Source organism: Mycobacterium sp. ML4 (genome assembly GCF_054515735.1).
Window position 1 is genome coordinate 1 of record NZ_JBTNSY010000013.1, and the last position, 115,343, is coordinate 115,343.

At 66.8% G+C, this 115,343-nt stretch carries 89 protein-coding genes, 1 tRNA gene and 7 pseudogenes (1 of these 97 running past the window's edge); 34 read left to right on the forward strand and 63 right to left on the reverse strand.

Annotated elements, in window-relative coordinates:
- Nucleotides 1-313: PE family protein (locus ACX9NE_RS16000; protein ID WP_459362487.1), on the reverse strand; the 313-nt coding region annotated here is incomplete at its 3' end.
- Nucleotides 314-896: 583 nt separating this feature from the next.
- Between ACX9NE_RS16000 and ACX9NE_RS16005 the strand changes: the two genes are divergently transcribed.
- Nucleotides 897-1,067 (forward strand): hypothetical protein, encoded by a 171-nt coding sequence (locus ACX9NE_RS16005; RefSeq protein WP_459362486.1) that lies wholly within the window; start codon nt 897-899, stop codon nt 1,065-1,067.
- A 130-nt stretch (nt 1,068-1,197) separates the two neighbouring features.
- Here the strand turns inward: ACX9NE_RS16005 and ACX9NE_RS16010 are convergent, their stop codons facing one another.
- Both ACX9NE_RS16010 and ACX9NE_RS16015 read right to left on the reverse strand, forming a co-directional pair.
- Nucleotides 1,198-2,652, reverse strand: coding sequence for a flavin-containing monooxygenase (locus tag ACX9NE_RS16010; protein WP_459362485.1), 1,455 nt, complete (start codon nt 2,650-2,652; stop codon nt 1,198-1,200).
- Between the two features lie 178 nt (nt 2,653-2,830).
- Nucleotides 2,831-3,508, reverse strand: a complete 678-nt coding sequence (locus ACX9NE_RS16015; protein WP_459362505.1) for an alpha/beta hydrolase — start codon at nt 3,506-3,508, stop codon at nt 2,831-2,833.
- A gap of 57 nt (nt 3,509-3,565) precedes the next feature.
- Between ACX9NE_RS16015 and cobG the strand changes: the two genes are divergently transcribed.
- From cobG to ACX9NE_RS16030, 3 genes are read left to right on the forward strand one after another with little or no spacing between them, the layout of a single operon-like run.
- Nucleotides 3,566-4,657, forward strand: coding sequence for a precorrin-3B synthase (gene cobG / locus ACX9NE_RS16020; protein ID WP_459362484.1), 1,092 nt, complete (start codon nt 3,566-3,568; stop codon nt 4,655-4,657).
- 9 nt (nt 4,658-4,666) lie between these two features.
- Complete coding sequence (locus ACX9NE_RS16025; protein ID WP_459362483.1) at nt 4,667-5,293, forward strand: precorrin-8X methylmutase; 627 nt, start codon at nt 4,667-4,669, stop codon at nt 5,291-5,293.
- The gene (locus tag ACX9NE_RS16030; protein WP_459362482.1) at nt 5,290-6,756 is read left to right on the forward strand and encodes a precorrin-2 C(20)-methyltransferase; all 1,467 of its coding nucleotides are present in this window, start codon (nt 5,290-5,292) and stop codon (nt 6,754-6,756) included. Before ACX9NE_RS16025 ends, ACX9NE_RS16030 begins: the two co-directional genes overlap by 4 nt.
- Here the strand turns inward: ACX9NE_RS16030 and bla are convergent.
- Nucleotides 6,753-7,655, reverse strand: a complete 903-nt coding sequence (bla, locus tag ACX9NE_RS16035) for a class A beta-lactamase (protein ID WP_459377734.1) — start codon at nt 7,653-7,655, stop codon at nt 6,753-6,755. The genes ACX9NE_RS16030 and bla overlap by 4 nt on opposite strands.
- A 212-nt stretch (nt 7,656-7,867) precedes the next feature.
- Here bla and cynS point away from each other — a divergent pair, with 212 nt between their 5' ends.
- From cynS to ACX9NE_RS16050, 3 genes are all read left to right on the forward strand, one after another.
- Complete coding sequence (gene cynS / locus ACX9NE_RS16040; RefSeq protein WP_459362504.1) at nt 7,868-8,341, forward strand: cyanase; 474 nt, start codon at nt 7,868-7,870, stop codon at nt 8,339-8,341.
- A gap of 224 nt (nt 8,342-8,565) precedes the next feature.
- Nucleotides 8,566-9,027: a flavin reductase family protein gene (locus ACX9NE_RS16045; RefSeq protein WP_459377735.1), complete on the forward strand. Its 462-nt coding sequence runs from the start codon at nt 8,566-8,568 to the stop codon at nt 9,025-9,027.
- A gap of 6 nt (nt 9,028-9,033) precedes the next feature.
- Entirely contained in the window at nt 9,034-9,939 is a 906-nt protein-coding gene (locus ACX9NE_RS16050; protein ID WP_459362503.1) for a formate/nitrite transporter family protein, read from the forward strand.
- Nucleotides 9,940-9,979: 40 nt separating this feature from the next.
- Here ACX9NE_RS16050 and ACX9NE_RS16055 read toward each other — a convergent pair.
- The 4 genes and pseudogenes from ACX9NE_RS16055 to ACX9NE_RS16070 form a co-directional block, all read right to left on the reverse strand.
- Nucleotides 9,980-10,693 (reverse strand): annotated as a pseudogene (locus ACX9NE_RS16055) (cobalt-precorrin-6A reductase); the annotation flags it as partial.
- The gene (cobM, locus tag ACX9NE_RS16060; RefSeq protein ID WP_459362479.1) at nt 10,693-11,448 is read right to left on the reverse strand and encodes a precorrin-4 C(11)-methyltransferase; all 756 of its coding nucleotides are present in this window, start codon (nt 11,446-11,448) and stop codon (nt 10,693-10,695) included. The pseudogene ACX9NE_RS16055 and the gene cobM, both read right to left, overlap by 1 nt.
- Nucleotides 11,445-12,617, reverse strand: a complete 1,173-nt coding sequence (gene cbiE, locus ACX9NE_RS16065; protein WP_459362478.1) for a precorrin-6y C5,15-methyltransferase (decarboxylating) subunit CbiE — start codon at nt 12,615-12,617, stop codon at nt 11,445-11,447. Before cbiE ends, cobM begins: the two co-directional genes overlap by 4 nt.
- Nucleotides 12,614-13,363 (reverse strand): SDR family NAD(P)-dependent oxidoreductase, encoded by a 750-nt coding sequence (locus ACX9NE_RS16070; RefSeq protein WP_459362477.1) that lies wholly within the window; start codon nt 13,361-13,363, stop codon nt 12,614-12,616. Before ACX9NE_RS16070 ends, cbiE begins: the two co-directional genes overlap by 4 nt.
- A 35-nt stretch (nt 13,364-13,398) precedes the next feature.
- Here ACX9NE_RS16070 and ACX9NE_RS16075 point away from each other — a divergent pair, with 35 nt between their 5' ends.
- Nucleotides 13,399-13,809, forward strand: a complete 411-nt coding sequence (locus ACX9NE_RS16075) for a F420-dependent biliverdin reductase (RefSeq protein ID WP_459362476.1) — start codon at nt 13,399-13,401, stop codon at nt 13,807-13,809.
- A 7-nt stretch (nt 13,810-13,816) separates the two neighbouring features.
- Here the strand turns inward: ACX9NE_RS16075 and ACX9NE_RS16080 are convergent, their stop codons facing one another.
- Nucleotides 13,817-15,286, reverse strand: a complete 1,470-nt coding sequence (locus ACX9NE_RS16080; RefSeq protein WP_459362475.1) for a PI-PLC domain-containing protein — start codon at nt 15,284-15,286, stop codon at nt 13,817-13,819.
- Nucleotides 15,287-15,543: 257 nt separating this feature from the next.
- Here ACX9NE_RS16080 and ACX9NE_RS16085 point away from each other — a divergent pair, with 257 nt between their 5' ends.
- From ACX9NE_RS16085 to ACX9NE_RS16100, 4 genes are all read left to right on the forward strand, one after another.
- The gene (locus tag ACX9NE_RS16085) at nt 15,544-15,861 is read left to right on the forward strand and encodes a DUF2563 family protein (protein WP_459377733.1); all 318 of its coding nucleotides are present in this window, start codon (nt 15,544-15,546) and stop codon (nt 15,859-15,861) included.
- Nucleotides 15,862-15,863: 2 nt separating this feature from the next.
- Nucleotides 15,864-18,218 carry a putative alpha/beta hydrolase gene (locus tag ACX9NE_RS16090; protein WP_459362473.1) on the forward strand — a complete coding sequence of 785 codons (2,355 nt, stop codon included), beginning with the start codon at nt 15,864-15,866 and terminating at the stop codon, nt 18,216-18,218.
- A 122-nt stretch (nt 18,219-18,340) separates the two neighbouring features.
- Nucleotides 18,341-19,285, forward strand: a complete 945-nt coding sequence (locus ACX9NE_RS16095) for a hypothetical protein (RefSeq protein ID WP_459362472.1) — start codon at nt 18,341-18,343, stop codon at nt 19,283-19,285.
- Between the two features lie 125 nt (nt 19,286-19,410).
- Nucleotides 19,411-19,944 (forward strand): hypothetical protein, encoded by a 534-nt coding sequence (locus ACX9NE_RS16100; RefSeq protein WP_459362471.1) that lies wholly within the window; start codon nt 19,411-19,413, stop codon nt 19,942-19,944.
- A gap of 973 nt (nt 19,945-20,917) precedes the next feature.
- Here the strand turns inward: ACX9NE_RS16100 and ACX9NE_RS16105 are convergent.
- Nucleotides 20,918-21,202 carry a hypothetical protein gene (locus ACX9NE_RS16105; protein ID WP_459362508.1) on the reverse strand — a complete coding sequence of 95 codons (285 nt, stop codon included), beginning with the start codon at nt 21,200-21,202 and terminating at the stop codon, nt 20,918-20,920.
- Nucleotides 21,203-21,229: 27 nt separating this feature from the next.
- Nucleotides 21,230-21,445 carry a hypothetical protein gene (locus tag ACX9NE_RS16110; protein WP_459362507.1) on the reverse strand — a complete coding sequence of 72 codons (216 nt, stop codon included), beginning with the start codon at nt 21,443-21,445 and terminating at the stop codon, nt 21,230-21,232.
- Here ACX9NE_RS16110 and ACX9NE_RS16115 point away from each other — a divergent pair.
- A complete protein-coding gene (locus ACX9NE_RS16115; protein ID WP_459362502.1) occupies nt 21,375-22,106 on the forward strand; it encodes a DUF5632 domain-containing protein in 732 nt (243 codons plus the stop codon). The genes ACX9NE_RS16110 and ACX9NE_RS16115 overlap by 71 nt on opposite strands.
- Before the next feature lie 281 nt (nt 22,107-22,387).
- Here the strand turns inward: ACX9NE_RS16115 and ACX9NE_RS16120 are convergent, their stop codons facing one another.
- Both ACX9NE_RS16120 and ACX9NE_RS16125 read right to left on the reverse strand, forming a co-directional pair.
- On the reverse strand, nt 22,388-22,648 hold the full coding sequence (locus ACX9NE_RS16120; protein WP_459362470.1) for a hypothetical protein: 261 nt from the start codon (nt 22,646-22,648) through the stop codon (nt 22,388-22,390).
- A gap of 553 nt (nt 22,649-23,201) precedes the next feature.
- Nucleotides 23,202-23,360: pseudogene (locus tag ACX9NE_RS16125) on the reverse strand (hypothetical protein); the annotation flags it as partial.
- A gap of 128 nt (nt 23,361-23,488) precedes the next feature.
- On the opposite strand from ACX9NE_RS16125, the pseudogene ACX9NE_RS16130 reads away from it, so the two are divergent.
- Nucleotides 23,489-23,838 (forward strand): annotated as a pseudogene (locus ACX9NE_RS16130) (transposase); the annotation flags it as partial.
- A gap of 100 nt (nt 23,839-23,938) precedes the next feature.
- Here ACX9NE_RS16130 and ACX9NE_RS16135 read toward each other — a convergent pair.
- Nucleotides 23,939-24,916, reverse strand: coding sequence for a sensor domain-containing protein (locus ACX9NE_RS16135; protein WP_459362469.1), 978 nt, complete (start codon nt 24,914-24,916; stop codon nt 23,939-23,941).
- A gap of 114 nt (nt 24,917-25,030) precedes the next feature.
- On the reverse strand, nt 25,031-26,149 hold the full coding sequence (locus ACX9NE_RS16140) for a M24 family metallopeptidase (protein ID WP_459362468.1): 1,119 nt from the start codon (nt 26,147-26,149) through the stop codon (nt 25,031-25,033).
- Between the two features lie 40 nt (nt 26,150-26,189).
- On the opposite strand from ACX9NE_RS16140, the gene ACX9NE_RS16145 reads away from it, so the two are divergent.
- The gene (locus ACX9NE_RS16145) at nt 26,190-27,152 is read left to right on the forward strand and encodes a 5'-3' exonuclease (protein WP_459362467.1); all 963 of its coding nucleotides are present in this window, start codon (nt 26,190-26,192) and stop codon (nt 27,150-27,152) included.
- Here the strand turns inward: ACX9NE_RS16145 and ACX9NE_RS16150 are convergent, their stop codons facing one another.
- The 8 genes and pseudogenes from ACX9NE_RS16150 to pafA all read right to left on the reverse strand — a co-directional run bounded on the left by ACX9NE_RS16150 (nt 27,153) and on the right by pafA (nt 35,490).
- Complete coding sequence (locus ACX9NE_RS16150; RefSeq protein ID WP_459362466.1) at nt 27,153-27,875, reverse strand: DUF4333 domain-containing protein; 723 nt, start codon at nt 27,873-27,875, stop codon at nt 27,153-27,155.
- A gap of 89 nt (nt 27,876-27,964) precedes the next feature.
- Nucleotides 27,965-30,712: a DEAD/DEAH box helicase gene (locus ACX9NE_RS16155; RefSeq protein ID WP_459362465.1), complete on the reverse strand. Its 2,748-nt coding sequence runs from the start codon at nt 30,710-30,712 to the stop codon at nt 27,965-27,967.
- On the reverse strand, nt 30,696-31,652 hold the full coding sequence (gene tatC / locus ACX9NE_RS16160; RefSeq protein WP_459362464.1) for a twin-arginine translocase subunit TatC: 957 nt from the start codon (nt 31,650-31,652) through the stop codon (nt 30,696-30,698). Before tatC ends, ACX9NE_RS16155 begins: the two co-directional genes overlap by 17 nt.
- Before the next feature lie 25 nt (nt 31,653-31,677).
- On the reverse strand, nt 31,678-31,941 hold the full coding sequence (gene tatA, locus ACX9NE_RS16165; protein WP_459362463.1) for a Sec-independent protein translocase subunit TatA: 264 nt from the start codon (nt 31,939-31,941) through the stop codon (nt 31,678-31,680).
- 99 nt (nt 31,942-32,040) lie between these two features.
- Nucleotides 32,041-33,018, reverse strand: a complete 978-nt coding sequence (locus ACX9NE_RS16170; RefSeq protein ID WP_459362462.1) for a helix-turn-helix transcriptional regulator — start codon at nt 33,016-33,018, stop codon at nt 32,041-32,043.
- A gap of 1 nt (nt 33,019) precedes the next feature.
- A pseudogene (locus tag ACX9NE_RS16175) lies at nt 33,020-33,119 on the reverse strand (hypothetical protein); the annotation flags it as partial.
- Nucleotides 33,116-34,114, reverse strand: coding sequence for a helix-turn-helix transcriptional regulator (locus ACX9NE_RS16180; protein ID WP_459362461.1), 999 nt, complete (start codon nt 34,112-34,114; stop codon nt 33,116-33,118). The gene ACX9NE_RS16180 and the pseudogene ACX9NE_RS16175, both read right to left, overlap by 4 nt.
- Nucleotides 34,115-34,131: 17 nt before the next feature.
- On the reverse strand, nt 34,132-35,490 hold the full coding sequence (pafA, locus tag ACX9NE_RS16185; RefSeq protein WP_459362460.1) for a Pup--protein ligase: 1,359 nt from the start codon (nt 35,488-35,490) through the stop codon (nt 34,132-34,134).
- A gap of 267 nt (nt 35,491-35,757) precedes the next feature.
- On the opposite strand from pafA, the gene ACX9NE_RS16190 reads away from it, so the two are divergent.
- Nucleotides 35,758-37,107, forward strand: coding sequence for a PP2C family protein-serine/threonine phosphatase (locus ACX9NE_RS16190; protein ID WP_459362459.1), 1,350 nt, complete (start codon nt 35,758-35,760; stop codon nt 37,105-37,107).
- Nucleotides 37,108-37,112: 5 nt separating this feature from the next.
- Here the strand turns inward: ACX9NE_RS16190 and prcA are convergent, their stop codons facing one another.
- From prcA to dop, 4 genes are all read right to left on the reverse strand, one after another.
- Entirely contained in the window at nt 37,113-37,922 is an 810-nt protein-coding gene (prcA, locus tag ACX9NE_RS16195; protein WP_459362458.1) for a proteasome subunit alpha, read from the reverse strand.
- Entirely contained in the window at nt 37,919-38,785 is an 867-nt protein-coding gene (prcB, locus tag ACX9NE_RS16200; RefSeq protein ID WP_459362457.1) for a proteasome subunit beta, read from the reverse strand. The genes prcA and prcB overlap by 4 nt, the downstream gene beginning before the upstream one ends.
- On the reverse strand, nt 38,782-38,976 hold the full coding sequence (locus tag ACX9NE_RS16205) for a ubiquitin-like protein Pup (protein WP_065049939.1): 195 nt from the start codon (nt 38,974-38,976) through the stop codon (nt 38,782-38,784). The genes prcB and ACX9NE_RS16205 overlap by 4 nt, the downstream gene beginning before the upstream one ends.
- 101 nt (nt 38,977-39,077) lie before the next feature.
- On the reverse strand, nt 39,078-40,574 hold the full coding sequence (gene dop / locus ACX9NE_RS16210) for a pup deamidase/depupylase (protein WP_459362456.1): 1,497 nt from the start codon (nt 40,572-40,574) through the stop codon (nt 39,078-39,080).
- A 116-nt stretch (nt 40,575-40,690) separates the two neighbouring features.
- On the opposite strand from dop, the gene ACX9NE_RS16215 reads away from it, so the two are divergent.
- A complete protein-coding gene (locus tag ACX9NE_RS16215; protein WP_459362455.1) occupies nt 40,691-41,881 on the forward strand; it encodes a hypothetical protein in 1,191 nt (396 codons plus the stop codon).
- A gap of 9 nt (nt 41,882-41,890) precedes the next feature.
- Complete coding sequence (locus tag ACX9NE_RS16220; protein WP_459362454.1) at nt 41,891-42,532, forward strand: hypothetical protein; 642 nt, start codon at nt 41,891-41,893, stop codon at nt 42,530-42,532.
- Nucleotides 42,533-42,545: 13 nt separating this feature from the next.
- Here the strand turns inward: ACX9NE_RS16220 and arc are convergent, their stop codons facing one another.
- On the reverse strand, nt 42,546-44,375 hold the full coding sequence (gene arc, locus ACX9NE_RS16225; protein ID WP_459362453.1) for a proteasome ATPase: 1,830 nt from the start codon (nt 44,373-44,375) through the stop codon (nt 42,546-42,548).
- Between the two features lie 274 nt (nt 44,376-44,649).
- On the opposite strand from arc, the gene ACX9NE_RS16230 reads away from it, so the two are divergent.
- Both ACX9NE_RS16230 and ACX9NE_RS16235 read left to right on the forward strand, forming a co-directional pair.
- Entirely contained in the window at nt 44,650-45,261 is a 612-nt protein-coding gene (locus tag ACX9NE_RS16230) for a hypothetical protein (RefSeq protein WP_459362500.1), read from the forward strand.
- A gap of 3 nt (nt 45,262-45,264) precedes the next feature.
- A complete protein-coding gene (locus tag ACX9NE_RS16235; RefSeq protein ID WP_306240087.1) occupies nt 45,265-45,558 on the forward strand; it encodes a DUF503 domain-containing protein in 294 nt (97 codons plus the stop codon).
- Nucleotides 45,559-45,641: 83 nt separating this feature from the next.
- Here ACX9NE_RS16235 and trmI read toward each other — a convergent pair whose 3' ends face one another.
- Complete coding sequence (trmI, locus tag ACX9NE_RS16240; protein ID WP_459362452.1) at nt 45,642-46,484, reverse strand: tRNA (adenine(58)-N(1))-methyltransferase TrmI; 843 nt, start codon at nt 46,482-46,484, stop codon at nt 45,642-45,644.
- Between the two features lie 74 nt (nt 46,485-46,558).
- Here trmI and ACX9NE_RS16245 point away from each other — a divergent pair, with 74 nt between their 5' ends.
- Nucleotides 46,559-47,413 (forward strand): RecB family exonuclease, encoded by an 855-nt coding sequence (locus ACX9NE_RS16245; RefSeq protein WP_459362451.1) that lies wholly within the window; start codon nt 46,559-46,561, stop codon nt 47,411-47,413.
- Between the two features lie 492 nt (nt 47,414-47,905).
- Here the strand turns inward: ACX9NE_RS16245 and ACX9NE_RS16250 are convergent, their stop codons facing one another.
- From ACX9NE_RS16250 to ACX9NE_RS16265, 4 genes are all read right to left on the reverse strand, one after another.
- Entirely contained in the window at nt 47,906-49,282 is a 1,377-nt protein-coding gene (locus tag ACX9NE_RS16250; RefSeq protein WP_459362450.1) for an FAD-containing oxidoreductase, read from the reverse strand.
- Nucleotides 49,279-49,761, reverse strand: a complete 483-nt coding sequence (locus tag ACX9NE_RS16255) for a DUF4126 domain-containing protein (protein WP_459362449.1) — start codon at nt 49,759-49,761, stop codon at nt 49,279-49,281. The genes ACX9NE_RS16250 and ACX9NE_RS16255 overlap by 4 nt, the downstream gene beginning before the upstream one ends.
- Nucleotides 49,762-49,868: 107 nt before the next feature.
- A complete protein-coding gene (hisG, locus tag ACX9NE_RS16260; protein ID WP_459362448.1) occupies nt 49,869-50,714 on the reverse strand; it encodes an ATP phosphoribosyltransferase in 846 nt (281 codons plus the stop codon).
- A 2-nt stretch (nt 50,715-50,716) separates the two neighbouring features.
- Nucleotides 50,717-50,998, reverse strand: a complete 282-nt coding sequence (locus ACX9NE_RS16265; RefSeq protein ID WP_459362447.1) for a phosphoribosyl-ATP diphosphatase — start codon at nt 50,996-50,998, stop codon at nt 50,717-50,719.
- Nucleotides 50,999-51,250: 252 nt separating this feature from the next.
- Here ACX9NE_RS16265 and ACX9NE_RS16270 point away from each other — a divergent pair, with 252 nt between their 5' ends.
- Nucleotides 51,251-51,976 carry a MaoC/PaaZ C-terminal domain-containing protein gene (locus tag ACX9NE_RS16270; protein WP_459377736.1) on the forward strand — a complete coding sequence of 242 codons (726 nt, stop codon included), beginning with the start codon at nt 51,251-51,253 and terminating at the stop codon, nt 51,974-51,976.
- Nucleotides 51,977-51,982: 6 nt separating this feature from the next.
- Here ACX9NE_RS16270 and ACX9NE_RS16275 read toward each other — a convergent pair whose 3' ends face one another.
- Nucleotides 51,983-59,356: an SDR family NAD(P)-dependent oxidoreductase gene (locus ACX9NE_RS16275; protein ID WP_459362445.1), complete on the reverse strand. Its 7,374-nt coding sequence runs from the start codon at nt 59,354-59,356 to the stop codon at nt 51,983-51,985.
- Complete coding sequence (locus ACX9NE_RS16280; protein WP_459362444.1) at nt 59,353-60,408, reverse strand: prenyltransferase/squalene oxidase repeat-containing protein; 1,056 nt, start codon at nt 60,406-60,408, stop codon at nt 59,353-59,355. The genes ACX9NE_RS16275 and ACX9NE_RS16280 overlap by 4 nt, the downstream gene beginning before the upstream one ends.
- A gap of 28 nt (nt 60,409-60,436) precedes the next feature.
- Here ACX9NE_RS16280 and ACX9NE_RS16285 point away from each other — a divergent pair, with 28 nt between their 5' ends.
- Nucleotides 60,437-62,128 carry a class I adenylate-forming enzyme family protein gene (locus tag ACX9NE_RS16285; protein ID WP_459362443.1) on the forward strand — a complete coding sequence of 564 codons (1,692 nt, stop codon included), beginning with the start codon at nt 60,437-60,439 and terminating at the stop codon, nt 62,126-62,128.
- A complete protein-coding gene (locus tag ACX9NE_RS16290; protein WP_459362442.1) occupies nt 62,125-63,384 on the forward strand; it encodes a cytochrome P450 in 1,260 nt (419 codons plus the stop codon). Before ACX9NE_RS16285 ends, ACX9NE_RS16290 begins: the two co-directional genes overlap by 4 nt.
- Before the next feature lie 25 nt (nt 63,385-63,409).
- On the opposite strand, the gene metH is transcribed toward ACX9NE_RS16290, so the two are convergent.
- Nucleotides 63,410-67,159, reverse strand: coding sequence for a methionine synthase (metH, locus tag ACX9NE_RS16295; RefSeq protein WP_459362441.1), 3,750 nt, complete (start codon nt 67,157-67,159; stop codon nt 63,410-63,412).
- A 339-nt stretch (nt 67,160-67,498) separates the two neighbouring features.
- Between metH and ACX9NE_RS16300 the strand changes: the two genes are divergently transcribed.
- Complete coding sequence (locus tag ACX9NE_RS16300; protein ID WP_459362440.1) at nt 67,499-68,398, forward strand: PAC2 family protein; 900 nt, start codon at nt 67,499-67,501, stop codon at nt 68,396-68,398.
- A gap of 8 nt (nt 68,399-68,406) precedes the next feature.
- On the opposite strand, the gene ACX9NE_RS16305 is transcribed toward ACX9NE_RS16300, so the two are convergent.
- The 9 genes from ACX9NE_RS16305 to ACX9NE_RS16345 all read right to left on the reverse strand — a co-directional run bounded on the left by ACX9NE_RS16305 (nt 68,407) and on the right by ACX9NE_RS16345 (nt 76,141).
- On the reverse strand, nt 68,407-69,606 hold the full coding sequence (locus tag ACX9NE_RS16305; RefSeq protein ID WP_459362439.1) for an FAD-dependent monooxygenase: 1,200 nt from the start codon (nt 69,604-69,606) through the stop codon (nt 68,407-68,409).
- 13 nt (nt 69,607-69,619) lie between these two features.
- Entirely contained in the window at nt 69,620-70,501 is an 882-nt protein-coding gene (locus ACX9NE_RS16310; RefSeq protein WP_459362438.1) for an SDR family oxidoreductase, read from the reverse strand.
- 23 nt (nt 70,502-70,524) lie between these two features.
- Nucleotides 70,525-71,760: a cysteine--1-D-myo-inosityl 2-amino-2-deoxy-alpha-D-glucopyranoside ligase gene (gene mshC / locus ACX9NE_RS16315; protein WP_459362437.1), complete on the reverse strand. Its 1,236-nt coding sequence runs from the start codon at nt 71,758-71,760 to the stop codon at nt 70,525-70,527.
- A 165-nt stretch (nt 71,761-71,925) separates the two neighbouring features.
- Nucleotides 71,926-72,723 carry a 3'(2'),5'-bisphosphate nucleotidase CysQ gene (locus ACX9NE_RS16320; protein WP_459362436.1) on the reverse strand — a complete coding sequence of 266 codons (798 nt, stop codon included), beginning with the start codon at nt 72,721-72,723 and terminating at the stop codon, nt 71,926-71,928.
- Nucleotides 72,724-72,754: 31 nt separating this feature from the next.
- Nucleotides 72,755-73,570, reverse strand: a complete 816-nt coding sequence (locus ACX9NE_RS16325; RefSeq protein WP_459362435.1) for an SCO1664 family protein — start codon at nt 73,568-73,570, stop codon at nt 72,755-72,757.
- On the reverse strand, nt 73,554-74,141 hold the full coding sequence (locus ACX9NE_RS16330; RefSeq protein ID WP_459362434.1) for a DUF3090 domain-containing protein: 588 nt from the start codon (nt 74,139-74,141) through the stop codon (nt 73,554-73,556). Before ACX9NE_RS16330 ends, ACX9NE_RS16325 begins: the two co-directional genes overlap by 17 nt.
- Nucleotides 74,142-74,247: 106 nt before the next feature.
- A complete protein-coding gene (locus ACX9NE_RS16335; RefSeq protein WP_459362433.1) occupies nt 74,248-74,943 on the reverse strand; it encodes a histidine phosphatase family protein in 696 nt (231 codons plus the stop codon).
- On the reverse strand, nt 74,940-75,770 hold the full coding sequence (locus tag ACX9NE_RS16340) for an undecaprenyl-diphosphate phosphatase (protein ID WP_459362499.1): 831 nt from the start codon (nt 75,768-75,770) through the stop codon (nt 74,940-74,942). Before ACX9NE_RS16340 ends, ACX9NE_RS16335 begins: the two co-directional genes overlap by 4 nt.
- Nucleotides 75,771-75,838: 68 nt before the next feature.
- Nucleotides 75,839-76,141 (reverse strand): hypothetical protein, encoded by a 303-nt coding sequence (locus tag ACX9NE_RS16345; RefSeq protein WP_459362432.1) that lies wholly within the window; start codon nt 76,139-76,141, stop codon nt 75,839-75,841.
- A gap of 110 nt (nt 76,142-76,251) precedes the next feature.
- On the opposite strand from ACX9NE_RS16345, the gene ACX9NE_RS16350 reads away from it, so the two are divergent.
- The 3 genes from ACX9NE_RS16350 to ACX9NE_RS16360 are packed head-to-tail and all read left to right on the forward strand — an operon-like array spanning nt 76,252 to nt 78,625.
- Nucleotides 76,252-77,286, forward strand: coding sequence for a YncE family protein (locus tag ACX9NE_RS16350; protein WP_459362431.1), 1,035 nt, complete (start codon nt 76,252-76,254; stop codon nt 77,284-77,286).
- A gap of 53 nt (nt 77,287-77,339) precedes the next feature.
- Nucleotides 77,340-77,534: a DUF5703 family protein gene (locus ACX9NE_RS16355; protein WP_459362430.1), complete on the forward strand. Its 195-nt coding sequence runs from the start codon at nt 77,340-77,342 to the stop codon at nt 77,532-77,534.
- 5 nt (nt 77,535-77,539) lie between these two features.
- Nucleotides 77,540-78,625, forward strand: coding sequence for a quinone-dependent dihydroorotate dehydrogenase (locus tag ACX9NE_RS16360; protein ID WP_459362498.1), 1,086 nt, complete (start codon nt 77,540-77,542; stop codon nt 78,623-78,625).
- 23 nt (nt 78,626-78,648) lie between these two features.
- Here the strand turns inward: ACX9NE_RS16360 and ACX9NE_RS16365 are convergent, their stop codons facing one another.
- Nucleotides 78,649-81,666 (reverse strand): PE family protein, encoded by a 3,018-nt coding sequence (locus ACX9NE_RS16365; protein WP_459362429.1) that lies wholly within the window; start codon nt 81,664-81,666, stop codon nt 78,649-78,651.
- Between the two features lie 272 nt (nt 81,667-81,938).
- Complete coding sequence (locus tag ACX9NE_RS16370; protein WP_459362428.1) at nt 81,939-87,716, reverse strand: PE family protein; 5,778 nt, start codon at nt 87,714-87,716, stop codon at nt 81,939-81,941.
- Between the two features lie 440 nt (nt 87,717-88,156).
- Here ACX9NE_RS16370 and ACX9NE_RS16375 point away from each other — a divergent pair, with 440 nt between their 5' ends.
- Complete coding sequence (locus ACX9NE_RS16375) at nt 88,157-96,916, forward strand: PPE domain-containing protein (RefSeq protein ID WP_459362427.1); 8,760 nt, start codon at nt 88,157-88,159, stop codon at nt 96,914-96,916.
- A 55-nt stretch (nt 96,917-96,971) separates the two neighbouring features.
- Nucleotides 96,972-98,186 carry a sensor histidine kinase gene (locus ACX9NE_RS16380; protein WP_459362426.1) on the forward strand — a complete coding sequence of 405 codons (1,215 nt, stop codon included), beginning with the start codon at nt 96,972-96,974 and terminating at the stop codon, nt 98,184-98,186.
- Nucleotides 98,187-98,197: 11 nt separating this feature from the next.
- On the opposite strand, the gene ACX9NE_RS16385 is transcribed toward ACX9NE_RS16380, so the two are convergent.
- From ACX9NE_RS16385 to ACX9NE_RS16395, 3 genes are all read right to left on the reverse strand, one after another.
- Nucleotides 98,198-98,845, reverse strand: coding sequence for a response regulator transcription factor (locus tag ACX9NE_RS16385; protein ID WP_459362425.1), 648 nt, complete (start codon nt 98,843-98,845; stop codon nt 98,198-98,200).
- A gap of 120 nt (nt 98,846-98,965) precedes the next feature.
- A complete protein-coding gene (locus tag ACX9NE_RS16390) occupies nt 98,966-99,493 on the reverse strand; it encodes a YbhB/YbcL family Raf kinase inhibitor-like protein (RefSeq protein ID WP_459362424.1) in 528 nt (175 codons plus the stop codon).
- A 19-nt stretch (nt 99,494-99,512) separates the two neighbouring features.
- On the reverse strand, nt 99,513-100,889 hold the full coding sequence (locus tag ACX9NE_RS16395) for a M20/M25/M40 family metallo-hydrolase (RefSeq protein WP_459362423.1): 1,377 nt from the start codon (nt 100,887-100,889) through the stop codon (nt 99,513-99,515).
- A gap of 102 nt (nt 100,890-100,991) precedes the next feature.
- On the opposite strand from ACX9NE_RS16395, the gene ACX9NE_RS16400 reads away from it, so the two are divergent.
- From ACX9NE_RS16400 to ACX9NE_RS16415, 4 genes and pseudogenes are all read left to right on the forward strand, one after another.
- Nucleotides 100,992-101,077 (forward strand) — tRNA-Leu (locus ACX9NE_RS16400).
- A 64-nt stretch (nt 101,078-101,141) separates the two neighbouring features.
- A pseudogene (locus tag ACX9NE_RS16405) lies at nt 101,142-101,420 on the forward strand (type II toxin-antitoxin system Phd/YefM family antitoxin); the annotation flags it as partial.
- A pseudogene (locus ACX9NE_RS16410) lies at nt 101,411-101,698 on the forward strand (type II toxin-antitoxin system VapC family toxin); the annotation flags it as partial. The pseudogenes ACX9NE_RS16405 and ACX9NE_RS16410, both read left to right, overlap by 10 nt.
- 232 nt (nt 101,699-101,930) lie before the next feature.
- Nucleotides 101,931-102,623 (forward strand): annotated as a pseudogene (locus ACX9NE_RS16415) (phosphoribosyltransferase); the annotation flags it as partial.
- A 7-nt stretch (nt 102,624-102,630) separates the two neighbouring features.
- On the opposite strand, the gene ACX9NE_RS16420 reads toward ACX9NE_RS16415, so the two are convergent.
- From ACX9NE_RS16420 to mraY, 13 genes are all read right to left on the reverse strand, one after another.
- Nucleotides 102,631-102,933 (reverse strand): hypothetical protein, encoded by a 303-nt coding sequence (locus ACX9NE_RS16420; RefSeq protein ID WP_459362422.1) that lies wholly within the window; start codon nt 102,931-102,933, stop codon nt 102,631-102,633.
- Between the two features lie 93 nt (nt 102,934-103,026).
- A complete protein-coding gene (gene wag31 / locus ACX9NE_RS16425) occupies nt 103,027-103,824 on the reverse strand; it encodes a DivIVA-like cell division protein Wag31 (RefSeq protein WP_459362421.1) in 798 nt (265 codons plus the stop codon).
- Nucleotides 103,825-104,081: 257 nt separating this feature from the next.
- On the reverse strand, nt 104,082-104,372 hold the full coding sequence (locus ACX9NE_RS16430) for a YggT family protein (protein WP_459362420.1): 291 nt from the start codon (nt 104,370-104,372) through the stop codon (nt 104,082-104,084).
- A gap of 169 nt (nt 104,373-104,541) precedes the next feature.
- Nucleotides 104,542-105,210 carry a cell division protein SepF gene (locus ACX9NE_RS16435; RefSeq protein WP_459362419.1) on the reverse strand — a complete coding sequence of 223 codons (669 nt, stop codon included), beginning with the start codon at nt 105,208-105,210 and terminating at the stop codon, nt 104,542-104,544.
- A 64-nt stretch (nt 105,211-105,274) separates the two neighbouring features.
- A complete protein-coding gene (locus ACX9NE_RS16440) occupies nt 105,275-106,051 on the reverse strand; it encodes a YggS family pyridoxal phosphate-dependent enzyme (RefSeq protein WP_459362497.1) in 777 nt (258 codons plus the stop codon).
- Nucleotides 106,052-106,056: 5 nt separating this feature from the next.
- Nucleotides 106,057-106,764: a peptidoglycan editing factor PgeF gene (gene pgeF / locus ACX9NE_RS16445; RefSeq protein WP_459362418.1), complete on the reverse strand. Its 708-nt coding sequence runs from the start codon at nt 106,762-106,764 to the stop codon at nt 106,057-106,059.
- A gap of 100 nt (nt 106,765-106,864) precedes the next feature.
- Nucleotides 106,865-108,004 (reverse strand): cell division protein FtsZ, encoded by a 1,140-nt coding sequence (gene ftsZ, locus ACX9NE_RS16450; RefSeq protein ID WP_459362417.1) that lies wholly within the window; start codon nt 108,002-108,004, stop codon nt 106,865-106,867.
- Between the two features lie 245 nt (nt 108,005-108,249).
- Entirely contained in the window at nt 108,250-109,182 is a 933-nt protein-coding gene (locus ACX9NE_RS16455; protein ID WP_459362496.1) for a cell division protein FtsQ/DivIB, read from the reverse strand.
- Between the two features lie 29 nt (nt 109,183-109,211).
- Nucleotides 109,212-110,666, reverse strand: a complete 1,455-nt coding sequence (murC, locus tag ACX9NE_RS16460) for a UDP-N-acetylmuramate--L-alanine ligase (protein ID WP_459362416.1) — start codon at nt 110,664-110,666, stop codon at nt 109,212-109,214.
- Nucleotides 110,663-111,841 carry an undecaprenyldiphospho-muramoylpentapeptide beta-N-acetylglucosaminyltransferase gene (gene murG, locus ACX9NE_RS16465; RefSeq protein ID WP_459362415.1) on the reverse strand — a complete coding sequence of 393 codons (1,179 nt, stop codon included), beginning with the start codon at nt 111,839-111,841 and terminating at the stop codon, nt 110,663-110,665. Before murG ends, murC begins: the two co-directional genes overlap by 4 nt.
- Nucleotides 111,838-113,397: a putative lipid II flippase FtsW gene (gene ftsW / locus ACX9NE_RS16470; RefSeq protein WP_459362414.1), complete on the reverse strand. Its 1,560-nt coding sequence runs from the start codon at nt 113,395-113,397 to the stop codon at nt 111,838-111,840. Before ftsW ends, murG begins: the two co-directional genes overlap by 4 nt.
- A 4-nt stretch (nt 113,398-113,401) precedes the next feature.
- Nucleotides 113,402-114,853: a UDP-N-acetylmuramoyl-L-alanine--D-glutamate ligase gene (murD, locus tag ACX9NE_RS16475; RefSeq protein ID WP_459362413.1), complete on the reverse strand. Its 1,452-nt coding sequence runs from the start codon at nt 114,851-114,853 to the stop codon at nt 113,402-113,404.
- A 1-nt stretch (nt 114,854) separates the two neighbouring features.
- Nucleotides 114,855-115,343, reverse strand: partial view of a phospho-N-acetylmuramoyl-pentapeptide-transferase gene (gene mraY, locus ACX9NE_RS16480; RefSeq protein WP_459362412.1) — the 3' end only. It continues 591 nt past the right edge of the window; 489 of the gene's 1,080 nt are visible here — the last part of the coding sequence; the start codon falls outside the window, past its right edge; it ends in the stop codon at nt 114,855-114,857.

Below are 115,343 nucleotides of genomic sequence, written 5' to 3' on the forward strand. Positions count from 1 at the left end.
TCCCCTCGAGCAGGCTCTGCAATGGGGACGAGCTGGCCGCCTCGGCGGCGGCATACATCGCCCCGCCCGCGCTCATCGCCTGGGTGAACTGCTGATGGAACAGCGCCGCCTGGGCGCTGACGACCTGATACGCCTCGGCCTGCCCGGAGAAGAGTGCCGCGATCGCCTCCGACACCTCATCGGCGGCGGCGGCCAGCACCCCGGTCGTCCGGGCGGCCGCCGCTGCGTTGGCCTCGCTGAGCGCCGATCCGATGCTTTCCACATCGGTTGCGGCCGCCGCCAGCATTTCGGGGTCCACTAACACAAACGCCATCGCTGTACTCCCGGTCCTGATCGATCACTCGGCGGGCATACGAAGTAGTCGCCACGCCGGCCCTAAGGGCCATCGAGTGGAGCATGCGGGTTGGTGTGGGTGAATTACGTCGGTCAAAAGACGTAGATTGCCGTGCGGCGGGGACGTAGATTGGCCGCTGAGGGCGTGCAGCCCCTACTTGGCGGCTCGAGAGCACCTGCGGTGGTGGCGATCCGGGCGTGCAGGTCGGCGATGGCGACCTGGGCTGCGCCGGTCGCACCCGCGGCGGCGAGCGTCGTGGGCCAGGGTGCGGGCCGGCTCCGGCGACGGCAGTGCGGCATGAAGTTTGGGCGTCTCCGTATGCCAGTCGGTGCTAGCTGCGCGCGATTCGTCGGGATAGACGTGCAGTACATCACCCATGCATGGCATCGTTAGCCACGCCCCCGCACCGTGGCGCGACATCTTGCCTGCAGCGTTCCCGGCAAGTCCGACGGCCTCGGGCGCGCGAGCACCCCAAGGCTAGCCAGCTTCGGGCCAGCCCAAGAACTTGTCACTTCACCTCACGTGTCTGTGCCGAAAACACCATCTGCTCAAGACTTTCTGGATGGCCTGGCTTGACGAGCAGCACCCAGACGGCACCTTCTTCTGGACCTCCCCCGCCGGCCACACGTACACCACTCGGCCCGGCAGTCGGCTGCTGTTCTTGACTCTGTGCCTGAAGACAACCGAGTTACCCGCTGCCCGATCGTTCCGCCGTTCGGCGATCGCCAGCTGATGACGCCCACCCAGAGCCCGCACGCGGGAACAGGATCGGATTTATCGGATCGACGCCGAACGCGCGCTCAACGCCGCCCGCGTCGCCGAACGAAATGAACCGCCGCCCTTCTGATTACCGCACATTTCCGTTAGGCGGTCCGCACGTCGAAGTCGGCAAGCTCCGGTTGGCGCAACAGCTTGTGGTGCGTCTCCGGCGTCCAGGGGAACAATTCCGGCAAGCCGTCTTTGCCCAGGTACCAGCTGTTGCAGCCGCTGACCCAAATCGTCTGCGGCATAGCGGCTTTCATGTCCTCGTTGTAATGCTTGGTGGCCGCTTCGGTAGGCGCGGCGGCAAGCACCCGGCCGGCACGCAGCTGCTCGATCCACCACATCACATAATTGGCCTGATCCTCGGCGATCGGAATCAGCGACTGGTTGCCGATCGGCGAGTGCGGCCCCATCATCATGAACAGATTGGGGAATCCCGGTACCGCGACCGACCGGTAGGCCATCGGGCCGTCGGCCCAGGCCTCGTCCAAGGTGAGCCCGCCCTCCCCGATGATCTCCATCGGCCTTACATAGGCCCGGGCGTCGAAGCCGGTGGCGAACACCAGCAGATCCAGTTCATGCAGGGTGCCGTCCGCGGTGACGATGCCGCGCGCCTCGATGTGATCGATGGGGTCGGTGACGATCTCTACGCCGGGATTCTGCACCGAGCGGTAGAAGCGCCCGGCCATCACCTGCCGCTTGCACATCGGCTGATACGTCGGAGTGAGTTTGGCCCGCAATTCGGGGTCGCGCACCGAAAGCCGCAAATTCCAACGACACTCGGCGGTGGCCAGCCGGCGTTGCCAGCCCGGCCGGATCGGTGCCCGGCCGAACACCAACCGGAAGAACCAACCCCAGAACAGGTACGGCAGCCGGTTCAGCGCGGCAAACCGGGACAGCACGGCCTGCGTCAGCTTCGAGTAGCGGGGATTGGGCAGCGGGTAGATCCACTGCGCGGTGCGCTGGAAGACCTTGAGCTCACGCACCTTGCCACCCAGCTCGGCGGTGATCTGCACACCGGTGGAACCGGTCCCGATCAAGCCGATCCGCTTGTCCGGCAGCGATACCGAGTGATCCCAGCGCGACGAGTGAAACGCCGGCCCGGCGAACGTGTCGCGTCCGGGGATGTCGGGGTAACGCGGCACCCGCAGTACCCCCGTCGCGGTGACCAGGACGTCGAACGTCCGGGTCTCGCCATTGGAGGTGGTGAGCCGCCATTTGCCGTCGTCGTACTCGGCCCGGGTGACGGTGGTGCCGAACCGGATGTGGGGACGGATGCCCCGTTCGTCGGCGACCTGCTGGAAGTAATTCTGAATCTCCCACCCGGGGGGCAGCCAGTGCGACCAGTTCGGGTTGGGACGGAACGAGTACGAGTAGTAACGCGACGGCACGTCACAGGTGAGCCCGGGATAGGTGTTGTCGCGCCAGGTGCCACCGACGTCGTGAGCCTTCTCGAAGATGGTGAACGAGTCGATGTCCGCGTCCTGCAGTTTGGCTGCCATGCAGATGCCGGACATGCCGGCGCCGATGATGGCGACTCTCAGTGCACGCGCCATTGTTGCCTCCCAATCTTGCACTGAGGTGCACGTTACGCCGATCGGACGGGCGTACCCAGGGATTCGCGGGTGACCACATCTCCGCCGGACCCCTCGTGGGCGGACCGCATGCGCGTCCGGCGGTGTTGTGCTCGCGCGACCCGCAGTAGGAAACCGGGCGCCCGCATTGAGTAGTCGACTACGCAATTCCGGGGCGCGCGAGTACTGCGATACGAGCCGCCACCTCCCGCGCCACACGCTGACCCGCCCCGCCCCGGGCCGGCACGTAGCGATCGGCCGCCGCGTCGTAGTCGGCTCCGGCGATCGACCCGTGGTCAGCCGCCAAAGCCACCACCTTCACCGGCCAGCCGGCGCGTTGCAGTTCCACGGCGAACTTTTCGCTGGCGCTGATCGGTACGACGTCGTCGGCCATACCGTGCAACAACGTGAACGGCGCACCGACCGGGACGGCGGGTATCAGCTCGGATAAGGCCCGCCCCGAAATCGGGTCGTCCGCCATGAACGCGCCGGCCAGGCACACGGTGTGGGAGATCGCCACTTCGTGGCGCTGCGCGTCCAGGGTCAAGCCGGCCGCCGCAGCACCACCCAGAGACCACCCGACGAGCACAATTGCCCCGGTTGCGCGTTCGCGCGTGAAGGCGACCGATCGCAACAGGTCTGCCCGTCCCCCGTCCACGGCGTGCGAATTCCAGTCGGGAGCGATGACACTGGCCCCGTGACCGGCCAGCATCTCGGCAAGCGGCCCGACCGCCGCTCGCGCGTCGCTTTGCATGCCATGCCACAGCAGGATCACGGGTTGGGCTGCGTCGCCGAAGACGTCGGCCAGCCGTCCCGGGGCGTATTCGACCGTCTGCACAGACACCGGTTGCCCGCCAGCCCCTCGGCCAAACCCGCCGGGCCGTACCGTGGACGGGTGGCCAGATTCCGCGACTCCGACGCCTGTCCGGGCGCGTTGCAGGTGCACCAGGCCGCCGATGGCGCTCTGGTACGGGTCCGGCTGCCCGGCGGGGAGCTCACCGCCGCGCAGTTGGCGACGCTGGCCGGGTTGTCCTGCGAATTCGGCTCCTCGACCTTGGAGCTGACCGGCCGCGGCAACGTGCAATTGCGCGCGGTCACCGACGTGGACAAGGTCGCCGCGGCCATCGCCGACGCCGGGCTGCTGCCGTCAGCAACCCACGAACGCGTGCGCAACATCGTGGCGTCGCCGCTGTCCGGCCGGGCCGGCGGGATCACCGACGTGCGGAGTTGGGTGAGCGAACTGGACGCGGCGATCTGCGCGGAACCAAGACTGGCCGAATTGGGGGGCCGGTTCTGGTTCAGCCTGGACGACGGCCGCGGCGACGTATCCGGCCTGCACGCCGATGTGGGGGTGCAGGTGTTTGACGACGGCCCGGCCTTGCTGCTGGCGGGTCGCAACTCCGGCTTGCGGATCACCGACGTCTGCGAGAACCTGATCGAGGTCGCGCTGAGATTCGTGGAAATCCGCGGAAAAGCTTGGCGGGTAACCGAACTCGACAACCTCGAGGATCTGTTGCCGGACGCGGACCTGGGCGCCGCCCTGCCCCCGCTCGGCAAGGCACCGGTGGGCTGGATCCCCCAGGATGACGGCCGGGTCACCCTGGGAGCCGCCGTACCGCTCGGAGTGCTGCCCGCTCGTGTCGCGGAGTTTCTGGCCGCGATCGAGGCTCCGCTGGTGATCACGCCGTGGCGTTCGGTGCTGGTGTGCGACCTGAGCGAGGGCGTCGCGGACACCGCGCTGCGGGTGCTGGCCCCGCTTGGGCTGGTCTTCGACGACAACTCGCCCTGGCTCGGCGTCAGCGCATGTACCGGCAGCCCCGGCTGCGCCCACTCGATCGCCGACGTGCGCGCCGACGCCGCGGCGGCGCTGGACGCCAATTCCCGGGTCCGGCGGCACTTCGTCGGCTGCGAACGGGCGTGCGGCAGCCCGGTCGACGGCGAGGTGCTGGTCGCCACCGAAACCGGGTACCGGCTGCTGAGGTCTTAAGGTGAGCGGGTGCTCGACTACATCGGCGACCCCGCGGAGATCTACCGCCAGTCGTTCGCAACCATCCGCGCCGAAGCCGACCTGACCCGGTTTCCCGCCGACGTCGAACGCGTCGTGGTCCGCCTGATCCACACCTGCGGGCAGGTCGACGTCGCCGAGCACGTGGCCTTCACCGACGACGTCGTCGCCCGGGCCCGAGCCGCGCTGCGCAAAGGCGCGCCGGTGCTGTGCGACTCGTCGATGGTGGCTGCCGGGATCACCAAGGCCCGGCTGCCCACCGGCAACGAGGTGGTGTCGTTGGTCGCCGATCCCCGCGCGGCCGGCCTGGCTGCCGAGCAAGGGACCACCCGCTCGGCCGCCGCGGTCGATTTGTGGGCCGATCAGTTGGACGGCGCCGTCCTCGCCATCGGAAACGCACCCACTGCGCTCTTTCGCCTGCTGGAACTGGTTGACGACGGAGTTCCGCCGCCGGCGGCGGTGCTCGGTGGACCGGTCGGTTTCGTCGGATCCGCCCAGTCCAAGCAGGAGCTCGTCGAACGCCCACGCGGCATGTCCTACCTGCTGGTGCTGGGCCGGCGCGGAGGTAGCGCCATGGCCGCGGCGGCCGTCAACGCGATAGCGAGCGAACGCGAATGACGGGCACGCTGTGGGGGGTGGGGCTGGGCCCCGGCGACCCGGAGTTGGTGACCGTCAAGGCTGCCCGGCTGCTCGGTGAGGCCGACGTCGTGGCCTACCACAGCGCCCGCCACGGCCGCAGCATCGCACGCGGGATCGCCGAGCCCTATTTGCGGCCCGGTCAGATCGAGGAACACCTGGTTTACCCGGTGACCACCGAGACGACCGACCATCCCGGGGGCTATGCGGGCGCCCTGGAGGACTTCTACGTCGCGGCCACCGAGCGGATCGCCGCGCACCTGAGCGCCGGGCGCAATGTGGCGCTTCTGGCCGAGGGTGACCCGCTGTTCTACAGCTCCTACATGCATCTGCACACCCGGCTGACCGAGCGGTTCAACGCCGTGATCGTGCCCGGCGTGACGTCGGTGAGCGCGGCTTCCGCCGCCGTCGCCACTCCCCTGGTGGCCGGCGACGAGGTGCTCTCCGTGTTGCCCGGCACCCTGCCGGTCGCCGAGTTGACCCGCCGCCTCGCCGATGCCGACGCGGCGGTGATCATGAAACTGGGCCGCTCGTATCACAATGTGCGCGAAGCACTTTCAGCTTCCGGTCAGCTTGACGACGCCTTTTACGTGGAACGTGCCAGCACCCCGGGAGAACGCGTGCTGCCCGCCGCTGACGTCGACGAGGCCAGCGTGCCGTACTTTTCGCTGGCCATGCTGCCGGGTGGGAGGCGCCGATCGGGGGTAGCCGGCACCGTTGCCGTGATAGGTCTGGGGCCCGGCGGCACCGACTGGATGACACCGCAGAGCCGGCGCGAACTTGCCGGTGCGACCGACCTGATCGGCTACGCCGGATATCTGGACCGGGTGCCGGTGCGCGACGGACAACGCCGCCACGCCAGCGACAACACCGACGAGCCCGCCCGTGCCCGGTTGGCCTGCTCGCTCGCCGAGCAGGGCCATGCGGTCGCCGTGGTCTCCTCGGGTGACCCGGGCGTATTCGCAATGGCCACCGCGGTCCTGGAGGAGGCCAAGCAGTGGCCCGGTGTGCGGATCCGGGTGATCCCGGCAATGACCGCCGCGCAGGCGGTCGCCAGCCGGGTGGGCGCCCCGCTCGGGCATGACTACGCGGTGATCTCGTTGTCAGACCGGCTCAAGCCGTGGGACGTCATCGCGACGCGCCTGGCCGCTGCCGCCGCCGCGGATCTGGTGCTGGCCATCTACAACCCGGCATCGAAATCGCGGACCTGGCAGGTGGGTGCCATGCGGGACCTGTTGCTGGCCCATCGCGAACCGGGCACGCCGGTGGTGATCGGTCGCAACGTCTCGGGTCCCGACGAGGAGGTGCGAGTGGTCCGGTTGGCCGACCTGAATCCTGCCGAGGTCGACATGCGCTGCCTTCTGATCGTGGGTTCTTCGCAAACCCAATGGCAGTCAAGCGATTTCGGCGACCGGGTATTCACGCCGCGGCGCTACCCGGGCTAGATCTTGAGAGCCGACGCCACGATGCGTGCGGCGTCGGCCACGAACGCCTCGTTGGGCTGGGCGTCATACCCGCCGCCGGCGATGTCGGTGTAGATCGCGACAACGTGCGGCACACCGGCGGGCGACCATACGACGGCGACATCGTTGGCCCGCCCGTAGTCGCCCGTGCCGGTCTTGTCGGCAACCTTCCAGTCGGCGGGAAAGGCCGCGCGGATCCGCTTTCCGCCGGTGGTGTTGCGTGCCATCCAGTCGGTGAGCATCGTCCGCTTGTCAGGCGGCAACGCGTCGCCGAGCACGAGCTGCTGGAACACCAGAGCGATCGCGTGCGGCGTCGTCGTGTCCCGCTCGTCGTTCGGCGGGTCCCGGTTGAGCTCCGGCTCGGCCTGGTCCAGCCGGCTGATGTTGTCCCCCAGGCTGCGCAGGTAGCCGGTGAATCCGGCGGGCCCGCCGACCTGACTGAGCAGCAGGTTGGCCGCGGTGCCGTCGCTGTAGCGGATAGCGGCGTCACACAGTTGCCCGACGGTCAATCCGGTGTCGACGTGCTGCTCGGTCACCGGTGAGACCGAGTTGATGTCGGCCTTGGTGAACGTCACCATGGTGTCGAGATGGGCGAGCGGATACTGGTGCAGCACCGCCGCCACCAGCGGCGCCTTGAACGTCGAGCAGAACGCGAACCGTTCGTCGCCGCGGTAGGCAATCGCTTCGGTCGCACCGCCGGCAGGCACGTAGACGCCCACCCGGCCTCCGTAGCGGCGCTCCAGCTGGCCGAATTGCGCGGACAGATCAGGCGCCGGCGCCGGGGTGGATGGCGAGGCACGATTGCCCGCGCTGGGTCGGGAACAGCCGGCCAACGGCAGCAACCCTGCCGCTGCCGCTGCCGCTGCCGCTGCCGCTGCCAGGAATTCGCGTCGCTTGAGACCGCCGTTGTCCTGGAAAGCCACGCCGCAGTATCACACACGAGCGATGACCCTGCCGGGGTCGCGGGCCTGGATCCTAGTTGTGTTAATCACAGCCGTTCGACCGTCACGTTTGGCTGTTCGGCGGCACTAACGCCACAACGACCTTTCGACCCAGAAACAGAGGGCCCATGACCGACGTACTAGCCGCGCCGATGGCGCATAACGCAACCAAGCTGCAGCTCGCCGAGACCATCAAGCTGGCTCGGATAGCAAAGGGAATGAGCTGGAACGCGATTGCCGACGCCATCGGAAAAGATCCGGTATGGACTGTTGCCGCGCTCCTGGGCCAGCACCCGCTGTCAGCCGAGGACGCCGCGACCGTGGTGACGCTACTCGGCCTCGATGGCGACGCGGTCACTGCACTGCAGATGTTGCCCTATCGCGGAAGTGACGAGTCCGCTGATCCCACCATCGCCCGGTTCCACGAGGCCCTGTCGGTCTACGGCCCGGCGATCAAGGAGTTGATCGGTGAAATGTTTGGCGATGGGATCATGAGCGCCATCAACTTCCGGATGAGTGTGGCACGTCGACCTGACCCACACGGAGACCGGGTGATCGTGACCTTCGACGGCAAGTTCCTCGACTACACATGGAACACCGCTGAGCAACAGGTCAGTTCCTCTTAGTTGGGCTGTCGCATCCCCTCCTGTTTGACCACAATCCTCTGCTCACCACCCTTTTCGGCGCGGAAAAGCTCGCGATGAGCACATTGCGGAGATCTGAACACGATTGGCACCCTTCGGAAAGGCAAACAATGATCGCAGATACGCAGTCGCCGAAACCGGACCACCACACAGACCAACTCCCGGTGCTTGTGAAACACGTCGACGCCGCGTCGATGCGAAATACCATGGGCGCGTTCCCCTCCGGTGTCACCGTCCTGACGACTCGGCTCCAGCACAGATCGATCGGAATGACGATCAGCTCGTTTGCCTCGGTATCAATTGACCCGCCGCTCTTGCTGCAATGCGTATCGCGCAATGCGAGAAGCCTTTCGGCGTTTCGCATGGGCGCTCCGGTGGTGGTCAACGTTCTGGCGCGCCACCAAGCCGATGTCGCACTGCGGTTCGCCAGCAAGGTCGAGGACCGCTTCGCCGGAGTCGAATTCGAGACCGATGACGACGGGTGTCCGATTCTCTCCGGTGCTGCTGCCTCGGTCAGCGGCTACATCGATCGCATCTACGACGCCGGCGATCACGTCATCCTGTTGATCCGGGCGTGCGCTGTGCGGCGCAACGGGATGTTGCCGCTGCTGTACTACTCAGGGCGAATGCACGACTGGGCGGACACTGTGCACTCCGTGGCTTCCTGAATGTCGATGCTTTCGACATCCAGGCGCACGAGACTCCCGATATCCGGCTCTGCATGGGCTACCGCAGCAACCGTTCGAACGGGTGATCCGTTCGAGCCGCTGAGTGTCCCGGCCATGGTGACCCGGATCGCCGACATGGCGCTGGTCAAATCCGTGCATCCATGGGCTTTCCTGGTGCGTTCGCTGGTCGGGGGCGCGATGGTGGGATTCGGTGCACTGCTGTCGTTGGTGGTGAGCACCGGAGTCACCACCCCGGGCATCGCCAGTCTGCTGATGGGCCTGGCATTCGGCATGTCCTTCGTTCTCATCCTGGTGTCAGGTGCGTCACTGATCACCGCCGACATGGCGGCGGGCTTCTTCGCGGTGCTGCAACGGCGGTTGAGGCTCAGGGACTACGCGCGCCTGCTGGGGATCGGCCTGATCGGCAACATCATCGGCGCGCTGGTCTTCGCCGCCGTCTGCGCCGCCGCCGGAGGTCCCTACCTGGGCGCCTTCGCGGCGCGCGCGGCAAGCGTGGGAGCACAGAAGGCCGACCAATGCGCTTGGACCGCGTTCCTGCTCGCGGTCTTGTGTACCTGGTTCCTCCAGACAGCGATGTGCATGTATTACAAGGCCCGCAGCGATGTCGCGCGGATGGGGTTTGCGTTTTACGGGCCCTTCGCATTCGTGATCGGGAGCGACCAGCACGTCGTCGCCAATGTCGGTTTCCTCGGACTTCCATTGTTGCTCAACGTTTTTCACCCAGGAGCTCCACACAGCGGGATCAGCTGGGGCTTCGGCAACGGAGGGCTGCTCACCAACATCTGTGTCACCAGCGCCGGCAATCTGGTCGGTGGCACGCTGTTCGTGGCACTGCCGTTCTATGTCATCGCCCGGCTCGAGGTTTCGGGTAGACGATGGGACTCGCGATAGGTGGGCCGCACTCGTCCCGCGGGGGCGGTTGCTCATGTTCGGCGACCCAACGCGCTGCTGCTGCGACGGTGCCGACCGTCCTGGCACCCTCGGGCAGCGGTGGCCGCGCCACCATGATCACCGGAATACGAAGTGCTGCAGCGGCATCCACCTTGCCGCGGGTCATCTGGCCGCCGCTGTTCTTGGTCACCAGCGCGTCGATGCCGTGCGCCTTCAGCAATCTCAGTTCGTCGTCGCATGAGTAAGGGCCACGGGACAGCAGCAACCGGTGGTGCCGCGGCATGACCTGGTCAGCGGGTGCGGTGACCGCACGGATCAGAAACCACGCCTCGCTGTCGGCAAAGGCGCCGACACCGGACCGTCCGGTCGTCAGGAAGATCCGCGAATAACGCTGCCGTGCGACCTCTGCTGCGGCCTCGACGTCTGAGGCAACCACCTTGGCCGAAGCGGGATCCCACGCTGGACGGACTAAAACCAGATGCGGCATGTGCAGCTCATCGCATACCTGCGCGGCGTGTTTCGTCATGGTGGCCGCGAACGGGTGCGTGGCATCGACAACGGCTTCGATGCGTTCCTGCTGGAGGTATCTGCGCAGTCCGTCGACGCCACCGAACCCGCCGATCCGCACCGGACCCACCGGCAGTGCGGGGTCGGGCACTCGTCCCGCGAGCGAACTGACGATGTCGAAGCGCGGATGGAGGGCTTTCGCCAGTGCCCGTCCCTCAGAAGTACCGCCGAGCAGCAGTACCCGCATCAGTGTGGGCCTCTGCTGCGCCGTGCCCTCGAGTACAGATAGCTGTCAGCAAATCCTTCGGCGCCCAGCACTTCGCCGACGATGATCACGGCGGTCTTGGTGACTTTCTCCTCGTGCATCAGCGCGGCGATGTCGGCCAAGGTTGCCCGCAGCACAATCTCTTGCGGCCAGCTTACGAACGCCACTACCGCTGCCGGCGTATCGGGCGGGTAGCCGCCGGCCAGCAATTCCGGAACGATGGTGTCGATCTGCGCGGCGGCCAGGTGCAGGACGAGGGTGGCACCGGACCGGGCCAGGGTGTTCAGATCTTCGCCGGTTGGCATGGGGGTGGACAAGGTCGAAACCCGGGTCAGCGTAACGGTCTGCGCGACTCCGGGCACGGTGAGTTCCCGCTTCAGGGCGGCGGCGGCGGCCGCGAAAGCCGGGACACCCGGCACGATCTCGTATGGGATACCGCGCTTGTCGAGTTGGCGGCACTGCTCGGCCAGCGCGCTGTAGAGCGAAGGGTCACCGGAATGTAACCGCGCCACGTCATATCCGGCGGAGTCCGCCTCGGCCAGCTCCGTGACGATCTGATCCAGCGCAAGGGGCCCCGTGTCGATGACTTTGGCGTCGGGTGGGCAATGCGCGAGCAGATCTTTGGGCATGATCGAGCCGGCGTAGAGGCAGACCGGGCATCGCTCGAGAAGCCGTTGCCCGCGCACCGTGATCAGATCGGCGGCGCCGGGTCCGGCGCCGATGAAGTAGACCGTCACCGCTTGGTCACCGCCCACTGCGTCACCGGGTGCTGCGGGCGCCAGCCGGTGAATCCGCCCAGCGGTTCTCCCCGGTAATGCTGGAAACGCCGCAGCTCACCGCCGTGCCGGGAATATGCTTGCGCGAGCACATTTTCCGATTCCACGGTAACCGCGTTCGCGACCAGCCGGCCCCCTTCCGCCAGGTGCTCCAGGCACGCGTCGAGCAGGCCGGACCGCGTCAGCCCGCCACCGACGAAGATCGCCGACGGCCTTGGCGCGGTGGCGAACTCGTGAGGCGCCTCTCCGCGCACCTCGACGCTCACGCCGCTGGCCGCGGCATTGAATCCGATGTTGAGCCTGCGCTGTTCGTTGATCTCGAACGCCACGGCGGTGCAGCCGGGGGCGCTGCGGCACCACTCGACGGCGATGCTGCCCGAACCCGCACCGACATCCCAGAGTCGTTGTCCGGGTCGGGGGTTCAGGACCGCCAGTGTCACCGCACGGATTCCGTGCTTGGTGATCTGTCCATCATGCGTGAAGGCGTCGTCGGGCAGGAACGCGGTGCGCCGGTCCGGCAGGTACCGGATTGCGAGCACGTTCAGGTCATCGACGTCTGATTGCGCGTGGTGCGCCCACTGCCGGGCGGTGCCGTCACGGCGGCGCTCATCAGGTCCGCCCAGCACCTCTAGCACAGTGAATTGCGAGTCGCCGTGTCCATAGGCTTCCAGTACCGCCGCGAGAATCTGCGGGGTACGTCCATTGCGCGAGAGCACAATCGCCTGCCCACCTCGGCGGATGGCGGTGTGCGGCTCGGCCGTGACCAGACTGATCACCTCGGTCTCGTGGACGCTCCAACCCATCCGGGCACACGCCAGAGTGACCGACGATACGTGCGGAAGGACTCGCACCCTGCCGGTGCCGAATAAGCGGATCAGAGTACCGCCGATGCCGTGTAACAGCGGATCGCCGCTGGCGACAATGTGGATGTCGGGACCGTCGACCGGCAGCGCCTGCAATGCGGGCAGCATGGGCGACGGCCACTGCCGGCGTGGTGCTCTGATGCTGTCGTCGAGCAGGTCGAGCTGGCGCTTGGACCCGTAAATGACTTCGGCCCTGTGCAATTCGGACTTCGCAGTCGCGGACAGACCTGAGGTGCCGTCGGCACCGATACCCACGACGATGATCATCGCGGCATCCTGCGCCAGACCGTCTGCGGCAACAGTCGCAGCGTGAAGAACATCGGCCGCAGCGCCCACGGGATCCAGACGCTGCGCCGGCCGTTGGTCAGGGCTCGCGCGGTGGCGGCCGCCACCTGCTCGGGCGTGCTGGACAGCGGCGCCGGGCTCATGCCTTCGGTCATCCGGCCGATGACGAATCCCGGGCGCGCGATCAACAGCCGAACCCCGCTGCCGTGCAGCGCGTCGGCCAATCCATTGGCGAAGCCGTCCAGGCCGGCCTTGGCCGAACCGTAGACGTAGTTGGCTCGCCGCACCCGCACCCCGGCCACCGAGGAGAACACCACCAGTGATCCACGTTGCGCCGTGCGCATCGCCGCGGCCAGATGGGTGAGGAGACTGACCTGGGCCACGTAGTCGGTGTGCACGATCGCGACCGCGTGCGCCGCGTCCTGCTCGGCGCGAGTCTGATCACCGAGGATGCCGAACGCCAGGACCGCGGTGCCGATCGGACCGTGCTCGGCCACAATCGCCTCGACGAGCGGGCCGTGCGAGCCCAGGTCGTCGGCGTCGAATTCTCGGGTGTGTACGGCGTCGGCCCCGGCGTTAAGGATCGTGTTCTTCTGGCCGTCCAGTTGGTCGGCGTTGCGTGCGGCCAGCACTACGGTGGCGCCCGGCGCGAGGCGCCGGGCGAGTTCAATGCCGATCTCGCTGCGGCCGCCGAAAATTACCAGCGGACCAACGCCCGTGTCGTCCACGGCTGTGATTATGGCCTGCGCTAGCGTGAAGGGCGATGGCCAAGACCACTACCCGTCTCACCGACGACGCCCTGGCGTTCCTCTCCGAACGCCATCTGGCCATGCTGACCACGCTACGCACCGACAATTCACCGCATGTGGTGGCGGTGGGATTCACTTTCGATCCCAAGACGCACATCGCCCGGGTGATCACCACCGGCGGATCCCAAAAGGCGCTCAACGCCGAACGCGGTGGCGTGGCTGTGCTCAGCCAGGTCGACGGAGCCCGCTGGCTCTCCCTTGAAGGGCGCGCCGTCGTGAACAAGGACATCGACGCCGTTCGCGACGCGGAGTTGCGCTACGCCCAGCGCTACCGGATCCCGCGGGCCAATCCTCGACGAGTGGTGATCGAGGTGCAGATCGAGCGGGTCCTGGGGTCATCCGATTTGCTGGACCGCGGCGACTAGCAGCGGCTCACGTGATCGTGTAGTTCACCCAGGCGCCACCGGCAGGCCCGGCGACGGCATGCAGACGGGAATTCTGTACTCCTGTCCGGGGCAGCCCGAAAGTGAGACCAACCGCCGCGCACGCCGCGGGCGCATTGGCGAACGTCACCGGCGCCGTCACGGTCCAGGTACCGGACGCGCTCTGGCAGCCCGCGGGATGGGTGGCGCCGCATGGCGCCGCCGCCCAACGGCTGTCGGCGCGCTGCAGGGTGCAAGTGCCGACGCTTGCCCGCGGTTCGTCCGGCGCCCAACTCCACAAGGTCCCCTGGATGCGTCCGTCTTCGGGCAGTAACTGGTCGAAGCCGAACAGGTTGACTCCGCAATTGGTCATCGACTGCGCCTTGGTGGGCGTGAGTGCCGCCGGATTGTTCGGTGGTCGAGTGGGGTTGATCAGGGCCGAAATGAAGGTGGAGTCCTCGAAGTAGCGAACGATGTTCGTTGCGTACACGGCCGGACCGTAGGTGGCATCGCACTTCGGGTAGGCCTGATAGCCGAAGGTCGAGCCGCTCTGCACTTCCTGGCCCTCCCAGTTGAACACAGTTGTCCCCCAGCTCGGCACACAGTCACTGACCAGCACGACCTGGGCGCCGGCGGTACGAACCTCATCGCGGGAGATGTTGCGGGGGAAGTCTGCGCAACCGTTCGCGGTGATTTCGGCCGGCGTCGGATGATAGATGAGGCTGGAACCGTCGGGGCGTCGCAACTGACGCTCGAGGGTGTCCAACGCGGATGCGTATGCGGTCGGGTCCTTCAACTGGTCTTCGATGAGGATCAGGACGACTTGGCTGGGATTCGCATTCAGCCAATCCGTAATGGGCGGAAGGACTTTGGTGAGAACCGGTTCTGTGGTGCAACCCAAGTTCGCTTGACTGGGCCCGCGCCCGTGGCACACCGTGACGGCGCGACCTCCGAGCTGGGCGATCTGCGGAATGTAGTGCAGGTCGAGCTCGATGCTCCGAGCGTCGATATCGAACTGCTGAGGCATCGATAACTGCTGGTTGGAGTCGGCATGCGACGGGGTGAACTGGCTGACGAGGCTGTTGAACGAGTTGTGGGTGCCGATCCACTGCGCATCCCGGAAGGGAACCGCGTTTCCCAGTGCATACTGGAACTGCGCCGTGCGATGGACCCATGACTGCAGGTAGGCCACCGTTGCGGCTTGGGTCACCTTCGCCGCCAGCGGGACCAGGCAGAGGTTGTCATTGACCCCCACCCGGCGGCACTCCGCAGCGACGGCGTCGGCGAACTTGCCCGTCCCCACACAGGGAAACGCAAACGGGCTGATGGCATTACACGGTGCGGTGGGCGACGGGGGTGTGGGCACCGCGTCGACGTCGGCGGTCGCTGGCGGCGCCGACGCCACAGCCAGCATGAACGCACAGATCACGACGGCGGATTTGAACGAACGGGGCCATCGGGCGCATGGGGCGCTGGACATGCGCGCAAGAGTGACACGGCTGTGGTGTCGGAACGAGAAATGTTGTCGAACCGTGGGCGTGTTGAGATCACTTTGTAAACTTTGGGCACTTTGGTCTCATTAGCCCCTTTGACACCGGCAGCCGCTCGATCGGGTGGCACTCCACTTGCCCGCCTAGTAGCGACAACATGGTGGGCGACCGGGGTGGTACCGAAGTGAATTGCGGGCCAGTCTGCGTCGGGTTAGCCTCGCCACGATCCGACGACCGGGAAGGGGCAATGGTGTTCGTCGACTCTGCTCTGCTGCACTCGGGCGGCAGTGACTCGCGATCCGCGGGTGACCACGCACATCAAGCGGCGCAACACCTTTCACGAGGAGAGCTGGTGCCACAGATGTTCGGCGACTTCGCTTCCGCCGACGCTTTTCATGCGGCGACGGAGTCGATCCATGCTCACCACATGCGACTTCTGTTCGGACACAGGGACATCCTTGCGGCCGTCGGCCACAGTGCGTTCGTGGCGGCTACGGAGTTCACCAGCATGGACGAGAACAACGCCACGAGCGTCCGGGCGGTGTGGTGCAACTCCGTTACATAAGCGTGGCGCAACTGATCGCCGAGGCCGGCGGTGACCCGTGGGCAATCAATGGGAGTCTTCAGAGCGGTCGACCAGCACAGATATCGTTGCTGGCCAAGGCTTTTCACGACGCCGCGCAACTAACGACGGAGGCTGAGTCGGCGTTCAGCGGAGCGCTTAGTCGGTTCAAGGCGGCCTGGAACCAGGAGAACGGCGATAATCCGATCAATGACGCGGCCGAGGTGCAGCGCGCGACGGGTTCCCTCGGCGTGCAGGCGGTGCAGCTACCGAAGATCGCGGTCGGCCTGGAAAGCGTTGCGGCGACCTTGGCTGAGGCACAGCGAGCATCCGCGGGCCGGATCGGGGTGTTGGAGGGCCGGCTGGAGCAGCTCGATCACCAACTTGACGAAGCCTACGCGCTGTTGAACTCTCATGGCCTGCCCATGGCAGACGAGATGGCCCTCGACGACATCATCGATGACCTCGAGCAGGATGCGATTGACGAAACGACCGCGGCCCTGCATGACGTCGAGCACAGCCGGGAGACGTACTCAGAGGTGTTGCATCGGTTGCTGACCCAGATGCGAGTAGAGGATGGCTACGATGCGGCCCCCGTCACGGCCGTCGACGGCATAGCGCCCGAGTCGCCTGCCCAAGCCGAACAAGATGTTCACGCAGCGCTTGCCGGTGATCAGACGGCAGCGTCGCGAGTGAACTCTGTGTTGAACTCGATCACCGCCGACCAGCGAGCCGGACGGAAGCCGCTGACCGCCGAGCAGGCCGCAGTGCTCAGTCAACTTCAGGCGCAGCAACACGGGATGTCCGTCGATGCGCTGCAGACTGCGGAACAACGGCTAGGTGACCAACGCGAAATGATCGCCAACTCCTGGCAACTCATGAGCAACCCCGCTCTCGCGTTCCCCCGGACCGAACTGAAACCTGGTGCCGTGCAAGGGACCGAGGTGGTGAAAGGCAGTGCGGCTCAGCTGCCGGAGGACGTACAGCGCGCTTTGACCGCCTCCGGACTGATCTACGCCGGTGACATGAATACGATTGCGCGAATCGTCAAGGACGGGAACCCGGCTTTCCAAAGAAGTACAGAGTTGGATCGCGGGATTATCCGTAAGGGATCCGCGATGATGAGAGTCCCGTTTTGGTCACTCGACCGCGCCAGCCAAGGAGAGAATGTGGGCCGGGACCCGTGGTTGGACCCGTTGGTCTCCAACGTCATGTCGGCGGTGGCGCCCGATCACCAAGTCGTGCACGAATTGTTGACCGGACCAGATCATGACACGTTCTTGGGGAACGTTACTCATCACTTCTGGTCGGACAACGGGCAATCTATTGCCTCGCTTTTTGATTGGACCGAAGCCGCCGCTCATGGCCCTGAAGCCAGACTCGCCGCTGAGACGGCACGAGCCTACGCGGCATATGTGGGAGAGCACGCGCATGACCTGCTGCACCTGCCCGGCAATCACACTCTCGGCGAGGTGAATGCCGGATTGGTCGGGGGCATGGCACACGGACTCGCGCCATATGTCAACAACATCGCAGGTGTCTCAGGTGGAGTGCCCGAATTCGGCAGCAACCTCGATTGCCCCGACGAAGGCGAAAAGGGCACGATGACTCATGCCAAGGGTGTCTTCGCGGTGCTCGGCACTAACGAGGCGGCGTCAACGTACTTCAACGGCGCCGCTGACCGCCAGGCGCTTTTCGCCGAGAGTAATTATGTCCTGGACTTGGCACGCCACGCGCCCAACATGACCACCTACAACGCCAACCTGGCGGATGCTATGACGCTACGAGGGCTGGTCGATGCAGGGATCCACAGTGCCGTGCAAGCCGGCGTCGAAAACCATCACATCACCGAAACCGCTGCGAAGAGCCTAGAATTCGATCAGAGAAAAACCGCGTACGAGTTGGGGGTGAAGGGGTTCGCCGCGGTCGCGGGTTTTGTGCCAGATGTCGGCAGGTTCGCAGATCCGGCGATCAGCATGGTGGGGCAAGCGATCGAAAGTGATGTTTTGGGAAACCCGCCCACAGCGTGGCCAGTAACCGATCATCCGGTGCCGCCGATGACCATTGGCCGTGTCGATCGCGAGATCCTGAATGCGGCCATCGCGTCCGGACAACACGTCGAGGGGATATCGAAGTACTTGATCAACGGACACATCGCATCGCCCGACGAACTGGAAAGGGCGCACAATCCCGTCCTGGTCAGCGAATACGATCACGACCTCAACCAGGCGTTGGTCGACCTGTACACGCGGGTTTACGGTAGCGTTCCCGGTCGTCCCTTCATTCCTGACCTTGACATGATCAATCGCTACAACGCGGTGGTGAGTGACCCCTTACCGCCGGTGCCGCGCCCGAAGTAATGCTGCGCGCAGCAAACCTGAATATTCCCAGCCAGGGATCGGCGATAGCATCGCGCGTAGTGGAGACGCCATCGGCTGGTCTTCGGGCTTGAGGCACAGGATTAGGCACTCGGAGGGAAGCGATGAGCGGAGACGACGACCAGCTGCGGATCATCCTTGGTCAGCTGTCACAGCTGCTGGGGATCCCACCTCCGCCGATGATCACCCCCGACCAATTGGCGACCGGGGCCTCAAGTATCAGCCAACTGCTGAAAGCATTGGGCGCCGCGGCCAATGCGGGCGACCCCGCTGACTACAGCCAGGCGTTGGCCGGCCATGACGAGCGCGAGGCCAAGACCTCCGACGCACTGGCCAAGTTTCCGGCCAATGAACAGCAGGCCGCTGCGCAGTTAGCGGGCGTTGGTGGTTCAGGCGAGATGGGCCAGATGATGCAGCAGATGCCACAGATGGCCTCCGGAGTTGCGGGAGCAATCGCGGGCGTCCTCGGTGGTGTGCTGCAGCCGCTGAGCCAAATCCCTCAGCAGCTCGCTCAGGCCGGTCAGCAGGCTATGCAGGCCGGGATGGGCATGATGCAGCAGGGGGCGGGCGCAGCTTCGGACGCACCCGCAGAGCTAGTTGGGGCCGGGGGAGATCTGGGCGGCGGAGGCGGGGAGTTCTCCGGAGCCGGCGGCGGCGGCAGTGGCGGTGGAGGTATCGAGGGGACCACACCGACGGCGATGCTGGGACCGCCACCGACTCCCTCAGCCGGCACCGTTCCCGCGTCGTCGCAGGTTGTGACCTCGACGCCGCCCCCCGCACCCGAGCCGGCGCCGGGCCAGCGCGGGGCAATGGGAGCGATGCCGATGATGCCGCCGGGAGGCATGCAGGGGGCGGCTGGTTCAACCGGTGAGGCCAAGCCCGACACCAAGCGCATCGTGGGGCCGACTGTCAAGAACGGCGCGCCGGTACAAGGACGGATTACCACGCCGCCGCCCTTGCCTGCGGTCACCAAACGCGTTGACGGGAAACCGGTGGCGACTCGGCGCATTGCGCTGCCGGAGGTGAAGCGGGATGACGAGGGGGGCTGATTGCGCCGGCCCAGCAAATCCGATCCACGATCTCAGAGACAATGAAGCTCAGCTCAGTCGGCTTAAGCTAGACCAGTTGGCAAAGTCTGACTGGCGGATTCTGGCAGGAACGATACGATCCAGGCGTGTTGAATGTGCCTCCCCCACCAGCGTGGGCACCTGTAGCGCAGTCTGCAGGTAGTCGACCCTCGCGCGTGCTACCGCTTCTGTCGCTTGGAATTGCTCTACTTGCGATTGGCATCGCGATCGGTGCTTGGTTCCGGCCGCTGCCGAAGAACGAGCCGCCACCGGCGCCGACGTACTCGACTCAGCAGGTCGCGGATGCGAAAGCGAAGGTGTGTGCTGCTTATGCGAAGGTGCATAGTGCGCTTGAGTTAAGCGCCGAACGAACTGGCGGAAGCGATCCGACCGGAGTTCTTGCTGTAGCTACGAGCGGTAGGCAGGTGCTGGACGCCGGTAGCCGATACCTCTCCACGAAATTATCAGAAGCCCCGGCAACCCCAACTGAACTTGCGCTGACAGTCCGCAAACTGGCGAGTGCGTACCAAGAGCTGACGATAGGTTATCTGGACGGCCTTACGAATGCCGACCAAGAACTAAAATCGTCGTTGCAGGCCGCTGATGACGCAACTTCAGTGCTCGAACGGATTTGCACGTGACAAGTATCCCTGGAGGCAAATGGTCGCGACTCCTCGTTGAGCAAGTGTGGCCAGATGACAATTCTTTAGCGGCAATTAAGGCCAGCGGACTTCGTCGCGAGAGCATCCAGTCCGGCTATCAGAATTTATCAGACGCACTAAATGGCGCACGGCGTACCTCATTATCAGAACAAAAAGGTATGACAGCATTCGACTTGCGAGATGCATTTATTCGTGGCGAAGAATATTCTCAGCAATTAGCTCAAAAGAACCTTGTCAAAGCAGTCTCGTATGCTGCAGCGTATGCAAGTGCGTCCGACCTCCAGCGAGGACTTTATGAGCTAGCCGTTCATGGCAATGCAGAGATCGAAAGTATTGAGAACTCCGGCGAGGCAGCAGCGATTAAGCTCGGCAAAATTGTTGCTAAGATCGCTGACTATCAGCGTCAGGCGAACCTAAAAGCGGCAGATTGCGCAAGTGATATTCTCCACGCAATACAACGCGTTCTTAGCCAAGAGGTGACGGGACAGTCCGCCCACCAGTTCGCGCAAGCGCTAGGGATCGACCCGCGCCGTCTCTCAGTGCAGCCTGACGACCAACAAATCGAAGAACAGGCACGAGACTTGATAACTCGACCCGGTTCAACCGTAAATCTCACCGGCAATCTCGGAGTACCACCCGGCGATTCTCCCCACGAGCCGAATATGCATCCGGACTACACAGAAACGTCCAGCCTCACGAGCAATCTAGAAACAGCAGGCGCTCCCCCTCCGCGGTTAGCCAACGCATCGTCGAATCCAAGTCGCATGGTTAGCCTCACGGGCAATCTCGCTAGCGCACCTGATCCCATAACGCGCCCGGTTCCCTCCACCATCGGATCACCGGGCCCAACGTACGTCTCGCCTCCGACGTTAACTTCACCCAGTTCCGCGCCGACGCCGGTGGCCGCTACAGTGCCGCTAACCAGCTCGGCCCCTTCCGCGGTTGCTGTGCCCTACGCCCCAACCATCTCCCCCACCGAACTCGCCCAAAGCTTCAACAAAGGCATGGAATCAAGCGCGCCATTCTCCGCAGCCGCCCACGCGGTGCCGTCGGCCCCAATGACGTCGACGGAGCCACAGGTCGCCCCTGCCGCACCCACGATCCCATCCGCGGCCACCAACCCGCAGATGCACGTGCCGGTGATCGACTCACCGCCACTAGTCCACCACGCTCCGGTCGTGGAGGCACCGCCCGCACCGATAGTTGCTGCGTCACCATCGATTTCAACCCCGGTCACGCCGCAAGCCGTAGGCCCGCTACCAAGTTACGGCTCCGATCTGCGGCCGTCCGTCTCAACAACGATCACCCCGCAGGCACCACCGAGCACATCGTTACCGGCATCGGCCGCACCGAGCTCTGCGCCGGTGACACCGTCTGCCGGCCAGTCCGTCGCGAACCAGTCAGCAGTCGTGCGCCAAACCACCCCATCCGCTGCCCCGCCACCACCGTCGACGCTCGGCACCCAAACCGTCGCGGCCACCGCAACTGGAGCGGCAATCGGAACGGTTTCGGCCGAGGCCACCGCGCGAAAACGATTGCAGCGCTTGGTCGCCGCCGTCGCACGCCAGCAACCTCGCCTTGCCTGGGCTGCCGGAGACCGGGCAGACAACACGACCGTCCTCGTAACCGATCTGGCCAGCGGCTGGATCCCGCCCGGCATCGACCTACCCTCGGCGGTGACCCTCTTACAGCCGGCACGGCGTCGCGGCAACCTGGAATCGCTCTTGGGCAATGCCACTGTCACCGCAAGCTACACCCCGATTCATCACCTGCCCGAAGATGATCCAACGCAGACATCGTCGCGACCACGCTGCGCGCCAGACGTCAATGATCTCGGCTGGGAGCTCAGCCAGGCGACGCAATGGCGCGACGGCCTACCTAGGCTGGCCCACACCCTGGCCAAAGCAGCCTCCGCCGGCACCGGCGTATTGGAGTCCGAGATCGACCTTCTGCGCGAGCATCTCGCGGCGACCGGCAAGCGTGTCTTGGACAGATATCCCGACGGAGTAGATGCTCACGATGTGGGCAACTGGCAGCTGCTTGCCGCTATCGATGCTCTCGTGACCGGCGATAAGGTGACCGCCAATTACCACCTCGCATGGTTTCTTGCAGCGAAGGCGACCGCTTCCAGAATGTCATAGCGCATGCGCTATTGAGTTTCAAACTAAGCTTTCCACCGAAATTTGCCCTGCCTCAAGGAACTTTCGGTGTTTTCCGAAAGTCGTAAAGCATTGAACTGGTGTGCACAAAAACCGATCACTGCGCCGCCTCGCCTGCTGCGGTGACCCAACACGGCGCCGGAAAACCCGCTGCGACTCCGCGCATTGCCCTTCCTCGCGGCACGTCACCGCTACTGGGAGAAAGTGTCGGAATAACAACCGATTCCGGAACACCGCGCGGTTGGCCTACTCAGCCGCAGGCATCAGCGGCGCTTACGCTCGGCCCGGCGTTCTCTGATGATTATCAGGGGAATGAACAGCGCCAGCGCACCGGCCGAGACAATGAGCCAGTCGGTCCGGCCGGTGGTCAGCAGAACCACGATCAGCGCAACGATCACACCACCGGCTGCGAGGTAGGACCCCAGAGGGTAATGCGGGCGACGCGCCAGCCCGAACGCGCCAGCGCCCCACAGCGCCAGCCCGAACGCGCCAGCCAGGATCGCAGCAACCAGCAGGTCTGTCATTTGCTGCCCACCAGGCATCCGAGCAGATTCTTGCCGCGACGACGGTGCCGAGGCCACTGGCCACGGCGGCGACGCCCCCCACCCCGGTCTCTGCGGTCAGCCCCAAGATGCCGGTACTGACCACACCGGTGGCGAACAGGGTGGTCCGGTCGATCCAGTCGCTCGTGCTGCAATGGATGCGAACATAGTCGATGTCGCTCACGTGCCTCCGTAGATCCGCCACCTGGTCGCGCAACCAGGCGGTGCGGGGGTCGTTTTCGGGCAGCGACTGCACGAGCTGTTGCAGGTTATCCACAAGACCCTGGCCGGTGAGGTTGGCTGGGTTGCCACCGAGGATCATTTGCTGCAGCTGGGGGCTCAGGCCGGGCGCTCCCGGTGGTGGCGTTCCATCAGGGGTGTCCCACGGCGCAAATGGAGGTGGCTCGCCGCCATTCTGTTTGAAGTCGACTAACTGGACCCCGTTGCGGCGGGTGGCCGGGGCTTGCGTCGGGGACATTGGGTTCTGCGCAAAGCCGACGCTGCTGAGACCGGCGGTGGCAGCGGTGAGTTGACCCGCTGCGTCGATACCACTGACCGCCGCCGCGGTGGCTTGGAACGGCTGGCCCGGTCCCGGCGGCGTTGCCCTGGCAGCGAGTTGGGTGCCAAGGCCCTGCCATTGACTGGCCGCAACTCCCAGCTGACCAAGTACGACCTGCAGTTCATCCGATCCCACCCGCGCGACTCTAGATCCAGCGCCACGGGGACGCTATCTAGCCTCATGCGCTCGTTTGGATTCGCGACCAGTGGCGTTGTGCGCGTGTTGACCAGGTCTAGACACACCTGCCGTGGCTTTTCTGGCCCGGCACGGGCTACGGCCAGCGCAGCGCTGAACGGACGAATTCTCGCAACGGGTATCGGCACCGCCAATTCAACGCCCGCGCAGGCTCGTTGGATTTGGCGATCCCCAATTGCGGACCGGCTCCTACTTCCCGGACTGGCTGCTGGAGCGCCGCAAGCGCGCTGAGCGGGCCCTGACGACCGTGGTGGCGACCTGCTACCTGCTCGGGGTCTCCACCCAGAGGATGGACAAGCTCGTCGAGACCTTGGGGATCACCGGGCTGTCCAACTCCCAAGTCAGCGTGATGTCCAAGGAGCTCGACGCCGCAGTCGAGTCCTTCCGGACCCAGCCGCTCGACGCTGGGTCGTACAGCTCGCGGTGAAAGCTCGCGAGGCCGGCCGGGCACGCGATGGCCTCATCGCACCCTATCGACGAGAAGCAACGATCTGCTGGGTGCACCGCGCCACTCACCGTTACCCCATCGAGCTGATGCGTTCGGCGATCGGCTTGATCAACGCCGGCACAACGGCAGCCGAGACGTCCAGCCCACAGGCGTCCGTGTCGATCACGAGGTTGTTATCCGCGGATATCCCGCGCTGGCAATTCCAACCGTCGCCGCCCTCCTGCAACAGCGAAGTCGAGACAACGCCGTCCTTCTCGTAGATCTGGCCGACCATCATGAATATTTCGCCGGTAGCCGACTCGTCCACGTGGCGTAGGTTGATGCTTCGCTTCGCGCACTTGCGGAAGACGTCCAAAGCCCGGCGATAGAACTTGGCCGCGACGGTCGCGTCGGGGAAGGCCACCACCGCCTCCGTGGCCGATTGCTTGATCCTTTTGACGTCCGCTGTATCGGCCACCGTCAATTTGCGCACCGAAACCCAACCACTGCCCTCATAGAACTGTCGAGTGGCCGCGAAAGCTACGCCGACGCAATCGCTGTCGACCACGTCATCGCTGTACAGCGAATGCGATTCGGCAGGCCTGCTCAACGGGACCAGTGCGGGCGCCGAAACTGCCGCGGCAACCTCGACCGGGGTGAGCAGCAGATCGTCGAGCGCCGATACGGGAACAGGCGGAACCGACGATGGGGTGCTAGTGGAGCCGGTCGCAGTGATTCGCCGGGGTCGAGGGCCGTCGCTCGTCTCGACTACCGCGGCGACTACGACCACGGCGACGACGACCAGCAACGTCACAGCGCCGAGAAGCCAGATCCACGGTGCCCGCCGGTCCCGGACGTTCGGACCGCGACCTGACATGACCGGCATTGCCTGAGGCCATCCCGGACGCCCATCAATCGCGCGCCACGCCGGCGGCGGCGCAACGGGTGACGCCGGCGGGCCGAAATACGACGGCAGCGCCGCACCCGGTTGCGTCACATAAGCTGCGCGGTAGGTATTGGACCCCGCAGGCCCCGCCCCGAACGGCGCGGAGTTGTTGGTGCCGGTCACAGGAAAATCACCATGGCAGAGCTACCTACTTTCGTGGCCTGGACATCGAATAGGTACTTATGCCTACCGGCTGCGAGAAGCTTCGTCACTTCACCCTGATGCGACCGTCGATCACTACACCGGCACCACAACGAGCTCATGCGGCTGGTTGTTGACCGAAATGGCTCCGTCCGCGGTCACTATCACGATGTCCTCGATGCGAGCGCCCCAGCGCCCGGGGAAGTAAATTCCCGGCTCAATCGAAAACGCCATGCCCGCGGCCAGCGGTAGATCGTTGCCCGCGACGATGTAGGGCTCCTCATGCACGCACAACCCGATGCCGTGCCCGGTGCGATGCACGAAATACTGCGCTAGGCCGGCCGCGGCCAGCACATCGCGGGCCGCGGCGTCCACCTGCGAAGCCGTCACGCCGGGACGGACCGTTTCGAACGCGGCGCGCTGAGCTCGCTGCAAAACCGAATACTGTTGCGCCACTTCCGGACTCGGCTCACCGACGCTGTACGTGCGGGTCGAATCCGAATGATACCCAGGCGCGTACAAACCGCCGATGTCGACGACGACAATGTCGCCCTCCGCCAGCTTGCGGTCCGAATACCCGTGATGCGGGTCAGCCCCGTGCGGACCGGACCCGACAATGACGAATGCGACCTCTGAATGACCCTCGGCCACAATTGCTTTGGAGATATCAGCGGCAACGTCGGCCTCGGTCCGCCCCGGCACCAGGAACGACGGCACTCGTGCATGCACCCGGTCGATGGCGGCTCCCGCGGCAACCAGCGCGTCGATTTCGGCCGGCTCCTTGACCATCCGCAGCTCACGCAACACGTCAGTGGCCAGCACCGGCGTCACACCCAGCCCACCAGCCAGCGGCAACAGGTGCAGAGCCGGCATGGAATCACTGACAGCGAACGGACCGCTCCCCAGGGCGGCGCCGACCAACGCGTACGGGTCATCACCATCCACCCAGTCCCGCACCGTCAAACCCAATTCGAGAGCCGCGGAGTCCTTCAACGAAGCCAACTCCAGCCGCGGCAGCACCACCGTCGCCGAACCAACAGCAGGCACCACGAGCGCGGTCAACCGCTCGAAAGTCTCCGCCCGTGACCCAAGCAGATAACGCATGTCATATCCGGGCGTGATCACCAGACCGGCCAGCCCGGCCCGCGCCGCCAGTCCCGCAGCTGCGCTCAGACGTCGGGCATACACCGCGGCCTCGAATCGGTCAACGTCCATGGCAGCCAGGCTAACCGGACGGCCTGGCAGGATGATCGGCATGCCCGCTCCCCTGTTGCTGCTGGACGGCGCCAGCATGTGGTTTCGCTCCTACTTCGGCGTGCCGTCATCGATCACGGCCCCCGACGGCAGGCCGGTGAACGCCGTCCGCGGGTTCATCGACTCGATGGCGGTGGTGATCAGCCAGCACAAGCCCAGCAGGCTGGCGGTGTGCCTGGATCTGGATTGGCGGCCCCAATTCAGAGTGGACCTCATCCCCTCGTATAAGGCGCATCGGGTAGCTTTGGAAAGAGGCTCAGAAGAACCCGCGGGTGAGCCCGATGTGGAAGAAGTGCCGGACGAACTCACCCCGCAGGTCGACATGATCATGGAGTTGCTGGACGCCTTCGGGATCCCGACGGCCGGTGCACCCGGTTACGAGGCCGACGACGTGCTGGGCACGTTGGCGGCACAAGAACGCCACGACCCGGTAGTGGTGGTCAGCGGGGACCGCGATCTGCTGCAGGTGGTCGCTGACGAACCGGTCCCCGTGAAAGTGCTCTACTTGGGCCGGGGCCTGTCCAAAGCCACGTTGTTCGGGCCCGCACAGGTTGCCGAGCAGTATGGGGTCCCGGTCGACAGGGCCGGCCCGGCCTACGCCGAACTCGCCCTGCTCCGCGGGGATCCGTCCGACGGTCTGCCAGGTGTGCCGGGGGTCGGCGAGAAGACCGCAGCAACGCTGCTCGCCCAGCACGGCTCGCTGGAGCAGATCGTGGCGGCCGCCCAAGACCCAAAGTCGAAGATGGCCAAGGGAATACGCACCAAACTGAAGTCCGCGACGGACTATATCGAGGCCGCGGGCACGGTGGTGCGGGTGGCCACCGACGCGCCCGTCACGCTCTCCACGCAGACTGACGAGTTGCCGTTGCACGCGGCCCAACCCAAACGCACCGCCGAACTGGCCACCCGGTACGGCGTCGGGTCCTCGATCTCCCGCCTGCAGAAGGCGCTCGACGCTTTGTGACTACTGGGGCCGGCCGACCTCGTAGGTGCCCTTGTCGTCCTGGAATGTGACCGTCACGTGCTTGTTCGCGCCGTCGATGGTCACGGTGCAGTCGAAGGTGCCGCCCTTCTTCACCACCGGGTCGGAACCGCCGTTGCACTTGACGTCTTTGACGTTCTTGGCCCCGTACCCGTTGGTCTCGTCGGTCAGGATCGACTGCACATCGGTATTGGCCTTGTTCACGTTCAGTTTGGTGGTGACGAAGAAACCGGGAACCACGAAACCGAGCACCAGGATGACGATCACGAACAGCAGCGCGATCCCGCCGATGACCGCGCCGAGGACCGCCTTGGAACGTTTCGGCCCTTGCGGAGTCTGGCTGTAGGGCTGCGGCGGGTACTGACCCGGCTGGCCCGGCTGCCCGTACTGGGGCGGCTGACCGTACTGGGGCATCTGCCCGTACTGGGGCGGCTGACCGTACTGGGGCGGCTGACCATACTGCGGGGTAGCACCATACTGAGTGGCTTGGGAACCGAAGTCGGAACCATACCCAGGCGACTGCTGCGGATACGCCGGGTCAACCGGCTGCTGGTACCCCGGATACTCCGCGGCAGGGTACGACTGGGCATGCCAGGTCGCGTCCTGACCACCCGGTTGCTGTTGCCATGGCGAGCCCGCCACGGTCGGGTCCGAGGAACCCCCTGGCGGCTGCCACGACTGGTTCGGCCCCTGCGGTCCACTCATCGTTACTCCTCAGTCTGATGTATCGTCGCCACCGTCGCCCCCGGCGGCCCCTGTACGCATTCCGGATGTAACCGTAGCTCCGGCCTAGCCTACCCGGCGTCAACTGCGACGACGCCGCGCCGAATGTCATTGATCGCGCGCTTGGCTGTCGACCGCACGTCTGGGTCGGGCGCCGCATTGCGAACCTGGTCCAGCAGGTCGAGCACCTGGCGGCACCAGCGCACGAAATCCCCTGCCGAAAGCGGAGATCCAGAGCCGTAAGCTTCGGCGGCCGCCAGCGTAGCCGCCAGGTCGCCGGTACGCGCCCACCGGTAGATCACCTGGACGAAGCCGTCGTCGGGTTCGCGGGTCTGCCCGATGCGATGGGTCTGCTCGTCGGCGCGCAAAGCCGCGGACAGCCGCGCGGTCTGTCCGAGCGCCTGCCGCAATCGCGGGGTCGGCACGTCAGTGCCGAAGGGTGCGCCCGGTCCGTCACCACCGCGGGCCTCGTAGAGCACCGCCGACACCACCGCCGCCAACTCCGCCGGCTTCAGCCCGGCCCACGCGCCGGTGCGCAGGCACTCGGCAACCAACAGATCGCTCTCGCTGTAGATCCGCGCCAGTAACCGGCCGTCGTCGGTGACATGTGGGTCGGTCGGCGGCCCCTGAATGAACTCACGTTCGGTGAGCAGACCGACGATCCGGTCGAAGGTGCGAGCCAGGGAGTTGGTAGCCGCCGCCACCTTGCGCTGCAGCTGCTCGTTGTCGCGTTCGATTCGCAGGTAGCGCTCGGCCTGGCGGACCTGCTCCTCCAGACCAGCTGCGTTGTGCGAGGGGTGCCGCCGCAACTGCTCGCGCAGCGACGCCAAGTCCGGGTCGTAGTGCGCGTCCCCCTTGTCGCGGCGACCCACCGGGATCGTCAGGCCCTCGGCGGCTGAGCGCAGTGCGGAGGCAAGGTCGCGGCGCACCCGCGGCTGACGGTGCTCAATCCGCTTGGGCAACGTCATCGACCCGACCGGCGGCGTCGCGCCCGAATAGTCCGCCGTCGAGATCCGGCCCGCCCAACGGTGTTCGGTCAGCACCAGGGGCCGGGGGTCGTCACGGTCGCGGGCAGTTTCCAGGACGACGGCCAGCCCACCGCGTCGGCCGTGATTGATGTTGATGATGTCGCCCCGCTTCAGGGCGGCCAGGGCATCGCTGGCGGCTTGGCGCCGGTGCAGCCTGGATGCACGGGCCTGGGACCGCTCCAACTCGCTGATCCGGGCACGCATGCGGGCGTATTCGAGGACCGGGGCGTCATGTCCGCCCAGTTCAGCCGCGATTTCGCCGAGCATGTTCTTGCCGCGCTCAATTCCGCGCACCAGACCGACGACGGACCGGTCTGCCTGATACTGGGCGAAGGACTGCTCGAGCAGCCGGTGCGCCTGTTCCGGGCCCAGATGGCGGACCAGGTTGATTGTCATGTTGTACGACGGGGCGAACGAACTGCGCAGCGGGAATGTGCGGGTGGATGCCAGGCCCGCCACCTCCGACGGCTCGACATCCGGGTGCCAGAGCACGACCGCATGGCCTTCGATGTCGATGCCGCGCCTACCGGCGCGCCCGGTCAGCTGCGTGTACTCCCCCGGCGTCAACGGCACATGCTGCTCGCCGTTGAACTTCACCAGCTTCTCCAGCACCACGGTCCGGGCCGGCATATTGATGCCCAGGGCCAGCGTTTCGGTGGCGAATACGGCCCGGATCAGACCCGCGGTGAACAGCTCCTCCACGGTGTGGCGGAATGCCGGCAACATGCCGGCATGGTGGGCGGCCAGGCCGCGCAGCAGCCCCTCGCGCCACTCGTAGTAGCCCAGCACGGCCAGGTCGTCGTCGGCCAGGTCGCCGCAGCGGTGCTCGATGACCTCGGCGATCTGCGCGCGTTCCTGCTCGGTGGTCAGTTTCAACGGCGACCGCAGGCACTGCTGCACGGCGGCGTCGCAGCCGGCGCGGGAGAACACGAAGGTGATGGCCGGCAACAGCCCGGCCGAATCCAGCGATGCGATGACGTCCGGCCGAGACGGGGGGCGGTAGAAGCGCGGCCGGGCGGGCCGTCCTGGGTTGCGCCGGCGCGGCTGCCAGTCCGACATCCGGTCGGCCTCGCGGCGGTGTGCGATGTGGCGCAGGAGTTCGGGGTTGACGTGCGGCTTGTCCTTGTCCGAGCCCTCGGCGCGATAGTCGAACAGGTCGAACATTCGCTTGCCGACCAAGACGTGTTGCCATAACGGCACCGGCCGGTGCTCATCGACCACCACGGTGGTGTCGCCGCGTACCGTCTGGATCCAGCCGCCGAACTCCTCGGCGTTGCTCACCGTCGCCGACAGGCTGACCAGCCGCACCTCATCGGGTAAGTGCAGGATGACTTCCTCCCAGACCGGACCGCGCATCCGGTCGGCCAGGAAGTGCACCTCGTCCATCACTACATGCGAAAGGCCTTGCAGTGCAACCGAATCTGCGTACAACATGTTTCGCAGCACTTCGGTGGTCATCACCACCACGGGGGCGTCGGCGTTGACCGACAGGTCGCCGGTGAGCAGCCCGATCTTGTCCTTGCCGTAGCGCGCGGTCAGGTCAGTGTGTTTCTGGTTGCTCAGCGCCTTCAACGGAGTGGTGTAGAAGCATTTGCCGCCGCCGGCGAGCGCCAGGTGCACGGCGAATTCACCGACGACCGTCTTGCCCGCGCCGGTGGGCGCGCAGACCAGCACCCCGTGGCCGCCTTCCAAGGCGGCACAGGCCCGACGCTGGAAGTCATCGAGGGAGAAAGCCAGCTCCGCCGCGAACCGGGCCAGCTCCGGCAGGCCGATTTCAGGTGACGTCGTCATGCGTTCCGCCGATCACCGAAGGCGCCGGGATCGGCGATGGTGGTTCGATGACCGATGCTTCGTCATCGGGTATCGCGGCGGAAGCTTCCCGCTTGGCCTTGCGCTTGTCATGTATCCGGGCGATCTGAATGGCGAATTCCAGCAGCACGGTCAGCGCCAGACCGAGCGCGGTCATAGAGAACGGATCGGAGCCCGGGGTGAACACCGCGGCGAACAGGAACATCGCGAAGATCAGGCCGCGACGCCAGGCCTTGAGCCGCTCGTAGGTCAGCATGCCGGCTACGTTGAGCATCACGATCAGCAACGGGAACTCGAAGCTGACCCCGAACACCACCAGCAAATTGATCAGGAAGCCGAAGTAGCGGTCGCCCGACAGCGCCGTCACCTGCACATCGCTGCCGACAGTCAGCAAGAACCCCAATGCCTTGGCGAGCACCAGATAAGCCAGAACGGCTCCGGCGACGAACAGCACTACCGCCGGAATCACGAACGCCACCGCGAAGCGACGCTCCTTCTTGTAGAGCCCAGGCGTGATGAACGCCCACACCTCGTAAAACCACACCGGGCAGGCCAATACCACCCCGGCCGTCATTCCGACCTTGAGGCGCAACATGAACTGGTCGAATGGCGCCGTCGCCAGCAGCCGGCACTGCCCGTCCGCGCTGATGCTGGCCCGGGCAGACTGCGGCAGCGCGCAATAGGGGTGCCTCAGCCACTCGCCGAGGCTTTCCAGACCAAAGATCGCGTGGGAATACCAGATGAAGCCGAACGCCGTCGTAACCAGGATCGCAGCAATGGATATCAGCAGCCGGGTACGCAGTTCGGTCAGGTGGTCGACCAGAGACATGGTCCCGTCAGGGTTTGCCCGGCTACGCCGATTCCGCGGATTGAGGCGTTTGAGAGGACCGAAAGCGCGCGCTGAAACCCTGGGACCTTTCACGACATTCGGTCAGAGTGAGGACGAGTCAGGCCGGCCGCGCCTCGGTGTGGCCCTGCTCAGCGGGTGCCGGCGGGTCGACTCGCTGGGCCTGCACCGGCGTGGGGGCCGCGGCGGGTGATTCGATCGACGGCTCGGATTTGTTTTCGCTCTGCAGCTCACGGACCTCGGACTTGAAAATGCGCAGCGACTTGCCGAGCGAGCGTGCCGCATCGGGAAGCCGCTTGGCACCGAACAGGACGATCACCACGAGAGCGAGGATCAGCCAGTGCCACGGTTGAAGACTGCCCACTTTTGTTACCTCCAGACGTTGACCCGATGTTACCGCAGCTCGGTGGCCCCTCCGGACAGGCGAACTGTTCCAAAGCCACGCGCCGCTGAACAAGCACTGTCACCCATGTTCAACGCCGTCCTGCACAGCCTCGTAGGCTGCTACGCCCGCGGCGGCAGCCGCGCGCACGCGCAGGGCAAGCGACTCCGGCGCGAGGACCCGCACAGCCGATCCGAAGCCCAGAACCAGCCTTGTCATCCAGTCCTCGGAGGCGTAGGTCATGGTCACGTCGCAACAGCCGTCGGGCAGCTCCCGGGCATCCCGCAGCGGGTAGTACTCGAACATCCAGGACGCCGAGGGGGCCAGCCGCAACGTGGCCGACGGCAGCGCGGGGTCACCGTCGAACAGTGACGTATCGGGCGGCGACTGCACCGCCGGTTCCGGGGGCGCGGCCGGCTCGCCCAACTCGGCGGCATCGACGATGCGGTCGAAGCGGAACAGCCGGACCCCCTCCGACTCACGTGACCAGGCCTCCAGGTAGCTGTGGCCGCCGATCAGCAACACGCGAATGGGGTCCACGACGCGGGTGGTGAGCGAGTCATTCGAGGCGGCGTAGTAGTCGATGGTCAACGCGCGCTTGTCGCGAACAGCGGACCGCACGGTGGCGGCAGCGCGACTTTCCAGCGGTGCCGGTTCGTCGACCGCGGCCACGTCGTGATGGCCGGCGGCGCCCGCCGCGGCGGCGATCTTGGCGATAGCGCTGCGCGCGGCTTCCGGATCGACCACTCCGGGGATGTCGGCCAAAGCCCGCAGCGCTACCAAAAGGCCGGTGGCCTCCGGTGATGTCAGCTTGAGCGGTCGGTCGATACCCGCGGAGAAGGTCACTTTGACGGTGTCCCCGGAGAACTCGAAGTCGATCAGATCGCCAGGGTCATAGCCCGGTAGTCCGCACAGCCAGAGCTGTTCGAGGTCCTGTTGCAGCTGTTCTTCGGATACGCCGAGATCGGCGGCGGCCTTGGCCTTAGTGATGCGCGGGTTGGCTTGCAGGTACGGCACCATGTTGAGCAGCCGCACCAGCCGGTCGGACACCGGTGTCATCGGCGCCGCTCTCCCCCGCAAGCGGGAGGTGCCCCCACCTCATCGCTGCGTCCCCCGCAAGCGGGCGGTACCCCCACTGCATCGTCACCGGCGCGGGTCACGGGCGCTCCCCTGCCGCGCCCCGAAGCCGGGTCAACACATCCTCGCGCAGAGAAGCCGGCTCCAGCACGATCGCGTCGGCCCCGTAGGCGGCGATTTCGCGGGCCAGCCGGTCGTTGAAGCCGATGTCCAGCTCGAGCACTTCGCCGTCGCGGCCCGCCAACTGCCGGGGTCCCAAAGTTCGTCCGGCGCGGCGCAGCGCGGTGGCTCGCCCGTTGGCAACCCATACCGTGGCAAGCGCTCCGGTGGGTCCTTCGGCGACCGCGTCGGCGACAATCTGTTGCAGGTCCACACCTTCCGGCACGGTGACTGCGCCAGCCTCACCGGTCGGCGTGATGTCGGCGCCGATACGCGATAGGCGGAAGGTGCGGGTGGCGTCACGGTCGCGATCGTGTCCGACGAGGTACCAGCGGCCCTTGTCGGTGACCACACCCCACGGTTCGACGGTGCGGGTGGTGTAGGGCGCCGAACGCGACGACCGGTGTGGGAAGCGCACCGCCTGCCGGGCGTTGATGGCCGACAACAGGACTCCGAGGACCTGTTCGGAATCCCGCAGTCCCGGGACGCCGGCCGGGGACGCGATGGATACCGGCGCCCCGGTGTCGACCGGGTCGACGTCCACGCCGGCCGCCCGCAATTTCAGCAGGGCGCCCTGGGTCGCGGTGATCAGCTCGGGCGACTGCCACAGCTGGGTGGCGACGGCCACCGCGGCCACCTCTTCGGCGGTGAGGTCGACGGGAGGCAGCGCATAAGCCTCTCGGTTGATGCGGTAGCCCTCGGTGGGGTTCAGGTTGGATACCTTGCCGACTTCCAGTGGGATGCCCAGGTCCCGCAGTTCGTTCTTGTCGCGTTCGAACATGCGGGAGAACGCTTCCGCAGAAGGGCTGTCGGCGTAACCGGCGACGTTGGACCTGATCTTTTCGGCGGTGATGTAGCCCCTGGTCGACAACAGAGCGATGACCAGGTTGACCAGCCGCTCGACTTTATTGATGGGCATCTGGTTCAGATTAAGCGCTACATGCTTGCGATCAGCCGCTTGACCCGCTCGTCGACGGCCCGGAACGGGTCCTTGCACAGCACGGTGCGCTGCGCCTGGTCGTTGAGCTTGAGATGCACCCAGTCGACGGTGAAGTCGCGCCCAGCGGCCTGCGCCGCGCTGATGAACTCACCGCGCAGCCGAGCGCGAGTGGTCTGCGGTGGGCGGTCGACGGCGTCGGCGATCTCCTCGTCGGTCGTCACCCGAGTCGCCAGACCCTTGCGCTGCAGCAGATCGAAGACCCCACGCCCACGCTTGATGTCGTGGTATGCCAGATCCAACTGAGCGATCTTGGCGTCGGAGAGCTCCATGTTGTAGCGATCCTGATAGCGCTGGAACAGCTTGCGCTTGATCACCCAGTCGATCTCGGTGTCCACTTTCGCGAAATCCTGGCTCTCCACGGCGTCGAGCTGGCGCCCCCACAAGTCGACGACCTGCTCGATCTGCGCATTGGGTTCCCGGGTCTGCAGATGCTCGACGGCGCGGCCGTAGTACTCACGCTGGATGTCGAGCGCACTTGCCTGCCGCCCGCCGGCCAGCCGGACCGGCCGGCGACCGGTGGTGTCGTGGCTGACCTCGCGGATGGCGCGGATCGGGTTGTCCAGCGAGAAGTCCCGGAACGCCACCCCGGCCTCGATCATCTCCAGCACCAGCGCCGCAGTACCCACCTTGAGCATTGTTGTGGTTTCGCACATGTTGGAGTCGCCGACGATAACGTGCAGCCGTCGGTACTTCTCGGCGTCGGCGTGCGGCTCGTCGCGCGTGTTGATGATTGGCCGGCTGCGAGTAGTGGCGCTAGAGACGCCCTCCCAGATGTGCTCGGCGCGCTGAGACAGGCAGAAGGTCGCGGCCTTCGGCGTCTGCAAGACCTTGCCGGCCCCGCAGATGAGCTGACGGGTGACCAGGAACGGCAACAGCACATCGGAGATCCGGGAGAACTCCCCGGCCCGCACGATCAGGTAGTTCTCGTGACAGCCGTAGGAATTGCCGGCCGAGTCGGTGTTGTTCTTGAACAGGTAGATGTCGCCGCCGATGCCCTCGTCGGCAAGCCGCTGCTCGGCATCGATAAGCAGATCCTCGAGCACCCATTCGCCGGCCCGGTCATGGGTGACCAACTGGACCAGGCTGTCACATTCCGCGGTGGCGTACTCGGGGTGGCTGCCCACGTCGAGATACAAGCGCGCGCCATTCCGCAGGAAAACGTTCGAGCTGCGACCCCACGACACCACCCGCCGGAAAAGGTAGCGGGCCACCTCGTCCGGAGACAGCCGGCGATGCCCGTGAAAGGTGCAGGTGACACCGAACTCGGTCTCGATGCCCATAATTCGTCGCTGCACGTAATCGAGGGTACTTGTTGTCGAATTGCGGCGGAGCGTAAGCCACGCCCGCGGGTGTTCGATCCGTCGCTCCCGGGAGGCGAGGCCGCCGGAACCCTGCCCGCCAGCTCAGGATTGGATAGGATTGGCATTGCCCCTCCGGGCCCTCGGGGTGCCAGACGAATCCTCCGGCATGGAATGTGACGAGACATTTCAGAGAATCTGACTCCAGGCAATGATGCGGACTCAGCTCGCGTGCAAGCGCTCGAGCGTTACCGCCTCCTCGAAATGCCAACCGACCGGGTGGTGAGCCGGATCGCTCGGCTGGCCGCCCGCTCCCTCGACATGCCGATCGCTACGGTGTCGATCGTCGGCGCTGACGATATCCGGTTCATGGCGGCGCACGGCCTGCCGTCCATGGAGCACGTCGCACGCGACGGCGGGTTATGCGCGTCTGCGGTGATGAGCGGCACGCCTCACGTCGTGCAGGACGCGCTGAGCGACCCGCGCACCGCCGACAACCGATTCGTCCGCACACACCGGATTCGGTTCTACGCCTCCGCCCCCATCGTGACGTCCGACGGGCACAGCCTCGGGACGGTCGCCGTCATGGACACCCGAACACGCACCGTCTCGGACGTACAACTGTCGGTCCTGCAGGACCTGGCGTCGATCGTGATGGGCCAACTCGATTTACGGCTGGCCTCCCTGAACGCCGTGGGTGTGGAGCGCGGCCTGCGAAACGCCGCCGAGGATGCCCGCGACGACGCCCGCTTCGACAGCTACCACGCCCAGCAGGCGCGTGACACTGCTCGCCGCGACCGAAATGAGGCGCAGCGTGAGCGTGACGATGCGCAGCAGGACCGCGACGTCGCCATTCGCGATCGCAACATCGCGGAGTACGACCGCGACATGACCGAGCAGTACGCGGCGGTTCTGCAGCAGACATTGCTTCCCTCGACCCTGCCGACCGTCGAGGGCGCGTCCCTGGCGGCCCACTACCACCCGGCTTCTCCGCGTCGTATCGGCGGAGATTTCTATGACGTGTTTGCTCTGGGCGACGATCGGTGGGCATTCTTCATCGGTGATGTCGAAGGCCATGGTGTCGACGCCGCCGTGGTGACATCGCTGATCCGCTATACGCTGCGATCTGCCGCGTTGCACTACGCTGACCCCAGACAGGGGCTCGCTGAACTGAACTCGGTCTTGCTCCGCGAACTGGATCCACGGCGCTTCTGCACCGTGCTGTTCGGGTGCCTGCAGCGGCGGGCTGATGAACAAGGCTTCGCCGTCACCATCGCCACCGGCGGTCACCAGCCGGCACTCCTGCTCGACCCCACGACCGGAACGGCAGCTATGGTCCGTTCCGACGGAGGCGCACTCGTCGGGTTGCGTGCCGATGCCGAGTTTCACAAATGTGACGTGATCCTGCGGCCAGGTCAGACTCTGTTGTTTTATACCGATGGCATCGTCGAAGCCCGCCGCGGTGCAAACCCTTTCAACGAGGACAGCCTGGCCGCGTTCGCCGCCGAGCGCGCCGGCCGGGATGCAGAAGGTCTGATCGATGAACTCGCCACCCTGATCCCCAAATTGGGGCCCGAGGATGACATCGCCTTACTGGCCATCAGCGCCCGTTAGGGTCGCTACTCGGGTGCTTCACCTTCGGGTTCCGCTTGTTCCGCCGGGCTTTCCGGCTTCTCTGCGTCCTCGGCGGCCTCGGTGGCCTCGGTGTCGCTGGACTCCTTTTCCTGCAGCAGCGATTCCAGTGTGGCGCGGTTGATCCTGCGGAAGGCGCGTCGGGGACGATTGGCGTCCAGAATCGCGACTTCCAGGCTCGCCACGCCGAGACTGGGCTGACCGTTGCTCGCGCTGTCGCTGCTGTTGGCGCGCAACGCGTTGACCGCGACCTTCAGCGCATCGGCCAAGTCGGCGTTCTCGGTGTATGACTCCTTGAGTGCGTTGATGATCGGTTCTGTGGTACCGCCCATTACCACGTAATGCGGCTCGTCGGCGATCGACCCGTCATAGGTGATCCGATACAGTTCGGGCGCTTTGGTTTCGCCGTAGTGCGCGACCTCGGCCACACACAACTCGACCTCGTAAGGCTTGGCCTGTTCGGTGAAGATGCTGCCCAGGGTCTGCGCGTAGACGTTGGCCAGCTGCCGGCCGGTGACGTCGCGGCGGTCATAGGCGTACCCGCGGGTGTCGGCGAATTGGATTCCGCCGCGCCGCAGGTTGTCGAACTCGTTGAACTTGCCGGCCGCCGCGAATCCCACCCGGTCGTAGATTTCGCTGATTTTCTGCAATGACCGCGACGGGTTCTCCGCCACGAAGAGGACACCACCGGAGTAGGCCAGAACGACGACGCTACGACCGCGGGCAATGCCTTTGCGCGCGAGCTCGCTGCGCTCGCGCATAGCCTGCTCGGGCGAGATGAAGTACGGGAAGCTCACTTCTCACCGCCGTCAGGGCCGAAAGTGTCGGCTCGCGAACGACTTTCGATGACTCCGCGGGCCAGTTCGGCGATGCGACGCTCCGGTACCTCTATCGCTCCGTCCGCGTCGATGGTGACCGCGGTGGGGTAGATACCGCGGACCAGGTCCGGTCCCCCGGTGGCCGAGTCGTCATCGGCCGCGTCGTACAGCGCCTCCACGGCGACTCGCAGCGCCGAATCCGCATCCGACACTTGGGAATACAGCTTCTTCATGGACGACTTGGCGAAAATCGATCCCGAGCCGACCGACTGGTAGCCCTCTTCCTCGATGTTCCAGCCGCCCGCGGCGTCAAAGGAGACAATGCGGCCCGCACGCTGCGGGTCGGACGCATAAATGTCATAACCCACCAGCAGCGGCAGGGCCACCAGACCCTGCATTGCTGCGGGTAGGTTGCTGCGCACCATGATTGCGAGTCGGTTGACCTTGCCGGCGAACGTCAGCTGGATGCCCTCGAGCTTCTCGTAATGCTCGAGTTCGACGGCGTAGAGGCGGGCGAACTCGACGGCGATTGCCGCGGTGCCGGCTATGCCGGTCGCGGTGTACTCGTCGGTGATGTAGACCTTGCGAACATCGCGGCCGGCGATCATGTTGCCCTGGGTGGAACGCCGGTCGCCGGCGATCAGGACGCCACCGGGATATTTCAGTGCGACGATGGTGGTGCCATGCGGCAGCTGGTCGCCCCCGGTTACGCCGCTGAGGCGGGCGGGAAGCAGATCCGGCGCCTGCCGGCGCAGGTAGTCAGCGAAGGACGACAGGTCCGCTGCTGGAAATCCGGGTTGAGATGAGTGGGTGGACAGGCGATCGGGCAACGACCAGGTCACTGTCCGCCCTTTTGGACGTAAGCGCGCACGAAGTCCTCGGCGTTCTCTTCGAGGACGTCGTCGATCTCGTCGAGCAGATCGTCGGTGTCCTCGGTGAGCTTCTCGCGACGCTCCTGGCCTGCAGCCGCCGCGCCGGTGACGTCATCGTCGTCGCCGCCGCCACCGCCACGTTTGGTCTGCTCCTGCGCCATCGCCGCCTCCTGCTTGTCATGAGCCGCGGGCGCCGTCACACGCCCGCAGGCTTTTCTCTACCCTACCGTTGCGCACCGACAATTCGTCGGTCTAACCACCACTAGCTCGTCAGCTGTTCCACCAGTTCGACCGCGCTGTGCACCGAATCGAGCAGGGCGCCGACGTGCGCCTTGCTTCCCCGCAGCGGCTCGAGTGTCGGAATCCGGACCAGCGAATCGCCACCCAGATCGAAAATCACCGAATCCCAGCTCGCCGCGGCGATGTCGGCCCCGAAGCGGCGCAGACATTCGCCCCGGAAATACGCGCGGGTGTCGGTCGGCGGGTTGTCGACCGCCGCCAGCACCTGCGGTTCGGTGACCAGTCGCTTCATCGAGCCGCGCGCCACCAGGCGGTTGTACAGGCCCTTGTCCAGCCGCACATCGGAGTACTGCAGGTCCACCAGGTGCAGGCGGGGAGCGGACCAGTTCAGGTTCTCCCGTTGCCGGAACCCCTCCAGCAGTCGCAGCTTGGCCGGCCAGTCCAACAGCTCGGCGCACTCCATGGGATCACGTTCGAGCAGGTCGAGGACCTCGGCCCAGGTCTCCACCACATGTGATGCTCGCGGATCCGGGTCGCGGCTGTCGACCAGCTTGGCCACCCGATCCAGATAGATCCGTTGCAGCGCAAGAGCAGTCAGTTCCCGGCCATCCGCCAAAGCGACGGTCTGGCGTAGCGACGGGTCCCGGCTGATCGCGTGCACCGCATGCACCGGACGGGCCAGTGCGAGGTCGCTCAGATCGACGCCCTCCTCGATCAGGTCGAGGACCAGCGCCGTGGTCCCCAGCTTGAGGTACGTCGACGTCTCGGCCAGGTTGGCGTCGCCGATGATGACGTGCAGGCGGCGGTACCTGTCGGCGTCGGCGTGCGGCTCGTCGCGGGTGTTGATGATGCCGCGCTTGAGGGTGGTCTCCAGCCCGACCTCGACCTCGATGTAGTCCGAGCGCTGCGACAGCTGGAAACCGGCCTCGTCCCCGGAAGCCCCGATGCCAACCCGGCCGGAACCGGTCACCACCTGTCGGGACACCAGGAACGGGGTGAGCCCGGCGATGATGGACGAGAACGGCGTCTGCCGCGACATCAGGTAGTTCTCGTGCGACCCGTAGGACGCGCCCTTGCCGTCCACGTTGTTCTTGTAGAGCTGAAGCTTTGCTGCCCCGGGCACACTGGCGACGTGCCGGGCCGCGGCCTCCATCACCCGCTCGCCGGCCTTGTCCCAGATCACCGCGTCCATCGGATCGGTGCATTCCGGCGCCGAGTACTCCGGGTGAGCGTGGTCGACGTAGAGCCGCGCGCCGTTGGTCAGGATCATGTTGGCCGCACCGACCTCGTCGGCGTCGACCACAGGGGGCGGGCCGGCCGAGCGGCTCAAGTCGAAGCCGCGCGCGTCGCGCAGTGGCGACTCGACCTCGTAGTCCCAGCGGGTTCGCTTGGCGCGCTGTATGCCGGCGGCGGCGGCGTAAGCCAGCACCGCCTGCGTCGAAGTAAGGATCGGGTTGGCCGTCGGGTCCGCCGGCGAGGATATGCCGTACTCGACCTCCGTCCCGATAATCCGTTGCATGAGTTAAAGACTACGGTCCCGCTACGCTCCCCGATCAGGAGCGGGTGGCTGGCGCCGCAATTCCGCGGCTCGCGATGCGCACGCACCGCGGCTGTCCGCCGTTAAGGTGAGCCGCCATGGGCCCTTTTCTGCGCTCGTGGGCGCGCCGGGCGTCGGTGACCGACGAGGCTGAAAGCTGGTTCTTGAAACGCGGTCTGCCCTCGGTGTTGACGATGCGAGGTCGATGGCGGCGGCTGTGGTCACGGTCAGCTCCCATGTTGGTGGCGTATGCAAACCTGCACTTCTGGTCGGTGCCCGTCCTGCTCCTCACCGGCGGCAAAGACGTCGTCATCGACGACAAACCATCGGCCAGGGACTGGCTGCTGCTCGGGCTCATCGCACTCGCGCCGGTAGCCATGGCGGTTGCCGGCTGGTTGGTTTCCCGCATTTCTGATCGCCGCTACCTGGCGGTGGCGTCCACCGCGGCGATCACCGTGGTGGCAATCGTCATCGTCGTGCAGACCGGCCCGTCCCACCTTTACAACGCTGCCGTCACCGCAGCGGTGTTCATGGTCCTGACCGGCTGCGGAGTCGGATCAGTCCTCGGGTGGGCGACTCGCATGACGCTCTCGCACCTGACCTCGATCGGCGGTCTCGCGGTGCGGGCCCTGCCGGTGGTCCTGCTGACGACCCTGGTGTTCTTCAACGGAAACGTCTGGCTGATGTCGGCAACCATCAGCGGCGAACGCCTCGCCCTGGCGATGTTCTTCCTGGTCAGCATCGCCGCGGCGTTCGTCGTCTCGGCGACCGCCGAGCGGGTCCGGCCGATGCTGCGGTCACCGGCAGCGGTGCCCAAGGACGCCGAGCGCCTGGCCGGCACGCCGTTCGAGACCATGCCCGACCCTTCGGGCAGTCCCCGGCTGACCCGAGCCGAGCGCGTCAATGTGATCTTCGTGCTGGCTGCCTCGCAGCTGGCGCAAATCGCGGTGGTGGCGGCGCTGACGGCCGGCATTTATCTGATCCTCGGCCTGATCGTGCTGACACCCGCCCTGCTCGAGGAGTGGGCGCGCACCACCGACGACGACGCGACCGTCATGGGCCTCACGGTCCCGGTGCCTGATTCCCTGCTTCGCCTGTGCCTGTTCCTGGGTGCATTGACGTTCATGTACATCAGCGCCCGCGCGGCCGGCGACGACGATTACCGGTCGAATTTCGTCGACCCGCTGATCGCTGACCTGCACGCCACCCTGACCGCGCGCAACCGCTACCGCAATCGAATGGCGAACGCGCCGGTGACCAGTGTTGACGGCGCTGACCTGGGTGATTAGGTTCACCCTGTGTCAGCCCCTCAACCGCCCTCAGCAGCCCACCAAGATTCGGGCGACCTTTCCGGAAAACGTTACGGCGAAGTGCTTCTCGTAACGCCCGGCGAGGCAGGCCCCCAAGCCACCGTCTACAACAGCTTCCCCCTCAACGACTGCCCCGCCGAACTGTGGTCGGCGCTGGACGCTCACGCGATCGCGACCGAAAACGGTGCCGCCACCGCAGTGCTGAACGGCCCGCGCTACTGGCTGATGAACAGCATCGAAAAAAATCAGCAGGGCCCGCAGATCATCAAGAACTTCGGCGGCATCGACATGATCTTGCAGGCCACTGTGCTGCTGGCATCGATGAACCCGACGCCCTACACCGTGAATCAGGTGAACCGCAACACGGTTTTCGTCTTCGACGCCGGCCAGCAGGTGTACGAACTTCAGGACCCGCACGGCCGGCAGTGGGTCATGCAGACCTGGAGTCAGGTCGTCGATCCGACGCTGTCGCGCGCCGACCTGCCCAAGCTCGGAGACCGGCTCAACCTGCCCGCGGGATGGTCATACCATGCGCGGGTGCTGCCCGAAACTCTGCGCGTAGATACCACCACCCAGGCTGCACAGGTGATCCAGGACGACCTGACCAACAGCTATTCGCTGGTCAGTTAGCGCCCACAACTGCTTACAGGTACTGCCCCAAGTTCGACTCGGTGTCGATGGCCCGCGATGCGCTCGACGACTTGCCGGTGACCAGGGTGCGGATGTACACGATCCGCTCACCCTTCTTGCCCGAGATCCGCGCCCAGTCATCGGGGTTGGTGGTATTAGGCAGGTCCTCGTTCTCGGCGAACTCATCGACGATCGAGTCCAGCAGGTGCTGGATGCGCAGACCCGGCTGACCGGTCTCCAGCACCGACTTGATCGCGTTCTTCTTCGCGCGGTCCACCACGTTCTGGATCATCGCCCCGGAGTTGAAGTCCTTGAAGTACATGACTTCCTTGTCGCCGTTGGCGTAGGTGACCTCGAGGAACCGGTTGTCGTCGATCTCGGCGTACATCCGCTCGACGACCTTCTCGATCATCGCCCTGATGCAGGCACTACGGTCGCCGTTGAACTCGGCGAGGTCGTCGGCGTGCACCGGAAGCGTTTCGACCAGGTACTTCGAGAAGATGTCCTGCGCGGCTTCGGCGTCCGGTCGCTCGATCTTGATCTTCACGTCAAGACGGCCGGGGCGCAGGATGGCGGGGTCGATCATGTCCTCACGGTTGGAAGCGCCGATCACGATGACGTTCTCGAGCCCCTCCACGCCGTCGATCTCGGACAGCAGCTGCGGGACCACGGTGGTCTCCACGTCGGAGGAGACACCGGTGCCGCGCGTGCGGAATATCGAATCCATCTCGTCGAAGAACACGATGACCGGGGTGCCTTCGGAGGCCTTCTCGCGGGCCCGCTGGAAGATCAGCCGGATGTGGCGCTCGGTTTCACCGACGAACTTGTTCAGCAGTTCAGGGCCCTTGATGTTGAGGAAGTACGACTTGGCCTCGCGGGCGTCGTCGCCGCGCAGGTCGGCCATCTTCTTGGCCAGCGAGTTGGCGACCGCCTTGGCGATGAGCGTCTTACCGCAACCGGGCGGGCCGTAGAGCAGCACGCCTTTGGGCGGACGCAGCGCGTATTCGCGGTAGAGCTCCTTGTGCAGGAACGGCAGCTCAACGGCGTCGCGGATCTGTTCGATCTGGCGCGTCAGGCCGCCGATGTCCTCGTAGCTGACGTCGGGCACCTCTTCCAGCACCAGGTCTTCGACCTCGGCCTTCGGAATGCGCTCGAAGGCGTATCCGGCCTTGGTGTCGACCAGCAGCGAGTCGCCCGGGCGGAGCCGGCGCGGCCGGGTGTCGTCGTTGAGGGCGTCGGGGTGGCCTACGGGCAGATCCTCGGCGACCAGCGGCTCGGCCAGCCACACGATGCGCTCCTCGTCGGCGTGGCCGACCACGAGGGCACGGTGGCCGTCTCCGAGCACCTCGCGCAACGTCGAGATTTCACCGACCGATTCGTAGGTCCCGGCCTCGACGACCGTCAGCGCCTCGTTGAGCCGGACCGTCTGGCCCTTCTTCAACACCGACATGTCGATGTTCGGCGAGCACGTCAGCCGCATCTTGCGACCGGAGGTGAACACATCGACGGTTTCGTCGTCGTGGGTGCCCAACAGGACGCCATAGCCGCTCGGCGGTTGCCCCAGCCGATCGACTTCCTCCCGCAACGCCAACAGCTGTTGGCGGGCCTCTTTAAGAGTTTCCATTAATTTGGAATTGCGGGCCGCAAGGGAGTCGATTCGGGCCTCGAGCTGATGTACATCGCGCGCGGAGCGCGCCGGGCCTTGGTGGGCAACCGCGTTGTCGAGTTGCTCACGCAGAGCCGCGGCCTCGCGCCGCAGCTGTTCGAGTTCGGCAGCATCGTCGCTGGACAGGGGGATATCGCGGGGGTTCTTGAATGCTTCAGAACGCTCTGAGTCACCCATGTTGCGCTCCTTTCCCGCACCAGGATTAGGTGTGGCGGATACCCTCAACGCTACCGGCCAACCGCGTTTGATGTGCGCAGTCAAATACCGTTTGAAAGTTACAAGTTGGGTCACGCTGGTAATCTCGGCTTCTACTCCGGCCGAGCGAAAGGACTTCCGTGACCGTGAAATCCCTAGCCACAGGCGTTCTGACCGTCTTGGTCACCCCCATCGCGGACCCCGGTGTGACGTGCAACGCAATCTGGTTCATGGCACCCAATTGAGTCGGCGCCTGGTGTCGGGCAACGTCTGCGTAACACGGAGCGCCGCCATCGTGACGGCGGCGGCGATGTCGGCGATGTTGGTTGCGGGGTGCTCGCACAAAACTGCGCGGCAACTGGACTCGACTCAAACGCCGGGGCCGCCGACCACCTCGGTCGTCGCAGCGACTCCGCCGAGTATTCCCCTGCCCGCGCCTGCGGCGCTCACCGACGTGCTGTCCCACCTGGCCGACCCCACCATTCCGGGCAGCAACAAACTGAGCCTCGTTCAAGGCTCGACGCCCGAGACGGCCGCCGCCCTGGACCGGTTCACCAATGCCGCGCGCGACGGCGGCTACCTGCCGATGACGTTCGCGACAAACAACATCGCCTGGTCGGCAACCGATCCCTCCGACGTGATGGCCACCGTCGTCATCACCACCGCCAATCCGGACCGGCGCGAGTTCACCTTCCCGATGGAATTCACGCCATATCTGGGCGGTTGGCAACTGTCCCGCAAGACCGCCGAGATGCTGCTGGCGTTGCAGAACTCGCGAAGTTCGGCAGCCGCGTCGCCCCCGACGGCCCCACCCCCGGCACCGAGCCCCGAGGCCGGGCCCACCGTGACGCCGTCGCCGACACCCTGAGCGATGTGGATCGGTTGGCTTGAATTCGACGTGCTGCTGGGCGACGTGCGGTCCCTGAAACAGAAGCGATCGGTGATCCGGCCCGTGGTCGCCGAGTTGCAGCGCAAGTTCAGTGTGTCCGCCGCCGAGACCGATTCACACGATCTGCATCGCCGGGCCGGCATCGGCGTGGCCATGGTCTCCAGAGACCGCGCGCACGCGGTGGATGTGCTCGATGCAGCCGAACGACTGGTCGCCGCGCATCCGGAGTTCGAACTGTTGTCGGTGCGGCGCGGGCTCAACCGCAGCGACGATTGACCCGTCGCTCACTAGCAGACATGAAAGCGCCTGCAGTCAGGGTAGTAATGGGCGATTTCACGGCTGCTCGCGAGTTACGCGAGTCAGCCGTCCCTGCCCACCCGTTTGCGGCCCAGCGGCGCCGGGGCTACCGCGCCGGGTGCGAGCCGGCGGGTAGCCACCAAGAACGCGGTATGCCCGCGCATCGAATGCTGTGGCCGTACCGCCAGCCCGACGACGTTCCAGCCGCGCTGCATCGTCTCCCAGGACCGCGGTTCGGTCCAGCACTGCTGCGCGCGCACCGCCTCGACCACCGTCGACAGCTGGGTGACCGTCGCCACGTAGATGACCAGCACGCCGCCGGCGACCACAAGCCGCGACACCGCGTCCAGCACCTCCCAGGGCGCCAGCATGTCCAGCACGGCGCGATCGAACGAGCCGTCGGGCAGTTGCGAGTCGGCGAGGTCGGTGATGATCAGTTGCCAGTTCTGTGGTGCCTGGCCGAAGAAATTCGCGACGTTGCGGCGGGCGTGCTCGGCGTGGTCGGCGCGCTGTTCGTAAGAGACCACTTGACCCTGCGGTCCCACCGCGCGCAGCAACGACAGAGTCAGCGCGCCCGATCCGGCACCGGCTTCCAACACCCGGGCACCGGGAAAGATGTCGCCCTCGTGGATGATCTGCGCGGCGTCTTTGGGATAGATCACCTGGGGCCCGCGGGGCATCGACATGACGTAGTCGACCAACAGCGGGCGCAACGCCAGGAACAGTGCGCCGTTGCTGGATTTGATCACGCTGCCCTGTTCCAGCCCGATCACGGCGTCGTGCGCGATGCGGCCGCGGTGGGTGTGGAACTCGGCGCCGGGAGTCAGTGTGATCGTGTAATGACGGCCCTTGGCGTCGGTGAGCTGCACACGCTCGCCGGCGGTGAACGGACCGGTTGCTGACACGGCGTACAGCGTGCCAGTCGACTCGCCGCAGCCGGTGCTCGGGGTTTGTCACCGCCCGGTTCTAGGCTGCGACTATGACGGACCCGCTGCAGCCGCGCGCTCGGCCGGCACTGTCGCCGTCGCGCGCCGCCGACTTCAAGCAATGCCCGCTGTTGTACCGGTTCCGGGCCATCGATCGGTTGCCGGAGGCGCCGTCGACGGCGCAGCTTCGCGGCTCGGTGGTGCACGCCGCCCTCGAGCAGCTTTACGCCCTGCCGGCGGCGCAACGCGGCCCGGACACCGCTCTCACGTTGCTCGATGCCGCGTGGGACCGAGTGGTCGCAGCGGACACCGAACTTGCCGATGGGCTCGACCCAGACCTGCGCGCCCAACTGCTCGGCGAAGCCCGTGCTCTGCTGTCGGGCTACTACCGGTTGGAGGACCCGACGCGGTTCGACCCGCAATGCTGCGAGCAGCGGGTGGAAGTGGAACTGTCCGACGGCACGTTGCTGCGCGGGTACATCGATCGCATCGATGTCGCACTCACCGGCGAACTACGCGTCGTGGACTACAAGACCGGCAAAGCGCCGCCGGTTGCGCGGGCGCTGGCCGAGTTCAAGGCGATGTTCCAGATGAAGTTCTACGCGGTCGCACTGCTGCGGTCGCGCGGTGTGCTGCCCGCCCGGCTGCGTCTGATCTACCTGGCCGACGCTCAGGTGCTCGACTACGCGCCCGACCACGACGAACTGCTGCGGTTCGAAAAGACGCTGATGGCCATCTGGCGCGCAATCCAGGCCGCGGGTCAGACCGGGGATTTCCGGCCCAGTCCGTCGCGCATGTGTGACTGGTGTGCGCACCAGGCGCACTGCCCCGCTTTCGGCGGGACGCCGCCGCCCTACCCGGGCTGGCCGCAGTACGCGCTCAACCGGCCGACCGAGCCGGCGGCCTGACGGCTCTCCGGAGGAGCCGCCGCGCTCGGCCTGTCGTTTCTGCTTCCCGGCGTGCGCCAGGTCCTGCACCCGCTTCGCCTGAGCGCGCTTTGCCGCGGCCTCGCGACGCTGGAGACTCACTTGGTTTAACTTCGAATCGGCAGCCCGGGATGCGACCTTCTCGACGGCTCTGGTTCTCCCGGCCACCCGGTCTCGTGCCGATTCCGACGCCGTATGGACGTCGGCCTCGATCCGCTGTTCGGCTGCACCACGGAGTCCACCAAGCCTTTTCGTGCTTGATTGGCCAAATTTGGTTCACTCGTGCGAGGTCTCCTCGCGACATTGCGCCGTAAGCGATTCTCGGTGTTTCACCGAGTGCTTCCACATGCGCGGCAATCGAAAACCTGGAGGGCCGGGGTAATGAGATTGCCCGGCAACGTACTTCGTTTTCTCCCCCGCACGGTCCAACAAACCACGGGGCGGCCCGCACGCGTTCCGACCAGTGGGCCGGGCTCAGTGGACCGGCGACATCTCCTGCAGCACCGTGGGAATCAGCTCGCTGACCGTCGGATGAATGTGCATCGTGCGCGACAACGTCGTGTAAGGCGCTTTGGCTGACATGACGTCAAGGACGCAGTGCACGGCCTCGTCACCACCCACCCCGAAGACGGCGACACCGAGGATCTCGTCGGTCTCGGCGTCGACGATGACCTTCATAAACCCTTGCGTCTCACCCTTTTCCACGGCGCGCCCGACCCTGGTCATCGGTCGCTTGCCCACCAGCAACTTGCGCCCCGAGGCACGGGCCTGCTCGACCGTCATGCCGGCCCGCCCCAGCGGTGGGTCGATGTACAGCGCGTAGGTGGTGATCCTGTCGCTGACCCGGCGCGGGTCGTCATCGAGAAGGTTGGCGGCAACTATTTCGAAATCGTTGTAGGACGTGTGGGTGAAGGCACCCTTGCCGTTGCAGTCACCCAGCGCCCAGATGTGGTCGACGTTGGTCCTGAGCTGATCGTCAACCTCGATGTAACCGCGGGCGCCGGTTTTCACACCGGCGGCGGCCAGGCCCAGGTCGTCGGTGTTGGGTTGGCGTCCCACCGCCAGCAACAAGTGACTGCCCTCGACGGGATCCGCGCCGGAACGCGGCGTGAGCTCAAATCCACTGTTGCGCTTGGCAAGCCGCACATCGTCGGCCCCGGTAATGACGTCGATGCCCTCGCCTTCCAAGATTTCCCGGATGGTGGCGGAGACGTCTTCGTCTTCACGTGAGGCGAGCCGCGGGCCGCGCTCGACCACGGTCACCCGGGCGCCGAACCGGCGGTACATCTGCGCGAACTCCAGCGCGATGTAGCTGCCACCCACGATAACGAGATGGTCGGGCACCTCATCGAGGTCCATGATGGTGACGTTGGTCAGATAGTCGACGTCGGCGAGACCCGGGATGTTCGGGATCACGGCGCGGCCCCCGACATTGAGGAAGATCCGGTCGCCCCGGAGAAGTTCGTCACCGACCCTGATGGTGTGCGGGTCCTCGAAGCGAGCGTGCCCGCGAAACGCCGTGGTGCCCGCCATGCCGTCCAACCACGCCTGGACACCATTGCGATCCTTGAGCATGATGCCGTCTTTGCGGGCTTTGACCTTTGCCATGTCCACGGTGATCGGACCGGTTCGGACCCCGTATTCCGCGCCGCGGCGGGCCAGGTGTGCGGCGTGCGCGCTGGCCACCAAGGTCTTGGTCGGGATGCATCCGTAGTTGACGCACGTCCCTCCGACATGCCGGCGTTCGATAACCGCGACCCGCTGTCCCGCGGCGCTGAGCCGGCCGGCCAGCGGTGGTCCGGCCTGGCCGGCCCCGACAACGATCGCGTCGAATTGCTGCGGCCGCGTCACAGGGCGGCTGCCGCGGCGACGATGGCGAACGAACCGAGCACCGCGACGGCATCCTCGAGCAACGCGATCGGCAGGTCATGGCCGCCGTTCTTGGCCACCAACGCCCGGCGCGCCTGGAAGCCGCCGAGGGTGCCCAACACCGCGCCGACGACCCCTGCACCCAGCGCACCGAACTTGAATCCCCAAGCGGTGCCGATGACCGCGCCGGCGAATCCGCCGGTGATGAGGCGGACGGCGAATACCGGTGGCACGGTGCGCGGTGGTGTCTTGGGCAATTTATCGTTGACCAGTTCGGCAACGGCAAGAACGCTCAGTATCACTACCGTCACCAGGTTGCCGACCCAAGACGCCCACGTTCCGTGGAGATTCAGCCAACTGAGGAAGACGGCCCAGGCTACCGCGGCCGGAGCCGTCAGCGACCGCAACCCGGCGACCACGCCGATCAACAATGCGAGAACAAGAACGAGAACCTGCGTCACAGCGATCCCTCCTGGGACAGACATCCAGCCTGGCGACGATATCGGGAAAGCCCGCGCAAATCACAGGTCCCAGCGGGACGCTAACACAGCTACTCCCCGGCACAGGGTCAGAATCTGCAGAACCTGATATCCGATGCCAGGATGGCTCTGGCTCCGATGGCAGCGAGTTCGTCCATGATGCCGTTGACGCCCCGGCGTGGCACCAACGCACGGACGGCGACCCAGTCGGGATCGGCGAGCGGTGCAATGGTCGGCGATTCGAGTCCGGGTGTGATCGATGTCGCCCGGTCCAACACCGCACGCGGGCAGTCGTAGTCGAGCATCAGGTATTGCTGACCGAAAACGACACCCTGCACCCGGGCTACCAGTTGATCACGCCCCGCGCTGGATTGGCCCTCGGCGCATTCGATCAGCACAGCCTCCGAATCACACAGCGGCTCACCAAAAGCCACCAGATTGTGCAGGCTCAGGGTGCGGCCCGAACCCACCACATCGGCGATGGCGTCGGCGACCCCGAGTTGCACCGAAATCTCGACCGCACCGTCAAGCCTGATGACTGTCGCTTCAATGCCTTTGGCGGCCAGATCTTTTCGCACGAGATTCGGGTATGCGGTCGCGATCCGCTTTCCGGCCAGGTCGGCCAGCGTCCAGTCCCGGCCCGCCGGGGCAGCGTAGCGAAACTTGGAGGACCCGAAACCCAACGCCAGCCGTTCCCGAACGGGTGCATCGGAATCCAGCGCCAGATCCCGCCCGGTGATCCCGAAATCGAGTTCTCCCGAGCCGACATAGATGGCGATGTCCTTGGGCCGGAGGAAGAAGAACTCCACGTTGTTGACCGGGTCGATGACGGTGAGGTCTTTGGGATCGGTACGACGGCGATAGCCGGCTTCGGACAGGATCTCGGTGGCCGGTTCGCTCAGTGCCCCCTTATTCGGCACCGCGATGCGCAACATGCTCACAGCTTCCGATAAACGTCGTCGAGGGACAGACCGCGCGAGATCATCAGCACCTGCGTCCAATACAGCAATTGGCTGATCTCCTCGGCCAGCGCCTCGTCGGGTTCGTGTTCGGCTGCCAACCAGACCTCGCCGGCCTCTTCCAGGATCTTTTTGCCCAGAGCGTGGACCCCGGCATCCAGCGCGGCCACGGTGGCGCTGCCCGCCGGGCGGGTGCGGGCACGTTCACCGAGTTGGGCGAACAGCTCCTCGAAGGTCTTCACGACGAGCGATTGTTTCATGTGCCGCCGCACGCCGTGACGGCTACGCACGCGTGCGACTGTGGGACGCGTAAATTATGGACGACGTCAGGGCACGACTTGTGGCGTCAGCGCACGCTGGGACGGAAACTGACAACGATGTTCATCGATCGTGACTCCGCCATCGGCCTGCGGTGGCCGCAGCAGGAATTCCAGTGGTCGCCCGCGGACGTGAGCGGTTACCATCGCGCCGTTTGCCGGTTTGGTGGTGAAGCTGTCTTGCCCACCTTCGCGATGACTGCACCAGGCGTTTTCGGAGTGGCCTCACCAGATTTTCTGCGGCCACAGCGACCGGAGATCTGTTTCCCGGGAATTCGAATGAACCGCGGCGATCTGCTGCACGAAGAACAAGAAGTGGTGGTGCACCGACCGCTTCCCACGCACGCGCAGTCACAGTCCTGCGGCCAAGTTGTCGACGTCGAGGATCATCCGGGCGCGGCGGTCCTGGTCCAGCGCGCCGTGATCGTCGACACGCACGGCGAGCCATTGGTCACTGCGACGTCGCGTATCCACGCCTGGGTCGACGGCGCTTCCAGAGCTGCCCACGTAACTGCGACACACGCGGCGCCGGATTGCGAACCGACTGCGGTGACCGATACCCGGACACTGGCCAGCCAGGCGATCGACTACCACAAATACATTCACGGCAGCAAAATGACCGACAACGTGCATACCGATCCGGCGTTCGCCGAAGCCGCGGGTTTCCCCCGAACGATTCTCCAAGGTGTCTGCACCTACGGCATTGTCTGCGCAACGGTAGTCAAGACGCTGCTGGCTGACGATCCCACTCGGGTGCGCCGTTATTCGGCGCGGTTCCTGCACGTGGTTTTCCCGGGCGACCTCCTGCGCACCCGCATGTGGGCGGACGGGCGGCAGTGCATATTCGTCACGTCGGCGCCCGAGCGAAGCGACATTCCGGTTCTTTCGGGAATACTGCAGATGCAGAATGCCCGCACGTGATGTCGACTACGTGAGGTCCAGCTGGGCCATCACCAGCGCAGAGAGTTCCCTGGCGCTCGGCCCGCGCATCAGCTCCATGATGGTGATCTTGGTCCCGAACTCACGCTCCAGCCATGCGCCGATCTCGACGGCGAGCAGCGAATCCAGGTAATCCATCAACGGCATGTCCGCATCCAGATCGTCGCGGGGGATGCCGAGCATCGCGGCAACGCGAGCCCCGATCGCGGCCGCCACCGACTCGCCACCAGCCTCGCCGGTCTGGGACAGCGAGCCGGTGAGCTCATCGGTGTCCGGCGACTTTGGGCCGGCAGCATGGACATGCTCGAAGCTGGGCTCGGTGTGAACGTCCAGGCCGTGGTGGCGAAAGAACTGTGGCCAGTTCACCGGCAATACACCGACCTGCGGCTGTCGACCACCCCACAGCGTCGTCATCGCATCGAACGCCTGGGCCGAGGTCAGGGAGCGCATGCCGGTCATGGCGACGATCCGGCCAATCTCGCCGTGCCTGGCCAGGTAGCCGACGTCGGCGACCGCACCCCAGTTCAGGGCGAGCGCCCGCTGTCCGCTGACCGATCTGGCCTGGGCGAGATGGTCGAGGAAGGCGTTGGCCATCGCGTAATTGGCCTGACCTCGATTGCCGATCATCGACGTGGCAGAGGAAAAGAGTACGAACGCCTCCAGCGGTAAGTGCGAAGTCAGCTGATGCAGATGCCAGGCACCGAACGCTTTCGGTGCGAGCACTTCGGTGATCCGCGCGGGGTCCAGGTCGGTGATCAGCGCGTCGTCGAGAACCATCGCGCAATGCAGCACGCCGCGCAGCGGCGGTAGCTCGCGGTGGATCCGGTCGATCAGCTCGGCAACTGCCGTGCGTGAGCTGACATCGACGGCCGCGACGTCGACGTGTGTCCCGCGTGCGCGTAAGTCCTCTATCTTGGTGGCGCATTGCTCATCGGGCACCAGAGAACGTCCGATCAACACCAGGTGGCGCACCCCGATGTCTACCAGGTGTTCGGCCATCGCCAGCCCTAAACCCCGAAGGCCGCCAGTGATCAACCACGTTCCGTGAACCGATGGCGGTTGCGGGGCCTGCACCACCGGGAATTCGCGCTCAGCCATCGCGAGAACGAGCTTGCCCACATGCCGAGCGGCGGCCATGTGCCGGAAGGCTGCCGTGGTCTCAGCAGGGTGAAACACGCGATAGGGCAATGGACGCAGCTCGCGGGCTGCGAAGCGCTCCATCAGCAGCGCCAGCTCGCGGTGCACCTCAGCCGGCCGGTCCACCATCAGCTGACGCAGATCGAAGCTGAAGAAGGCCAGATTGTTCAGAAACGGGCGCAGTCCGATTCGTCTGTCGTTCAACAGGTCTCGCTTACCGAGCTCGACGAACCGGCCGTAGGGCGCCAGGCACCCGAGGGTGCGCGACACCGACTCCCCAGCGATCGAGTTCAGCACCACATCGACTCCGGCGCCACCAGTGGCGGACCGAACATGGTCGGCGAAATCCATGGAGCGCGAATCGAACACATGCCGGACACCGAGCGTCCGCAGTAGTTCACGTTTTGCCGGACTACCCGCGGTCGCGAGCACCTCGGCCCCCAGATGGCGCGCGATCTGCACGGCCGCCAGCCCCGTGCCGCCAGCCGCCGCGTGAATCAGGACCCGTTCGCCGGCCCTCAGCCGGGCGAGTTTGACCAAGCCGTACCAGGCCGTGAGAAAAACGATAGGCAGCGAGCATGCGGCTTCGAAACTCAGGTTGGCAGGCTTGGCGACTACCCCGGTGGCCGGCAGCGTCAGGTAGCCGGCAGCCGCTCCCTGTGCGCTGATGATCCCCACTACCGCTTCGCCGACAGCGATGTCGAACACGCCGCCGCCGACCCGGGTGACAATTCCTGCGCACTCGGCGCCGAAGCGGTAGCTCTCGGTGGACTCCAAAGGCGGCACCTGCCCGAGCGCGGTCATCACATCCAGGAAGTTGAGGCCCGTCGCCAGCACCTCGATCTCCACTTCGCCGGTGTCGGGGGCCCGACGTTTCACGGTGTGGTAGCGCAATTCGTCCAGTGATCCCGCGGTCGCTGCGCCGAGTTCGAATCCGACACCGGACGGCAGGGCGGCGGCGGACACCGTGTCCGGCTCAACTGCCGCGCGAACCAGTCTGCGCACGAACCGCGTCCCGCCGCGCAGCGCGATCTCCCGTTCGTGGTCGCGGGTGCGCAGCTCCGCCCAGACCGCGTCCGCTTCACCGGGCACGGGCGTCGAGTCGAGATCGATTACCGCATAATGCAACTGCGGCAATTCAAGGCGCACCGTGGCAATCAGTCCCCACGCGGGCGAACCGGACAGGTTGACCTGATCGTTGTGCAGAGCATGGGCCCCGCGGGTGAGCACATACATCCGCGGCCATTGATGGTCGCCGCCGCGACAAACGATCTTGAGCAATTCGACAAGGCGGACCGACGAGTCGGTCACAGCCTGATCCATCGGCAGCCCGACGGCATCGCGCAGGTCGACGATTCCGTCCGGAGTCACCACCTCGACGAGATCGTCCGCGAGGCTGTCCAGCACGACGGCCCGGCCACCATGTGACTCGATTCGGGCAGCGAGTTGCTCAGCGAGCGGATCGGCGCGGGCCAGGATCAGCCAGGTCCCCGCGCGTTCCGCAGTGCTCGAGCCAGGCTGCTGCTGCGCACCGACCCGGGGCCTCCGGGCCATCAGCAATGTTTGGGAGCCGGCGCCGCAGTGGTGGGGATCACCGACAGCGGCGACATCGTCGAACCCGACGGAACGCAACGTTTCCCGCCAGGTTCGCGGCTCCAATAGCGGGCCCTCCGGTCGCAGGTCGAGGTCGCCGGCGCACCACCAACCCGCCGTCAGACCGAAGGTGAGGTCGAGCCAAGGAGTGTCAGGAGCGGCTTCGACCAGCACTAGCGCGCCTCCAGGCGCGAGCAAGGTGTGAAGCCTGGCGAGAGTTCGCTTCACGTCGGTGGTGGCGTGCACCACATCGGCGGCGATCACCAGGTCAAAGGAGCCCGGGGCGAATTCCTCTGCCGGCACGTCATGTTCGAGGTCGAGCACCCGGTAGTCCACGAAATCGTAGTCGCGGAAGCGTTCGCGCGCGGCCGCCACGAATGCCGCCGACACGTCGCTGAATACGTACGTGCAGCGCTGCGCTGGCAGGGTCGGGAGCAGGTTCGCCGTCAATCCACCGGTGCCCGCGCCGACTTCCAGGATGCGCAGCGTTCGCCGCGGATCGGCACTGTCGGCGAGGCGCCGGATGATGGTGCGGGCCAGCATGTTGTAGAGCCGGGAGATCGGCGAATTGTGGTAGATGGGTTCAATGTCCGTCGATGCGCCGGACGGGAACAGCAATTGCAAGGGGTCGACCGCACCGGTCAGCACGTCGTGCAGCCGGCCTCCGGTTCGTTGCAAGAGCAGCAGTTCCCATGCACTCTCGGGATAGTTCACGAAGATTTCGGCCCATAACTGCTGCGGATCGACGTGCTGCTTGGGCGAGCCGGGGTGCGCAGCCGCAGTCCGGCAGAACCGCCCGTCGCGCTCACTGAGCGAACCGTCCTCGACGAGCAGCCGCAACATGCCGCCAAAGGCGCGGTGATACTTGGGCACCAGAGCGGCAATGTCGCCCACCGTGAATTCGGTGGGCGGCTGCAGACGATCAAGACAGGCGGCCACATAGGCGGCGCAGAGCGCCCGTACATCCTGTTGATATGTGGTGGCGTAGACGTGTCGGTCCAGTCGCGCGGCCAGCGTACGAGCTTGGCGATCGAGTACCTCGCGCAGGTCGGCGGGTCCCAGGGTCAGTGCGCTACAGCGCGATTGAGTGCTCCGTTCGGATTGGTGCCACACGAAACGGTAGAAGTCATTGTCGATGCGACTCTCAGCTGCCGGGGATCGTGGGACCGCTCTGCCCGTCAAGGGAGTGAAATCCGCGATCACCTCCCCCCGCTCGTCCAGCAGATGAATGTCGACCACCAAGGCATCGTTTTGCCTGCGCAGCCGGGTGTAACTCCACGCGGGCAATGCGTCGTCACGGTAGAGACGAACCTGCTCGATTCCGGTGGGCAGGTAGTTGGTCGGCAACAGGTCGTCGGGTCGGTCACCGGACGGATGCAGTATCGCGCTCTGGAAACAGGCGTCGAGGACGGCGGGATGGAAGACGTACCCGCTCAATCGGTTACGCAAGATCCGCGGTAGCCGGATGCGGGCAAGCGCCTCACCCGCTCCGAGGTGCAACCGGTCGATTCCGCAGAATGCCGGCCCGTAGACATATCCCTTCTTCGCGCAGTCACCGTAGATGTCAACTGCGCTATGAACTTTCGTGCAGCGCGACAAGATGGCGTCGACATCGTATGGTCCGGTTCGTTGAACGGCGGCCGGATGGAATCGCCCGCGGGCGTTGCGCGTCCAGCCGTCACCGCGGACCGCGCGCTGATGAAACTCGAAAGTGCCCTGCTCGGCGTCGAGTTCGAGTCTGGTCATTTGTGGTTCACCGGAAAGCACACAGGCCCGCTCGAATTCGACGAACTCCAGCGCACAGGCGCGACCGGTCACTTCACGAGCGGCGTGCAACGCGGCTTCGACATAGCAGGCTCCCGGCACGATGACCGATCCGAGTACGTGATGGTGACGCACCCACCACAGCCGGTGATCGTCCCAGTCGAGCTCCCAGGAGGGCCGCGTACCATCGACCCGTCGCAGCATCGGATGCTGTTGTGCGGCAGTGCGATAGCGGCGTGAAAGTGGACTCTCGTTCCAGAACCGCTGGCGCGCCCACACGGTCGTCGGCAAGTCGAGCGCCGCGGCACCCCCGGGATAGCGCTGCCGCCAGTTTATCGGGCAGCCGCTGGTGTAGAGCGTGGCGAATCCATTGAGGAAACTTGCCCAGTCGTCTTTGTGACGCACCAATGACGACACCACCACTGCCCCGGGGGCGATCTCGTTGAGGGAGTTGGCCAATACCGGGTGAGGTCCCACCTCGACGAAGGTGTCGTACCCGTCGGCCAGCAGTGAGCGAACCGCCCGCTCGAACAACACCGGATTGCGGAAGTTGTCCCACCAGTAGTCGGTGCCGAGTTTGGGACCTTCAATCCTGCCGCCGGTGGCCGTCGAATACATCGGGATGGTCGTCTCGTTGCCCTGCAGTCCGGCCAGCGCGTCCAGTAGCTCGTCGCGCAACGGCTCCATGTCGGGGCTGTGGCAGGCACAGTTCACCTGCAGAAGTTTGGTGTAGATGCCGCGGTCGTCGAGTTCGGTTGCCAGAGCACGCAATGCGGGCCTGCGACCGGACAAGGTGGCCGAGCGCGGACTGTTGACCGCCGACACCCAAAGCTGGTCGGGCTTGCGCAAACACAACTCGCGCGCGTCCGATGCGGGCAGCGCGACGTACATCATTCCGCCCGAAGCGTCGGCCTTCTGTTGGATTCGGGCGCGGGTGCAGATCACCCTCAGCGCCTCGGACAGGCTCAGCGCCCCCGAGACGTACGCGGCGGCAATCTCACCCATGCTGTGCCCCAGCACCGCGCCCGGTTGCACACCCCAGGATTTCCACAGCTCCACCAGAGCCACCTGGACCGCGAACATGGCGGGCTGCAGATACTGAGTTTCACTTATTTTCGACGAAGCCTCGTCAGCAGTCAGCACTTCAAGAATCGACCAGTCCAGATACTGCCCGGCAAGCCGGTCGCATTCCAGAATCGCCGCCCGATACACCGGGGAGCTTTCCAGCAAGGTTCGCCCCATCGCATACCACTGGGGTCCCTGCCCGTTGAACAGAAACGCGATTTTCCGCCCGCCGCGTGACGCGTGTCCGCGCACAACCTGTCCGGCAAGGAATTTCGCTGCAGCCTCTTCCGCATTGCCGGCCACCACGGCTATTCGGTGCTCATGGTGGGTGCGCCGCAAGGCCAGCGCCGCACCCAGCGATTCCAGGTTGAGCGAGCGTGCCTGCAAGAGATCGGCGTATTGCGCGGCGAGGGCGTCGAGGGCAGCCTCGGTGCGGGCGCTGACCGTCAACACGCTGGGGTGCGGGGGCACCGTCGTCGGTGCCGGCTCATATTCGTCGGGAGCTTCGGTTACGACGACGTTGGCGTTCGTGCCGCCGAACCCGAATGAGTTGACACTGGCGACGGCGCGGGGTTGGTGAGCCGGCCAGGGTTGAGCATTCGTCGCTACAGCGATTGGCAGACCGGAGAAGTCGATGTCGGGATTGGCGCTGCGGAAGTGCAGGCTAGGGGGGATTCGCCGATGGTGCACGCACAGGGCGGCCTTGATGAGGCCGGCGATGCCGGCGCCGGCCTCGAGGTGGCCGATGTTCGTCTTGATCGAGCCCAGCAGCGCCGGCCGGTCCGGCCCTCGATCGGTAGCCAGCACCCGCCCGAGTGCATTGGCTTCGATCGGGTCGCCGACCGGCGTTCCGGTGCCGTGCGCCTCAATGTAGCCGACCTCTGCGGGCGCAATTCCGGCGGCGGCCAACGCGGCCCGGAAGTTGTCCTCCTGCGCATGCCCGTTGGGGACCGTGATTCCCTGCGTGCGTCCATCCTGATTGACCGCAGTGCCCCGGATCACCGCATAGATGCGGTCACCGTCCCTGCGGGCCCTGTCCAGCGGCTTGAGCACCACGACGCCGGCGCCCTCACCGCGCACATAACCGTTGGCCGACGCGTCGAACGCCCGCGACCAGCCGTCCGGTGACAGCATCGCGGCCTGGCTCAGGGCAATGGTGAATTGCGGTGTCAGCATGAGGTTTACGCCACCGACGAGGGCCAGGTCGCTTTCTTCTCGCCGCAGACTCTGCACCGCGGTGTGTACGGCAACCAAGGACGAAGAGCAGGCCGTGTCGATGGTCATGCTGGGACCACGCAGGTCGAGCGTGTAGGACAAACGGTTGGACAGGATGCTCATGAAGGTGCCGCTGGCCGAATGAGGTCCCAGGCCCTCCAGTTCTCCAGGTGCCGATTGCAGACCTCCGTAATCCTGGCTACAGGCACCCACGAACACGCCGGTTCGCCCACCCGCGAGCTCACCGGGCACGATGCCCGCATCCTCGAGCGCTTCCCAGCACACTTCGAGAAGTAGGCGCTGTTGGGGATCCATCTGCTCGGCGACGCGAGCGGATATGCCGAAGAATGCCGCGTCGAACGCATCGACGTCTTCGACGAAACCGCCCCGACGGGTGTTCATTCGACCGGGTTGTTGCGGACTCGGCGAATAGAAGCGCTCGGCGTCCCACCGGTCGGGCGGGATCGGCCCGATCGCGTCGACGCCTTGCTCGAGGGCCCGCCACAGCAATCGGTGGTCGGTGATACGCCCGGGCAGTCTGCAGCCGATGCCGATCACGGCCACGGGTTCGTCGGCTGTAGTACTCACAACGACTCCAGCTCCCTGAACGCGGTGAGTACCTGTGCCGTGGCGAAAACATCTTGAGGCGCATGGAATTCCCGATAGCCGTCGGACTTCGGATACGGATAGTCCCCGCCAAACCATGAGCCGTCGGCGCGGCGATGATCGAGCAGCCACGTGACAGCGCGAAGCACGGCCGCTGAGTCGGCTGGCACACCCGCGCCGGCGAGGGTACCGAGGGCAAGCGCCGTGTGTAATTCGGTCGAAGCCGTCTGGCCTGAGCCGTCCGCGCGGCTGAACCAGCTTCCGTCAGGCCGTTGCCGGGCCAACACGAAATCGCGCGCCGCGGCGACCTGCGGATAACTGGCGAACCTCATCAGAGCCGCCACCGAAGGCCGCATCAGATAGTAATACGAAGCGTAGTAATACCAGTTGATTCCAAAATGCCCCTCCGGATGCTGCTTGCCTGCCAGGAAATTCATCGCTTCGTCCAGGTGCAGCGGTTCGATATCGAGCCCATCGAGTGCCAGCAAAGCGAATCCGGTCACCGACGCCTCCAACTGAAACGCCCGTGGGATGTGACTGTGCGTTTCTTCCCAGGCGCCGTCTGCTCGTTGCCTGTCCCGCAGAAACCGCGCCCTGACGCGCGCCTCATCGGTTCTGCCGAGCAGCGTGAGCGCAGTGATGTACTCGCTGCTCGTCTCGGTGCAGTACCGGTCAGATGCGATCTCAGCTCCACCCCAACTCAACATACCTCCCGGTTTTTCCTGTGCCGCAAGGAAACCCAGGGCAGGATCGACGATGTCAGCTACGTTGAGCGGAACTACCCGCTGCCATGAGGCGATGGCCTTCAGGGCGTTGACGGTGTCCCATTCCCGGAATAGTCGTGAAGTCGGATCACTCGCAACGGAACCGTCTGGTTGCAGACAATGCCGGAAGTATCCGACTGCCTCGGTGACAACTCGATCAACCGGCACAGGACGAAGCCCAAGAGCCGACCAGAGCATCCCGAATTCCTCTGCCGCGTGATGTATCGATCGCGGCCAGAATACAACCCAAAACGACTGTTCGATCTTCACTTGGGGCCGCTCGCCGGATAGCCTGGCCATGTTTTCGGGCGAGCTGGGCTTAGGGGCAGTGGTGCGACATCACGGCGACGTCAACGGACGTCGGGGAAACGACGTCACCACTTTGTGCGATCTCCTGGACTTACGAGCGGCCGAGCACCCCGATCGCGACGTCTTGGCATTCCCGGACGCAACGGTGAGTTACGCGGAACTGGCTACGCGGGCCGAAATGATCGCCCGGGGACTGCTGGCCTTGGACGTGCGGGCGGGCGAGACCGTCGGCATCCTGTTGCCGAACTCGCCCGATTCCATCGCGGTGCTATTCGCAGCGATGAAGGTTGGCGCCGTGCCGGTGCCGATCAACACCCGGTTCAAGAATTACGAATTGTCCGAGGTGATCACCCACTCGCGGATGCGCCTGCTGTTCACCGAACCGGCTCAGCTACCCGCCTTGACCGCGTCGGCGAGCGTCGTGGCTGCCCTCCGGCAGACGGTGTTGCTCGGTACCGTCGAGTCGTCACCAAAAATTCTGTCGGAGAAAGACTTTCAAGCCCAGGGAGATCGCATCGAGGCGCAGTCGGTGCGCCGGCGCCAGGAGATGGTCGGGGTGCGCGACACCGCGATGGTGATATACACCTCCGGCACGTCGGCGACCCCCAAAGGGGCGATGATCAGCCACGAAGCTTTCATTCGGGCGGCCGCGGGCACCGCAGACTCGAGGTTTTTTCTCACCGGGGACGATCGGGTCTGGAACGCGCTGCCCCTGTTCCACGTCGGCGGCATCACCTTTGTGATGACCTGCATCTATGCGGGTTGCTGCTGCTGTCATGTTGGCTTCTTCCGTGCCGACACCGCTCTTGACCACTTGGAAAGCCAACGCTGCACCGTCGCCCTGCCCGGCTTCGAGACCATCTGGCTTCCCGTGTTGAACCAGCCCGACTTCGGCCTGCGAGACCTGTCGACTCTGCGGCTTGTCATGGCGGTGGGTGTGCCGGAACGGCTCCGAGACATGGCGAGCCGGTTACCCACTGCTGTGCAGGTCTCCTGCTTCGGAATGACGGAGTGCGCCGGCTTTCTGGCTCTGAACCGGCAGACCGACACGCTGGAGCAGCGGATGACGACCGGCGGGCACCCGCTGCCGGGCATGCAGTGCCGTGTCGTGGACCCGCAGACCGGCCGTGACGTCCCGGCCGGTACCGAGGGCGAGCTGCTTTTCCGCGGCCCGAATTGCTTTGACGGCTATCTGCACGACCCGGAACTCACCGCCCGGTCATTCGACGACGGCGGGTGGTTTCACACCGGTGATGTGGCCGTCATGGACGACGAAGGCCGGATTACCTTTGTCAGCAGGCTCAAAGACATGTTGAAGGTTGGCGGCGAGAACGTGTCCGCGGCCGAGGTCGAGGGTTTCCTGCTACGCCATCCCGCGGTGCACATCGCCGCAGTCGTCGCCGCTCCCGACGACTACTACGTCGAAGTCCCGGCCGCCTACCTCGAGCTGAAACCCGGAGAGACGGCGACAGAACAGGAGATCATCGACTTCTGCCTGGGCAACATCGCCACCTACCGGATACCTCGGTACGTCCGGTTCGTCCGGGAATGGCCGATGTCGGGTACCAAGATCAAGAAATACGTTCTGCGCCAGCGCATCCGAAGCGAGCTGCTCGAAAAGAACATCGTCCGGGCCCCCAAACTCACGCCGGCCCGAGACGTGCCGGGACACTCCCGTTGACCGAGCTGTCGGCGATCCTGCGGCTCTACCGATCGCGCCTGCGGCTGGTCGCCTCGGCGGCACTCGGCGATCCCACCGCCCGTGTGTTGGGGATGCCGCGCGGCATCGCCGGCTACGCGCGGTACGAGCGCATACGTCAAGAGGGCGAACTCGTTCGCGGCCGAAGTGGTCTGTGCATGACCGCGTCGCACGCGGTATGCCGTCAGGTACTTCGTGATGAACGATTCGTCGCCGCACCGACGTCGGCGGTGCGATTGAATCTGACACCGCTGCCCTGGCAACGCAGCGGCCTACTGGTGCATCCGCTCGACGACTCACTGGCGTCCGCGAATCCGCCGCTGCACACCATGCTGCGAAAAGTCGTCGCACCGCACTTCAGCCCGGAAGCCATGCGCGCGCGACGGGTCTTCATCGAAGAGCTGGTCGACCGGCAACTGGATCGGCTGGACCGCAAGCAACCGGTCGACCTGATCGACGAGTTCGCGATTCAGGTGCCGAGCCGAGTGATTTCCGAACTTCTCGGCTTGCCCCCGCAGGATCACCGCCTGTTCGCACGGTGGGGTGCCGATTTCGCTGCCACGATCGACGGAGCGCGCGGCCTGCATGACCGGCGTCGCACCCAGATTCTGCTTGCGGAGATGACCGAGTACTTCGCCGCCGTCGTCGCCGATCGAACCCGGCACCCGGGCGAGGACTTGGTCAGCATGATGATCGACTCGGGTCAACTGACCGAGGTCCAGCTGCTGGCGACCTGCCAGGCGCTGCTGATCGGCGGCTTCGTCACCACGTCCAACATCATCGGCAATGCCGTGGTCGCCCTGTCCGAAAACCCGGCGCAGCGCGCGGCGTTCTCGGCGGATCTCGATTGCGCGGGCCGGGTGGTCGAGGAGACCTTACGACTGCAGGCGCCCGCGCAATACAGCGTCCGCCTCGCGCGGGAGACAACGATGCTGGCCGGCCACGAGCTACGCCCGGGCACCCCAGTCGTCACCCTGCTCGCGGCGGCCAATCGGGATCCGGCGGTGTTCACCGAACCGAACGCGTTCGACATCGCCAGACCCAACTCTCACGAGCATCTGTCCTTCGCGGCCGGAGTGCACTACTGCCTCGGCGCCAGCCTCGCCCGGATGGAGGGAACGATTGCACTGCGCGCCCTCTACGAGCGCTTCCCCCGCCTCACTGTGGCGGGTGCGATCGACTACTTTCCATCCCGCGTCATTCGCGGTCCCCTACACCTGCCCGTCCGCTGCGGCTGAGTGACCGCGTGCGTTTGACGCCGGTTCAGTCTTCCGGGTTGTAGCCGAGGTTGGGGGCGAGCCAGCGCTCGGCTTCCTGCATGGTCCAGCCCTTGCGCTTGGCGTAATCGGCGACCTGGTCCTGGGCAATCCGGCCGACCACGAAGTACTGCGACTGCGGGTGCGAGAAATACCAGCCGCTGACGGCGGCACCGGGCCACATCGCCATCGACTCGGTCAACTCGATCCCCGTCCGCTCCTGGACGTCCATCAACTTCCAGAGCGTCACCTTCTCGGTGTGCTCCGGGCAGGCCGGGTAGCCGGGGGCAGGGCGGATGCCCCGGTATTTCTCACCGATGAGTGCCTCGTTGTCCAGCTGCTCGTCGGGCTGGAATGCCCAGAACTCCTTGCGGACTCGCTGGTGCAGGCGTTCGGCGAACGCCTCGGCCAGCCGGTCAGCGATCGACTCCAGCAGGATCGCGCTGTAGTCGTCGAGGGCTTTCTTGAACTCCGCGATCTTGTCCTGGCTGCCGAGCCCGGCGGTGACGGCGAAGGCACCGATGAAGTCGGTGAGCCCAGTTTCTTTGGGGGCGACGAAGTCGCTGAGCGACCGGTTCGGGATGCCGTCGCGGTGCTCGCCCTGCTGGCGCAGGTTGTGCAACCTGGTGAGCACCTCGGTACGGGTCTCGTCGGTGTAGACCTCGATGTCGTCCCCGACGGCGTTGGCCGGGAAGAAGCCGATCACCCCGTTGGCCGTCAGCCACTTCTCCTTGATCAGGGTGTCGAGCATCTCCTGGGCATCGTCGTACAGCTTGCGGGCGGCCTCGCCGGTGGCCGGGTTGTTGAGGATGTCGGGGAAGCGGCCTTTCATCTCCCAGGCGTTGAAGAACGGCTGCCAGTCGATGTACTCACGCAATTCGGCGAGGTCATAATTCTCGAACTCCCGCACGCCGAGGCCCTGAGCGGGCACCGGCGGCGTGTAACCGTCCCATTCGACGGGCGTCCGGTTCGCTCGGGCCTTCTCCAGCGTCAGCATCGGCCGCTCGTTCTTCTGAGCGTGCCGTTCGCGCAGGGATGCGTAGTCCTTTTCGGTGGCCTCCAACAGTGCAGGACGCTGCTTCTCGTCGAGGAGAGCGGCAGCTACCGGCACCGAGCGGGACGCGTCCTTGACCCAGACCACCGGGCCGGTGCGACGCGGCGCCACCTTCACGGCGGTGTGGGCGCGTGAGGTGGTCGCGCCGCCGATCAGCAGCGGGATCTCCAGTCCCCCCCGTTCCATCTCAACGGCGAAATTGACCATCTCGTCCAGGGACGGGGTGATCAGGCCGGACAGCCCGATGATGTCGGCGTTGTGCTCCTTGGCGGCGTCCAGGATCTTCTGGGCGGGCACCATCACACCAAGGTCGATCACTTCGAAGTTGTTGCACTGCAGGACGACCCCGACGATGTTCTTGCCGATGTCGTGAACGTCGCCCTTCACCGTCGCCATCACGATCGTGCCGTTGGTGTCTTTTGATGCGACCGCTCCAGACTCCACCTTCTCCGCCTCGATGTAGGGCAGCAGGTAGGCAACGGCTTTCTTCATCACCCGGGCCGACTTCACGACCTGGGGAAGGAACATCTTGCCCGAGCCGAAGAGGTCACCGACCACGTTCATACCGTCCATCAGCGGGCCCTCGATCACCTCGATGGGGCGACCACCCGCCGCGGCGATCTCGGCCCGCAGTTCCTCGGTGTCGGCGTCGACATGGGCGTCGATGCCCTTGACCAGGGCGTGTGTGATCCTTTCGCGAACCGGGAAGGATCGCCACTCTTGGACAACCGAGTCACCGGTCGTCTCCGAGCTGTTGAACCGTTCGGCGATCTCCAGCAGCCGCTCGGCCGCGTCCTCGCGACGGTTGAGCACGACGTCCTCGATGCGGTCCCGTAGTTCGGGGTCAATCGAGTCGTAGGGCACCAGCGCTCCGGCGTTGACGATGCCCATGTCCAGACCGGCCTTGATGGCGTGGAACAGGAACACCGCGTGGATCGCCTCGCGGACAGGGTTGTTGCCCCGGAAGGAGAACGACACGTTCGAGATACCGCCGGAAATGTGCACTCCGGGGAGGTTCTCCTTGATCCAGGCGCAGGCCTGAATGAAGTCGATCCCGTACGTCGCGTGCTCCTCGATACCGGTAGCCAGGGCAAAGCAGTTCGGGTCGAAGATGATGTCCTCGGCCGGGAAGCCGACCTCTTCGGTCAGGATCCGATAGGCGCGCCCGCAGATCTCCTTGCGGCGCTCCAAGTTGTCGGCCTGGCCCTGTTCGTCGAAGGCCATAACCACCACGGCGGCGCCGTACTTGCGGCACAGCCGGGCCTCGCGGATGAACTTCTCCTCGCCCTCCTTCATGGAGATCGAGTTGACGATCGGCTTGCCCTGCACGTTCTTCAGGCCTGCCTCGATGACCTCCCACTTGGAGGAGTCGATCATCACCGGGACGCGGCTGATGTCCGGTTCGGCCGCGATCAGCTTGGTGAACCGGTCCATCGCGGCAACACCGTCGATCATGCCCTCGTCCATGTTGATATCGATGACCTGCGCACCGACCTCGACCTGCTGCAGGGCGACCGACAGCGCGGTGTCGTAGTCCTCGGCCTTGATCAGGTTGCGGAACCGGGCGGAGCCGGTGATGTTGGTGCGCTCACCGATGTTCACGAACAGCGAGTCGTCGGTGATGTTCAGCGGCTCCAGCCCGGCGAGTCGGGTGGCCACCGGGATCTCCGGCAGCTTCCGCGGCGGCTTGCCCTCGACGACCTTGGCGATCTCGGCGATGTGCGCCGGCGTCGTTCCGCAGCAACCGCCGACCAGGTTGACCAGACCGGCGTCGGCGAATTCGGCGATGTAACCGGCCTGACGCGTCGGGAACTCGTCGTATTCGCCAAAGGCATTGGGCAGGCCGGCGTTGGGGTAGCAGGAGACGAAGGTGTCCGCGATCCGCGACATCTCTGCGATGTACGGCCTCATCTCCGGCGCCCCCAGGGCGCAGTTGAGCCCCACCGCAATGGGTTTCGCGTGCCTGATCGAGTTCCAGAATGCTTCGGTGACCTGACCGGACAACGTCCGCCCGGAAGCGTCGGTGATGGTGCCCGAGATGATCACCGGCCACCGGCGCCCGCGCTCTTCGAACAGCGTCTCGACGGCGAACAGCGCCGCCTTGGCGTTCAACGTGTCGAAGATCGTCTCGACGATGACGATGTCGGCACCACCGTCGATGAGGCCGTTCGCGGATTCGAGATAAGCAGCGACCAGCTGGTCGTAGGAGACGTTGCGCGCCCCGGGGTCGTTGACGTCGGGCGAGATCGACGCCGTTCGCGTGGTCGGCCCGAGAGCGCCGGCGACGTAGCGGGGCTTCTCCGGGGTGCTGAACTCGTCGCAGGCTTTGCGGGCCAGGGCAGCGCCGGCGTAGTTCAGCTCGTAGCTCAGCTCCGCCATGTCGTAGTCGGAGAGCGAGACCGCGTTCGCGTTGAACGTATTGGTCTCCAGGATGTCGGCGCCCGATTCGAGGTACTCGCGGTGGATCCCCTCGATGATGTGGGGTTGCGTCAGGGTGAGCAGATCGTTGTTCCCGACGAGATCGCTCGCCCAGTCCTTGAACCGTTCGCCGCGGTAGCCGGCCTCGTCTGGCCGATCACGCTGGATCGCGGTGCCCATCGCGCCGTCGATCACCATGATCCGCTGGCGCAGCGCTGCCGTCAGTTCGTTTGTGCAGTCGGGGCGGATATTCGGCGCGAAGGTGTTCGACTTATCGGCGTTCACGTACGTTCCTTCCACATGGCGGAAGGCGTCCTTTGATCTGCCGAGCGTGGCGGATGCCGGCTTTTGAGCACCGGGATCCGTTGCAACGCCTCTCGACCCGACAAGTTTACGTCGCCCGACGTCTGGACGCCCAATTCGACCCGACCCGCTGGCGATCGCGATGCCTTGAGCGCCCGCTCGCGGATCCTGTCGGCAATGTCTCAGTTATCTAAAGATTAACCAGAGTGCACCCGAAAGCCTCGGCCGAGGACTCAACGACATTGCCATCGGGGTCGCGGGTGGGGGCCGAAGCACGACCGCTGCGGCCATCTCGATGGCGGTGAAGGCTAGGCTTGCTGGGTGACTTTGCCGGATGGCGGGAGCAGCGGCGGGTCGGGAGACAGCAGGCTGCCCCAACTGCACAACACCGTCGTGGTGGCGGCATTTGAGGGCTGGAATGACGCCGGCGACGCGGCCAGTGATGCAGTGACGCACCTGGCCGCGACCTGGGACGCGCTGCCCATCGTCGAGATCGACGACGAGGCCTACTACGACTACCAGGTCAATCGCCCGGTGATCCGCCAGGTCGACGGTGTGACCCGGGAGTTGGAGTGGCCGGCCATGCGAATCTCGCACTGCCGACCGCCCGACAGCAATCGCGATGTGGTGCTCATGCACGGGGTCGAGCCGAATATGCGCTGGCGCACCTTCTGCGACGAACTGCTGGCCGTCATCGACAAGCTCAACGTGGAGACCGTGGTGATTCTTGGGGCGCTGCTGGCCGACACGCCCCACACCCGGCCGGTACCCGTCTCCGGCGCCGCATACTCGTCCGATTCGGCGCGACTGTTCGGGCTGCAGGAAACGCGCTACGAGGGTCCGACCGGAATCGCAGGCGTGTTCCAGTACGCCTGCGTGGCCGCAGGTATCCCGGCCGTGACGTTCTGGGCGGCGGTGCCGCACTACGTTTCGCACCCGCCCAACCCGAAGGCGACGGTGGCGCTGTTGCGCCGTGTCGAGGAAGTGCTCGACGTGGAGGTGCCGCTGGGCGACCTGCCGGCCCAGGCCGAGGCCTGGGAGCAGGAAATCACCGAGATGGCCGCGGACGACGAGGAGCTGGCCGAATACGTGCAGTCACTCGAGCAGCACGGTGACGCGGCGGTGGACGTCAACGAGGCGCTCGGCAAGATCGACGGCGACGCGCTGGCGGCCGAGTTCGAGCGATATCTGCGGCGCCGCCGTCCGGGATTCGGGCTGTAAGTCCACCGCTAGTCATTTTCCGGGGGCTCGCTGCCCTGCCGCAACATGGCGATCACCGGGCTCGGCTGGCCGACCAAAGCGGCCGTGATGCGCCGATTGATCGACGGCAGCCAGGCCAGCCGTAGCGTGGTGCGGCGGGTCCACCGTTGCAATGGCGACGAGGGCAGGAAACGGTTGGCCGCATCCCGGCCTGCTTTCTGCTTCTCCTCGATCTCCGGGCGCCACAGGCGCTCGTAGAACTCCAGTGCCCGTTCCACCGACGACGTCAGACGGAACTGCTCGGCCAGGACATACGCAGCGCCCACGGCCAGGGAGGCGCCCTGCCCGGCCAGCAGCGACACCGCCGAGCACGCGTCACCGATCAGCACCACCCGGTTCTTGCTCCAGCGGGGCATGACGACCTGGGCGACCTGGTCGTAGTAGATGTCGTGCGGCGGCGGGCACCGCTGCAGAGCGTCAGGCACCAGCCATCCCATGTCCGCGTAGCTGGCCCGGATCGCCGCCCGGGTGTCCCCGGGAAGTTCCGGATCCGCGGTGCGGTGCAGTGCGAAGACGGCCACCTTGCCGTTGCGCAGGGCGTAGAAACCGATCTGTCGGTCGATGGTGTCGGTGAGGGTGACGTTATCGCCGGCGGCCTCGCGGATCGCAGGAGCATCGAAGATGAAAGCGGCGGTGTGGAATCCCAGGAAGCGCAGGTACTGCGATTCGGCGCCGAACACCAGCCCGCGCACGGTCGAGTGGATGCCGTCGGCGCCGATCAGCAAATCGGCGTCCAGCTTTTCCCCGCCCTCGAGGGTGACCGTCACAGCGTCGTCGTGATCGTTGACACCGCTGACCGCGGCACCGTATCGCAGCTCGACGGTGTCGGGCAGGTTGTCGCGCAGGACCTGCTCGAGATCGGGACGCATCACGCTGGACAGGCGGCCACGCAGCGCCCGGTCGATCTTGACGTACGACACCGCGGCGCGCCGGCGCCCCCGTTCGTCGACCAGGCTGGCTTCGTCGAAGTTGTACCCGACGTCGCGGATCGCCGGTAGCACACCGACCGCCTCAGCCGCGTCGTAGCCCGCGCCGAAGAAGTCGATCAGGTAGCCGTGCGGGCGAGGCGCGGTCGCGCGTTCGAGCAGCACCACGTCGGCACCGAGCGATGCCATGCGCTCTGCGGCGGCCAGGCCCGCGATTCCGGCGCCGCAAACAACGACTTTCACGACCGTTTCCCGGCTACGACTTCTCCAAGTTCTGGGTGTATGCGCTGGTGGAACGGCCGAGAGCGGCCACTTGGGCGTCCATCTTGGGCATCACCTCGGCCGCGGTCTTGAGGACTGCCGCCTCGCCGATCCTCGTCGACAGCACGGGTTTGAGCCAACGCATCGCCGCCACCCAACTGGGGCAGTACACCCGGGTCTTGCGGCCCTCGATGCCCTTGACGAACGCGGCGGCGCATTTGTTGATCGAGGTGGTCCTGTTCAGGGGCGGGGGCAGCTTGGACAGCATCTCATCGAACGCCGGTAGGTCGCCCTTGGTGTCGCGGACCAGGGCGGTGTCGATCCAGGACATGTGGGCCGACCCGACAGTGACTCCCAGATGCGCGACTTCCAGCCGCAGCGCATGCGCCAGGTGTTCGTTGCCGGCTTTGGACATGTCGTAGGGCGCCATTCCCGGCGCCGCCGCGTAGGCGGCCAGCGACGACACGATCAGCACATAGCCACGGCGCTCGATGATCGCGGGCAGCGTGGCGCGCACGGTGTAGAAGACGCCCATCAGATTGACGTCGATCACCCGCTTGGCGGCGTCCGGGTCGACGGTGAGCACCGAGCCGTAGCTGGCGATGCCGGCGTTGGCCACAACGACGTCGATGCCGCCGAAGTTCTGCACCGCTTGGTCGGCCGCGGCCTGCATGGCTTTGAGGTTCCGTACGTCGGCGACGACGGTCAGCACCCGCCCGTCCCCGCCGAGTTCGGCGGCGATCGAGGCGAGCTCGGCTTCGCCCAGGTCAGTCAAGACGAGCTTGGCGCCCTTGTTATGCAGCCGGCGGGCAACCTCGGCGCCGATACCCCGGCCCGCGCCCGTGATGAAGACAACCTTGTCCTGCACCGATGTCATGGCCGAAAGGTACCACCGCAGGCCTACAGGCCGACGCCCAGCAGCGCGTCGACGGCAGCGGCCACCAGCGCGGGCGCCGCCTCGTCGTGGCCACCGTATTCAAGGGTGTCCGTCGTCCAGCCATCCAGCGCGGCAAGGGCTTTCGGTGTATCGAGGTCGTCGGCCAGATAGCGGCGAACCCGGCTCAGGACGTCGGCGGCGTCGGGAGCGGTGGGCGATGAGGTGGCGGTGCGCCAGCGGTGCAGGCGGGCGCGCGCCTCGTCGAGCACCTGCTGGCTCCAGGAGCGGTCGGCACGGTAGTGCCCGGCGAGCAGACCGAGTCGCACCGCGGACGGGTCAACGCCCTCGGCGCGCAATTGCGAGACCAGGACCAGGTTGCCCCGGCTCTTGGACATCTTGTGCCCGTCCCATCCGATCATCCCGGCGTGCACGTAGTGGCGGGCGAATCTGCGTTCGCCGCTGACACATTCGGCGTGCGCGGCGGTGAACTCGTGATGCGGGAAGATCAGGTCGCTGCCGCCGCCCTGAATGTCGAGTTCGGTGCCGATACGGCTGAGCGCGATGGCGGCGCACTCGACGTGCCAGCCGGGCCGTCCGGGTCCGAACGGTGAGGGCCAACTGGGCTCACCGGGTCGGTGCACGCGCCACAGCAGCGCGTCGAGTTCATCGCCTTTGCCCGGCCGGCGTGGGTCACCGCCGCGCTGGTCGAACAGGTCCAGCATCGTTTCGCGGTCGTAACCCGATTCGTAGCCGAATTGCAGGGTGGCATCGGCCCGGTAATAGACGTCCGGGTGTTCACCGTCGACGACGTACGCCGCGCCGGAAGCGACCATCTTCTCGACCAGTTCAACCATTTCGGGGACGGCTTCGGTGGCCCCGACATACTCATGTGGCGGCAGCACCCGCAGCGCCGTCATGTCGTCGCGAAACAGCGCGACCTCCTGGTCGGCCAACTCGCGCCAGTCGACTCCGTCGCGCTCGGCGCGCTCGAACAGCGGATCGTCGACGTCGGTGACGTTCTGCACGTAATGCACGTCGTGGCCGAGGTCCAGCCATAGCCGGTGGATCAGATCGAACGTCAGGTAGGTGGCCGCGTGGCCGAGATGCGTTGCGTCATACGGCGTGATGCCGCAGACGTACATGGTCGCTTTCGCGCCTGGGGTGACCGGGCGGACCTGCCGGTCGGCGGTGTCGTAGAGCCGCAATTCGGGGCCGCGTCCGGGGATCGCCGGGACCGGCGGAGAAGACCACGACCGCATGGGTCGACTTTAAGCGAGGCGGGCAGCCGTGCTTGAGCCCGGTGACGATGCGCCCCGCGCATCAAGTGTGCGCCTACTGCTTTGAGTGTGCATGTACCGCGGCGAAATGGCCGATTTTGCGACGTGATCGCACACCCGATAACGCGGGCGCACACTCGACGGCATTCACCACCATGACTGGCGGATGGCCTCGAGCAGGACCGGAGCCAGCTCGGCTCGGCACATGACGAAGTCAGGCAGATAGGGGTCCAGCTGGTTGTACATCATGGGCGATCCGTCCAGGCGCGACACGTGCATTCCCGCGGCGGCCACTACGCCAGCGGGAGCAGCCGAGTCCCATTCCCACTGGCCGCCGGCGTGCACGTAGGCGTCGGCGACGCCGTCAATGATCGCCATCGCCTTGGCGCCGGCCGAGCCGATCCGAACCAGCTCGATATCCAGAATCTGACGGATGCGATAGAGGATCGCCGGCGGCCGGGTGGTGCTGACGGCGATCCGGATGACATCGGGGACGCGGACAGTCGCGGCCCGATCCACCAGCGAGGTGACGGTGTCGCTGCGGTAAACGATGTTGCCGCGGGCCGGTAGCGATACCGCGGCATCGGTGATCTGCGGCCGGCCGTTGCTGGCACGCTGCCACAGGGCGATGTGAACCGCCCAGTCGTCACGACCCCGCGTGGAGAATTCGCGGGTGCCATCGAGCGGATCGACGATCCATACCCGGTCGGACTTCAACCGGACCAGGTCGTCGTAGGCCTCCTCGCTGAGCACCGCATCTCCCGGCCGTTCGGCGCGCAGCCGGCGCAGGATCAGCGAATTCGCCAGCCGGTCGCCGGCGTCACCCAGCTCCCATGGGTAGTCGAACCCGACCTCATCGCGAACCTTGAGCAGCAGCTCCCCGGCCTCGGCGGCGAGATCAGCGGCCAGCCCGGCATCCGTCAGGTCACGCGCGGCCGGGTTCACCGCCCCAGTATCGCCGACGTGGTGGGCCTGCTCAGAACGCCGGCCAGGGAATGGGGCGATGCCGGTTGGGTGCGGGCATCACCGGGTCGTTCAACAGCGCCCGGGTGCGCCTTGTCAGCGCAGCGATTTCGGCGCTGGTGATGTGGCCGTTGAGTTCCTTGGCAAGCGGACCGCACAACGCGTCTGCAAGCCCGGCAACCGACTCCACGGTCTGGTCGTCGATCGGCTTGCCTGCCCAGCCCCACAGCACGGTGCGCAACTTGTCCTGAACATGCAGGCTCACGCCGTGATCGACCCCGTAGACGTTGCCGTCAAGCCCGTAGAGGATGTGTCCACCCTTACGGTCGGCGTTGTTGACCAGGATGTCGAACACCGCCATCCTGCGCAGTCGGCCGTCGTCGGCGTGCATCAGGACGACCTCGTCGCCGGCATAGTCGTAGGCCCGCAAAACCGGCAGGTAGCCGGGCTGGGGTTTGCCGGTGGGGAACAGATCGACCAGGTCGGGACCGGGGCGCGGTTCGGAATCGGCGGCGTCACCGGGTTGCTGAACCCACAGTTGCAGCATGCCCGGGCCGGCGGGACCGTCGCGGATGATGGTGTACGGCACGATATTCCAGCCCAGGTGCTTCGACACCAGATAGGCCGCCAGTTCGCGGCCGGCCAAGGTCCCGTCGGGAAAATCCCACAGCGGTTGCTCACCGGAGACGGGCTTGTAGACGCAGTGCACGCTGGTGGAATCCAGTGATGCCTCACAAAGGAACGTGGCGTTGCTGGCCGAACGGATTCGTCCCAGGACAGTCAGCTCGCCGTCGCGCAGCACCTCATGTCGATCATTCCTCGGCGTCATCGCTGGACCCGAAGAGCGCCTCGCGCCGGTAGCCGTTGGTGCGCGCGCAGATGTGGCCGTCTGGATCGAGCGGTTCCTCGCATAACGGGCATGGCGGGCGACCGGCCGAGATGACGCGGTTGGAGCGGGTGGCGAACTGCCGTGCCGACTCGGGGGTGAGGAATACCCGTACCGCGTCGGGCCCCTCGTCGGTGTCGTCGAGCACCACCGAGGCGTCGAATTCCGCGTCGGTGACCGCCAGCAGTTCCACGACCACGGTCTGCGCCTCGGAATCCCAGCCCAGGCCCATCGTCCCGACCCGGAACTCGGCGTCGACCGGCATGATCAGCGGGTTGAGGTCGTCCACCTCGGTCGGCTCCGGAGGTACCGGGGTGCCGAAACGACGATTCACCTCGAGCAGCAGCGCGCCGATGCGCTCGGCGAGGACAGCGACCTGCTGCTTCTCCAAGACCACGGAGACCACCCGGGCGTCATGCACCGCCTGGATGTAAAAGGTGCGGTTTCCGGGCTGCCCGACGGTCCCGGCCACGAAGCGGTCGGGTGTACGGAATACGTGGATTGCGCGGGCCATGGCAATTCCAAAATACCGCGCAGCCGCGTCCGCCGTGCGCTTCGTCCGGCCGTGAATGCGACCGCCGGGCGTGTCGGCGCGCTGATTACTACTGCCGCAGGGATCCCTACTGCGTCGACCCGCCGACCACTGCGTCGCCGGAAGGCTGTTCCTTGACGTCCGGCGGGGGCGCGGCACGCAGACCCGCCGACAGCCGCGACCCGGTGTGGTTGACGTGCAACACGAAGGGCCGCAGGGGGGTGTATCGGATCACGCTCACCGAAGCGGGGTCGGCGTTGACCCGTTGGAAGCTGTCCAGATGCATGCCGTATGCATCGGCTATTAGCGACTTGATGACGTCGCCGTGGGTGCAGGCCACCCACAGCACATCGCCGGCGAACTCCTCGCTGAGGCGGCGGTCGTGCTCGCGTACGGCGGCGACGGCGCGCGCCTGCACCTGCGCCAGGCCCTCGCCGCCGGGAAACACCACGGCACTGGGGTGAGCCTGAACCACCCGCCACAGCGGCTCGTTGACCAGGTCGCTGAGCTTGCGGCCGGTCCACTCCCCATAGTCGACTTCGGCAAGTTCATCGTCGATCAACGGCTCGAGGCACAGCGCCTCGGCCAGCGGCTGCACCGTGGCCCGGCATCGCAACAACGGCGAGGACACCACGGCCCGGATCGGGAGGTCGCCGATCCGATCGATCAGGCCGGCGGCCTGCTCACGGCCCTTGTCGTCGAGGTCGACGCCCTCCGAGCGGCCGGCCAACACCCCGGCGGTGTTCGACGTGGAACGGCCGTGCCGCAGCAGCAGTACGGTCATGTCGCCGCGACCGTCCCGGTCGCCAGCAGGATCAGCACCGCCGTACCGACGATGACGCGGTAGCCGACGAACCAGAACATGTTGTGGCGCACCAGAAACCGCAGGAACCAGCTGACCGCCGCGAGGCCGATCGCGAACGCGATCATGATGGATACCAGCAGCTGCGGTCCGGTTGCACTCATCCCCTCGGTGACCGGCCGGAAGGCGTCGGGCAACGAGAACAATCCCGAGGCGAACACCGCCGGGATGGCCAGCAGAAACCCGAAACGTGCGGCCAGCTCGCGTTCCAGCCCGAGGAACAGGCCCGCACTGATGGTCGATCCCGAGCGCGAGACCCCGGGCACCAGCGCCAGGCATTGGGCAACACCAACGATGACGGCGTCGCGCCAGTTCAGCTGTTCGATATCCCGGTTGCGCCTTCCGACGTACTCGGCGAGCGCGATCACCGCAGAGAACACCACCATCGCGGTGGCCACCACCCATAGATTGCGCACGCCAGAACGAATCACATCTTTGAAGAGCAGCCCCAGCACGCAGATCGGGATGGTTCCGATAATGACGTACCAGCCCAACCGGTAGTCGGCGTCGCGGTGCGACTTGACGAACAGCCCGTTGAACCAGGCCCGCAGAATGCGCACGATGTCACGCGCGAAGTACACGAGCACCGCGGCCTCGGTGCCCAATTGGCTCACGGCGGTGAAGGAGGCTCCCGCGTCGCCGCTGAAGAAAACCCGCGACACGATATTCAAATGTCCGGAGGAGGAGACCGGCAGGAACTCGGTCAAACCCTGCACCACGGATAGGACGATGACTTGTCCCCAGGACATCGGCGCAACCGCAGACACGACGACGACCGTACCTGGTGCCGCCGTCACTCGCGGCCGGGCGGCGGGGGCTACCGCGAGACGGGCACCGCGCGGGCCACCGAGTCACGGACGGCAGCGGTTAAGCTTCGCTCGTCGGTAAGGTCGATGTCGCGGACGCTGCGAACTGCGCGCGCGACGACGTCTTCGGCCTGCGGAACCGGCCCTGCCAGGCGCGGCCGGTAAATTTCTACGACGAGCGACCGGTGTTCGATATGAAAGGAAAAACTGCGCCCATCTCCGACTTGTCCATAACCGCTGGCGAAGATGCCAGGAGTGATGTCTTCAACAGCAAACTGGTGGTCTGCGGTATGCCGGTCAGCGGTGACGGTCATGCGGTGAGAATACCTCCGCAGCGAGACTTTAACCGACAATCAGGACGATTTCGGGCGCTATAACGTTCCTTGAGTTTGGTGTCCGTCATGGAGCGACGGGAGACTAGGGGTTGCTGTCAGCGCGACGAAATGCCCTTGCGCAGCGCATTACCATTTTCACGCTATTGCTGTTGCTGGTAGGCGTGGTTGCGGGATGTTCGTCTGATCAGTTCGACGCCACTCCCCCGACGATCCAGGCGGCCCAGCCTGCCGCATCTCCTCCTGCCCTTAACCCGGCCGGAACCGTGCAACCGCTGGGCGGACGCCCGTGCAGCGCGATGTTCGACGCCGGCTCCCGGCAGCTGGTGGTCCTGTCCCCTGCCGCCGACACCGCGGCACCATCGAGCATCGTTGTGCTCGGTGAGCGGGGTCGCCCGCGGGCGATGACTCTGCCCGGGCCCGCTGCGGCGTTGACCGGTGACGGGCGGGGCACGGCCTACCTGGCCGGGCGTGACGGCTACTTCACGGTGAACCTGGATACCGGGCGAAGTTCCGCGACGACGGTGGCCGGAGGTCACGACTTCACCGCGATCGCGCGCCGCGCGGACGGCAGATTGGTGCTGGGCAGCGCCGACGGCGCGGTGTATGCCCTGGCCGCCGACGGCTCGGTGACCAGTCGCAACAAGATCTTCGCGCGGGTGGATGCCCTTGCAACACAAGGGGATACGACGGTGGTGCTGGATCGGGGCCAGACTTCGGTGACGACGATCGGCGCCGGCGGCCGCGTCCAGCAGGCCTTGCGGGCCGGAGAGGGCGCGACCACTTTGGTCGCCGATCCGCAGGGCCGGGTGCTGGTTGCCGACACCCGCGGCGGCCAGCTGCTGGTCTACGGGGTCGACCCGCTTATCTTGCGCCAGGCATTCCCGGTTCGGCAGGCGCCGTACGGCCTCGCCGGGTCCCGGGAACTGGCGTGGGTGTCCCAGACGGCGTCCAACACCGTCATTGGTTACGATCTGAGCACCGGAATCCCCGTGGAAAAGGTGCGTTACCCGACCGTGCAGCAACCTAACTCCCTGGCCTTCGACGAAGCGTCGGACACCTTGTACGTGGTGTCAGGGTCGGGCGCGGGGATTCAGGTGATCGAGCATGCGGGCGGCAGGCCGTGAATCCGGGGGCCGCGCCGCGGTGGAGCCGACTGCCCGCAGGGTGGGAAGCCGACATGTCCGACGAGTACGAGTGGGCGCCGTTGCGCCTACCGCCTGACGTGACACGGCTCAGTGCATCCACCCGGCTGTCCATCGAGGCCGAGTACCGCGGCTGGGAGTTGACCCGGGTGCGGCTCTATACCGACGGCAGTAGACGAGTCTTGTTGCGCCGCAAGAAGACTCGTCTGGCCGACCAGCCGGAACCGTGACGTTCATATACGGACTGCTGCGCAGCCTGCTGTTTGCGATGCCGGCCGAGCGCGTGCACACCGTGGTGTTCGCGGGATTGCGCGGCGCCACGGCAGCGGCGCCGGTGCGCCGGCGGATGGGCCGGTGGCTGGGACCCACCGACCCGGTACTGGCCAGCACCGTCTTCGGGGTGCATTTTCCGGGACCACTCGGATTGGCTGCCGGGTTCGACAAAGACGGGACGGGGTTGTCCGTCTGGGGTGCAATGGGTTTCGGCTACGCCGAGATCGGCACCGTCACCGCGCACGCCCAGCCGGGTAACCCGGCGCCGCGGTTGTTCCGGCTGCCGGCCGACCGCGCGTTGCTGAACCGCATGGGCTTCAACAATCACGGCGCCGGGGCCCTGGCGGCACGGCTCGCGCACCAAGTTCCAGACATCCCGCTCGGGGTCAATATCGGCAAGACCAAGAAGACCTCGCCCAACGAAGCCGTCGGCGATTACCGTTGGAGCGCAAGGCTTTTAGCTCCCCTTGCGGCGTATCTCGTGGTGAACGTCAGTTCGCCGAACACGCCGGGACTGCGCGACCTGCAGGCCGTCGAGTCGCTGCGGCCGATCCTGGCCGCTGTTCTGGCCGAGGCGTCCACCACCCCGGTGCTGGTGAAGATTGCGCCGGACCTCTCAGATTCCGACGTCGACGACATCGCGGATCTCGCCGTGGAGCTGGGCCTGGCCGGCATCGTTGCCACCAACACCACGGTCTCGCGCGAGGGATTGCGCACGCCAGGCGTTGACGAGCTGGGGGCCGGCGGCATCTCCGGACCGCCGGTGGCCCGCCGTGCTCTGGAAATTCTGCGTCGGCTCTATGACCGGGTCGGCGATCGGCTGGTGCTGATCAGTGTCGGCGGCATCGAGACCGACCAGGACGCCTGGGAGCGCATCACGGCCGGTGCCTCGTTGTTGCAGGGCTACACCGGATTCATCTACGGCGGGGGCTTGTGGGCCAAGGGGATTCACGACGGGATCGCGCGCCGGTTGCACGACGGCGGGTTCGCGTCGCTGAGCGAGGCCGTCGGGTCGGCGGCGGGCAAGCGGGACAGGCCGCGGGGTTAGGTCGCCCTGGGCGCACGTCGCCTCTATGCCGCTCGACCGCTACCGGCCCCCCCGGTGCCGGGCGCGCCGCCCGAGCCACCCGAGCCGCCGGTACTGCCGAGAGCGGGATCGCCGGGGGTGCCGCCGCCGCCGCTGGTGCCGCCCTCGCCGGGACCCCTGCCATCGCCGCCGTCCCCGCCGGTCCCGCCCCGGCCACCGTCGCCGCCCGTTCCGCCCGTCCCCGATACCGAGTTGCCGCCGCTTCCGCCGGTGCCGCCGACGGCGCCGTCGCCGCCATTGCCTCCGAAACCGCCCAGGATGCTGTTCCCGCCACCCCCGTCGCCGCCATTGCCGCCGGCTCCGCCGACTCCGCCGTTGCCGGCTGCGCCAACGCCGATGCCGGCCCCGCCGACACCGCCGGTGCCGGCCGTGCCGCCCGCCCCGCCGTCACCGCCGGTCCCGCTGACGCTGCCGGTGCCGCCCCGTCCGCCCGTTCCGCCAGTTCCGCCCCGGCCCCCACCGCCGCCGCTACCGCCGCCGTCTCCGCCGTTCCCGCCGTCACCGGCGAGGCCGCCGGGCCCGCCGGCACCGCCAGCGGCGCCGTTCCGGGAGGAGGTACTGGTGTTGCTGCCGCCGTTGCCTCCGACGCCGCCATGACCACCGCCACCACCCAGTCCACCTTGGCCCCCGCCGACCCCGCCGATGCCCGGGCCACCGTCACCGCCGCGGCCTCCGGGGCCGCCGGCGCCGCCCTGAGCCCCTTCGGTGGGCAAGGTGTCGGACACGCCGGCTCGCCCGGGGGCGCCGTTGCCGCCGTCCCCACCCACACCGCCCTTGCCGCCGGTGCCGACCGCCCCGGGCGCGCCGCCATCCCGTCCGGAGCCGGCAAAACCCGCGACTCCACCGGCACCGCCCTGCCCGCCCGCGGCGCCTCTGCCGCCGCGTCCGTCGGCCCCGGTGTTGGACCCGCCCGTTCCGCCGTCACCACCCTGGCCGCCGAAGCCGCCCGGCCCACCCTGGCCGCCGCCAACGCCGCCTATGCCGAGACCGCCGACACCCCCACCACCTCCTATGCCGCCTTGGCCGCCCGGACCACCCGCAGTGGGAGAGGTGCCGGACATGCCGGCCTGGCCGGCATGTCCGGCACCACCGGCTCCCCCGACCCCGCCCATTCCGCCGGTGCCGATCGCCCCGGTCGCGCCACCGTCTGTTCCGGCGCCGGGGGCGCCTGCGTTACCGCCGGTACCGCCGAACCCTCCTTGGCCGCCGCGACCTGAGCTGATTCCGGTGGTGTTCGCGCCGCCATTCCCTCCGGCACCGCCTTGGCCACCGACACCGCCCTGCCCTCCTGCACCACCACCAACACCGCCGATGCCGGCGCCTCCGGCCCCACCCTGACCTCCGGCGCCGCCTTGACCGCCTTGCTGCCCCGTTGACGGACCCCCGGTGCCGGCCGAACCCGCGCCACCGGCGCCGCCTGTACCACCGGTGCCGCCCTGCCCGCCGACACCGTTCGGCCCGGCCGCGCCACCATCGGTTCCCGGGCCGCCCGCCCCGGCCGCACCGCCCCTACCACCCTGCCCGCCCTCAGCACCCATGCCGGCGCTGGTTCCGGTGTTGGCCCCACCAGTGCCCCCGGTGCCGCCCTGGCCACCGACACCGCCTTGACCACCTTGGCCGCCTCCGACCCCGCCGATGCCCGCACCCCCGGGACCACCCTGCCCACCGGCCCCGCCCTGGCCGCCAGGCAAGCCGGCCGTGGGAGTGCTCGGGCTGAGTCGCCCATCTGCGCCGGGGCTACCCGCGCCTCCGGTGCCTCCAGTACCACCTGCGCCGCCCCTGCCGGCGCCGCCGGACGGACCGAATCCGGTGGCTGCGCCGCCCGCACCGGCCGCCCCTCCGGCGCCCCCGGTGCCGCCCTGGCCAGCCTCCGCCCCGACGCCCATGGCGGCCCCGCCCGCTCCTCCGGTACCGCCGGTGCCGCCCGTACCGCCGGTACCGCCGGCGCCGAACATTGCCTGCCCGCCGGCCCCGCCCGCACCCGCCGCGCCGCCCGTACCGCCGGGCCCGCCGTCCTGACCAGGTATCCCCGCGCCGCCGGCACCGCCGTGCCCGCCCAGCCCGCCGTGACCGCCGAACCCGAATACCCCGCCGTTCCCGCCCACGCCGCCGGCTCCCCCGGTCCCGCCGGTCATCCCAGTCGCTCCGACGGAACCGGCGCCCCCGGCACCCCCGGCGCCGCCGACACCGATCAGCGCCGCGTTGCCGCCCTCACCGCCGGCGCCCCCTATCGCACCAAGCCCACCGGTGCCGCCAGCACCGCCGAAACCAAACACGAGACCGCCCCGCCCGCCGGTACCGCCGTGGCCACCAATACCCGCGGGATCGGCCCCGCCCGCTCCGCCCTGACCGCCGTTGCCGATCAGCGGGGCCGTGCCGCCCTGACCGCCGTATCCGCCGATTCCGCCGCTGCCCCCGGTCCCGCCGGAGCCGAGCAGCCAACCGCCATTGCCGCCGGCACCGCCGACTCCGCCGGTGCCCCCGGTCCCGCCGGTGCCACCGGTGCCGATCAGGCCGGCCGACCCGCCCGCTCCCCCGGGTGCGCCCGCGTTGCTGCTGCTGCCCCCGGTGCCGCCGTTGCCGATCAGAAGGCCGCCGGGTTGCCCGGGTTGACCCACCGGCCCGCTGGCCCCGTTGGCGCCGTTCCCGATTAGCGGGCGGCCCAGCAGCGCCTCGGTGGGCGCGTTGATCACGTTGAGCACGGTTTGCAACGGCGCCACATTGGCGGCTTCGGCGACGGCATATGCGTCGGCGCTCGAATTCAACGTCCGCACGAACTGTTCGTGATACGCCATCAATCGGCCGCTCACACTCTGATAGGCCTGCCCATGCCCGGAAAACAGCGCCGCCACTGCCGCCGACACCTCGTCGGCGCCCGCGGCCAACAGCGACGTTGTAGGGACCGCTGCCGCCAAACTTGCACTACGCAGCGCTGAACCGATACCAACGACATCAGCTGCCGCAACAGTCAGTGCTTCCGGACGAGCCAATATGAACGACACCGTTCGCTCCTTTGCGCTGCTGGATTTGCGTAACCAGGCCACTGCCCCACCTACGACTCTCGCGCGCACCGACCCGCCGAACCCTCGGTCAGAAGGCGGATATGGTGGGTGAAATTTTTTCCCCCAATTGGGGGGAGGAGAAGGGCCGCTTCTTCGCCCGAGCGCGATCCGTGGCGGATGGTCTCTCGGTCCAGGACCGAGCCCCATACTCGCGCGGCCACCGCGGCTCGGCAGGAATTGACCGCTGAATCGGGATCCTCCGGGCCAGGTGATCAGCTGGGAGCGCCGGCCCCGCCGGTGCCGGCGGTCCCGCCGGTCCCACCGGCCCCGCCCGTCGCGCCGGTGGGACCGCTGCCGACACTGCCGCTCCCGCCGGTGGTACCGGCTTTGCCTGGGCCCTCTGCGTCGCCACCGTCACCGCCGTTTCCACCGGTTCCACCGGTTCCACCTGTCCCGCCGATGCCCAGAACTGAGTTGCCCCCGGAGCCGCCGGTGCCGCCTACTGCGCCGGGGCCGCCTGGTCCACCGGCGCCGCCTGAGGATTGGGACCCGGTGTCACCGAGGCCACCGTCTCCACCGGTGCCGCCGACTCCACCTTTTCCGCCGTTGCCGCCGGGGCCGGTGGTGCCGCCGCCGGCTCCGCCGTCGCCACCCAGACCGGCGGCGCCGCCGGCTCCCCCGGTTCCACCCGGGTCGTTGCGACTGCCGCCACCGCCGGTGCCGCCGGTGCCGCCCGTGCCGCCCTGGCCGCCCACACCGCCCACGCCGTTGCCGTCGCCTCCGACCCCGCCAGCGCCGGCAGTGCCGCCGGAACCACCCCGACCGCCGCCGGCCCCGCTGCCGATAAGTGGGTCAGATTGGCTGCCGCCGTCGCCGCCGTCGCCGCCTGGGCCGCCGGAGCCGCCCTGGCCGCCTTGCCCGCCGCCGATCCCGCCGATGCCGGCACCACCGTCACCTCCCCGGCCGCCGCCGCCACCTCCGCCGCCCTGACCACCCGCAGTGGGCGAGATGCCGGACTGACCGGGTTGACCGGTGCCGCCCTTGCCGCCGTCGCCGCCGGTCCCGCCTTTGCCGCCGGTGCCGGTCGCGCCGGCGGAGCCGCCATCGGTTCCCGAACCGGCTGCCCCGGCGGCGCCGCCAGTGCCGCCAATGCCGCCATTAGCGCCAAGACCGCCGCTGGTTGCCGTGTTGTTGCCGCCGCTGCCGCCCTTGCCGCCCTGGCCGCCGACGCCGCCCTGGCCGCCTTGACCGCCGCCGACCCCGCCGACGCCCGCACCGCCGTTACCGCCTTGGCCGCCGCCGCCGGCCCGGCCGCCCTGGCCACCGTCGGTGGGTGAGGTGCCGGACGTGCCGTCTTGGCCGGTGCCGCCGTTGCCGCCGGTTCCCCCGACCCCGCCCCGGCCGCCGGTGCCGATCGCGCCGGTCGCGCCGCCGTCTGTTGCCGCCCCGCCCGCGCCCGCGGCACCACCCGCGCCGCCTTGCCCACCATCGGCGCCGGTGCCTCCGCTGGTGCCGGTGTTGGTGCCACCCACGCCGCCGGTGCCACCCTGCCCACCGATGCCGCCCCGGCCGCCTTCACCGCCGCCGACCCCGCCGACGCCAGCACCACCATCACCGCCCTGACCGCCAGCACCCCCACCGCCGCCTTGGCCACCGTTAGCGGGCGCGGCGCCGGACGTACCCGCTTGTCCGGTTGCCCCATTACCGCCGGAGCCCCCGGTGCCTCCCTTGCCGCCGACACCGATCGCCCCGCTCGCGCCACCATCGGTGGCGGAGCCGCCCGCGCCCGCGGCGCCGCCGGCGCCGCCTCGACCACCATCGCCGCCGCTGCCGCCACTGGTTCCGGTGTTGTTGCCGCCAACCCCGCCAGCGCCGCCCTGCCCGCCGAAACCACCTCGGCCACCTTCACCGCCACCGACCCCGCCGACGCCCGCTCCGCCGTCGCCACCTCGGCCGCCGCCACCGCCGCCGCCGCCTTGACCGCCCGCAGTCGGCGATGGGCCGCCAGACGTACCGGATTCCCCGACGCCCCCGCTGCCGCCGGCGCCCCCGGTGCCGCCCCTGCCGCCAGCGCCGATCGCCCCGACCCCACCGCCGTCGGTGCCGGAGCCGCCCGCACCCGCGGCGCCCCCAGAACCGCCTTGACCCCCATCAGCGCCGTTACCGCCGCTGGATCCGGTGTTGGCGCCGCCAGCACCGCCATTGCCCCCCTGGCCACCAAAGCCGCCCTGGCCACCTTGCCCGCCGCCGACACCGCCGATGCCCGCGCCACCCGCACCGCCCCGGCCACCGCCGCCACCTCCGCCACCTTGCTCACCAGCCGTGGGTGAATCTGCGGACACCCCGGTTCGGCCGGCGCCGCCTTTGCCGCCGTCGCCGCCGGTTCCGCCTGTGCCGCCGGTGCCATTGAGCCCGACCGCGCCGCCATCGGTCGCCGCCCCACCTAAGCCCGCAGCGCCGCCGCTGCCGCCTTGACCACCGTCGGCGCCGTTGCCGCCGCTGGTTCCGGTGTTCGTGCCGCCAGCACCGCCCTTGCCCCCTTGGCCACCGTCGCCGCCCTGGCCGGCGTTACCGCCGCCCACTCCTCCGACACCCGCACCGCCGGCACCGCCTTGCCCACCTTCGCCGCCGCGACCACCCTGGGCGCCGGCGGTAGCCGAGGCGCCGGACGCGCCGGCTTGGCCGGTGCCGCCGCTGCCACCATCGCCCCCGGCACCGCCGTCGCCTCCGGTGCCGTGTGCCCCGGCCGCGCCTCCGTCGGTGCCGGCGCCGCCAACCCCGGCGGCGCCGCCCGCCCCGCCTTGCCCGCCGGGACCGCCATCAGCGCCCTGGCTGCCGTTGCTACCTGCGCCGCCTGCACCGCCGTGCCCACCGAGGCCGCCTTGGCCGCCTTGACCCCCGCCGACCCCGTCCACACCCGCCCCGCCGGCACCACCTTGCCCGCCGGCGCCACCCGTGCCGCCCTGACCACCATCCAGCGGTCCACCGGCTCGGGCCGCCTTGCCGGCACCGCCGTCACCACCGGTGCCACCGCTGCCGCCGTCGCCCGCGCTGCCCGCGGCGCCACCGCTGCCGCCGGCGCCGGCCACGCCGGCAGCGCCTCCGGTGCCACCGGCACCGCCGGCACCACCGGCCGTGGCGTTATATCCGCCGTCGTCGTTGTAGCCGGCGCCGCCGGTGCCGCCCTGAGCCCCTTGCCCTCCGTGGCCGCCGTTACCGTTGGTCGCCCCGGCGACCGCGCCGCCGCCGGCACCTCCATTGCCGCCCGCGCCGCCCTCGCCACCGGCGCCACCGGTGTTGCCGACGAAGGGGCGAACACCGTTCGCGCCGGTACCGCCTTGGCCACCATGGCCGCCCTGACCGCCGTCGCCGGCAGTGTGACCTACGCTGGCGGTGGCGCCGCCTCGCCCGCCGTCCCCGCCGGCACCGCCCGCGCCGCCGGCACCGACGTTGGCAAAGCCGCCAGTGCCCGCTGTGCCACCGAGGCCGCCTCGCCCACCGACCCCGCCGTTTCCGCCCGCACCGGCGTTGTTTGCGCCATCGTCGTCGTAGCCGGCGCCACCGGCGCCACCGGCGCCGCCCTGGCCACCCCGGCCCCCGCCGCCGCTGATTGTCCCGTTGGCGGTGGAGGAGTTGCCGCCCTGACCGCCGGTATAGCCGGTTCCAGCCGCCGGGCCGGAGGCACCTTGACCGCCCTGGCCGCCATGGCCGCCAGTGCCGCCCTGACCCGAGGTGCCGCCGAAAGTCGACGCGACTCCGCCCTGACCGCCCCGACCACCGGCACCGCCGGTACCTGAAGCGCCCGCGATGCCGCCCGTGCCGCCCGCCCCGGCCGCACCGCCGGTACCACCCGTTCCACCCGTGCCGCCGGTGCCGCCTGCCGTGGCGCTGTTGGTGCCATCGTCGGCGTGGCCGGTGCCACCCTGACCGCCTTGGCCGCCGTTACCACCGGCGCCCCCGGAGCCGTTAGTTCCGCCCTGCTGACCGGCAAGGACGGCTCCACCGACACCGCCGTGACCACCAGCACCGCCTTTGCCGCCGGCAGAGCCGGTATCGAAGCGCGTCCCGGCCGTGGCACCGGTGTCGCCAGCCCCGCCGGTACCGCCCGCCCCGCCTTGGCCGCCGATGCCGGCCCTGCCAGCCGCGCCGCCATCGGTTCCGGTGCCGGCCGCCCCCGCGGTGCCGCCGGTACCCCCTTGGCCGCCGTCCGCACCGTCGCCGCCGTTGCCGCCGACATTGGAGCCGCCGCCGCCGCCCTGGCCGCCCTGACCCCCGATACCGCCTTGTCCGCCGGCGCCGCCGCCGACCCCACCAATGCCTGCGCCACCGGCACCACCAGCCCCGCCGTCACCGCCCTGGCCGCCCTGCAGACCCGCGCTGGGCGCACTGCCGCTGCTGATGCCGGGCTGGCCGGCCCCGCCGGCACCACCGGTACCACCGGTACCGCCCCGGCCGCCGGCACCGATCGCGCCGGCCGCTCCGCCATCAGTGCCGGCGCCACCCGCCCCGGCCGCACCACCCGTACCGCCCCGGCCACCCGCAGCGCCACTACCCCCGCTAGTTCCCGTATTCGCCCCGCCGGCGCCACCGGCACCGCCCTGACCCCCGACACCGCCTTGACCTCCGGCACCTCCACCCACCCCACCAACACCCGCACCACCGGTACCACCAGCCCCGCCGTCACCACCCAGACCGCCCTGAAAGCCCGCGGTCGGCACGCTCGCGTCGTTGGCGCCGGCCGCTCCGGCGGTGCCCGCGCCGCCGGCACCGCCCGTACCACCGGCGCCCCCTCTGCCTGCCCCGCCTGCGCTGGCGCCGAACCCACCGCCGGCGCCACCAGCTCCGGCGGCCCCTCCGGTGCCGCCCGTACCGCCCTGCCCGCCCGCGGCACCCGCGCCGACGGCGGCACCACCCAGTCCGCCAGTCCCGCCGATTCCGCCGGTGCCACCGTGGCCTCCATCACCGGCCAGGCCGATCACCGCGTGGCCCCCTGCTCCGCCTGCGCCGCCGGCACCCCCGGTGTTACCGGCGCTGCCCTGCTGCCCGGCCGATGCCACGGCCCCAACACCGCCTGCTCCGCCGTTGCCGCCAATTCCGCCGTGACCGCCGAATCCGAGCAGTCCGCCGTTTCCGCCAGTCCCGCCGGCTCCGCCTGCACCGCCTACGTCGCCAGCCGCGCCTGCGGCACCTCCACCGCCATTGCCGCCGGCTCCGCCGATGCCGATCAACGCGGCGTTCCCGCCGTTACCCCCGGCTCCACCAGCTACCGCACCGACCCCACCGGCGCCGCCGGGCCCGCCGGAACCCAACGCGATCCCACCTCGACCGCCGGTGCCGCCCTGGCCGCCGTAACCGGCAGGATCGGCTCCGCCCGCACCGCCGTGCCCACCGTTACCCAACAACGGTGCCGTACCGCCCTGCCCGCCGTCGCCGCCGGCGCCACCCGTTCCTCCCGCGCCACCAGAGCCGAGCAGCCAGCCACCGTTGCCGCCGGCGCCACCGACCGCCCCGGTCCCACCGGCACCGCCCACGCCACCGTTGCCGATCAACCCGGCCGATCCGCCCGCCGCCCCGGGTGCGCCCGCGTTGGTGCTGCTGCCGCCGTTGCCGCCACTGCCCAGCAGGATGCCGCCCGGTGAACCCGGCTGACCCACCGGCCCGCTGGCCCCGTCGGCGCCGTCACCGATCAACGGGCGCCCGAGCAGCGCCTCGGTGGGCGCGTTGATCAGGTCGAGAAAGGCCCGCTCCGTCATCTGCAACGGCGAGGCGTTGGTAGCTTCCGCGAGGGCATACGCGTCCGCGCTCGAAGACAGGGCATGCACAAACCGCTCGTGGTAGGCGGTCAGTTGAGCACTCAGGTTTTGATAAGCGTGGCCGTACCCGGAGAAGAGCGAAGCCACCGCGACCGAGACTTCATCGGCGGCCGCGGCAAGTATGCCCGTCGTCGGAGCAGCTGCAGCGGCGTTTGCCGAACCGAGTGTCGCGCCGATGCCAACGGCATCGGCTGACGCCGCCACGAGCGCTTCCGGGCTAGCCAGCACGAAGGACATCGCTTCGACCCCTTATGTTCCAGCGCATGTAGTTCCGGAGACATAACTCCACAGACCACCTTGGGCTTTTGAGGCCGCAGTTCCTTCGGTAGAACGGTCGATTCGCGGGATGAACTTTTCTCCCCCAATTAGGGGAGCAGAGCGGAGCCGCTGTCTATAAGCAGGCCTACCGACGATGCGGGCGCTGCGACCGGAAAACGTTGCCGCAGTAGCTATTCCATTCACAGCCAGCATTCCCGCCCGGCCGCGTCACGGATTGCGCACCGAGCACCGAGCGAAGGAGGGGCTGATTGCGGAATGACGAGAAATCACTATGAATTGCGGGTGTTTACAACCGGCGGAGGTCGCCAAGTTTCATGAGACACCCACCCGCCGACACGGATCAGTTGCACCGACCGCCACCGCGACTCGGTCCATCGGTTTCGGTTTAAGGGGATTTGATGGATTTCGCGAGATTGCCGCCGGAGCACAACTCGCGGCAGATGTTTGCCGGAGCGGGGCCGGAAACCATGTTCGCGGCGGCGGGGGCATGGCAGGCCCTGGCCGCCGAGCTCGGTCGGTCGGCGTCCGCGTTCTCCACAGTGACGTCCGGACTGGTGGATTCTTCATGGCAGGGACCCGCATCGACGGCGATGTTGAGTTCGGCGGCGCCCTACGTCGCGTGGTTGAGTGATGCGGCAGTCCGCGCGGAGCAGGCCGCCGGTCAAAGCCGGTTAGCGGCAGCCGCATTCGAGGCCGCGCAGGCAGCGACGGTGCATCCGTCGATCATCGAGGCCAACCGCGCTCAGCTGGTCCGGCTCGTCGCGTCAAATCTGCTGGGGCTGAACGCGCCGACTATTGCCGCCGTCGAGGCCGAGTACGAGCAGATGTGGGCGCAGGACGTGGTGGCCATGTTCGGCTATCACGCCGAAGCCTCCGCGATTGCCACGGCGCTGGCGCCCTTCACCCGGTCACCGCAGGCCCTGCTGGTCGCCGAGACCCGCAGCCCGGTCGCGGCAGCCGCCGAGGCAGGGACCGGCCCATTCGGGATGATCCGCAATCTGGGCTTGGCGAACATCGGCAGCGGCAACATCGGTCGCGGCAACATCGGCGATTCCAACATCGGATCCTCGAACGTCGGCAACACAAACTTCGGCAGCGGCAACATCGGCGGGCGCAATTTCGGGTTCGGCAGCAACGGAGTCGGCAACGCCGGATTCGCCAACCTGGGCGACCACAATCTTGGTCGCGGCAACTTCGGCAACGAGAACCGCGGTTTCTGGAACGCCGGTAACGGGAACGTCGGCTTTGCCAATACCGGGGATCTCAACATCGGGATTGCGAACACCGGGAGCAACAACATCGGCGTCGGTCTCACCGGCGACGGCGTAATCGGTTTCGGGGCGCTGAATTCGGGCAGCGCCAACATCGGCTTGTTCAATTCCGGCACCGGCAACATCGGCTTCTTCAACGCCGGCACCGGAAACATCGGGATCGGGAATTCCGGCACCGGCAACTGGGGTTTCGGCAATCCCGGCCTCGGAAACACCGGTATGGGCAACGCCGGAAACTTCAACACCGGGCTTCTCAATGGCGGCGACACCAATACCGGGCTGGTCAACGCGGGCCGCTACAACACGGGCTTTTTCAACGCGGGCAGCACCAACACCGGAAGCTATAACGCCGGCAACTACAACACGGGCGGGCTGAACACCGGTGCCTTCAATACCGGGTATCTCAATCCCGGCAGCGTGAACACGGGGGCCTTCAACACCGGCAACTACAACAACGGGCTTTTCGTCACCGGCAACAATCAAGGCCAGATCAGCGCGCATGTCGCTATCGACATTCCCACGGTGCCCATCAATATCGACTCGACCATGCCTCTCAACCAGACCCTGGTGGTCGGCGGCCAGGAATACATCATTCCGGGATACGAATACCCCAAGACGTACTTCCTGAACGGTGGCTTCTATCTGGGACCGGTCACCATCGAGCCATCCACACTGACCGCGCCCACGGTGACCATTGCCATCGGCAGTGCGGCCACGACTATCGGCGCCACCGTGGTGGGTCAGCTGCAGGGCGGGACCATAGAGATCATCGACATCCCCGCGGCGCCGGGGTTCGGCAATTCGACGGCGTCCCCGTCGTCGGGCTTCTTCAACTCCGGCACCGGTGGCGCCTCGGGGTTCGCCAACATCGGAGCCGACAGCTCCGGCTTCCGCAACCAGTCCTCCGGCGACGTCTCCGGATACCGCAACGTCGGCGCCCTGGTGTCCGGACTGGCGAACTACGGCAACACGGTCTCAGGTTTCTACAACACCGGTCTCGGAGCCCCCGCCGAGGTTTCCGGCTTCGCCAATATCGGCACCGATGTGGTTGGCGCGCTGCGTGATTCCGCTACCGGGACGATTTTCAATGCGGGCTTGGCCAACGCCGGGCAACTCAACGTCGGTTTCGGCAACACCGGTGACTACAACCTGGGCAACGGCAACCTCGGCGACCTTAACCTGGGCAGCGGCAACCTGGGCGATCACAACCTGGGCAGCGGCAACCTCGGCAATGACAACCTCGGCTTCGGCAACACCGGCACCGCCAACATCGGCCTGGGCAACACCGGCACCGGCAACCTCGGCTTCGGACTCACCGGCACCCACCAGATCGGCCTGGGCCCCCTCAACACCGGATCAGGCAACATCGGCCTGTTCAACAGCGGCACCAACAACATCGGCTTCTTCAACTCCGGCAACGGAAACTGGGGCATCGCCAACTCCGGGGACTACAACACCGGCACCGCCAACACCGGCCACACCAACACCGGCCTGTTCAATCCCGGCACCGCCAACACCGGCATCGCCAACATCGGCAACTACAACAGCGGCCTGGCCAACACCGGCTCCACCAACACCGGCAACTTCAACCCCGGCAACTACAACACCGGCAGCTTCAACCCCGGCAACTACAACACCGGCCCCGCCAACACCGGCACCCTCAACACCGGCGCCCTCAACACCGGCACCATGAACAACGGCCTGCTCTGGCGCGGCGACAACCGAGGCCAGACCGGCGCCTACTACGCCATCAACGTCCCAGAAATCGCGTTGGATGTGACGGGCACGATCCCGATCGACATCCCCGTCGCGGCCAGCTTCACGACCACCGTCTACCACGGAATCACGATCGAGGACATACCCTTCGGGACCACCACCACGCTCGGGCCCATCCCCGTCCTCGAAGGCACCGTCAACTCCCTGACCATTCCGCCGGTCTACGCATCCGGGCCCACACCGGAGATCCAAATCGGCAACCCCGACGGCTCGACCGCGATCGTCATCCCTGCGTTCGCCAGCATCGGCCCGGCCCAATGGACCATCGTCGATTTCGGCGGCGCACCAGGATTCGGAAACGCGACCGCCGGCCCGTCGTCGGGATTCTTCAACTCCGGAACGGGTTCGGTCTCCGGGTTCGGCAATATCGGCTTTGACGGCTCCGGCTTCCGCAACGTCTCCTCCGGGAACGTGTCGGGCTACCGAAACGTCGGCTCCCTGCTCTCGGGAGCAACGAACATGGGCAACACGATGTCGGGCGTCTTCAATACCGGCACCGCGACGCCCGCCAACGTCTCTGGTGTGGCCAACCTCGGCGCCGACCTTGCCGGGCTGTACCGCGACGCCGTGACGGGGACGACCAGCTACAACTTCGGTCTGGCCAACGTCGGATCGCTGAACGCCGGTGTCGGCAACGTCGGTGATTACAACCTCGGCTTTGGAAACGTGGGCGATCTGAACCTCGGCGGTGGCAACATCGGTGACCACAACGCCGGCTTCGGCAATCTCGGTACCGCCAATATCGGGGGCGCGAATTCGGGAGCCCACAACATCGGCTGGGGCAACGTCGGAGACCGCAACCACGGCGTGGCGAATGCGGGCAGCGCCAACACCGGCATCGCCAACACCGGCGACTTCAACATCGGCCTGGGCAACACGGGCAACAACAACATCGGAATCGGGCTCAGTGGCAACGGCCAGGTGGGATTCGGCGCGCTGAACTCGGGCAGCGGCAACACCGGCCTGTTCAATTCGGGTACCGCGAACTCCGGACTGTTCAATTCGGGTACCGGAAACGTCGGTATCGGGAACTCGGGCAACGGGAACTGGGGTATCGCCAACAGCGGCCGGCTCTCTACCGGCTTGCTCAACTCCGGCGACGTCAATACCGGCGCGTTCAACTCAGGCAACGTCAACACCGGGTTCGGCAACGCGGGCAGTTACAACTCGGGCAGCTTCAACGCCGGCAGCCTGAACACTTTCGGCTTCAATCCGGGCTGGTACAACACCGGGTTGGCGAATAGCGGTAACTACAACACCGGTGTGGCGAATTCGGGCAATGTCGACACCGGCGCGTTCATCGCGGGCAATTACAGCAACGGCGCTTTGTGGCGGGGCGATTATCAGGGCCTCTACGGCTACAGCTACACGATTTCGATTCCCGACAACGCTATTCCGGTCGACCTCAGCGTCACCGTCCCGATCAACATTCCGGTCCGGGCGACGCTGGGCACCCTGACCGTCCAGGGCTTCACCATCCCCGAATACACGGCCGACATCAACGTCCTCGGTACCGGGGAAACGCAGGCTTTAAGCGTCGGACCGATCACGCTCGGCAACATCACGATCGTCCTGCCACCAATAGAGGGGACCATCGGCGGGCCCACGACAGTGATCTCGCTGAATGGGACCGGCGATATCGGTCCCCTGGCGATTCCGCTGATCGACATTCCGGCGGCGCCGGGCTTCGGCAACTCGACCACTGTGCCGTCATCGGGCTTCTTCAACTCCGGTACCGGCAGCTCCTCGGGGTGGGCCAACGTCGGTGCCAACAATTCAGGTTTCTTCAATCTCGGCTCCGGCAGTGCCGGCGTCTCGGGCATCAAGAACGTCGGCGACCTCGTGTCGGGACTCTCGAACTACGGCAACACGATCTCGGGCGTGCTCAACACCGGCCTCGCGACGCCCGCGAATGTCTCGGGCGTGGCGAACAGGGGCAGCGACCTTGCGGGACTGTTCGGCAATTTCTCGGTCTCGAATGCGGGCTTTGCCAACGACGGCAACTACAACGTGGGCAGCGGCAATGTCGGCGACTTCAACATCGGCAGCGGAAACGTCGGCAGCCGCAACCTCGGCAGCGCCAATATCGGCAGCTTCAACGTCGGCATCGGCGATTACGGCAGCCACAACGTCGGTTCCGGGAACCTCGGCGACCACAACTTCGGGCTCGGCAACATCGGCGCCCGCAACCTCGGCTTCGCCAACGACGGTGACTACAACCGCGGTTTCGCCAACGCCGGCAACGCGAACATCGGCTTCGCCAACACCGGTAGCAACAACATCGGTATCGGCCTGACCGGCGACGGTGAGGTGGGAATCGGCGCGCTGAATTCGGGCAGCGGCAACATCGGGTTGTTCAACTCCGGCGCCGGCAACATCGGGCTGCTCAACTCCGGTACCGGCAACATCGGCATCGGCAACGCCGGCAGCGACAACATCGGCATCGGGAACTCCGGCACCGGTAACAACGGCATCGACAACGCCGGCACCGGCAACTCGGGTGTGTGGAATCCCGGCACCGGCAATACGGGCGTCGGCAACGCCGGCGCCTACAACACGGGGTTGTTCAACAGCGGCGCGGCCAACACCGGACTGGCCAACCCCGGCAGCTACAACACCGGCAGCTACAACACGGGCAACACCAACACCGGCGGCTTCAACTCCGGCGACTACAACACCGGCTTCGGCAACGCCGGTGACTACAACACCGGTCTGGCAAACGCAGGCAACGTCAACACCGGCGCCTTCAACGCCGGCAGTTACAACAACGGCTTCTTCTGGCGGGGTGATTACCAGGGCCTGTACGGCTTCCACGCCGGAATCTACATTCCCGAATTCACGCTGTTGAACATGGACCTCGAGATCCCGGTCAACATCCCCATCAATCTCGATATCGCGAACATCGTCGTCAACCCCATCACGATCCAACCGATCACGATCAGCGTGCTGGGTTCGTCGTACCTCAGCGTCACCTTCAGCAGCATCACCATCCCGACCCTCACCGCGATCCTGCCGCCGGTCAATGCGCTCATCGGCGGGCCGGACACGTCACTTCCGATTTCGATCGACAGTGGGATAGGGCCGATCGACATCACGTTCGTCGATATCCCCGCCGCGCCCGGTTTCGGCAACTCGACGGCGTCCCCGTCGTCGGGCTTCTTCAACTCCGGCACCGGCACCGCCTCGGGCATCGGCAACATCGGCGGAGGCAGCTCGGGCTTCCGCAACCAGTCCTCCGGTGACGTTTCCGGGTATCGCAACGTCGGTGCACTGCAATCCGGTCTGCTGAACTACGGCACCACCGTTTCCGGGCTCTACAACACCGCGACCCCAGCCGACGTCTCCGGCGTGGCCAACGTCGGCGCCGACGTCGCCGGCATACTTCGCAACGGCGCCGGCGCCGACGGTCGAGCCCTCAACGTTGGTCTGGCCAACCTCGGAGTGTGGAATTTCGGTTTCGGCAACACCGGTGACTACAACCTGGGCAACGGCAACCTCGGCGACCTTAACCTGGGCAGCGGCAACCTGGGCGATCACAACCTGGGCAGCGGCAACCTCGGCAATGACAACCTCGGCTTCGGCAACACCGGCACCGCCAACATCGGCCTGGGCAACACCGGCACCGGCAACCTCGGCTTCGGACTCACCGGCACCCACCAGATCGGCCTGGGCCCCCTCAACACCGGATCAGGCAACATCGGCCTGTTCAACAGCGGCACCAACAACATCGGCTTCTTCAACTCCGGCAACGGAAACTGGGGCATCGCCAACTCCGGGGACTACAACACCGGCACCGCCAACACCGGCCACACCAACACCGGCCTGTTCAATCCCGGCACCGCCAACACCGGCATCGCCAACATCGGCAACTACAACAGCGGCCTGGCCAACACCGGCTCCACCAACACCGGCAACTTCAACCCCGGCAACTACAACACCGGCAGCTTCAACCCCGGCAACTACAACACCGGCCCCGCCAACACCGGCACCCTCAACACCGGCGCCCTCAACACCGGCACCATGAACAACGGCCTGCTCTGGCGCGGCGACAACCGAGGCCAGACCGGCGCCTACTACGCCATCAACATTGCGGAAATCCCCGGCTATTTCACCGTCGAGATGCCCGTCAACATCCCAATCACCGTGAGCGTCGGCGACATTCAGATCAATCCGGTCACGATTCCCAAGATCACGTTCAGCGGCTTGGACGACGGCCTGGGTGGGGAGGTCGTCGGCTATATCGGACCCTTCAGCATTTACGGCGCCGAGACCGGTGACCCCATCATCATCAGCTTCGGCACCCAACCGACGGTGGCCATCAACATCGGCAACCCGGACGGTTCGACAGTGCTAGGAATCAACGGGACCGGCGGTGTCGGGCCGATCAGCATTCCGCTCGTCAACTCGCCTGCGGCACCGGGTTTCGGCAATGCGACCACGGCTCCGTCCTCGGGCTTCTTCAACTCCGGCACCGGGTCCGCCTCGGGATTCGGCAACGCCGGTTTCGACAGCTCCGGTTTCCGCAACCTGTCATCCGGGGACGTCTCGGGTTACCGCAACGTCGGGGCACTGCAGTCAGGATTGCTCAATTTCGGCACCACCGTCTCCGGCCTATACAACACCGCGACACCGGACAACATCAGCGGCGTGGCCACTGTCGGCACCGATCTGGCGGGCATGTTCCGCGACGGCCCCACCGGCACCGTCTTGAACGTCGGTCTGGCCGATATCGGGCAGATCAATGTCGGCTTCGCCAATGTCGGTGACTACAACCTGGGTAACGGCAACGTCGGCGCCCTCAACGCCGGCAACGGCAACTTCGGCACTGACAACCTGGGCAGCGGCAACCTCGGCAACCACAACCTCGGCTTCGGCAACACTGGCGACGGCAACCTCGGCTTCGGCAACACCGGCACCGCCAATATCGGACTGGGCAACACCGGCACCGGCAACATCGGCTTCGGACTCACCGGCACCCACCAGATCGGACTCGGCCCCCTCAACACCGGCTCGGGCAACATCGGCCTGTTCAACAGCGGCACCGGCAACATCGGCTTCTTCAACTCGGGCAACGGGAACTGGGGCATCGGCAACTCCGGGAACTACAACACCGGCGCCGCCAATCCCGGCAACGCCAACACCGGCCTGTTCAACACCGGGACCGCCAACACCGGCATCGCCAACATCGGTAGCTACAACACCGGCTTCGGCAACACCGGCTCCACGAACACCGGCAGCTTCAACCCCGGCAACTACAACACCGGCAGCTTCAACCCCGGCAATTACAACACGGGACTGTTCAACACGGGTCATTCCAACACCGGGCTGGCCAACTCCGGCAACGTCGACACCGGCGCGTTCATTTCGGGCAACTACAGCAACGGAATTCTCTGGCGTGGCGATTACCAGGGCTTGGCTTCGGTCGCGTATTCCTCGACCATTCCCGAAATCCCCTGGCATTACGACGTCAATGCCGCACTGGAGATACCTGTCGAAGGAGCTGTCAATGCGATAACTCTGGATACGATCAACATTTCTGACGTCCCGATCAAGGTCCAGCTACAGCAGACTATCTGCTATCCGTGGTACGAGTACCCGTTCTATAAGTGCAGCACCGTGACAACCACCGTGTACAACGGCAGCATCGGCGGCTGGACCATCAGCGCCATCACCCTCCTGTCCGCCATGTCAGTGGAGCAGACTCTCGGCCAGACCTTCGATTTACCCGGTAGCGGCACGGCGGGCCCCTACACATTTGGATTCAGCGCCGAGCAGGACCCCGGCTTCTTCAATTCGACCACCGACCCGTCGTCGGGCTTCTTCAACTCCGGTGCTGGCGGCGCGTCGGGCTTCTTCAACTCCGCGGACGGTGCGGTGTCGGGCCTCGCCAATGCCTTCGCAAATACGTCCGGCTTCGGCAATGATGGCGGCCCGGGCAACTCGGGCTACCTGAACCACGGCGAGCTGCAATCGGGCCTGGCGAACGTCGGCAACACCATTTCGGGCTTCTTCAACACCAGCACGCTGGACATCGCGACGGCCGCCTTCGACTCCGGGGTCGGAAATGTCGGCACCAATCTGTCAGGATTCTTGAACAACGTACTGCCATGACTTGAGCTGGCGGATCCGCCAATCGTGGCCCCTCAGGGCCCGAAGTTAGGTACCGATGAGCAGCGTAGACATCGAGCAGGTCCTTCGGAAACAGCGCCTGCGCTCACTGCACGCAGGGTCCATGCTCCGTGTTGGCGTCCTTCTCATCATGATCATCGCGACGGTGATCGTCGGCGACCCCGCTCGATCGCCCGCGCAGGCAGTGCTCCTCAGCATCTACGCGGTGGTGACGGCCGGCGCGCTGGCGGTGGCACATCCCGGCACCAGCCATGTGTTCAACGACGACAGGGCACTCATGGCACTCGGCCTGGCCGACGTCGCTGCGGTATTCGGCTTCAAGTTGCTGTGGCCCGGTGGATATGTTCCGCTGCTGGTGATGGCGTTGCTGCCACGCCTGGTGGCCGTCGAGTTGTCGCTGCGACGCGCAGCCGTGGTACTAACCGTCAGCCTGGCGGTGTTTGCCGCTTCGGTAGCTCAGGATCCCGTGATCGTGCCTCGCGTGGGCGCGGGGCAGTCGGCACTGATCGTGCTGATGTACGCCTTCGTCTGCGCTACGGCGCTGGTGGTGGTGATTTTCCGACTGCGCAACGTCGACGAACTGGCCCAACTCACCACCTCGCGCGAAGAGTTGCTCGCCGACACGATGACCGCGTCGCAGGCCGAGCGCCGGAAGATTTCAGAGTTTATTCACGACGGGCCGTTGCAGGATGTGCTGGCGGCCCGTCGTGATATCGCCGGCTTCCTCAAGGCGTCACCAGATGCGCCGCTCGAACATGCGCTGAGCAGCCTGCAGGAAGCCGCCCGGCAGTTGCGCGAGGCGACCTTTGAGCTGCATCCGGCACTACTCGAACAGGTCGGTCTGGCCGCGGCAGTGAACAAGTTGGCCTCGGTCGCCGCAGCCCGCTCGGGCATCGCGATCACAACGGACGTTGACTACCCGGACGCGGATCCGGTTGACCCGATCCTGTTTGGGGTCATCCGCGAGTTGGTCTCCAACGTGGCCCGTCATTCCCAGGCCAGCGCGGCGACCGTGAAACTGACGGCCGACAACGGTATCGCGCGGGTTGACGTGGCGGACAACGGAATTGGGATCACTGGCGACGTTACGGCTCGTCGACTCGCTGAGGGACACATCGGTCTCGCCTCACATCGGGCGCGGGTGCAAGCGGCCGGCGGCACGTTGACCGTCGTCGATGAGCCGGTTGGGGCGCACGTGCGGGTGGAGTTGCCGCTGCGCAGCGAGGAGGCGCTGAACCGTCCGCTCGTGTGAGTGGCGGCTTATCATTCGAGCAATCGACGCCGCATCGCCTCGGCGACGGCCGCTCCCCGATCGGAAACACCAAGTTTCTCGTACAAGGTCTGCACGTGCGTCTTGATAGTGCTGCGTGCCAAATGAAGTCGTGCTGCGATCTGCGGCACCGACAACCCGTCGGCCATCATCGTGATCACCTGGGTCTCGCGCTCGGTGAGAGACGTCGTCGTTCCCCTACCGCGCCTCTTGACTTCACCGGCCAATCCGCCGGCTACCGCCGCCGGCAGGTACGTGTGACCCTCTGCGCACGTCATCACCGCGTTCACGATCTCGTCGTTGTCGGCTTCCTTGGTCAAAAAACCCGAGGCGCCTTCGGCCAAGGCCTTATAGACCACCGGGCTGTCGTCGAAGGCGCTCAGCAGCAGCACGCTCGTCGGCAAGCCGTCGCGGACTACCGCATGAGTGACCTCGATGCCGTCCATCTCGGGCATCTTGTAGTCGAGAAGCGCGACCGCGGGCCGGAATCGCCGGATGGCTTCCAGCGCGGCACGACCGTCGCCGACCTGGGCGACGACCTCCACTCGACCGCTGGACTTCAGCGCTCGGACGACGCCATTCCGCATGACCGGGTGGTCTTCAGCGACGACGACGGTGACTCGGTCGGCGGAATTGGTCATTGACTGCTCCAAGCGCTGTTGGCGAGGCCCGCTGAGCGCGGCTGGCGGCCGGGCTCCTGCTCATTGTTGCTGCCGTGACCGCTTTGCGCGGCAATTCCGCGAGCACGCCTTGCACCGCGCCTACGTCTGCTCGTAGGTCGCGTGAATGACCGCCCGGGCGATCGCGTGCTGGAACAGGTTGAAGCCCAGGTAAGCGGGGGTGGCGTCCTCCGGCAGGTCCAATGTGTCGACATCGACCGCGTGCACGGCGACGTAGTAGCGGTGCGGCCCGTGGCCGGGAGGCGGCGCGGCCCCGATGTAACGACGCTGCCCCGCATCGTTGGCCAGCGTGAGCGCGCCACCCGGCAGCTCAGAGCCGTCGCCCGCGCCGGCGGGCAACTCGGTGACGTCGGCGGGCAGGTTGGCCACCGCCCAATGCCAGAATCCGGAGGCCGTAGGGGCGTCGGGGTCGTAGACCGTGACCGCGAAGCTGCGAGTCTCGGCCGGGAAGCCCGACCAGCTCAGCTGCGGGCTGACGTCCTTGCCACCGGCACCCATGATCCCGCTGACCTGCGGGTTGGACAGCGGTTGCCCGTCAGTGATCGACTCGGAGGTCAGGGTGAACGACGGCAGCTTGGGCAACGCGTCATAGGGATCGGGCACTGTCATAGTCGGTCCTCTCGTGTGATCAGCAGTGGGTGAGAAAGTGCGCCAGTACCGCGGTGCCGAACCGCAGCGCGTCGATGGGTACCCGCTCGTCGACGCCATGGAACAGCGACGTGAAGTCCAGGTCCGGAGGGAGCCGCAGCGGACTGAAGCCGAAGCAGCGAATTCCCAAGCGCATGAACGCCTTTGCGTCCGTGCCGCCGGACAGCATGTAGGGCACCGTGCGGGCACCCGGGTCCAGCGCCAGCACTGCGGCGTTCATCGCGTCCACCAGGTCGCCGTCGAACGACGTCTCATACGAGCTCAGGCTTCTGATCCATTCCCTGGTCACGTCCGGGCCGAGCAGCGCGTCCACCTCCGCTTCGAACGCCGCCAGCCGGCCCGGCAACACACGGCAGTCGATCACCGCCTCGGCGGTCGCCGGAACCACATTGGCTTTGTAGCCCGCCTTGAGCATGGTCGGGTTGGCGGTGTCGTGCAGCACGGCTTTGAGCATCCGGGCCATCGGACCCAGCTTGTCGATCATCCCGTCCAGGTCGGGCGAGTCGACGTCGAACGTCAGACCCGTCTCCTCGCTGACGGCTGCCAGGAACTGAGCGACGGTGTCGGTGCACACCAGCGGGAACTGGTGACGACCGAGGCGGGCCACGGCTTCGGCGACGGCGGTGACGGCATTGTTGTCGTGCACCATCGACCCGTGCCCCGCGCGTCCACGTGCGGTCAGCCGCATCCACTGGATGCCCTTCTCCGCCGTCTCGATCAGATACAGCCGCCGCTCGCCGCCGTCGTGGCGCGGCACCGTCAGCGAGAAACCACCCACCTCACCGATCGCTTCGGTGACCCCGTCGAACAGATCCGGCCGGTTGTCGACCAGCCACTGCGCGCCGTACTTGCCGCCGTGCTCCTCATCGGCGACAAAGGCGAACACCAGGTCGCGCGGCGGCACGATGCCCGCGCGCCGGAAATGGCGGGCTAATACCAGTGTCATGCCGACCATGTCTTTCATATCGACCGCGCCGCGGCCCCAGACGTAGCCATCCTCGATGGCGCCGGAGAACGGATGCACACTCCAATCCGCCGGTTCAGCGGGCACCACGTCGAGATGGCCGTGGATCATCAACGCTCCGCGGGTGCGGTCCGCGCCGGGCAGGCGGGCGAACACATTGCCCCGCCCAGGGGCTCCCGACTCGACGTATTCGGTCTCATAACCGACCTCCGCGAGTTGTTCCGCAATCCACCGGGCACAGTCGGCCTCGCCTTTGGTGGTCTCGAGTTCGCCGGTGTTGCTGGTGTCGAAACGAATCAGCGCACTGACGGTTTCGGCCACCTCATCGGCCGGATCTGTGGGGTTACTCGCATCAGCCGCCGTCGCTCGGGTCACAGTCACCTTTCCTACCACTGGTCTGCAAGTCCAGGCGACCCGCGGCATCGTCGTCGAGCCCGATTGGGAAGGTACGAAACGATCCGATAGCCTTAGCTGCCAACTCATGTGATTGGCCTGGTCCGAGTGGCGGAATGGCAGACGCGCTAGCTTGAGGTGCTAGTGCCCTACTAATGGGCGTGGGGGTTCAAGTCCCCCCTCGGACACAGATTGTGACGCCTCGCGTCATAGGTGACAGAGCGCGAATGAGGTCGTTGGGTGTTCTGCCCCCGGCTTGCGCAGGTCAACCTCTCAGTCGCCGTTGCCGCGCTCAGCAGTGAAATGTACAAATCACGGTTCGGTGAATGTACAGTTCACCGTCTGGAGGTATCCGTGAGCGAGTTGCGCGCGCACCTCAGCGATTGGCTCGATCGAGCTCGGGCTGGTGGTGAAGTCGTCATCACCGACCGCGGGATTCCGGTCGCGCGACTCGCTGCGCTGGACAGCGCAGGTACCTCGAAGCGTCTCACGGCCGAAGGCGTGATTGGCAAGGCCACCGCGCGGCAGCCCGCAATCACGACCTGACTGAATCCGAACTCGCCGCTGCCGAGCGTGACTGGGATGACTTTTGGGCCGCCACCCGCCCCGTCGAACTCACCACGACGGTTGAACAGCACGCCGGTCGCCTTGCCCGCGCCCATGCATTGCGCGGAGCCGACGCTGTTCATTTGGCCAGCGCGCTGGCTATCGGTGAACCCGGCCTGATCGTCGCCGTGTCGGACCGACGCCTGCACGCCGGAGCCCAAGCCGCCGGCTGCCGAGTCGCCCCCGCTCATCTCGACCCCTGATCCGAACCCGCAACATCAGACTGGGTCCACCCCAGCACGGACGCCGATGAGATACCGATGCGCAGGTCAGGACCCGTCCCCTCGGACACTCTGGAGGTGAGTCCGCGCTGACGGCGGTCTTCCCCGACCCATCACCGCCCACACGGCAGTCTGAACGCCGTGGTTGCAGCCCGGTTCTCCTGAGTGCAGGCTGGACAGTGTCTGCAGTCGGGAGCGTGACATGACTCCATCGAGGACCCCACCCAGGGGCTTTCTGCGGCGGACGCCGACCCGCAGGTACCGCGACCGGCGTGAAGCCGGTCGTGTGCTGGCCCAGCAGCTGGCTTCCTACTGCGGTCAACCCGACCTGCTCGTGCTGGGGCTGGCCCGCGGCGGCGTACCCGTCGCCTGGGAAGTCGCCGCCGCTCTGGGCGCCGAACTCGATGTGTTTCTGGTCCGCAAACTCGGTGTCCCCCGCTGGCCGGAGCTGGCGATGGGCGCTTTGGCCAGCGGCGGCAGGGTGGTGATGAACAACGACGTCGTGTCCAGCCTGCACATCGGCGAAGACGAGGTACGCAAGGTCATCGAGAGCGAGACGACGGAGCTGCGGCGGCGCGAACAGGCATACCGGGGCGGGCGGCCCGAAACCGACCCGCACGGCAAAACCGTGGTGCTGGTCGACGACGGCATCGCCACCGGCGCGAGCATGTTGGCCGCCGTACGGGCGGTGCGCGCCGCCGGACCGCGGTCGGTCGTCGTCGCGGTGCCGGTCGGACCCCGCTCAGCTTGCCGGCAACTCGCGGCCGAAGCCGACGACGTGGTGTGCGCAACCATGCCGGTGGACTTCGATGCCGTCGGCCAGGTCTATGCGGACTTTAGCCAGGTCACCGACGACGAGGTGCGCACGTTGCTCGCTACACCGGCCGGCGACATCCCGCGCCGCTGACGCGACGCTACTTCTTGGAACTCTCGTCGACCGCGGGTTCTTCGCCGGGCTCGGCAGCAGAGTCTTCGGCGATGTCAGCGTCTTCCGGATAGTCGACAGCGTCCAGGGGCTCGCCGTCGTCCTCCTCCGTCTCGTCCGCGGTGCCCGCGTCGCGCTGCTGACGCTCTCGAACCGCATCGATGATCAGCAGAATCACGCCCAGCACGCTGGCCCCGATACACACCCACGCCACCAACTCGTTGCTGGTGACGACCGCGAACACCAGCGCGACGAGCCCGATGAGGGCTAGTACGAGCGCAATGATCAGCATCAAGCATCCTCCGGCCGCCTCGGTGCGACTGCCAAACCTACCAGGGCCGCGGGCGCCCGAGGTCCAGCTCGGAGCGTGTCCGGCACCCGCTGACTAGTTCCCGCGATTGAACTGGTCGAAACCGCCCGCGTCCGCGCTGGAATCGACCGGTGCCGCTGACCCCCGCTGACCAAGCTCCTCGAGCTGGGATTCCAGGTAGGTCTTGAGCCGGGTCCGGTATTCGCGTTCGAAGGTCCGCAACTGCTCGAGTCGGCCCTCCAGCACCGTGCGTTGCTGGTTGATGGTCCCCATGATCTCGGAGTGCTTACGCTCGGCGTCGGCCTGCAAGGCGTCGGCCTTCTCCTGCGCCTGGCGCAGCTGGGTCTCCGACCGCGAGGTGGCGTCGGCGAGCATGGCATCGGCGCGCTGGCGAGCCTCCGCGACCGTGGTCTCGGCCGTGTGGCGAGCCTCACTGAGGATCTGGTCCGCGTTGGCGCGCGCGTCGGACAGCATCTTGTCCGCCTCGGCCTTGGCGGTGCTGGTCAACCGGTCAGCGGTGTCCTGCGCCAGGCTGAGCACCCGGGCGGCCTTCATCGCCTGTTCCTCGTTGGTGCCCGTCGGTGCCGCCGGAGCCGCGACCGGCGCGGGCTTGACCGGCTCGGGCTCGGGCTCGAACGACGGAATCGGCTGCGCAACGGTCGGCGCCGCCGCGCCGCCGCCCCCGGCGGCGGCCAATTCCTGATCCAACTCGGCGATGCGCTGACGCAGATCGGAGTTCTCCTCGATCAGCCGGGTCAGCTCGTTTTCCACCAGGTCGAGGAAGGCGTCAACCTCATCTTCGTTGTACCCGCGTTTGCCGATCGGCGGCTTACTGAACGCCACATTGTGGACGTCGGCAGGTGTAAGCGGCATTCTTTGTCCCCTCAAGTTCCTGGACGGTCAAGCGATCTGGTGAGTCTAAAACGGTGCGGCAGCCGTCTGGCAACTGCCGACCATCCTGTCACACCTGACTCGGCGGTCGCCGATTGGACTAATAAATAAGGAGCAATTTCAATCTCTAAGGCAAATAAATCACATTTCTTAGATGAGAAAAATCACGCGCATCACAGTTGTCGCCGAATCGTGGCCGAACCGTCTCCTAGCTACCTTTGCTCCGTGTCATGCGGCCGCTACGCCGCAGCGCTGAACGCCAGCTGCATGCCGATGAATGCCACGAGCAACAACACCAGGATCGAAAGGTCCAAGCGGACGGCGCCGATGGTGATCTGGGGGATCAAGCGGCGCAGCAACTTCACCGGTGGATCGGTGATCGACATGATGACCTCCAGGATCACCACGGTGACACCCGTGGGCCGCCAGTCCCGGCTGAACGAGCGGATCCACTCGATGACGACGCGCGCGATGAGCAGCAGCCAGAACGTGAACAGCGCAAACCCAAGGATCTGAAAAAACAGCACCAACGAGAGCCCGACCTTAACGATGAGGAGAGAGGGATGTCCGTCGCCGCCGCGGCGGCAACAGCAAGCCTACCGACCCGACCGCAGCGCACACATCTCAAGGGACGGCCGGCATGCGCTCAGCTCGGTCGGCCAGCCGGTGACCTACCGGGCTGTGCAGCGGAGATTTCGCCTATTGGTAAGCGTAGAAACCGGTTTCGGCGATGCGGCGACGCTCCTCTGGAGAGACGTCCACGTCGGCCGGCGACAGTAGGAACACCTTGGTCGCCACCTTGTCGAACGAACCGCGCAGCGCGAACGCCAGGCCGGCGGCGAAGTCGACCAGGCGCTTGGCGTCGGCGTTGTCCATCGACACCAGGTCCATGATGACCGGCGTCCCGTCGCGGAACCGCTCACCGATGGTGCGCGCCTCGCTGTAGTCCTTGGGCCGCAGGGTGGTGATCTTCGACAGCGGGTGGCCGTCCTCGAACATCATCGCCATGCGGCGCGGGTCCATCGCCAGCGCACCGCGGGTGGAGCCCCGCAGCCATGAGCCCAGCCGCGGCCGTGCCATGTCGGGCCGGTCGAATTCGCGCGGCTGGAAGCGCGAGTCGTCGGGATAACCGCCGCGGTAGCTGCTCGGCGGCGGATAGTCGGCGGGCATCTCGGGGCGCAGGTCAGCGCGGGGGTCCCGGCGGGGCTCGTCGTATTCGCGATCACGACCCTCATATCGCCCGTAATCGTCTTCGAATCGGGGCCGTGAATAACCCCGGGACGGCGTCCGGTCGTCGTAATACTCGTCGTCGTAATCCTCCATCGGAGCCATACCGAAGTAGGCCTTGACCTTGTGCAGTGTGCTCATCGTGCGACCCCTTCTAACCTGGGATATATGTTGTCTGTGATGAAGGTGTGACTCGAGTGACTATTCACGGTGACCGTAACCGCCGTTGACCCAATAGCGCGGTACCGACACGCACACACGTCGATCCATGTTTGACGGCGATCTCGAAGTCGTGGGACATCCCCGCTGATAGCCCCACCGCATCCGGGAATGCCGCACGCACCCGGCAGTGCTCGGATTGCAGCCGGTCAAAGGCCCGTTCCGGATCCCAATCCAGCGGCGGAACGCCCATCAACCCGACCAGTTCCAGACCCTCGGCCCGCTCCACCTGTGCACATATCCGATCCACCGCCGCGGGGTCTGCGATGTCGACTCCGCCGCGCGAGGCATCACCGTCGAGGCTGACCTGCACGTAGACCCGCAGGGGAATGCTGCGGCGACGCTCGGCCAGTGCGGCAACGACCGCCCGCTCCAGCGCGGTCACCAGCGGGGCGCTGTCGATCGAGTGGGCGGTGTGGGCCCAGCGTGCCAGCGCGCGGGCCTTCTTGCGCTGGATCTGCCCGACCATATGCCACTGCATGTCGCGCGATCCCCCGTCCGGGGACTCCGCCAGCAACCTCGCGACCTCGACCACCTTCGCCGAGGCTTCCTGCTCCCGCGATTCGCCGACCGCCCGGCATCCGAGCCGGGCCAGAATCGCCACGTCGGTGGCCGGGAAGAACTTGGTGATCGGCAGCAGCTCGATCTCTGCGACATTGCGCCCGGCCGCCTCGGCGGCCGCCGCCAGTCGCGCCCGCACCGACGCGAACGCGCGGGTCAATTCCGATTGGCGCTCACTCTGTGCCACATCCTCCGCCGTCATCGTGGTCATTCCATCCACACCAGCGACGCCAGCCGGCCGGTCGGCGCGTCGCGCCGGTGACTGAACAGCGCACGGTCGGCCACGGTGCAGCGCGGGTCGACCTCGATGGCCGTCACCCCCAACTCACCGAGCTGCCTGGAGATACCGGCGCGAAGATCGAGGCCGCAAGTGCCCGCGGCGGTCTTGGTCCGGCTGCCGGGCAATGCGGCTTCGACCTCCGCGGCCATGGCATCAGGCACCTCGTAGTTGCGACCGCTGACCGCCGGGCCCAGCAGCGCAGACATGTCGCCGGCCCGCGCACCGAGCTCCAGCATCGCCTCGACCGCACGGGCCACCACGCCGTGCTGCGCGCCGACGCGACCGGCATGCACCGCGCCGACGACACCGGCGCGCGCGTCGGCGAGTAACACCGGCACACAATCGGCCGTCACCACGGCCAACGCCAATCGCGTTGTCGCAGTAACCATTCCGTCGGTGGCATGCAGCGGCCCCGGCAGCGGTCCGTCGACCACCCGGACGTGGGTGCCGTGCACCTGATTCATCCAGACCACACGGTCCAGCGGCAGGCCGACGGCCTTGGCCAGCCGCGACCGGTTGGCGCGCACGGCGGCCGCGTCGTCACCGACGTGGTCGCCGAGATTGAAAGTGTCGAACGGCGGCTTCGACACGCCGCCCGCCCGGGTGGTGGTCACCCGCCGGATACGAACGCTCACGTCTTCAGTATCTGGATCCTGTCGCCTGCCACGCCGCATCGACGTCGGGCCATGATGTTTCGAGGCCGGTTTGTCGCGCAGCGGCAAGTAAATTGAGACCTCAGCGCCGCATGAAGGGCGGCACATCGACGTCGTCATCGTCGCCACCGATGCTTAACGTGGCGCCGTTGGTGTGCAGCGGCACGCTGACGGCGTCTACCGGCTCGAACAACGTCGAGGTGAGCTTGCCTGCCTTGGCCGTCTCGATGCGATGAGCGCCACCGGTCTCGGTACCGCTGACGGCTTTACGGCCGGGTCCGGCGTCGAAGCCCGCCGCGATCACGGTGACGCGCACCTCGTCACCGAGCGAGTCGTCGATCACGGTGCCGAAAATGATGTTCGCGTCCTGGTGAGCGGCGTCCTGCACCAGCGAGGCGGCTTCGTTGATCTCGAACAATCCCAGGTCGCTGCCGCCGGCGATGGACATCAGCACCCCCTGTGCGCCTTCCATCGAAGCTTCAAGCAGCGGCGAGTTGATCGCGATCTCGGCGGCCTTGAGCGACCGTCCCTCGCCGCGGGCCGAACCGATACCCATCAGGGCGGTGCCCGCGCCGGACATGATGCCCTTGACGTCGGCGAAGTCGACATTGATCAGCCCCGGAGTGGTGATCAGATCGGTGATGCCCTGGACACCGTTGAGCAGCACCTCGTCGGCGCTGCGGAAGGCATCCATCAGCGACACCGCCGCATCGCCCATCTGTAGCAACCGGTCGTTGGGGATCACGATCAGGGTGTCGCAGCTTTCCCGCAGCGCTGCGATGCCGTTCTCGGCCTGGTTGCTGCGCCGCTTGCCTTCGAAGGAGAACGGCCGGGTGACGACGCCGACGGTCAGCGCCCCCAGTTTGCGGGCGATACTCGCCACCACCGGCGCCCCGCCCGTGCCGGTGCCGCCGCCCTCACCCGCGGTGACGAAGACCATGTCGGCGCCGCGCAGCAGTTCCTCGATCTCTTCCTTCGCGTCTTCTGCGGCCTTCTTCCCGACGTCCGGGTCGGCGCCGGCCCCGAGTCCGCGTGTCGAATCGCGGCCCACGTCGAGTTTGACGTCGGCATCGCTCATCAACAGCGCCTGCGCGTCGGTGTTGATCGCGATGAACTCCACGCCCTTGAGGCCTTGCTCGATCATTCGGTTGACGGCGTTGACGCCGCCACCACCGATGCCAACGACCTTGATGACGGCCAGGTAGTTGTGTGGGGGGGTCATCATTCGTCTTCCTCCCTGAGGGGCTCAGTTCCCTGGTCTGCGTGCGGTGTGTCTTCTTGCAAAACCCTCAACCTCAACCATAGAGTTAGAGTTATGTCAAGTAGTTCCGTGTAACCAGAACCGTATGGGTACGACGGGCGCCAGCCGTGCAGGCGCGCCGACACGCGGCACGGTTTTTTCTCGCGTGAGCAGACGCAAAGTCGCCGAAATTCCGCTTGAAATGGGCGAGTTTGTGTCTGCTCGCGCTACTTGACCGTCGGCAGGTCCGGGGTGGACACGTCGTAGGTGCGTCCGGGCTGAGTCAGCAGCGCGGCGAGCTTCTCGGCCTTCTCCGCCGCACGGTCGGTGGTTCCCCAGATCACCACCCGGCCGTCGGTCAGCGTCAGCGTGATCGAGGACACCGAGGGCGCCGCGATGCGGCCGACCTGGTCGGCGACCTCGGGACGCAACGTGCTCAACACCTTCAGTGCGGCCAGCGTCGCCGGATCGCTGGGCCCGGGGTTGTCCACATCGATGTACGGCACCGCGGGCGGCGGCGGGTCCGTCGCGAAGTCGACGCCGTCGCGGTCGAACAGATGTGGTCCGTCCGGAAAATCCTTGACCACCACGGGTGTTCGCTCGACGATCGTGATGCGCAGCGCGGACGGATACTGCCGCTGTACCCGCGCGCTGGCCACCCGCCGGATCGCGGCGACCCGGTCGGCGACCTGGGTGGTGTTGATCTGCAGCAATGGCGTCCCGATGCGCACCTGCGCGGCGTCGAGCACTTCCTCGCGGGTGACCACACCGGTGCCGGTGACCACGACGGTGCGCGCCGACATCGCCGGTGTGAAGTAGAGGACCAGCCCCAGTGCGATCCCGATTACCACCAGCAGCACCGTGGCCAGCAACATCTTCAGACCTCGAACGACCCCGCGCGCCGGCTTCTTCGGGGCGTGGGACCCCGGCAGCACAGTCCCTTTGGCGCGCCGCTTGGCCTCGCGGCGCGCCTGCTCGATCGCCATGGCGCGGGCCTGGGCGGCCCGGCGCTCCGCGCGCTCCCGCCGGGCCCGCCGGCGCGGCCCTTCGAAGTCCTCTTCTTCGGCGGCCTTCGGGGCGGGCTCGGATGCGGCGCCGGTGGCGATCGGTTCGGTGGCCGCTTCGCCGGTGCCGCCGGGGTCTGCCGCTTCCTCGGCCAGGTCGGTGGGCCGGCCTTCGTCGGGTTCGCTCACTGCGGCACTTCCCGGCCGGGTGCGCCGCGGTTTGCCCTTACCCGCAGTGCGGTCACGATCTCAGGGCCCAGCAGCGTGACGTCGCCTGCACCCATGGTGACGATGACGTCGCCGGGTGCGGCCGCGGCGGCGACCGCGTCGGGCACCGCCGAGAAGTCTGACAGGTAGTGCACCGGCACGCTGACATGCTCGGCGACGGTGGCTCCGCTGATGCCGGCCAGCGGTTGCTCCCGGGCGCCGTAGACGTCAAGCACGAACACCTCGTCGGCGCCGTCCAGCGCGCGGCCGAACTCCTCTGCGAAAGCCTTTGTCCGCGAATACAAATGGGGCTGGAACACGACGAGTGAGCGACCGCCGCCGCGCTGCTGGACGATCGAACGCACCGCCGCCAGGGTGGCCCCGATCTCAGTCGGATGATGGGCGTAGTCGTCGAACACCCGGACCGAATCGGCGGTGCCGACCAGTTCGAAGCGCCGCCGCACGCCTTCGAAGCCCGCCAGCCCGTCGAGTACCTCGTCGACGGGGGCCCCGGTCTCGGTGGCGGCCAACAGCGCGCCCAGCGCGTTGAGGGCCATGTGCCGTCCGGGTACCGACAACCGGATCGCCCGCTGCCGGGACTCCCCGGCCAGTTCGATGTGCGCGACGGCTGTGGTGCCGCGTTGCTCCCAGGACACCAACCTGGCTGCCAACCGGCCTTCCCCCGACCCGTACCGCAGCACCCGTATTCCCAGTGCGTCCGTGCGCTCGGCGAGAGCTGCCGCACCCGGGTCGTCGGTGCACACCACCAGCGCACCGCCGGGCGCGAGCTGCTCGACGAAGGAATCGAACACGCCGACGTAGGCGTCGGTGCTGCCGTAGAAATCCAGGTGGTCGGACTCGATGTTGGTCACAACCGCGACGTCGGGCGTGTACTCCAGCAATGTGCCGTCGCTCTCGTCGGCCTCGGCGACGAAATAATTGCCGCTGCCGTGGTGCGCGTTGGTACCGGCCTCCCCCAGCTCGCCCCCCACAGCGAAAGACGGGTCGCGCCCGCAGTGCTGCAGCGCCACGATGAGCATCGACGTTGTCGTGGTCTTCCCGTGGGTGCCGGTGACCATCAACGTGGTGCGTCCGGCCATCAACTTGGCCAGCACCACCGGCCTCAATACCACCGGAATGCCGCGGCGGCGGGCTTCCACCAGCTCCGGATTGGTTTTGGGAATTGCGGCATGGGTGGTGATGACGGCGGTGACACCGCCGGGCAGCAGATCCAGCGCCGACGCGTCGTGCCCTATGCGGATCAGCGCACCGCGGGCTCGCAGCGCATGCACCCCGCGCGACTCCTTGGCATCCGACCCGGACACCAGCGCGCCGCGGTCGAGCAGGATGCGGGCGATGCCGGACATGCCGGCACCGCCGATACCCACCATGTGTACCCGCTGCAGCTCCGGCGGCAGCTGTTCAGCGCTCACCGGCGCCCTCCGGCCGGTGTCCGCCGGGCGACCTCCAGCGCCGCCATGGCGACCTGCTCTGCGGCGTCGCGGTGGCCGACGCGGGCCGCCGCCGCCGTCATCGCTGCCAGCCGCGGCGGGTTGGTGAGCAATCCGGACACCTCGTGTGCCACCAGTTCCGGGCTCAGCACGGCGTCGGCGACGATCATGCCGCCGCCCGCGTTGACCACCGGCAGTGCATTGAGCCGCTGCTCGCCGTTGCCGATCGGGAGCGGCACGTAGATCGCCGGCAGCCCGACGGCCGACACCTCGGCCACCGTCATCGCTCCGGACCGGCAGATCACCATGTCGGCGGCGGAGTAGGCGAGGTCCATCCGGTCCAGATAGGGCACCGCGACGTACGGTGGATCACCGGGACCCGGCGTGCGCAGTTCGAGCGTGTTCTTGGGACCGTGCGCATGCAGCACCGACACTCCGGCCGCGGCGAGATCGGCTGCCGCGCCGGAGACGGCGCGGTTCAACGACACCGCACCTTGGGAGCCGCCGAACACGAGCAGCACGCGCGCATCGTCGGCGAAGCCGAAGTGGGCCCGCGCCTGGGTGCGCAGGGCGGTGCGATCGAGTGTGGTGATCGTGGCCCGCACCGGCACCCCTACCACCTCGGCGCGCCGCAGTCCTGAACCGGGCACCGCGGACAGGATGCGGTCCGCGTACCGGGCGCCCACCCGGTTGGCCAGCCCGGCCCGGGCATTGGCTTCGTGGATCACCACCGGGATGCGCCGGCGACCGGGCCTGCGGGATGCCAGATACGCCGGCAGGGCCACGTAGCCGCCGAAACCGACGACGACGTCGGCGTCGACCTTGTCGAACACCGCCCGGGTCTCCCGAACGGCACGCCAAATCCGCGGTGGCAACCGGGCCAAGTCGCCGCTGGGTTTGCGCGGCAAGGGCACCGGCGTGATCAACTCCAGGTCATAGCCGCGCTCAGGTACCAACCGGGTCTCCAGCCCGCGCGCTGTACCCAGGGCGGTGATTCTGATGCCGGGGTCCAGTGCGGTCAGCGCGTCCGCGACCGCCATCGCGGGTTCCACGTGTCCGGCTGTCCCGCCGCCGGCCAGCACGACCGAGAACGCACCACCGGCGGGCAGGGGAACTGCCCCTTGCCCGCCGGCTGACTGCCTGAGCTTGTCGTTCACCCGTAACGCTGACCTTCCAATGCACCGACGCGCCGGGTGCGGCGCCGGCCCGCATACTGCTGGCCAGATCCATGATGCCTCTCGCGCACCTGTCGACCACCCGCGGACCGGCGACCGGCACGCGGTAGCGCCTTCTGTGGCGCGGCGCGACGCGGTGGCTTGGGCGCCGGCCGCGGTTGCGGGCGCTTGCGATCGCGGAACGACTCGAGCCGAGTCGGCACGTACGGCTCCGGCAGCGGCAACCGCAGCAGCCGGTTCACTTTATCGTCGCGCCCGGCGCGCAGAGCGGCCACCGCCTCGGGTTCGTGCCGGGCCGCGTTGGCCATGATGCCGATCATGAAAAGAGTTGCCGCCGTCGAGGTCCCGCCGGCCGATATGAGTGGCAGCTGCAAGCCGGTGACGGGAAGCAGACCGATCACGTAGCCGATGTTGATGAACGCCTGCCCGAGCACCCACAACGTCGTCGTGGCGGTGAGCAGGCGCAGGAACGGATCGGCCGACCGGCGCGCGATGCGCATGCCGGTGTAGGCGAACAAACCGAACAGCCCCAGCAGTCCCACGGCCCCGACAAGCCCCAGCTCTTCACCGATGATCGCAAAGATGAAGTCGTTGTGGGCATTGGGCAGATAGTTCCACTTCGCCACACCCTGGCCCAGGCCGTCACCGAAGATGCCGCCGTGAGCCAACGCGTATTTGGCCTGCCGGGCCTGGTAACCGGTGTCCATCGGGTCGTCCTCCGGGTCCAGCCAGGACCGGACCCGGTCGGAGCGGTAGCCCGCGGACATCGCCAGGACCGCGCCGGCGGCGAACACCGCACCAAGCGAGCTCACGAAAACTCGCAGGGGCAGCCCGGCGTACCACAGCAGACCGAGCAGGATGATGCCCAGCGACACGGTCTGGCCGAGGTCAGGCTGGGCCACGATCAGCCCGAGCGCGATGAGCGCCGCGGGCACCAACGGGATGAGCATTTCGCGCAGCGAGGCCCGCTCCAGGCGCCGGGCCGCCAACAGGTGGGCGCCCCAGATCGCGAACGCGATCTTGGCCAGCTCGGACGGCTGCATGGAGAATCCCGCGATCACGAACCACTTGCGAGACCCGTTGGCGAGGTTGCCGATTCCGGGAATGAGCACCAGCACCAGCAGGATGATGGTGACCGCGTAGCTGGTGAAGGCCACGCGACGGATGAATCGGATCGACATCCGCAATCCTGCGTAGCAGGCGACGAGTCCGACGACCGTCCAGAGCACCTGCTTACCGAAGATGATCCAGGCGGAGCCGTCATTGCCGTAGGAGTGCACACCCGATGCCGACAGCACCATGATCAGCCCCAGCGACGTCAGCAGCGCGGTCACCGCCATGATCAGATGGAACGACGTCATCGGCCGACCAAGCCAGGCACCGAAGGTGGTGCGGGACATGCGTAACGCGTTCTTGGGTTGATCGGGTTTCTCGCCGGTGGCCGACCCCTCTGTCGCGGGGCTGTCCTGCGCCTCCGTCACCTCGGCGGACGGCTCCCCCTTGTCCCGGCGCAGCAGCCGGGTCAAACCGCTACCCACCCGCCTACCGAACCGCGGAGCGCACGGCCGCCGCGAAGGCGTCACCTCGTGCGGCGTACCCGCTGAACTGGTCGAATGACGCGCCGGCCGGCGCGAGCAGCACGGCGTCACCGGGGCGGGCCATCCGGCGCGCCGCGGCGACGGCCGCGGCCATCACGCGGGTCCCGACGTCATCGATACCGTTGTTCACTTCCGTCACATCAGTAACAGAAATCACATCAGTCGCATACATCCCAACATCCTCGCCTGTAACAACCTGTACGACAGGGACATCCGGCGCGTGTCGCGATAACGCCTCAGCAACCACGGCACGATCTCGCCCGAAAAGCACGGCTCCGACCAGGTGGGATGCGATGCGGGTCACTTCGGCGTCCAGGGATGCGCCCTTGAGCAGGCCACCGGCCAACCACACCACGCGCGGATAGGCCAGCGCGGATTCCCGCGCGGCGTGCGGGTTGGTGGCCTTGGAATCGTCGACGTAGGTGATGCCGTCCGCGACGGCCACCACTTCACCGCGATGCCGCCCCGGCCGGAATGAGGCGATGGCCGAGGCGATCGCCTCGGGGGCCACGCCGACCGCACGGGCCAGCGCCGCTGCGGCCAGCGTATTGAGCACTCCGACCGGGCCCGGCACCGGTATCGACGTCACCGGCAGCAGCGGCAGGTCCGCGGCAAAAGCACGGTCGACCAGCTGCCCATCACGCACGCCGAGCTCTCCGGGCGCGGGTTCTCCGAGCCGGAAGCCCACTCGCACCGAGGCCGGCGCGGTGTCGCGCAACGCCGCGGCCCGCGCGTCGTCCAGGCCGACGACGGCCACCCGGCCGGTGAGGACCCGGGCCTTGGCTGCGGTGTAGGCGGCCATGGTGTGGTGCCAGTCCAGGTGATCTTCGGCGATGTTGAGCACCACACCCACCTCGGGCCGCAGCGAGGGCGCCCAGTGCAGCTGAAAGCTGGAGAGCTCGACGGCCAGCACCTCGGACGGCTGGTCCAGCACGTCGAGCACCGGGTCGCCGATGTTTCCGCACAGCCGGCTGCGTAACCCGCCGGCGATCAGCATGTCGTGCAGCATCGAGGTGGTGGTCGTCTTTCCGTTGGTTCCGGTCACGACCAGCCACCGCCTCGCGGACCCGTAGTGGCCGGCCGCATCCAGTCGCCAGGCCAGCTCCACATCACCCCATATGGGCACGCCGGCCGCCGCGGCGGCCGCCAGGACCGGGGCGCTGGGCTGGAATCCGGGACTGGTCACCACCAGCGCGTACCGGTCGATCCGCTCGATCGCGATGGCGGGGTCGGCGGTGGCGACGCCGCCGGCGGCGTGCGGCGCCAGCATCGCCGGGTCGTCGTCACACAACGTCGGTTCGGCCCCGAATCGGGTCAGCGCCGACAACACCGCGCGGCCGGTCACTCGGGCGCCGGCGATCAGGACGGGCGCACCCGGCGCCAGGGGTTCCAACACGTCAGGCACCGATCGTGGAGAGCCACTCACCGTAGAACAGAGCGACGCCCAAGCCGCAGCTGATCGCGGTCAGCAACCAGAACCTGATGATCACCGTGGTCTCCGCCCAGCCGCCCAGCTCGAAGTGGTGATGGAACGGGGCCATCCGGAACACTCGGCGCCCGGTGGTCCGGAAGGCCAAGATCTGCACCACCACCGAGGTGACCTCGGCGACGAACAGCGCGCCCAGCACTACCGCCAGAATCTCGGTGCGGCTGGTCACCGACAGCCCGGCGATGATGCCGCCCAAAGCCAGCGAACCCGTATCGCCCATGAAGATCTTTGCCGGCGCGGCATTCCACCACAGGAACCCGATGCAGGCCCCGGCCGTGGCCGCCGCGATCAACGCCAGGTCCAACGGGTCGCGCACGTTATAGCAGCCCAGGCCCGGCGCGGTGACGCAGGCGTTGCGGTACTGCCAGAAGGTGATCAGGACGTAGGCGCCGGTCAC

What these genes read in the sequence shown, in the direction of transcription:
- ACX9NE_RS16005 (WP_459362486.1), top strand. Translation starts at nt 897, where the DNA reads ATGGCCTGGCTTGACGAGCAGCACCCAGACGGCACCTTCTTCTGGACC.
- ACX9NE_RS16010 (WP_459362485.1), bottom strand. Translation starts at nt 2,652, where the DNA reads ATGGCGCGTGCACTGAGAGTCGCCATCATCGGCGCCGGCATGTCCGGC.
- ACX9NE_RS16030 (WP_459362482.1), top strand. Translation starts at nt 5,290, where the DNA reads ATGACGGGCACGCTGTGGGGGGTGGGGCTGGGCCCCGGCGACCCGGAG.
- cynS (WP_459362504.1), top strand. Translation starts at nt 7,868, where the DNA reads ATGGCGCATAACGCAACCAAGCTGCAGCTCGCCGAGACCATCAAGCTG.
- ACX9NE_RS16045 (WP_459377735.1), top strand. Translation starts at nt 8,566, where the DNA reads ATGGGCGCGTTCCCCTCCGGTGTCACCGTCCTGACGACTCGGCTCCAG.
- ACX9NE_RS16050 (WP_459362503.1), top strand. Translation starts at nt 9,034, where the DNA reads ATGCTTTCGACATCCAGGCGCACGAGACTCCCGATATCCGGCTCTGCA.
- cbiE (WP_459362478.1), bottom strand. Translation starts at nt 12,617, where the DNA reads ATGATCATCGTCGTGGGTATCGGTGCCGACGGCACCTCAGGTCTGTCC.
- ACX9NE_RS16075 (WP_459362476.1), top strand. Translation starts at nt 13,399, where the DNA reads ATGGCCAAGACCACTACCCGTCTCACCGACGACGCCCTGGCGTTCCTC.
- ACX9NE_RS16080 (WP_459362475.1), bottom strand. Translation starts at nt 15,286, where the DNA reads ATGTCCAGCGCCCCATGCGCCCGATGGCCCCGTTCGTTCAAATCCGCC.
- ACX9NE_RS16085 (WP_459377733.1), top strand. Translation starts at nt 15,544, where the DNA reads ATGGTGTTCGTCGACTCTGCTCTGCTGCACTCGGGCGGCAGTGACTCG.
- ACX9NE_RS16095 (WP_459362472.1), top strand. Translation starts at nt 18,341, where the DNA reads ATGAGCGGAGACGACGACCAGCTGCGGATCATCCTTGGTCAGCTGTCA.
- ACX9NE_RS16120 (WP_459362470.1), bottom strand. Translation starts at nt 22,648, where the DNA reads ATGACAGACCTGCTGGTTGCTGCGATCCTGGCTGGCGCGTTCGGGCTG.
- ACX9NE_RS16140 (WP_459362468.1), bottom strand. Translation starts at nt 26,149, where the DNA reads ATGGACGTTGACCGATTCGAGGCCGCGGTGTATGCCCGACGTCTGAGC.
- ACX9NE_RS16145 (WP_459362467.1), top strand. Translation starts at nt 26,190, where the DNA reads ATGCCCGCTCCCCTGTTGCTGCTGGACGGCGCCAGCATGTGGTTTCGC.
- ACX9NE_RS16150 (WP_459362466.1), bottom strand. Translation starts at nt 27,875, where the DNA reads ATGAGTGGACCGCAGGGGCCGAACCAGTCGTGGCAGCCGCCAGGGGGT.
- ACX9NE_RS16155 (WP_459362465.1), bottom strand. Translation starts at nt 30,712, where the DNA reads ATGACGACGTCACCTGAAATCGGCCTGCCGGAGCTGGCCCGGTTCGCG.
- ACX9NE_RS16170 (WP_459362462.1), bottom strand. Translation starts at nt 33,018, where the DNA reads ATGACACCGGTGTCCGACCGGCTGGTGCGGCTGCTCAACATGGTGCCG.
- ACX9NE_RS16180 (WP_459362461.1), bottom strand. Translation starts at nt 34,114, where the DNA reads ATGCCCATCAATAAAGTCGAGCGGCTGGTCAACCTGGTCATCGCTCTG.
- ACX9NE_RS16190 (WP_459362459.1), top strand. Translation starts at nt 35,758, where the DNA reads ATGCCAACCGACCGGGTGGTGAGCCGGATCGCTCGGCTGGCCGCCCGC.
- ACX9NE_RS16205 (WP_065049939.1), bottom strand. Translation starts at nt 38,976, where the DNA reads ATGGCGCAGGAGCAGACCAAACGTGGCGGTGGCGGCGGCGACGACGAT.
- dop (WP_459362456.1), bottom strand. Translation starts at nt 40,574, where the DNA reads ATGCAACGGATTATCGGGACGGAGGTCGAGTACGGCATATCCTCGCCG.
- ACX9NE_RS16215 (WP_459362455.1), top strand. Translation starts at nt 40,691, where the DNA reads ATGGGCCCTTTTCTGCGCTCGTGGGCGCGCCGGGCGTCGGTGACCGAC.
- arc (WP_459362453.1), bottom strand. Translation starts at nt 44,375, where the DNA reads ATGGGTGACTCAGAGCGTTCTGAAGCATTCAAGAACCCCCGCGATATC.
- ACX9NE_RS16235 (WP_306240087.1), top strand. Translation starts at nt 45,265, where the DNA reads ATGTGGATCGGTTGGCTTGAATTCGACGTGCTGCTGGGCGACGTGCGG.
- ACX9NE_RS16245 (WP_459362451.1), top strand. Translation starts at nt 46,559, where the DNA reads ATGACGGACCCGCTGCAGCCGCGCGCTCGGCCGGCACTGTCGCCGTCG.
- hisG (WP_459362448.1), bottom strand. Translation starts at nt 50,714, where the DNA reads ATGTTGCGCATCGCGGTGCCGAATAAGGGGGCACTGAGCGAACCGGCC.
- ACX9NE_RS16265 (WP_459362447.1), bottom strand. Translation starts at nt 50,998, where the DNA reads ATGAAACAATCGCTCGTCGTGAAGACCTTCGAGGAGCTGTTCGCCCAA.
- ACX9NE_RS16270 (WP_459377736.1), top strand. Translation starts at nt 51,251, where the DNA reads ATGACTGCACCAGGCGTTTTCGGAGTGGCCTCACCAGATTTTCTGCGG.
- ACX9NE_RS16285 (WP_459362443.1), top strand. Translation starts at nt 60,437, where the DNA reads ATGTTTTCGGGCGAGCTGGGCTTAGGGGCAGTGGTGCGACATCACGGC.
- ACX9NE_RS16310 (WP_459362438.1), bottom strand. Translation starts at nt 70,501, where the DNA reads ATGACATCGGTGCAGGACAAGGTTGTCTTCATCACGGGCGCGGGCCGG.
- mshC (WP_459362437.1), bottom strand. Translation starts at nt 71,760, where the DNA reads ATGCGGTCGTGGTCTTCTCCGCCGGTCCCGGCGATCCCCGGACGCGGC.
- ACX9NE_RS16325 (WP_459362435.1), bottom strand. Translation starts at nt 73,570, where the DNA reads ATGACGCCGAGGAATGATCGACATGAGGTGCTGCGCGACGGCGAGCTG.
- ACX9NE_RS16330 (WP_459362434.1), bottom strand. Translation starts at nt 74,141, where the DNA reads ATGGCCCGCGCAATCCACGTATTCCGTACACCCGACCGCTTCGTGGCC.
- ACX9NE_RS16335 (WP_459362433.1), bottom strand. Translation starts at nt 74,943, where the DNA reads ATGACCGTACTGCTGCTGCGGCACGGCCGTTCCACGTCGAACACCGCC.
- ACX9NE_RS16340 (WP_459362499.1), bottom strand. Translation starts at nt 75,770, where the DNA reads ATGTCCTGGGGACAAGTCATCGTCCTATCCGTGGTGCAGGGTTTGACC.
- ACX9NE_RS16345 (WP_459362432.1), bottom strand. Translation starts at nt 76,141, where the DNA reads ATGACCGTCACCGCTGACCGGCATACCGCAGACCACCAGTTTGCTGTT.
- ACX9NE_RS16355 (WP_459362430.1), top strand. Translation starts at nt 77,340, where the DNA reads ATGTCCGACGAGTACGAGTGGGCGCCGTTGCGCCTACCGCCTGACGTG.
- ACX9NE_RS16370 (WP_459362428.1), bottom strand. Translation starts at nt 87,716, where the DNA reads ATGTCCTTCGTGCTGGCTAGCCCGGAAGCGCTCGTGGCGGCGTCAGCC.
- ACX9NE_RS16375 (WP_459362427.1), top strand. Translation starts at nt 88,157, where the DNA reads ATGGATTTCGCGAGATTGCCGCCGGAGCACAACTCGCGGCAGATGTTT.
- ACX9NE_RS16380 (WP_459362426.1), top strand. Translation starts at nt 96,972, where the DNA reads ATGAGCAGCGTAGACATCGAGCAGGTCCTTCGGAAACAGCGCCTGCGC.
- ACX9NE_RS16385 (WP_459362425.1), bottom strand. Translation starts at nt 98,845, where the DNA reads ATGACCAATTCCGCCGACCGAGTCACCGTCGTCGTCGCTGAAGACCAC.
- ACX9NE_RS16390 (WP_459362424.1), bottom strand. Translation starts at nt 99,493, where the DNA reads ATGACAGTGCCCGATCCCTATGACGCGTTGCCCAAGCTGCCGTCGTTC.
- ACX9NE_RS16420 (WP_459362422.1), bottom strand. Translation starts at nt 102,933, where the DNA reads ATGCTGATCATTGCGCTCGTACTAGCCCTCATCGGGCTCGTCGCGCTG.
- wag31 (WP_459362421.1), bottom strand. Translation starts at nt 103,824, where the DNA reads ATGCCGCTTACACCTGCCGACGTCCACAATGTGGCGTTCAGTAAGCCG.
- ACX9NE_RS16435 (WP_459362419.1), bottom strand. Translation starts at nt 105,210, where the DNA reads ATGAGCACACTGCACAAGGTCAAGGCCTACTTCGGTATGGCTCCGATG.
- ACX9NE_RS16440 (WP_459362497.1), bottom strand. Translation starts at nt 106,051, where the DNA reads ATGACGGCGGAGGATGTGGCACAGAGTGAGCGCCAATCGGAATTGACC.
- ftsZ (WP_459362417.1), bottom strand. Translation starts at nt 108,004, where the DNA reads ATGACCCCCCCACACAACTACCTGGCCGTCATCAAGGTCGTTGGCATC.